We start from the raw sequence: 115,343 nt of genomic DNA, 5'->3' as shown, positions 1-115,343 counted from the left end.
GCCTCGGTGGTGATTGGCGACGCCGAGATCGAGGCGGCGATCCAGTCTGCCAAGCCGGGTGTTCCTGTGGTCACGCCGCCCATGGCAGGCGTGCGCGGGCTGAAGGCGCTGGGTGCCAAGAAGATCAGCATCCTCACCCCTTACACCGTAGAAACCTCCAGACCGATGGCGACGTATTTCGCCGAGCGCGGCTTTGAGATCGTCAGCTTCACCTGCCTCGGCTTCGAGGACGATCGCGAGATGGCGCGCATTGCGCCGGCAGCGATCGCCGACCTGGCTCGTGAGGCGACGAATGCGCAGGCCGATGCACTGTTCGTGTCCTGCACCGCATTGCGCGGAGCGCTCGCGGTTCCCGGGATGGAACAGGCGATCGACCGCCCGGTCGTCACCAGCAATCAGGCCAGCGCCTGGAATTGTTTGCGGTTGTGTGGCGACGGGACGTCGCATCCCGAATTTGGCCGTCTGATGACGCTGCCTTTGCCGCGCGATTGACGATCATGACGACAGTCACCCTTAACGATATTCGTGCCGCCCGGGAGCGAATTGCCGGCAAAATCGAACGCACGCCGACAGGGTTATCTCACAGCCTTTCCGAACGACTGGGCATCCCCGTCCACCTCAAGCTTGAACACCGCCAGACCACCGGCAGCTTCAAGCTGCGCGGCGCCTCGAATGCCATTGCTTCGCTGAGCGCCGAGGAGAAGGCGCGCGGCGTGGTCGCGGCGTCGACCGGCAATCATGGCCGTGCGCTGGCCCATGCCGCGAAGCTCGAAGGCATGCGTGCGGTGATCTGCATGTCGCGACTGGTGCCGGGCAACAAGCTCGACGAAATCCGTCGGCTTGGCGCGGATGTCCGCATCATCGGCAACAGTCAGGACGAGGCGCAGCAGGAGGTCGAACGGCTGGTGGCGCAGGAGGGACTGGTGATGCTGCCGCCCTTCGACCACCCGGCCATCATCGCAGGGCAAGGCACGCTCGGACTGGAGATGATCGAGCAGGTCCCGGATGCCGCTCTCGTCCTGGTGCAACTCTCCGGTGGTGGACTCGCCTCGGGCATCGCCGCCGCCGTCAAGGGCGTCAGCCCCGGGACAAAAATCATCGGCGTTTCGATGGCGCGTGGTGCTGCGATGAAGGCGAGCCTGGATGCCGGTCGCCCGGTCGAGGTGGAAGAACTGCCGACGCTGGCGGATTCGCTCGGCGGCGGCATCGGTCTCGGCAACCGGCTGACCTTCGCCATGTGCCGCGATCTGCTCGACGACGTCATCCTGCTCAGCGAGGACGAGATCGCCGCCGGCATCCGCCATGCCTATGAACAGGAGCGCGAGATCGTCGAAGGCGCCGGCGCGGTCGGCATCGCCGCGCTGCTTGCCGGGAAGGTCAAGGCGACCGGGCCGGTGGTCGTTCTTCTCTCGGGCCGCAATATCGACATGAACACGCATCGCAAGATCGTCTGGGGTGACGCAATCGCGGAGCGCGCGGCATGAAAACTCTCCCACGCCGAATTCCCGCCCACCCCCCTCTGTCCTGCCGGACATCTCCCCCGCAAGGGGGGAGATCGGCAGCTTCGATGCGGTCGCTGTTCTTGCTGCGCTGGAGATTGGCGAAGGCAGGAGTGCAGTCCAATCTCCCCCCTTGCGGGGGAGATGGCCGGCAGGCCAGAGGGGGGGGTGACGGAACACTATCCTTCGCAGTGCGCGCCTTCGCGGAGCGCGTCGCATGAGCCGGATGACGATCCTCACCGAGAAGGAACTGCGCACAATCGTGACGCTCGATCTCGACGCGGTCGCCTGCGTCGAAAACGCTTTCCGCGCGCTCGCCACATTGCCGGTGGCGATGCCGCCGATTCTGCGGTTGGACATTCACGAGCAGCGCGGCGAGGTGGATGTGAAGTCCGCCTATGTGCCTGGAATAGACGGTTTCGCCGTCAAGATAAGCTCCGGCTTCTTCGATAATCCGAAGCTCGGTCTGCCCAGCGGGGGCGGCATGATGGTGTTGCTCTCGGCAAGAACCGGTGTGGTCGAGGCGCTGCTGCTGGACAATGGCTATCTCACAGATGTCCGCACCGCTGCTGCCGGCGCCGTCGCGGCGAAGCATCTGTCGCGGCCGGATTCGTCCGTCGCCGCAATCTTCGGCGCCGGCGTGCAAGCCGGGCTGCAACTCGAAGCACTCATGTTGGTGCGGCCGATCGCCGAGGCACGTATCTGGGCGCGCGATGCGGTCAAGGCGCAGACGGCCGCAGGCGCGCTGCGCGAAAAGCTCGGCATTCTCGTGCGCGCCGAGCCGGATGCAGCCAAAGCAACCATCGGCGCCGACATCATCGTCACCACCACGCCGTCGACCGAGCCGCTGATCAAGGCCGGCTTTGTCGTTGCCGGGCAGCACATCACCGCCATGGGCTCGGATGCCGAACACAAGAACGAGATCGCGCCGGCGATCCTGCGCATGGCCGATCTCTATGTCGCCGACAGCGCCAAGCAGACACGGCGTCTGGGAGAACTGCATCACGCCATCGCATCGGGCGTGATGGGAGCCGATGCCGCGGTCACCGAACTCGGCCAGATCATCGCCGGCGAACGGCACGGAAGGCGCTCACCCAGCGATATCACCATTGCCGACCTCACCGGCACCGGCGTGCAGGATACGGCGATCGCCACGCTCGCTCGCGACCGGGCGCGGGCGGCCAATGCCGGAACCATTTTTGAAAGCTGATGCTGGCCGCAAGGCCCAACAAACGAGGACCAAGAACAATGCAACCGAACCTGAAATTCTCGCGCGCCGAATTTGCGGATCGCCTCGCCAAGACGCGGAAAGCCATGGAGGTGAAGGGCGTCGATCTCCTGGTTGTCAGCGACCCCTCCAACATGGCCTGGCTGACCGGCTACGATGGCTGGTCGTTCTATGTGCACCAAGCAGTGATTGTGCCCCCATCGGGCGAGCCGGTCTGGTACGGCCGCGGCCAGGATGCCAATGGCGCCAAGCGCACCGCCTATCTCGCGCATGACAACATCGTCGGCTATGCCGACCACTACGTGCAGTCGACCGAGCGCCACCCGATGGATTTTTTGGCCAGCGTGCTTAGTGATCGCGGCTGGGGCAAGCTGACCATCGGCGTCGAGATGGACAATTACTGGTTCTCGGCTGCCGCCTTCGCCGCGTTGCAGAAGCACCTGCCCAACGCCCGCTTCGTCGACGCGACAGCGCTGGTCAACTGGCAGCGCGCGGTGAAGAGCCCGACTGAAATCGACTATATGCGCAAGGCGGCCCGCATCGTCGAAGCCATGCACCAGCGCATCGTCGACAAGATCCAGGTCGGCATGCGCAAATGCGATCTGGTCGCCGAGATCTACGATGCCGGCACGCGCGGCGTCGACGGCATCGGCGGCGACTATCCGGCGATCGTGCCGCTGCTGCCGTCGGGCGCCGACGCCTCGGCGCCGCATCTCACCTGGGACGACCAGCCGATGAAGTCGGGCGAGGGCACCTTCTTCGAGATCGCCGGCTGCTACAGCCGCTACCATTGCCCGCTGTCGCGCACCGTCTTTCTCGGCAAGCCGACGCAGGAATTCCTAGATGCCGAGAAGGCGACGCTGGAAGGCATGGAGGCGGGGCTTGCGGCGGCAAAGCCCGGCAATGCCTGTGAGGACATCGCCAACGCCTTTTTCGCCGTGTTGAAGAAATACGGCATCGTCAAGGACAACCGCACAGGCTACTCGATCGGCCTGTCCTATCCGCCGGATTGGGGCGAGCGCACCATGAGCCTGCGCCCCGGCGACCGCACCGAACTCAAGCCCGGCATGACCTTCCATTTCATGACCGGCCTGTGGCTGGAGACGATGGGACTGGAAATCACCGAATCCATCCTGATCACCGAAACCGGTGTAGAGTGCCTCGCCAATGTACCGCGCAAACTGGTGGTGAAGAATTGAGCCCGATGCCTAGCCTCCGCCCATCTCCGATCGCGCCGACCGTCGATTTCGACAAGGACGGCGTGCAACATGGTTTCCTGCGCCTGCCCTACAGCCGCGACGACTCGGCCTGGGGTTCGGTGATGATCCCGATCTGCGTCATCCGCAACGGCAAGGGACAGGCCGCGCTGCTCACCGGCGGCAATCATGGCGACGAGTATGAGGGGCCGCTGGCGCTCTACGATCTCGCCCGCACGCTCGATCCCAAACAGGTCAGCGGCACGGTGATCATCGTGCCGGCGATGAACTATCCGGCCTTCCGCGCCGGCACGCGGACGTCGCCGATCGACAAGGGCAATATGAACCGCAGCTTTCCCGGCCGTCCCGACGGCACGGTGACCGAGAAGATCGCCGACTACTTTCAACGCGAACTGCTGCCGCGCGCCGACCTCGTCTTCGATTTCCACTCCGGCGGCAGGACGCTGGATTTCGTGCCCTTCTGTGCAGCCCACACGGTGCCCGACAAGGCGCTGGAGCAGAAAGCCTTCGACGCGGTCGCCGCGTTCTCGGCCCCGTTCTCGATGCGCATGATCGAGATTGACTCCGTCGGCATGTATGACACGGCGGCCGAGGAAATGGGCAAGGTCTTCGTCAGCACCGAGCTTGGCGGCGGCGGCACCTCGCGTGCCCAGACCGTGCGGATCGCGCGGCGCGGCATCAGCAATGTGCTGCGCCATGCCGGTATTGTTGATGGTGCGGTCGAGAAGGGCAGAACTCAGTGGCTCGACATGCCGTCAGGCGATTGTTTCTCCTTCGCCGAGGACGACGGCATGATCGAGACCATGGTCGATCTCGGCGAGCCTGTGAAAGAAGGCTCGGTGCTGGCGCGCATCCATTCCACCGGCCGCACCGGCATCGCTCCGCAGGAGATCAAGGCAAAAATGTCCGGCATTCTGGCGGCGCGGCATTTCCCCGGCCTGGTCAAAGCCGGTGACTGCGCCGCCGTCCTGGCCCTTGTGGTTTCATCGTGATTTCGCAGAGTACGCCGCGCGAATATCAGTCGGTCTGGATCCAGACCGACTTGGTCTCCAGATACTCGTGCAGATGCTCGATGCCGCCCTCGCGGCCATAACCCGACATCTTCGTGCCGCCGAACGGCACCGCCGGGTCGATGGCATGGTACATGTTGACCCAGACCGAGCCGGCCTTGACGCGGCGCGCAAGCTTGTGCGCGGTGCCCAGATGTGTCGTGAAGATGCCGGCGGCCAGGCCATAGGGCGTCGCATTGGCACGCGCCACCGCTTCGTCGAGCGAGTCGAAGGGCATCGCCGAAATGACCGGGCCGAAAATCTCCTCGCGCGCGATGGTCATCTGGTCCGACACGGCGCCGAAGACCGTCGGCGCAATGAAGTTGCCGCCATCGTAGAGCTCGCCGGTCAGCCGCGAGCCGCCGGCGACCAGTTCGGCGCCTTCGTCGCTGCCGGCCCTGATATAGCCCTCCACCTTGGCTGCCTGCTTGGCATTGATGAGCGGTCCGATTTCCGTCTCTGCCTCGATGCCATGGCCGATCCGCAGTCTGCCGGCGAAATCGGCGAGCCGGCGGACGAACTCGTCATGGATTTCGCGCGCCACGAACAGCCGCGAGCCGGCAATGCAGATCTGGCCCGAATGCACGAACACCGCCATCGCCGCGATCGGAACAGCCTTGTCGATGTCGGCGTCGCGGCAGACGATGATCGGCGACTTGCCGCCGAGCTCCAGTGAAACGCGTTTGAGGTTGGCCACGGCTGCCCGCGCGATGGCCTGGCCGGTCAGCGTCGATCCGGTGAAAACGATCTTGTTGACGTCTGGATGTTCGGCGAGCCGCGCACCGGCTTCGGCCCCGGTGCCGGTGACGACGTTGACGACGCCGTCGGGCACGCCGGCTTCCTGCATCAGTTGCGCGATCAGCAGCGGCGTCAGCGACGCATCCTCGGACGGTTTCAGCACGATGGTGCAGCCTGTCGCCAGCGCCGGCGCGATCTTCCAGATCGAGGCGGCGGTCGGCGCGTTCCAGGGAATGATCGCACCAACGACGCCCACCGGCTCGCGCCGGGTGAAGGTGACGATCTCGCCGGGAATCGAATTGTCGATCGCCTCGCCATGCAGCGCCGTCGCCATGCCGGCATAGAAGCGCAGCATGCCGATGACGCGGCGCCGGTTGGAGAGCGTGCGCGTGATCGGCAGTCCCATATCGAGCGTGTCGGAAACGCTGAGCTCTTCCCAATGCGTCTCGAACAGATCGGCGATCCTGAGCAGCACGCACTGCCGCTCGTAGGGCGAGAATTTGGACCATGGGCCTTCGAAGGCCGCGCGCGCGGCGGCCACCGCCGAGTCGATATCGGCAGCCCCGCCGCGCGGCACTGTCGCCAGCACCTCGCCTGTTGCCGGATTGAGTGCCTGCATGCCGTGGCCGGACTGCGCCGCGACCCACTTGCCGCCAATGAACATCGGTCGGAATTCGCCATGGTACAACGCCGTGGCCTTTGCCTTCGGGTCGAAGTTCAGCGTCATCTCTTCCTCCTCGCAATTCCGTGGCGACTATTACTCCCGCTGCCGACCTCAAACAAGGAAAGCCGAAGGGCGCTCGGACAATCAGATTGCGCGGACTTCTCGATCACGCCAGCCGCCAGAGCATGATCCCGAAAAGTGGGAACCGGTTTTCGGAAAAGATCGTGCTTCGATAAATCGCGAGTTGTCGGAGCGCGTCGCTGAAAGCTCAACGAGGCAAGCCGATCATTGCCCACGGCTACCGTGATGCCGGCATTGCAGACGAGAGCGCAACAGGCAGTCGCCAGCCGCCACCCAGCGCTCACCCGTGGCCGGATCGATCGTGGCCGTTCCAGCCGGCTTCATCGTGACAGAGGTTTCGCGCGCCGCTTCGCTGCAATCGCTGTTGGATGACTGCTCGCGGAAGCAAGATCGGTCGAGCGGCCTCGCGACTTGCAAACATTGACAGATTGAGCCGCAACCGACGGTGCCTGGCATCGATCGAGCACGCCGGTCCGTCACTCCGGAAGTCCGGCCTTTCGGAAGCCATCGACGAAATGGTCGAGCGTGGCCGTGTCGCGGAACGGCTCCGTCTCGACCCAGTGGCGGGTGGTGAAATGTGGGTTCGCGACAAGGAACAGGTCGACCTCGGCGCGCGCCTCATCGATCCGGCCGAGTTGCGCAAGGCTTGCCGCAAGGAAACGGCGCGAGCTTGTCCGATACGTCTCGTCCCGGCGCGTCGTCTCGACCGCGGCTTCATAGTCGCGCGCCGCATATTGCGCCTGGCCGAGCGTCAGGTAGTACCAGCTTGCCGGAAACGGGTTCAGCCGGAACGCCTTGCCGATATAGTCGAGGCCGTCCTCGACGCGCCCGGCCAGGACCGCGATGTCGGACAATGTCGCCCAGGCATCGGCCTCGTTCGGGTCGAGCTCGAACGCCTTGGCAAATCCCACATCCGCTTCGTCGAATCTGCGCTCATAGGCAAGCAGGTTAGCAAGCACCCAGTGGCAGCCGGCATCGTTGGGATCGATCGCCACAGCCTTGCGCGCCAGCTCCAGGGCAAGGCCGCGGGCAGGCTCAATGGGCTCTCCCCAATGCACCCATCCCATCCAGTGGTTCATGGCAAGCCAGCGATAGGCTTCGGCATAGTCCGGATCGAGCGCAAGCGCGCGCGTCAGCAACAGATGCGCTTCGCGCGCCGTCTCCGGCGAGACGTCGATCAAGTTGCGGGCTCGCACGCACAGATCGTAGGCCTCGAGATTTCGGGGCCGGTTGCGCGGCAGCGGCGCGCGCAGCCGGCCAAGCAGCGCCTCGACGATCTTGGCCGTCACCTCGTCCTGAACGGCAAAAATATCCTCCAGGCCGCGATCGAAGCGGTCTGCCCACAAATGCTCGCCGCTCAGCGCGTCGACCAGCTGGGCGTTGATGCGCACGCGCCCGGCGGCGCGTCTGGCGCTGCCCTCCAAGAGATAGCGCACGCCAAGTTCTCTGGCGACCTCGCGCACATCCACCGCCTTGCCCTTGTAGGCAAAGGTCGAGTTGCGCGCGATGACGAACAGGCCGCCGATCCTCGACAGGTCGGTGATCAGGTCTTCGCTCAACCCGTCGGCAAAGGCTTCCTGCTCGGGGTCGTTGCTGAAATTGGCAAAGGGCAGCACGGCTATCGACGGTTTGGCGGGCAGCGGCAAAGCCTGTCGCTTCTCGTCGCCGAGCTGTTCGATGGCGCCGGCGAAGCGATAGCCGACGCGCGGAACGGTCGATATCCATTCTCCGCCGTTCGTGGCCGGACCCAGCAGCTTGCGCAATTGCGCAATCTGGACGGTGAGGTTGCCTTCCTCAACGGCGGTGCCTGGCCATGCCGCATCCATCAACTCGGCCTTGGCCACGATCTCGCCGGGCCGGGCGACGAGCGCCGCCAGCAGCTGCAGTCCGCGGTGGCCGGCGGCGACGGGAACTTGGTCCCGAAGGAGCGTTCCCGCACCCGGATCGAGCACGAACGGACCAAAGGCAAAGCGCGATCCCTGCATAACGCGCATCTATAGAGCAATTCCAGGAAAGGTGTGAAGGCGGTTTTCCCACGGGAAAGCGCAGAGCGCTTCACGGACGTATGGCGTCAAAACAAAGAGTTGAGCACCTCGTCGTTTCGATGAATCGGCGAGGTGCTCTAACTGCTTTGGAACTTTTGAGAACTATTTGGCCGCGCTTAATTACGGCGCCGTCCGCATGCGGCAGAATTCAACCTCTTTCAAGCCGAGGGCTGTCGCCCCTCAAACCGAATGGAGGTTGCCATGAACGATACCCTTGCTTCTGCTCGTGCAGCCTTGCCGGAAAAGGCGGTGTCATCGGGCCGGCGTCCGACGGGCCCGCGGGGCATGATCGCGGCCTGGCGCGAGCGGATACGCTTTCGCTGGGACCTCAAGCAGATGGCGGAGGCCAATCCGCACCTGATCGACGATATCGGTCTGACCAGACGCCAGGTCGAGGCCGAAATCGTCAAACGCTTCTGGCAAGTGTGAGCTGATGTCGCGGATAAGACCCGCCCGCCTGTTTGGGCGTACCGCGGCGTTTTGCCGGCATTTGCACTTGCCGGAACGTGCCGATCCTGCTTCGAAGTCGGCATGAGCGCCGAAGACGCGACGTCACCGCCGGAGAACCACATCGCATGGGCCGCGATGGCCGGCATCATCGCGACAGTTACGGTGTTCGCCATAGCACAGGGGCTGACGTATCCGCTGCTCAGCTTCATCCTGGAACGGCAAGGGACGACACCGGGCCTTATCGGCCTCTCGGCCGCGATGACGCCTCTGGGTTTCATTATATCGTCGCTCTTCACGCCGGCGCTGGTCCGACGGGTGGGCGCGGCGCGCTTTGCGGTTGTGTGTTCGATCCTGGCAGCAACCGTCCTGATCGCGATTGCCTGGACGCAGGATGTATGGGCCTGGATGCCGTTGCGCTTCCTGCTCGGCTTCTTTGCCAATCCGCTTTACGTGATCAGTGAAACCTGGCTGGTCTCGATCACACCCGCCGCACGCCGAGGCCGCATCATGGGCCTATACTCCTCCATCGTTTCCGCCGGCTTTGGCCTCGGCCCGCTGTCGCTAGGCTTGGTCGGCACGCAAGGATGGCCACCCTTCATCATCGGCAGCGCGGCCTTCCTTGTCTGCGGCCTGATCGTGCTTGCCGTCGCGCCACGCCTGCCCGACATGCCGCGTGAGGGCGAAGCGGTGTCAGTCGGCGGCTTCTTCGCGCTGGCGCCGCTGCTCTTGTTCGCAGTCTTCACGGCTGCCGCCTTCGAGCAAGTCCTGCTTTCGCTGTTCGCGGTCTATGGTGCCGCGCTCGGCAGCACTGAGCAGCGCATCGCTTCGCTCATCACCTGTTTCATCGCCGGCAATGCCGTGCTGCAGGTCGTGCTTGGGCGCGCCGCCGAACGGTTTGGCTCGAAGCCGATGATGCTGTTCTGTGTCCTGGCTTGCCTGGCCGGTTGTTTGCTGTTGCCGTTGCTCTTCGCTACATGGCTTGTCTGGCCGCTCTTCTTCGTCTGGGGCGGGGTCTCGTTCGGGATCTACACGCTGTCGCTGATCCAGCTCGGCGAGCGTTTCACCGGTCAAGCCTTGATCGCCGGCAATGCCGCCTTCGCGTTCGTATGGGGGGTAGGCGGCATCGTCGGCTCACCCGTGGCCGGGCTGGCGATGCAACTGACCGGACATCAGGGACTGCCATTGTCGCTTGGCCTGCTGTGCTGCGTGCTGGTGGTGTTTCTGCTGGCGGAGTTACGGCGGGTTGACCGCGTTCAGGCGTAAGGCGTGCCTGCCATTGCGGCCTTCAGGCCGATGCTGCCCTTGTCGACAATAGCGAGAAAGGCCGGACCCGCCTCGTCGCCGTCCTGGGTTTCTCGAAGCGTCCGATCCGCCTCGATGAACGCCACGGCCGCCAGGCGGGTCGGGGTCTGCAGCTTACGCCCGCCGCCTTCGGATAGTGCCACCATTAGGATATCCCAGCTCGTCGCGTTCGCTCTCGCTCGCGCCGACGCCGGCCCAGTCCGGACCAGCAATGTCTTCAGCTGCCATGTCTTCAAACCTCGATGTCAGGCGAAAACGCGGCCGCCGTAGAAACTCGGCGGCCGCCAATGGCGACGCTATATTCGCCCGAGAACAACCAGAATGATCACGATGATCAGCACCAGCCCGAGGCCACCGCCGCCATAGTAACCAGTGCCGTAGAACGGGCCGCCGCCGAGGCCGCTGAAGCCGCCGAGCAACGCGATGATCAGGATGATAATAAGAATGGTACCCAGGCCCATATGCCGTCTCCTTCGCTGCCGCGCCGTTCACGGCGCGGCTCGAAGAACTAAACTCCCAGCAAGCCTTCCTGTTCCCCGGCGATTTTCATCCGACGGCTAAGGAACGAAAGCCATCATGACGGCGTTTGCTGAGGTTCAGGCGCAAGCTGCGCGTGCATCGCGCGCCACGCGGGATTGCCCTTTAGGCGGCCGGCCGCTCCTCCACCTGAACGCGCGGCAGGCGTGACGCCGGGCTTACGCTGGAAGGCGAGCTGAAACGTGTCGTCATCTGAAGCCGAATTGGTCGACGACGAGTTTTGGCCCCGCACCATTCCCAGTCGAGCTGAACCGGCAGCAGCTCACGTCGCCTTGCCGGCCGGCGCGCCTATGTCTTCCTCGGCAATATCGTCGAACGATGCGTAGTTCATGTTGTAGAGCCTGGCATAGAGGCCCTTGGCCGCCATCAGCTGCTCGTGATTTCCGCTCTCGACGATCTCGCCGTTCTGTAAGACGATGATGCGGTCGGCGCCGCGTATGGTCGCCAGCCGGTGCGCGATGACCAGCCCGGTGCGGCCTTCCAGCAGCGTGACCAGTGCCTTCTGGATCAGCATCTCGGTGTAGGAATCGATGCTCGCCGTCGCCTCGTCCAGCACCAGGATTTTCGCATCCGCCACCAGTGCGCGTGCAAAGCTGATCAGCTGGCGCTGGCCGAGGGACAGATTGCCGCCGCGCTGTTCGAGCTCGGTGTCGTAGCCGTCAGGCAAATGCTCGATAAAGTCGTGCGCGCCAACGGCTTGCGCGGCGCGCACAACCTCTTCGCTGGTAGCCGATGTCTTGTGGTAGCGGATGTTCTCCAGCACCGTGCCGGAAAACAGGAACGGCTCCTGCAGCACCATCGCCACCTGATCGCCGAGCGAATCCTGCGTCACGTCGCGCACATCGTGGCCGCCGACCCGCACCTCGCCCGACCAGACATCATAGAAGCGGTGCACCAGCGCCATGCAGCTCGACTTGCCCGAACCGGTGGGGCCGACAAGCGCAACCGTCTCGCCCGGATTGACGCGGAAGGAGATGTTTTTCAGCACCGGCTGGTTCTGCCGGTAGCCGAAGGTGACGTTCCTGAACTCGACCGAACCGTCCATGTCGCGCGTCAGCGTCACCGCGCCCTGTCTGTCGCTGACGTCGACCGGTACGTCGAGCACTTCGGAGATGCGTTGGCCCGACGCCATGGCGCGCTGCATGACCGAGTACTGCATGGTGAGCGAGCGGATCGGGTCGAAGAAGCGCTGGATATAGAACAGGAACGCCACCATGACGCCGATGTCGAGGCTGTGCGACAGCACCATCGAGCCGCCGACGACGATCACGGTTGCCATCGCAATGCCGGTCAGCGTGTCGACGATCGGCACCATCACCTGCGCATATTTGGCCGAGGTCAGGTGAGCCCTGAGATTGGCCAGCACCTTCTCGTCATAAAGGTCGAAATTGACGTGCTGGCGCTCCAGGCTCTGCACCGTGCGAACGCCATGGATGCCTTCGGCCAGCGCGCCATTGGCGATCGAGTTGGTCTCATGCGCGGCCATGAAGGCGACCTTGGCGCGCGGCAGCCAGAACAGGCGCACGATGAACAACGCCGGCATGGTCGACAGCGTCAGCAGACCGAGCCGGAAATCGAGCCACAAAAGCACGCTGACGATGCCGAACAGCAGCACGATGTCGCCCACCGACATCACCGAGGTCTCGAGGAATTCCTGCATGGAATTGACGTCGCCCTGCAGGCGCGACATCAACCGTCCCACTTCGGTCTTGTCCATGAAGCTCAGCGACACACGCTGCAGATGGCTGAACATGGCGCGGCGCAAATCCGACAGCACATTCTCGGCCACCTTGCCGACGACACTTTCCTGGACATAGCTGGCGCCATAGTTGATCAGGATGATCAGAGCGAAGGCGCCGATCGCCCAGTTCATCACCGAGCGGTCGGCCTTGCCCGCGGCCATGCCGTGGTCGATGGCGTAACGGATGACCAGCGGGATCGCCAATTGCGTCAGCGTGAACACCAGCACGGCGGCAACCGAGATGAAGATCCGGCCCTGATACGGTTTCACGAAGCTCCAGATGCGGCGCACGATACGCGGATCGTAGACCTTGCCGAAGACCTCTTCCTCGTCGCGGTGCGAACCGACAACGGCCCTGGTGGGCCGCCGGCTGGTGTCTTCCTTCTGGTCGTCGTTCTGTGTCGACATCATGCGGCTCCCACCGCCACCGGCAAATCGTCGTCCGACCGCAGCTGCAGGTCGTAAAGCGCGCGGTAGCGTCCGCCGAGCGCCAGCAATTCCTGGTGCGTGCCGCGCTCGGCGATGCGGCCATTCTCGACGAACAGGATCTGGTCGGCATGCATCAGCGAGCTCAGCCGGTGCGAGATGATCAGCGTCACGCGGTCCTTGGCGAAACGCTTCATCGCGGTGCGGATTCGCTGCTCGGTGCCGGCGTCGACAGCCGCGGTGGAATCGTCGAAGACCAGCACCGAAGGCCGCAGCATCAGGGTGCGGGCGATGGTCAGGCGCTGCCGCTGGCCGCCGGAAAGCGATGACCCGCGCTCGCCCACGACCGTGGTGTAGCCGGCCGGAAGCCCGATGATGTAATTGTGCAGCTGGGCGTATTCAGCCGCCTGCCCGATGCGGGTCTCGCGCGCCCACGGATTGCCATAGGCGATGTTGTTTTCGATCGAGGTGGTGAACAGGAAGGCGTCCTGCTGCACGACGCCGACCGCCTTGCGCAGCGATTGCAGCGTGACCTCGCGTATATCCTGCCCGTCGATGGTGATCGCGCCTGACCTCACATCGTAGAAGCGCGGGATCAGATGCGCGATGGTCGACTTGCCGCTGCCCGGCGGGCCGACAATGCCGACGGTCTCGCCGGACCTGGCCTCGAAGGAAATGCCCGACAGTGCCGGCCGGCCGCCGGCGCCCGCGTAGCGGAAGCCGACATTGTCGAAGCGCAGCACGCCTTCGCTGACCACGAGATCCTTGGCATCGGGCGCATCCTCGATGTCAAGTTCGGCGTCGAGCAGCTCGAACAGCCTTGTGCCGCAGGTCGAGGCGCGGGCGAACGAGTTGACCATCAGCCCGAGCTGGCGCACCGGCATCTGCAGGATGGTCATGAAGGTGAGGAACTGCGCCAGCGTGCCGACGCTGATCTGGCCCGCGATCACCTTCTGGCCACCGAACCACAGCACCAGGCCCATGGCCGCCAGGAAGGAAAAATTCATGGCGCTGGTGTTGGAGACGCGGATGTCGACGCGCTGGTCGGCAAGCTCCAGCGCCGACTTCTTGGCGCGGTCGAATTTTTCCAGCTCATGCCGCTGCGCCGCAAAGGCGCGCACGACGCGGATGCCGCCGAGGTTCTCGTCCATCACCCGGCTCAGCACCGACAGCCGCTCCTGCAGCGTCAGCCAGGTGCTGCGCAGCCTGAGCTGTGTGACCGAGGAGCGCCAGGCGACGAACGGCACGAAACTCAGACTGAGCAGCCCGAGCTCGAGATCGGTGCTGATCAGGAGATAGGAGCCGACGCCGATCAGCACGCCGAGCAGCACCACGCGCAATATGCCGGTGGAAAAGAACATGCGCACGCCGTCGAGGTCGAGCAGGCCAAGCGTGATCAGGTCGCCGGTATGCACCCGGTCATGGAAGGAAAAGCTCAGCCGCTGGATCTTTTCGTAGAAAGCCAGGCGCAGCTCATAGCCGGTGCGGTGGCCGACGGCCTCGCCGTAATAATTCTGCGCCATCGTGAAGAGGCCGCGCAGGATGCTGACGACGAGCAAGGTGATCGCCGTCGTCCACAGCGCCTGCTCAGCCGCCGCGCCGCCGCCTCCAGCCATCACGCCTTGCGCCTGGTCGATGGCGTGGCCCAGCAGGCGCGGGATGAACAGCTGCAGCGTCGCGGCGATGAAAGTCGAGGCGATGGTGATCGCAACTTGCCAAGGATGGCGCAGCGTCATGCGCACGATGCGCAGCAGCGTGCTGAGGCCCTTGCCCCAGGACGCCTCCGCCACATGGGCAAACGATTTGCCGCGCTTCGCCGCGCCGCTGGTTGCGTCCCTTGCCAAGGAAATATCCAATCCGGTCCGGACATTAGCCCAGACGAATGAAAACAGACTCAGTTTCAGATACCGCGATGGTACGCCTCGATTTTGACCGTTCAAGGGCCAATGGCGGTATCGCACTGTGCCTGAAAGGGGCTGATCGTCCGCGACCGCTTAAGCCCGTGTCGGCGTTAGAGGCGGCAGGCTCGTCACTTTAGGCCGATTGAAAAGATGCGAGCATGTGGGTTGCGCCAACCGCCATCATGCGTGACCTCGGCCAATGTGATCGGCTGCGGGACCGAGCGCAGTGAGCAGCGCCTTGCCGCTTTCCAGCGTCGCATTCTCATGCGGCGCGCGCAGGTTGAGCCAGCGTTTGTCGCCGGAGCGCACCGCCAGCACGGCCTTCATTGCCGGGATCAGGCCTGCATCCTGGATCACCTTGCGGAACGCCCTGATCGCGGCGTCCGCTTCCGTGACGTCTTGGCCAGCGATCGTCGCGTCGTAGAGGGCGCGGATGGCCGCAGCGTTGAGATTGACGGTCGCGGAGATACAGCCCGCAGCACCACTGGCGAGCCCCTTGGTCAGTTGCGCCTCCGAGCTGGGGAACACCGCGACGTCGGGTGCGGCGGCAATCACCGCCGCCGTGTTGTTCCAGTCGCCGGCGCTATCCTTGTAGGCGACGACCGTCTCTGGAAACGCCGCGCTCAACCGGGCGGTCAGGGCAGGGCTTACCGGCACGCCGGAGTTCTGCGGGATGTGGTAGAGAATCATCTTCAGCGCCGGGTTGGCCACCCGTTCGATCAGCTCGCTGTAGTAGCGCGCCTGGCCTTCATCCCCGGCGGCCGTGTAGAAGAATGATGGCAGCACCATCACGCCGGCGCAGCCGAGGCCGACCGCGTGCTTCGAAAGTTCGACGGTTTCGGGGAGTGCGGTGACGCCGGTGCCGGGCATCATGCGCGCCGGCGAAATGCCGGCCTCGATCAGCCATTCCAGCGCCTGCATGCGCTCATTGAGCGAGAGCGACAGTGCCTCGCCCGTGGTGCCGAACGGCGACAGGAAATGCGCGCCCTGGCCCAGCACCCATTTGGCGTGTGAGATCCACAAGTCACGAGCAATCCGGCCGTCATTTTCGAACGGTGTCAGGATCGGGGCGATGGTTCCTTGCGGGCGGGTCATGTCGGTCCTTCCATCGGTGCTGGAAATCAGCTTGGCATAGAGCATACGTACGATGCGATCTGCCAGAGGCGATCTCTTGGGCCACCGCGCCGGCCGTGGGAAAACTTGCGGGTCATTGCCGCGAAATTCTGGCCCTTCGGTCTGCCGCAACCTGATGACGCCGGCGTCAATGGGTTGCAAATGGACCGGGGTTGCAAATGGACCAGGGTTGCAAGTGGACCAGCCAAGCCCGAAATGTCGAACAGAGACAGATCCGGAAACGGCATGCACCCACGATTGCTCAAGACCTTCCTCGCCGTGGCGCGGCACCGTAATATCACCCGTGCAGCGCGGGAGGTTCATCTGGCGCAGTCGAGCGTCAGCGACCAGATCCAGTCGCTGGAAAGCGAACTTGGCGTCGTCCTCTTCATCCGCTCGCGCCACGGCCTCGACCTGACGACGGCCGGCGACGCGCTGAAACCATATGCGGAAGAGATTCTGCAACTGGCGGAGGAGGCGCGTATTGCGGTCCGAGGCAACGACGGGAATGACCGCCGGAACGGTTACGGTCGGCGCGCTGGAGACGATTGCCACTGTCAAACTTCCGCAATGGCTGGCGGCCTTTCAAGGCGACCACCCGGAGATCGGTCTGCGGCTCAAAATCGCCGGCAGCGATGCCCTGCTGCGGCAGCTCGAAGAAGGCGAGATCGACGTCGCCTTCTGTTTCGACAAGGGCGGTCTGGATGAACGCCTGGCCAGGCGCACGATATCGGCCGAGCCGCTGGTCCTTGTCGCATCAGCTGAGCATGCGGCCGCATCGCGACAGAACGACCTAGCCGCGCTCGCCGCGATGCGTTTCGTGGTGACGGAAACCGGATGCGTCTACCGGCATCTGTTCGACACTGCCTTTGCCGAGATTGCAGCGCCAGAACTTGCCGCCGAAGTCGGCAGCATCGGCGCCATTGCGGGCCTGGTGGCGACTGGTGTCGGCATGGGCCTGGTGCCGCGGCTGGCCGTTGCCGACGCGCTCGATCGCGGCGAGATCGTCGAATTGCCGTGGCCGGGGTCGGCCCGCACGGCGTCGCTGGTCATGGTCTGGCGCCGCCGGCGGGTTCAGCCGCCGGCGCTGAAACTGCTGCTGGCGGCCGCGGCCAGGAATTTCGCTGCGCTCAGATCAGCCGATGACCGCCCTCGACATGCAGAACCGTCCCTGTCGTAAAACCGTTGCCCATCAGAAAGGCGATGGCATCGGCAATGTCGTCCGGCTGTCCGACGCGGCCGACCGGCAGGCGCCTGGCCATTGCATCGAGCGTCTCGTCCTTCTTGTCGCCGGCCACAAAACTCCAGATCGGCGTGTCGACCCAGCCCGGCGAGACGGCGTTGACACGGACCGGCGCCAGCTCGACCGCCAGCGCCCGCACCAACCCTTCCAGCGCAGCGTTGACAGCGGCAACGACCGAGCCGCGCGCCGCCGGCCGGTAGGCGGCGATGCCTGAGGTGAAGGTGATGGAGCCGTTGGCCGAAAGCTGCGGCGCGCCATGCTTGGCGAGCAGCAGCGGCCCGTAGAATTTGCTTTCGACGACCCGCTGCGCCGCCTTCAGGTCGACTGAAGGCAATAGCTCATAGGCGCCTTCGATATCGGCGGCGGTGCTGACGATATGGTCGAGCCGGCCAATTCGCTTGAACAGGTCAGCGACCTGATCCTCCCTGGCGATATCGGCCGCGACGGCGCTCAAAGCGGAAGGGTTCTGCAGCGCCTCGCCGGCACGCTTGAGCCTGGCTTCACTGCGGCTGACTATGATGACTTCGGCGCCTGAGTCCAGGCACCGCCTTGCCAACGCCAGCCCCATTCCGGAGCTGCCGCCAATGATAGCGATTTTCGATTTTGCGATGTCTGCCATGTTTCCGTTCCTGTCCTGAACCGCTCCGGCGAGAGTCGCAGACCGGCGGCAGGAGTGGAAACGGAAGAAAGCGATAGTGCCATCGGAGACTCCGATGGCACTATCGTCGATAGGAACCGACGCGGGCCACTCCGTCGAGTGGCCCACCTGTCAATAGAAGTGCGCTCAATAGCCGACCGTAAAGCGCTGCTTGATATGCGCCGGCTTTTCGATCTCGTCGGCCATGACGATGGCGTAGTCCTCGAAGGAAATGCTGCTGCCCTTGTCGGACGTCAGCAGCGTGTCCTTGCCGATGCGGTATTTGCCGGTCCGCTCGCCGGCGACGAACAGCGCCGAAGGCGACAGCAAGGTCCAGTCGAGATCGTCGACCGTCCGTAGCGTGTCGAGGAAGTCGGCGCCCTTCTGCGCCTCGGCCTTGTAGATATCAGGGAAGGTCGGCGTGTCGACCAGGCGCTTGCCGGGCGCAACCTCAAGGCTGCCGGCGCCGCCGACGACGAGGTAGCGTTTGACGCCGGAAGCACGCACGGCTGCGATAAGCGTATCGGGATCGCTGTCGAGGAAATGAACCGAGGAGATCACCGCGTCATGCCCCTTGATCAGGGCGGCAAGGCCATCCTTGTCGAAGACGTCGCCCTTCTTGGCAGTCACGCCCGGAAGTGCCGCGATCTTGTCTGGATGCCGGGCAATGGCGGTGACGCTGTGACCGCGATCGGAGAGTTCCTTAAGCAGGCGCGAGCCGACCTGGCCGGACGCGCCGATAAGTGCGATTTTCATGGGGATTTTCCTTTCGTCTGGGGAGAATTTCGTCTGGGGAGAATTTCTGGGCCTACGCCGCCTCGATGTGAGCGACGAGATTGTCGTAGCTGCCGAACAGCGCGTTGGCGCCGATCAGGCGCGGCGCCGTTTGGCCGATCACCGCGAGCGCGGGAACGCCATTGACATGCAGCCGCTGGAACAACATCCGCCCGCGGCTGACCAGGTCGTCATGCTTCGCCAGAAACGGCTGCGTCGGCGCTTTCAAAAGCTTTGCCGCGTCGCTCATGCCGGCGTCGGTCAGTACCGCGGCGACGCCGTCAACCGTCACAATATCGCGGCCGTCGACATAGCGGGCATGCTGGATCGCCTTCAGTGCCGCAAGTTCCTGGCGCCAGTCGTCCAGCCCGGCGGCGTTGATGCCCATGGTGGCAGCGGAAGAATCGAGCAAGGTGCCGCTGACATTGAGCACATTGTCGAGATAGGCCTGGCTGAAGCGCTGTCCGCTCAGCCGCGCGATGCGCTGGTCATTGTCCCAGGCGTGGGCGGCAAAACCAGCATCCAGCGGCCGCGCGCCGGCACCGGAGAAAAGCCCCACCGGCAGCAGTTGGAGCGCGGTCCCGCCGGCGGCCAGTCGATCCAGCATCGGCGTGGCGCCATAGCACCAACCGCAGAGCGGGTCGAAAAGATAGGTTAGGGTTGCATTGGTCATGGCGGCCTCATTCTGTTGCCCGATAGATGACAGCTGGACCGGTTGCGAAAAATAGCGATCAATCATACAATCTGTCTGATCAAATCATACAATGAGCTGCCTGTGACCGAACTCCTCAATCTCAACCGGCTCGTCTACTTCGCCACCGTGGTGGAGACCGGCTCGTTCACGGCCGCTGCCGACCGTCTCGATGTTGCCAAGGCTGTGGTCAGCCATCAGGTCGGCAAGCTCGAAGAAGAGCTCGGTGCAACGCTGCTGCGGCGCACGACGCGGCGCGTGACGGCGACCGAAGAGGGTCGTCTGTTCTATGACCGGACCGCGATCATCCTGCGCGAGGCGGAGGCAGCCTATGGCGACATTTCGCAGCGCGCGGCGCAACCGACGGGGACGCTGCGGCTGACGGCGCCGCTCGACTATGGCGAGAAGGTCGTGGCGCCGACCATCGCCGCCTATCTCAGAAAATACCCGAAAATGCGGGTCGAGACGATCTTCGACGATGCGGTCAGCAACCTGGTCGACGAGCAGATCGATCTTGGCATCCGCGTCGGCTGGCTTGCCGATTCCAGCAATCTGGCGCGGCGGCTGGGCAGCCTGCAGCAATTCGTCGTCGCCAGCCCGGAACTGGCCGCCAGGCTGCCTGGGGAAGCCAGCCCCAGGCGGGCGAAGTCGCTGCCCTGGGTCGGCAACGCCCAGTTGCGCGGGGTGGGCCAATGGCTGTTCTCGAGGGGCACGGAAACGGTGCTGGCCGAACTCAACCCTGTCGTCAGTTGCGACAAGACACCGGGCGTTCTGTCCTGCGTGCTGGCCGGCATCGGCCTCGGCATCTTTCCGGACTACAGTGTCGCCGACGACATTGCGCGGGGACGGCTGGTGCGGGTGTTCGCGGATTGGACCTTGCCGTCCGGGGGCATCCACGCCGTCTTCCCGCCGGCGCGCTTCAGGCCGGCCAAGGTGCGCGCCTTCGTCGACTTGCTGGTTGCGGCGGAAAGGCGGCGGGCGCGCAGTGCCGTTACAGGCTGATTTCGGCGCTGGCTATGGTAATCAGGGAACCTTTGTTCGGCCCACGCTTTTGGATATGCTGCGATTCCGAACCGTCAGAAGGGTATTGCCGATGACCATCAAGATCCTCGCGACCTCCGCCCTTGTTCTCGCGCTTGGCTGCAGCCTGTCTACCGCAGCGCTCGCCAAGGAGAAGAAGCACCGCCATCGCCAGCCGGAACCGGAGCAACGCTACGTTCCCGCCCATCGCGACCTCTTCAATGCCCTGTTCGGCGGCCCGCGCTACTATGATAAGATGCTGGTCACCACGGCTGCCGGCCCCTGCTCCTACGACAGGGTCGGGCCGGACGCGAATGCGCTGAACAAGGTCAACGATCACCATTGCGGGAAGTAGAACGGCCCCAAAAGCGGGGCTGTCCTGCGCCTGTCGCGGGTTCTACCGGATGCCGGCCACCGCGAACTCGATAGAGATAGCCGATGACCGTCGAAAAATGGTCTCCGTCCGAAAGGAAGGCCGCTCGCAGAGCCTATGACGCAGCGCTGAAGGTGGCGCTCGACAAGACGCTGGCTGAACTCAAGAGCAGGGCCCACGTTGCGGCAACGCCTTCCGAAATGTGGGACGTCGAAGACTTTCTGCGGCAGCAGCGACGGAAGATCGACCAGATGTTCGACTATCGCTATTCACAGCTAATACAGGTCTTCGCCAATCTCATCCGGCAAGGCTATCTCGAGGAGAATCTCTTTGTTGGCTTGTCGGAAGACAAGCGGCAAACGATCCGAAAATACGCCAGCTGGAATCGCGAAGGGTAGGGGTCCTCTTCGGGGACCCTGGCGCTGCGCGCCGCGCAGTTTGAGCTCAGCCGTGGCTTGCCTCTCTGGCATCGGCGGTCGCGCCTCTGTCCTTGTCGTCCTGCGCCATCGCCAGCGGCGCACCCGGTTCGCCTTCCCACAGGATCAGGCTGGCGGCGCCGATCAGCCCGGCGCGGTCGCCGAGTTCAGCCTGCACGATCGGCACGTCGCGATAGGCCGGCATCGCCCGCTGCTGGATGACCGCTCTGATCGACGGTGCCAGAAGGTCGAACCCGTTGGAAAGGCCGCCACCCATGACAATCAGATCGGGCGAATAGAGATGCAAGACATTGGTGAAGCCGATGCCCAGCCATTGTGCTTCCGCCTCGATCAGGTCGAGAGCGTTGGCGTCGCCGGCCTTGGCAGCCTCTACGACATGCCTGGCCGAGACGTCGCCGTCATTTGACAGCCGTCGTAAGAGCGAGCCGTCGCCCGGCGCGGTCAGTCGCGTGGCGCGGCGGCCGAGCGCGGTTCCGGAGGCAACGGCCTCGAAGCAGCCGATGGCGCCGCAAAAGCAGCGGTCGCCTTCACCGGTGATGGTCATGTGGCCGATCTCGGCCGCCAGTCCGCGCCTGCCGTGATAGATGTGGCCATCGGCGACGACGCCGCCGCCAATGCCGGTGGACACAGTCACGAACACCAGCGATCCGCTGCCACGTCCGGCGCCAAAACGCCATTCGCCGAGCGCCGCCGCATTGGCGTCGTTTTCCAGCCGCACCGGCAGCCCGAAATGCCGCCCCAGAATGTCGATCAGCGGCACGTCGTGCCAGCCGGCCAGCGTTGGCGGCGCAATGACGATCCCCGCCTTGGGGTCGAGTGGCCCCGGCGCACCGACGCCGATGCCGGCGACGTTTGCCTGCGGGTGTTCCCTAAGCAGCGTGCCTGCCAGAGCGACGATCTGGCCGATCACCGCCTCCGATCCCGCACCGGCAAGCGTCGGCGCCGAAGCATGAGCGACGATACGGCCATCGCTCTCGACCAGCGCACCGCGCAGCGCCGTGCCACCGAGATCGAAGGCGAGCGCAAGCTTGGTCATCAGGCGGCGACCTCCAGCCCGTGCAGCCAGGCCATGCGCCGGGCAAGGTCGGGATCGCCGAAGGCCAGCGAGCCCAGCACCACGGTCTCCGCACCTGCGGCGCGCAGCAGCGGCACGGTCTCGTGGCGGATGCCGCCATCGGCGGCAAGCACGATGTCGGCCTCGCGGCCGGCTTTGCGCATCAGCGCGCGCGCCTCGATCAGGCGCGGACACGCCTGCTCCGACAGGCTCTGGCCCTTGACGCCGATGGAGGTGCCGAGCAGCGTCACGAACGCCACTTCCGCCAGGAAGGGCGTGACGGCCGCGACCGGTGTTTCCAGCCGCAGTACCACGCCGGCCTCGGCCCCGAGTTCATGCGCCAGTTTCACGGCGCGCAGGCCGGTCTCGCCGTTTTCGGCGTGCACGCTGATCAGGTCGGCGCCGGCCTCGATGAACTGGCGCGTCTGTTCTTCGACGATCTCGGCTTCGACCATCAAATGGACATGGATCGGCTTCGCGGTGAGCTTGGCGATGCGCGCCACCAGGTCCGGGAAGAACAGGAAGCCAGGGGTGAAGCGGGCGTCGGCGACGTCGATATGATGGACATCGGCATGGGTCTCGATGCGCTTCAAATCGTGCTCCATATTGGCGAGGTCGGCCGACCACAGCGAGAACTCGCCGATCAGCCGGTTGCGCGGCAGGGCAGCGATCGCGGCGGGGCCGGACAGGGGCTTGTTCGTCGTCATCGTCTTAGGCTCCGTAGCCGCGCATTGTCTGGCGGTTGGTTTTGACGGCGCCGGCAGGGTCGGCGGCGGCCGTTTCGGACTCTTCCTCCAGCACCAGCCAGCCGTTGAAATTGGGTGCAGCACCAGCGATCTCGATCACCTTCGCCGTGTCACAGACGCCCTTGCCGAGCATCGCCCAGGTTCCATTCGCGTCGACATCCTTCAGATGCACATAGCGGATGCGGTCGCGATAAGTGGTGAGCGTATCCGCCATGTCCTGGCCACCGCGCAAGATGTGGCCGGTGTCGGGCACCCAGCCCACCAGCGAGGCGTCGAGCAGCCCGAAGATGCGGTCGTAGTTGGCGCGGTCGAACAGCAGCGTGTTGTGATGCGAGCTTGGATGCACCGCGACCTGGACGCCGGCCTCGCGCCCGAGCTCGCCGGCTTTGTTGTAGACCTCGGCGGCGATGGCAAACTTGTCGTCGCGCGGCCCGTCGGAAACGATCGTGGCCGAGCCCATCGACACCAGCGCGCCGGGAAAGGCGGCGGCGAAGTCGATCCAGCGTTTGGCGGTCTCCAGGTCGGCGCCGATCTCATCCCTGAGCGTGAAACCGCTCTTGGAGCCGAAGGCGAAGGAGACGAGCGTCAGCCCGGATGACTTCAGCGCGGCGGCGAACTCCGCTGGCTTGGCGGCATAGCGGCCGATCATCGTGTCGGTGATCTCGATCCCGGCATAGCCGCCATCGGCGATCGCCTTGAGCAGATCGTCCGGGCCGCCGGCGAAACGGTCGCCGAGCATTTCCCAGGTAAAGGTCTGGCAACCGACTTCCAGGTCTTTCACGGTCATCCTTTCATTCCTTGATTCCACCTCCGTTGGAGGGACATCCTACTTGACCGACCCTGCGGTCATGCCGGCGAGGAAGAACCTCTGGGCAACCAGGTAGATGACCAGGAGCGGCAGCGAGCCGAGCACGCTCATCGCCATCATCTGGTTCCATTCGAAGGCGTGTTGCCCCATCAACAACTGGATGCCGATCGGGACGGTGCGCATGGACGTCGACTTCGTCAGTGTCAGCGCAAAGAGAAATTCGTTCCAGCACAACAGGAAGGTGTAGACCGACGTCGCCACGATACCAGGCAGTGAAATCGGCACGATCACCCGCCACAGTGCGGTCCAACTGGTGCCGCCGTCGACAGCCACCGCTTCATCGAGGTCGTGGGGCAAGGTGTTCAGATATCCCGTCATCAGCAGGATCGCATAGGGCAGCGTAAACACCAGATAGGTCAGGATCAGCGCGACATAGGTGTCGAAGATGCCATACGAGACGACAAGCCCGAAGAAGGGGATCAAAAGCGTGATCGGCGGGATCGTCTGCGTGCTGATGATGAGAGTGTTGAGGCTGCCCTTGCCGCGGAAATTGAAACGGCTGAACCCATAGGCCGCCAGCAAGGCGATCAGCACCGTCAGCACGGTCACCGCTCCGGCCACGAAGTAGCTGTTGAAGAAGAAGCGCAGCTTTACCGGGTCGCCCAGGATGGCCGCATACGCTTCCAGCGTGAAGGCCTTCGGCAGGACGGTTGGTGGCAGGGCGAAGATTTCGGTGTTCGACTTGAACGAGCTGCTCAGCATCCAGTAGATCGGGAAGGCCGCGAAAAAGAGCCCTGCGGCAAGCGCGACATGGAGCGCGGCGGTGATCAGCCTGTCTTTCGGCGTGTGCATTTTCCTCATGTGACTACCGAGCCTTTTGATAGCGGATGTAGAACAGCGTCAGGCCGAGAGAGATCAGCAGGATGACCACGGCGCTCGCCGAGGCCTGCGACAGGTTGTAGCTCGAAAACGCCAGCTTGTACGTGTAGGTGCTGAGGACCTCGGTCGAGTAGATCGGACCGCCACCCGTCGTTATCCAGATCAATGGAAAGACCTGCATGGTCCAGATGAAGTCGAGCAGCGAGATGCTGATGATGATCGGCATCAGCTGCGGTATGGTGATGAAGATCAGCTTCTGGTAGGCCTTCGCGCCGTCGATATCGGCGGCCTCGTAGAAATCCTTGGGAATGCCCTGCAAGCCTGCGAGCAGGCTGACCATGAAAAGCGGGTAGCCCGCCCAGAATTGGCGAAGGTGACGGCGTGCAGCGCGGTCGCGGGCGAGGAAAACCACTCGACCTTGGAACCGATGATGCCCATCTGCATGAGAACACTGTTCACGACACCATTCGGCTCAAGCAGAAGGCGCCAGATCACCGCGATAATTACCGCGGTGAACAGCCAGGGCAGTATGTACAGCACGCGCAGAATGTTGCGCAGCGTCGGATTGATGCGGTCGCTGTTCAGCATGAGTGCGAAGAGCATGCCGATGGTCATATGGAAGACGACACTCATGCAGGTGAAGTAGAGCGTGTGCCACAGCGAGGCCCAGAACACCGGATCGGCAAAGATCGCCTGGTAGTGTTTCAGTCCGGCAAAGGACGGGTCGCGACGCAGCACCGCGCTGTTCTGGAACGAATAGCCAATCACCGTCACCATCGGCAGCAGCATCAGAAGGCCGATTATGAGGAGCGATGGTGACAGATAGAGATAGGGTGCGACCGCTCGTTTCAGTCGATGGTGGGAGCGCTTCTGCCCGGTCATGTGCGACCCCTGGGATGTGCCTTCAAGAGGAAGGTGCGCTTCAAAAACAGGTCCATCTCAAATTGCCGATCCGTTGTTGACGGGTGGCCTGGCCGAGGCCGGGCCACCCGGTGGAAGATAGCAAACGGGCAATGGCCGCTCAGAATTTCGCCGTCCAGCCCTTTTGAGCGTTGGTTGCGGCTTGTTCCGGAGACTGCTCGCCGGCAAGCATCTTCTGAGCCTCCACGTCGAACTGGGTCATCAGGTCTTCAGCCACCGGCAGGCCCGTGAACTCGTTGGCGAGATAGCCGGTCTTGAAGATTTCGAAAGCCTTGGCGAAAGCCTTGTCCGAGGTCACGAAATCGGGCTTGGCGTTGACGTTGCCCGGGAAGGCATTTGCAAGCGACACGAGCTTGGCATTCACCTTCTCGCTCATCAGATATTGGACGAGCTTCCAGGCTTCATCCTGATGTTTCGAGGCGGCGGAGATGCCGATGCCCCAGGAGGCGTAGGGAAGGCCGCGCTTGCCGCTGTAGTCCGCCACGACCGGGACCGGGATCAGGTCGAAGTTCAGCTTGGGATTGCGTTTGCGGATGAGGTTCACATGCGCAAGCGAGTCGATCATCATTCCGACCCGATCGTTGACGAATTCCTCGACCTTCTCCTGCTCGGTCTTGGTGGCAATGCCGGGCGATATGACGCCGGCGTCGTTCAGCGATTTGACGAAGGTGAGCATATCGACGACCGGCTTGCCCTCGAGAGCCGGCTTGCCTTCAACCATCATCGATTGGCCCGAGGCCCAGACCCACGACATCAGGTCGTTCTGGACACCGGACGGCGTTTGCAGCGACAAGGGCAGCACCCAGCCATACTGGTTCTTGTCGGCGTGGGTCATCTTCTTGGCGGCTTCGAGAAACTCCCCGCGGGTCGACGGCAGCTTGGTCACGCCTGCCTGGGCGGCGAGGTCCAGATTGACGAAGACCGGATAGACGAACGAAGCCACGGGAAACATCACCGCCTTGCCGTCCACCTTGATGATATCCGCGACCTGGGTCTTGTCGAACCCGCTCGCATCCATCATCGGGTTCATGTCGGCCAGCGCACCCTGCGCGTTCAGATTGTTCACCCAGGCGCCGTCGAGACCGACGACGTCGCTAAGCGTTCCGGTTGCGGCGCCGACCGAGATCTGGTCTCGCGTGGTCGCATAGGGACCGCTGACCAGCGTCACCTTGATGCCGGGGTTTGCAGCCTCGAAGTCGTTCATGATTGCCCTGAGCGAGCCGGCCGGCAATTCGGGCTCCCACCATTGGGTGAATTCCAGCGTCGTGTCCGCCATGGCGCCGGTTGCACCAAGCAACCATGCGGCCGCCGCTATTTTCAGCATCGCGGGTCGTATCCGAAACATCATTTTCTCCTCCTTCTTCAAGATCGGCCGCACAATGCGGACGATCGTCTGTTCATTCAGAAGCCTTCTTGTATCTTCCGCAGGCACCTCGCTCCCGCCCGCGGTCTTCCGCAGATCTTCAGATCGCCAGATGCGTTTCGGGATCGAAGAAATGGAACTTGGCATCATCCACGGCCAACCGGATTTCCGAGCCGGAGCGGACGGCGCTGATCGGCTCGAACCTCGCCACCGCGTTCGACGCCAGGCCGAAATCATCCACCGCATCCGGATCGCCGGAGTCCACCCGGACCGCGTCGATGTTCATGTGGACGATCTGTTCGGAGCCGAGTTCCTCGATCGAGGTCACCCTGGCCGGTATCGTCTGATACTTGCGACCGGATTCAAGGCTGCTGTCATAAAGATCCTCCGGTCTGATCCCGAACACGACCTTGCGCCCCGCATACGACCTCAAGGCCGGCCTGCGCACGAAGGCTGCATCCTGCAGCCGGACGGCGAAGTCGCGAAAAGCGAGCTCGCCGCCCTTCAGGGTCGCCTCGAAAAGGTTCATCGAAGGAGAGCCGATGAAGCCGGCAACGAAGGCGTTAACCGGCGATTCATAGAGCCTCTTGGGTGTGTCGACCTGCTGCAGCACACCGCCTTTCAACACCGCGACTCTGTCGCCCATCGTCATCGCTTCGATCTGATCGTGGGTCACGTAAATGGTCGTGACGCCGAGCTGCTTTTGCAGGCTGGTGATTTCGGCGCGCATTTGCACACGCAGTTTCGCATCCAGATTGGAAAGCGGCTCGTCCATGAGAAAGGCGGCCGGCTCGCGCACCATGGCGCGGCCCATGGCAACCCGTTGACGCTGCCCGCCTGACAGGTTCGCGGGTTTGCTGTCCAGCAAAGACGTCAGCTGAAGAGTTTTGGCGATCTCGTCCACGCGCTTCTTGCGCTCGGCCTTCGGCTTGCCTGCCAGCCGCATCGAAAAGGCGATGTTTTCGGATACCGTCATATGCGGGTAGAGCGCGTAGCTCTGGAACACCATCGCGATGTCGCGGTCCTTGGGCGGCATGTCGACGACGTCGACCCCGCCGATCCGAAGGCTGCCGCTGGTGATGTCTTCCAACCCCGCGATCATTCGCAACGCCGTGGATTTGCCGCAGCCGGAAGGCCCGACGAGGATCAAGAACTCGCCGTCCTTGACCGACAGGTTCAACTGGTCGATTGCGCGAAAACTGTTCCCGTAGGTTTTGCAGATCTTCTCAAGAATGACTTCTGCCATATTCCTCCCTCCACAAGTATAAGCCCTGATTTTTATGATTCTCCTGGGCTTGTGTTCGCCTGCGAAATGTTTCGTCGGATCGTTTCAGGTCATGCTCCAGCATCCACATGCGCATTTTTCAGGTCGACTGCTGACGGCGCGTTCGCCGATGCCAGGAGTTGCGTGACCTGGTCCTCGGTCGGAAGCGCCTCGCGCCCGCCACGCCCCGTTATCGAAACGGCCGCCGCCGCGGCCGCGAATGCGATCCGGCCCGCGGTGTCGGCTCCGCGCGTCAACGCATGGGCATAGGCGCCATGAAAGCAGTCACCCGCGCCTGTGGAGTCGACGACCGCAACCCGGTGCGGGGGCAGGTGCCAGAGACCTGTCTCTTCACGGCCGCGATAGTACACACCCCTGCCTCCATCGGTCAGAACCACGGCGGATCGCGATGGCAACCACAAGACATCGAGCATCTCGGCAGGCGATCGGCGCCCCGTGGCAGTCCGTGCAAAGCTAAGTGGAAGAATGAGATGGTCGCAGAGCGCGATCAGCCGCTCCGTGGCGGGGCCGCTGCTCCATTCGATATCGCCGAGGATCGCAAGGCCGAGATCGCGAGCCCGAGCCACGACATCCAGCGACCCGGTCGCATAGCTATCTACGATCAGGACGGTTGCGCGGCTGAGGATATCGTCCGGAAAGTCCGGAGCGGTGCCCAGCATCGCATCGTCGTCATACGCGATGAACCTTTCCCCGTCCGAGCCGACGGTGATCCGCGAGTGCACCGGGCGCGCGTCGGGATGGCGCGGCGCGAATGCGGTTTCGATACCGCTCGCCACGAGATCGAGCAGAACGGCGTCGTCCGCGGCACTGGCCAGCCATCCGACGAACCCGGCGGTTCCGCCGAGCCGCGCGACGGCGGCCAGCGCCGTCGCGACATTTCCCCCGAAGGCGCGGGTACTTTGCAGAACCTTACCCTTGCCCGCCGACAATGGCTGATCGACGTAGACGATGTCGTCGATCGCAATAGCGCCGAAGCCGAGGATCGAGGGGATGGTGGGCATCGTTCAGGCACCCGCCTTCGCCAGGGCGTCTTGCGCCGAAAGGCCGTCATGGATGACGCCGCGAAAGGCAAGCGCTGCCTTCTCCGGATCGCCGTGCCCCCAGAGATTGCGGCCGACCACGGCGCCGTGCGCGCCGGCACGGATGGCGTCCGCCGTCTGCTGAAGCGCGCCGAGCAGCGTATCGGTCTTTGGACCGCCCGCGATGACAACCGGCACCGGGCAGGTCCGGACGGTCTCTTTGAATGACTCGAAATCCCCGGTGTAGCCGATCTTGATCACGTCGACGCCGGACTCGTAGCCGATGCGCGCCGCATAGGCGATCTCGTCGGGGGTGAAGACGATCTTTGCCCCGTCGGTGAAATCGCGAGGGTAGATATGCGCCACCACAGGCATGCCGTAGCGGGCCGCTGCATTCACCGAATCGGTCAGCCAGCGTATGTATTTGCCCTCCGTCGCGCCGCGCACCGGAATGGCCACGGCCAACGCATCGGCCCCCGCGCGCACCGCGTCCTCGGGTGTTGCGATCAACTCGCTGATGCGATCGTCCGCAGTGAAGCAGCCCGCCTGAATCACCAGGGAAGCTTTGCCCGCATATTGCGGCCACAGATGGCGCGCGCTGCCAGGCTGAATGCTGACATAGTCGGGTTTGCCCGCCATGACGCGTGCGAGCGCACCCGGCAGGTCGGCAAGGCCGCCTTTGCGCACGTCGCCATAGCCGACGAAGTGGTCGACCGCGCCGCCAAAGAGGTTCCCCGATGGATGCGAGAAGAGGCGCGCGAGACGCACCTTGGTTCCTAGGCTCATGTGTGCAAAATTCCCTGATCGGTTGATTTAAAAATGCTCGATCCAGTGTTTCCGAAAGAAAAAAGAAAAACAATCTTTTGAAAGCTTTCGAATCTGCATATTTCCGGTAAGGTGAGCCGAGGCCGGCGCGATTGCTCGGCGCAGGCAGGCAAGGGCCGGGCAATGTTGTCGGAGCAGAGACGCCAATCGATCCTGGGCGAGGTGCAACGCAGCGGACAGGTTCGCATCAAGGACCTGTCGGACGGGTTTGGCGTGTCGGAGGTCACCGTGCGCTCCGACCTCGAAATACTGGACCGCAAGGGACTGCTGACCAAGACCCGTGGAGGGGCGGTGACCCGGACCACCGATTCGACGACGGCCGCGTTCGCCCGCCGGATGCAAACGAACCTCGACGCAAAGAAGCGCATCGCCCGGGCGGCGCTGGACCTGTTCGAGGACAACCAATCGGTCATCTTCGACGGTGGCTCGACCTTGATGCAGCTTGCCATGCAGTTACCGCCGCTCAGCAATGTCGTGGTCGCGGCCACGGCCATGAACATCGTGCAGCATCTTATGCATCGTCCCGGGCTCGACGTTCATATGATCGGCGGCCGGGTCTATCCCGACACGGTGAGCACGCTGATCACCGATGCCGATACGGCTCTCGGCGGCCTGGTAGCGCATCAGGTCTTTGTTGGAGCGCATGCGATAGACTCGTCACTGGATGTGGTCGACGTGAACGAAGACATGGCGCGAACGAAGCGAAACCTCGTTCGCATGGCCCGGCGCGTTGTCCTGCTCGCCGATTCGAGCAAATGGGGCGTCAGCGGGACGTCCAAGGCATTTTCGCTGTCGGCCGTCGATGTGGTGATCACCGACGATGGCCTGCCCGGTCCAATACGCAGCGAGCTTGATAGGATCGGGGCCAAGGTGATCTATGCCTGAACCCATCCCGGTCTCTGATGCGCGACGGAAAGCGCGCATGACCCACGGGCTTCGCAGCGGCCGTCGGCCGTTTTTCATGCCGGTCATGTTCTCCTCCTCACGCTGGCGGCCTCCCAATCCTGCGCCAGAACTCTCACATGCTCTATAAAAATTTTACGCGCGTCAACATTTAAAGTCCTGTATAGCGGATTGCGGGGGGTCGTGGGAACTGCAACGGTTGCGCAGCATGCCCTTGGCTTGGGAGGAAAGCTGGAAATGCACGGAAAATCAGAGACAAAGCTCGGCATCGGTGTCATCGGCTGCGGCAACATCTCGATGACCTATCTGCGCAATGCAGCGCTCTTCGGTGGTGTCGAGCTACGCGCCTGCGCCGACATTTCCGCTGACATGGCTGAGCTGCGCGCCAGGGAATACGGCATCCGCGCCCTGGGCGTTGACGCGCTGCTGGCCGACCCCGATATCGACCTCGTGCTGAACCTGACAATCCCCGCGGCGCATTTCGATATTTCGTTGTCAGCGCTCTCGGCGGGCAAGCATGTCTTCACCGAAAAGCCGCTGGCAACCTCTGCCGCCGACGGCCGCCGCCTTGTCGCCGAGGCCGCGAAGCGCGGCCTGCTGATCGGCTCGGCGCCGGACACATTCCTGGGTGCAGCCGGCCGCCGCGCGCGCCGGCTGATGGATGACGGCGCGATCGGCAAGCCGGTGACCGGCACCGCTTTCATGATGGGACGGGGCATGGAGCACTGGCATCCCAATCCGCAATTCTATTATCAGCCCGGCGGCGGTCCGGTGTTCGACATGGGTCCCTATTACCTGACCGTGCTGGTCAACCTGCTCGGGCCGGTCGAGCGCGTCATGGCGATGGCGACGCGCGGCCAGGAGGAGAGGCTGATCACGGCCGACGGGCCGTTCAAGAACACGACATTCAAGGTCGGCACGCCGACCAACATAATATCGCTGCTCGAATTCCGCTCGGGCGCCACCGTCACCTTCGGCGCCTCATGGGATGTTTTCAAACACTCCAACCATCCCATTGAACTGCACGGCACCGAAGGCTCGCTCAGGCTGCCCGACCCCGACACGTTCGGCGGCACCGTTTCGCTGTCGGAGCGTGGCGCCGACTGGGTCGATTTCGCCAGCGACAGCGAACTCTACGGCGCCCGCAACTGGCCCTATTCCGCGCCCGACCGTGCCAATTACCGCATGCTCGGCGTCGCCGATCTGGCGGGCGCGCTGGCCACGGGCAGAAAGCCGCGCGCCTCCGGTGAGCTGGCGCTGCATGTGCTTGAGATCATGGAGGCGATCCTGGCTTCGGGCGAAAGCCGTGGCTCGGTTGCCGTCAGCGGCACGGTCGACCAGCCGCCGCTGCTTGGCGAAGAGGAAGCGGCAACCCTGCTTGCCTGACGGGAGGTTCGTCCGTGACATCGCCGCCGTCCCTGCCGACACTCGATCCGGAGGCCCGGCATGTGCTCGAGCTCGGCAGCCAGGCCGGCGCGCCGCCGTTCGAAACGGGAACGCCAGAACAGGCGCGCCTTGCCTACAATGAGGGCTTCCCAAACCTGCAAGGCGAGCGTGAGCCGGTCGCAGCACTCAGCGAGCGCATCATTGCAGGACCCGGCGGTCCGCTGAGGCTCAGGATCTATCGCGGGCAGGGCGCGCCTTCGGCAGGCGCTCCGGCGCTGCTTTATCTCCATGGCGGCGGCTGGGTAATCGGCAATCTCGACTCGCATGACGAGATCTGCCGCTGGTTCGCCAACGAGGCGGGCGCAGTCGTCGTTTCCGTCGACTACCGGCTGGCGCCGGAGCACAAATTCCCGGCGGCAATAGAGGATTGCCGCGCAACGCTCAACTTTATGCAAAGCGCGGCGGACGAACTCGGCATCGACGCTGCCCGCATCGCGGTTGCCGGCGACAGCGCGGGCGGCAATCTCGCCACGGTGCTCGGCCTGCTCACGCGGGGGGACAAAAATCCGCCGGCAGCGCAGCTGCTGTTTTATCCCAACACCGATGCCGGGCAGACGACGGACAGCTATCGCCGCTTCGCCATAGGCTTTGGCCTGACCGCCTCGACCATGGCCTGGTTCCGCGACCATTATGTCCGCAATGCCGCCGACATCGGCGACTGGCGTACCTCACCGCTGAAGGCGGAAAGCCTCGCCGGTGCGCCGCCCACCTTCATCGCCATCGCCGGTCACGACATCCTCGCCGACGAAGGCGAGGCCTATGCCAGGCGTCTGCAGCAGGCTGGCGTGCCGGTCGTGCTGGAACACTGGCCCGGTCAGATCCACGGCTTCGTCTCGATGGGCCGTCACGGCCCGGCAGCGAGACAGGCGGTTGCCGCCGCCATTGCCGCGTGGCGAAGCTTCGATCCTGCCTTTGGAAAGGTTCAAGCGGACTGACGCATCACCAGGGCGGCGTCGAGGCTGACCTTCGGCGCGACGTTTGCCGTATCCTCGTTGAGCAAAGCGAGCAGTGTCTCGACGCTGCGCCCCGCCATGGCGGCAAAATCCTGCGCGATGGTGGTCAGTGCGGGGCAGGTGTAGCGGCTCAGCGGATGGTCGTCATGGGCGGCGATACGCAGGTCGCAATCGGCCTTGCGGCCGATCTTCAGCCCTTTCGCGAAGGCTGCCGCCATCACGCCGAAAGCCAGGCGGTCATTCGCACACAGTATGGTCTTGCCGGGCAGACCTCCGGTCTTGCCGGGCAGACCCCCGGTCTTGCCCGGCAGGCCGCTGGCCCCGAGCATCTGTTCCATCTGCTTGTAGCCGATGCGCTCGAAATCCCATGTGTAGTCTCGGGTGTTGCCGATAACCACCGGCTCCTGGCCAAGTTGACGCATCGCGGCGACGTAACTGTTCAGGCGCTCCGGCGAATTGTGATTGACATGCGGGATGTCGAAATAGACCGGGGCGTCGCCGGAGCGGCAGAGATAGTCGACGATGGTCGAGACGCTCTGGGCATTGTTGTTGCCGACAAAGGGCGTGCCGCCTTCAAGATAGGTGTCGAAATAGACGACCGGCATTGTCTGGGTCAGCTTCTCCAGCGTGCGCCGGTCCGAGCGCAAGCCGAGCGGCGCGATCAGCGCGCCCGAAACTTTCAGCGACAGGATGGTACGTGTCGCCTCCATTTCGAGCTCGGTTGAGCCATGCGAGGAGATGACGATCGGCCAGTAGCCCTCGTCGCGCAGCCTGAGCTCGATGCGGCTGACCATTTCGGAATAGAAGGGATCGGTGACCGTCGGTACGACAATGCCGATGGCGCGGGTGCGCTTGCGGTTGAGGTTGCGGGCAAACAGATTGGGCTGGTAGTCGGACGACCGCAACGCCTCTTCGATGCGCTTGCGCGTTGCCGGCTTGACGCTGGTCGGATCGTCGAAATATTTCGACAGCGTCGGCCTGGAGACGCCGCAGGAGCGGGCGAAATCCTCCATCGTCTTGTGCGTCATTGGCATTCAATCCTCGTCTGGCACGCGCCAGAACCTCGGTCATCCCTTGACGCTGCCCACGGTCCTGCAGCCGGCGCGTCCGCCACGCAACGGCAGACGAAATTTACAGGAAACGTCAGTGGGTTCAACGCGCAATGACAGATTATACCGTGCGTAAATTTGTTCAATTGACGCGAAAATTGTCGCGCATCAAAGTCTCGGTCACAAAGAGCGCTGAAAAGTCCAGGCACCATGACACAACAGATCGATCGGCTTCTTTCCCAGCTATATCGTCGGCTCGATGCCGCCGCGATTGTGATCTGCGATGCTATCGATCCGCGCTATGGCGACGACCTCTCCGGCAAGGGCGGCGGCCAGCCCGAACTGGTCTTGCGTCCGCGCAACGCCGCCGACGTCGCCGAAATCCTGCGCCTATGCAGTGGTATCGGCCAGAAGCTGGTCGTCCATGGCGGCCGCACCGGGCTGGCCGGCGGCGCGCGCGTGCAGCCGGGCGAAGCGGTGCTGTCGCTGGAGCGCATGACCGCGGTCGAAGCGCCCGACGGCGCCGCGGCAACCATCATCGCGGAAGCCGGCGCGCCGCTGCAAATGGTGCAGGAAGCGGCCGATGCGTCCGGCCTGATGTTCGGCGTCGATATCGGCGCGCGCGGCACGGCGACGGTCGGCGGCAACATCGCCACCAATGCTGGCGGCATTCGCGTGCTGCGCTACGGCATGTACCGCGCCCAGGTGCTGGGGCTGGAGGCCGTGCTTGCCGACGGCTCGATCCTGACTTCGTTGCGTGGCCTGGCCAAGGACAATTCGGGATACGATCTCAACCAGCTTTTCATTGGCAGCGAAGGCACGCTGGGCGTGGTTACTCGCGCCTGCCTGCGGCTGCATCCCAAGCCCGCCACCGAGGTTGCCGCCTTTTGCGCACTTGGCTCGCTGGAGGCGGCGATTGCGTTGCTGGGGTTGCTCAAGCAGCGGCTCGGGCCCTTGCTTTCGGCCTATGAGGTAAACTTCTCGCCGCTCTACGGCGCCATGATTGCCGGCATGGCCGCGCCGGCGCCGCTGCCTGCCGGCGCGCCGGTTTATGTTTTGGCCGAGATCCAGGGCAACCAGGCCGAGCTGGACGGCGAGCGTTTCGCTTCGGTGCTGATGCAGGCGGTCGAGGACGGCATCGTCGCCGACGTGGTCGTCTCGCAGTCGCCGCGCGAATTCCGTGCGCTATGGGATGTGCGCGAAGAGGCTAACCGATTCCTGTTTGCGATCGAGGGAATGCTCGGCGTCGACATTAGCATCCCGTTGGCGGCCATGGCGGATTTCCTGCGCAACGCCGAAGCCGCGATCCACGCCGTCGACAGCAGCGCCGAGATCTACGTCTTCGGCCATCTCGGCGACGGCAATCTGCACTATCAGGTCGACACCACGGAACCGGCGGCCGCCTATGAGATTATCTATCGCGGCGTGGCGGCATGCGGTGGCGCCGTCTCGGCCGAGCACGGCATCGGCCTCGACAAGAAGAAATGGCTGAACCTCGTGCGCAGCGACGCCGAGATATCGGCCATGCGCCGGCTGAAGGCGGCGTTCGATCCGCACAACATCCTCAATCCCGGGCGGATTTTCGATATCGTTCGATCGCCAGGAGGGATCTAACTTGCAGCTGGCGAGAGCAGCGCGTGGAAGTCGACCGTTCTCATCTGCTCGATGCCGTCCAGAGTCATATTTCCCGCGACATAGACGATGATCGCCAGACCGAGCCAGCCGATCCAGCGATACCTGGCAAGCAGCGCCGCCACCAGCGTCGAGGCGACCGCCATCAGAACCACCGACAGGATGAGACCGAACACCAGCGCATTCATGTCGTGGGCGGCGGCGCCCGCCACGGCCAGCACATTGTCCAGCGACATCGAGACATCGGCGACGACGATCTGCAGGATCGCGGTGCGCAGCGCCTTGGCCGGCCGCGCCGTCGCAAGTGCTGCGGCTTCAGTGTCGACGTCCTCGCCGTCGCCGGCCGAGCGCAACTCCTGGAACATGTTCCAGCACACCCAGAACAAAAGCATGCCGCCGACCAGCATGATGCCCGGAATTTCAAGCAGCTGCACCGCGATCACCGCAAAGACGATGCGGATCACCGCCGCCGCGGCAATGCCGGCGACGATCGCCTTCTGCCGCAACGCCTTGGCAAGGCCTGCGGCCGCCATGCCGATCACCACGACATTGTCGCCAGACAGCACAAGGTTGATGGTGATGACTTCCAGATAAGCGGCGACAGTCGTCTGGTCGAAACTCATAGAGCGGTCTCCCCGGAAGGCTCCGGCTGGTTGCGGCGGATCGGACCGATGTCTGCGCAAACGCGAAGACAGCTGATTTGAGTGCAGCCCGGCATTGAAACAAGACGCCAGCGCGGCCAATCGGTCCTCATCCACGGAATTCATCGCCGGGTCGTGATTTCCGACCAGAAATGCCCGCCCCAGAATGCCCATCATGGAAGGGAAGACAAAAGCGTTCCGCTTGCCTATCAATATTGCCGACCAAAGGAGAGACGAGCATGAGCAAGACGGCACTGATTTTCTGGGGCGGATGGGAGGGTCACACGCCGGCCCGCAGCGCCGCTGTCGTCAGCGAGATATTGACCGGGCATGGCTTCGAGGTGCGGATAGAAGAGGGCACATCCGCGCTCGCCGATCCGCAGCTCCCGGTCATCGATCTGATCGTGCCGGTGATCACCATGTCGACGATCGAGAAACCGGAGCTGCAAAACCTCACCGCCGCCGTCAGCGGCGGAACCGGCCTTGCCGGCTTCCACGGCACAATGGGCGACAGTTTTCGCAACGAGCCGAACTATCAGTTCATGACCGGCGGCCAATGGGTCGCGCACCCCGGCGACATCATCGACTACCGTGTCGACATCATCAGCGACGATCCGATCGTCAGGGGTATCGAGGGTTTCGCCTACCATTCCGAGCAGTATTACATGCATGTCGACCCGAGCAACGAGGTGCTGGCGACGACGACGTTCAGCGGTGAGCATCTCGACTTCATCGACGGCGTCGTCATGCCCGTGGTCTGGAAGCGCCGCTACGGCAAGGGCCGCGTCTTCTTCAGCGCGCTCGGCCACACCGCGGATGAGTTTTCCGTCCCGCAAATGCGCACCATCTTCGAGCGTGGGGTGCTGTGGGCCAGCCGGTAACCGGGGCCTGTCCGAGCAAGCAACGGCGATATCACGCCTCCGCTACTCGCTAAGCCGCGGCTAACGCTCTATGCTGGCTGAGGTCACGGCGTTCGACCGCCGTCATCGCAACTGAAATGTGTTGTCACGGGGGACATGCATGTTCGGGGTCGTCGGATTAGTAAGGCATGGAAAGCCGTCGCAGCGCTGGCGTCCGCCCGCTCTGGTGGTAGTGGTGTTCGGTCTGTTGCTGCTTGCGCCGCACGCGGCCAACGCGCAGCTGAACTGGACGCTCGATCCGGCGAATTCGACACTTACCTATCAATCGGTGAAGAAGAACACCATTGTCGAAACCAACAAGATCAGGAACCTCTCGGGCACGCTGACATCGGATGGCGCCGCCAAGGTCACGTTCGACCTCAACTCGGTCGACACCGGTATCGACCTTCGCAATGTCCGCATGCGCTTCCTGTTCTTCGAAACCTTCAAATTCCCGACGGCGGAAGTGACGGCGAAAGTCGATCCCGCCGCTTTTGCCGATCTCGCCACCAAACGGCGCATGAGCGCGCATATCCCGTTTCGCCTGAGCCTGCACGGCGTCGACAAGGACCTTGAGGCCAATGTCGTGGTCACCATGATCACCGACAGCATGGTGTCGATCGCCTCGGAGGCGCCGGTCGCCGTGCATGTCGAGGATTTCGGCCTGTTGCCCAACATCGAAAAACTCCAGCAGGCGGCCAATGTCAGCAGCATCGTCCCGACGGCTTCGGTGTCGTTCGACTTCGTCTTCACCGCTGATGGGGCCAAGCCGGCGGCGGCGCCTGCCGTCGCCGCCGCAGCCCCAGCCGATGCCGGGCCGGTCGCCACAGATGCAGGCAAGACGTCCTTCAGCGACGATGAATGCCTGAACAGGTTCGAGGTGCTGTCGCGCACCGGCGCCGTCTATTTTCGCCCAGCCAGCGCTCGGCTCGATGAAAAGAGCCGCCCACTGCTGGCCGAGGTGGTCGGCGTCGTCGGCAAATGTCCGAAACTGAAGGTCGAGGTTTCGGGCCATACCGATTCCGACGGCTCGCCGACGGCCAACAAGAACCTGTCGGAACGGCGCGCCAAGGCGGTCGCCGACGCGATCATCGCTGCGGGCATTCCATCGGCGCAGATCACGGCTTCCGGCTATGGCGAGGAAAAGCCGGTGGCGCCGAACGATACGCCGAAGAACAAGGCGCTGAACCGGCGGATCGAGTTCTCCGCCACGCCGCTCTCCAACTGAGCCGGTCCTTAACTGAGAAGGCCCGTCAACCGAAAAGGAATCCGGTGCGTTTGGACATGATTGCAAGTTGCGGCAACTTCATGCGCGGCATCGGCCTCGCCGTGCTGGCGCTTGCGTTGACCATGACCATTACCATGACCGCGGCCAGTGCCGAACGCCGCATCGCCCTGGTGCTCGGCAATTCCCATTACCGGAACGCGCCGGTGCTGCCCAATCCGGTGAACGATGCGCAGGCAATGTCCGATCGCCTGAAGGGGCTGGGCTTCGAAATCGTCTCCGGCCTCGATCTCACCAAGGCGCAGACGCAGGAAAAGATCGCGCAATTCGCGCGGCAGGTGCGTGGCGCCGATATCGCGCTGTTCTTCTATGCCGGTCATGGCCTGCAGGTCTCGGGCAGGAATTACCTGCTGCCTGTCGATGCGGCGCTGGAGGACGAGACCTCGCTCGACTTCGAAGCCGTGCAGGTGGACTTCATCCTGCGGCAGATGTCGCGCGAGACCAGCATCAGGCTGGTGTTCCTCGACGCCTGCCGCGACAACCCGCTCGCCGATGTGCTTGCCAAGGAGACTGGCGGCGACAGCACGGCAAGCAGCGGCCTTGCCGAAGTACCGATCGAGAATGGCGGCGCCGGCACGCTGGTCGCCTTCGCTGCCAGTCCCAACCAGCTCGCCTATGACGGACCGGGCGAGCACTCGCCATTTTCGGCGGCGCTGCTTGCCCATATCGGCGAGGTCAACGTCTCGATCACCGAAGCGATGAACCGGGTTACGTCGGATGTGTTCAAGGCCACAGCCGGACGCCAGCAGCCCTGGGTCAACGTTTCGCTGACCACCGATGTCGTGCTTCACAAGGTCGATCTCAAGGCGCCGCTGATCGTCGGCGATTCCGGCGCGGCTGCGCCCGAAGGCGATACGCAGGCGCGCACCGGCGCGGCCGCCAATCCGCCGGGTACGGACGCCGGCGAGCAGGCGCTGGAACAGCTGCGTGAGGAAATTCCGAAGCTGGGCTCGGACGCGCCAGTCCTTTTCGACGTTCCGGTCAATTTTGGCGACCCGGCGATCGACGGCAAGAGCATCGCCCAGCTCATTCAGGGAAAGCCGCACTTCAGTCCCGTCGAGGGCCTGGAAAAATCCGTCTGGGACAACCAGTGCAGCAACTGTCATCAATGGACCGAGGAGCGGCTGTGCGACCAGGCCAAGACCTACGTCACCAATGACGTCTCGGTGTTGCGCCTGCAACACCCGCTGGGCACGCGCTTCAAGGTGGCGCTCGGCAAATGGGCGCAAAACGGCTGCAAATGAAACCGCCGCAAGTTAATTTAGAGCATGACCCAAAAAACGGGTACCGATTTTAGATCAAAGATCAGATTTCAACTAAATCTCGTCATGATCTAGGAGCAATCAGGCTCGGCGCAGCGCCTCGGTTTCGGCCAGATGGATGCCCATCTCGACAAAGGCGGTGAGCACGGAGAAACGGTCCGCCACCGCAACCCGCGCCAGTCCGGCCAGTATGCCGGCATTGACGGCATGCGCAGCCGGCAGCGGCCGCAGCCTCGACCCGTTGGTCTGCGGCGTCAGGCCATTGATGTGCCGTTGCGCCGCTAGCGCGATCCAGCCGGCAGGCGTGTGCTGCTGCGTCATCGCCGCCCCGGCGACAGCCTCCCGGCGGGTTGCATTGTTGGGGTCGCCGACCCACTCCTGGATCAGTGCCAGCGTTGCGAGGTCCTGCTCTTCGAGCAGCTCGGTCAGATGCCCCAGGCACTCATGGCCCCACCAGATTGCGGCCCGGTCAGGCAGGAGATAGGCGCAAAAGGTAATCGCTTCCTCCGGGATGCGCCCGGCCATCAGCCGGCGGCAGAACTCGAGCGAGGGTTGGTCGGTCGGAACAGCCGTCATGTCCCGGGCGACAGCCGTGTTCGCGGCGAAGAGATCGCGTGCGGTCTGGAATCGAAGCCCGTTGACCATCGCTGCTGTTATCCTCCCCCAGCCCTCACTCAACCCGCCTGCGAGGCGCGGGTCAAGTCTGTCGACCACCACATGTCCATGACGTTGTTCACAGACAAACGCCTCACGGTTTGGTATATTCCACAGCCGACCGTGATCTCGACAGATCATTGTCGAACAGGAAGAGTTGGCCCGGATCCATGGATCGGGCCTGAGTGAAAATCGGATGCTCGAAACGGGAGTAACCGTTATGCAGCGGCACATTTCAGTCTTGGCATTGGCGACCGTGCTTTTCTCGACGCACGTCTATGCCGACCCACTTCAGAAATCGGAAGACATTGTGAAGTTCTTTGCCGGCGCTATCGATCACGGCGCGGCACGCGGGATTTGTGTCGGCACCGAGGACGAGTGCAAGAGCAAGACCAACCAGAAAGAAAAGCCTCCGGAGAAGACCGGCCTCGATATGCTGATCAATTTCAGCCTGGATTCGTCCGAGCTCGACGCCAAGGCGCGCAGCGAACTCGACGAATTCGCCAAGGCGCTGAAGGACGATCGGCTGAGCAAGCTGTCCTTCGTCGTCGAAGGCTATACCGACGCATCCGGCTCGGCGACCTACAATGAAGGCCTGTCGCAGCGCAGGGCGCAATCGGTCACCGCCTTCCTCGAATCCAACGGCATCGAATCCACCCGCATCAAGGCGGTCGGTCTCGGCGAGGCCAATCCACGCAATCCCGATCCCTACGATCCCGTCAACCGGCGGGTCGAGATGCGGATCAAGGCGCAGTAGCTTCGCCGGCTGCGTCTTCCGGCCGTCGTCAAACACAACGCCGCGCGTCCAACGGACACGCGGCGCTTTTATTGTTTGACATGATCGATCAGTTCTTGAGCACGCCGCCGACCGCTACGCCGGTGCCGAAGATCAGCGCCTTGGTCAGGAAATCATTGTTGTCCCGCGGCGGCGGTTCATCCTCGCGCACGACCTCGCGGTTGCGCCTTTTCTGCACGAACTGCTGTTGCCGGCGCGGCTTCTGGGCGTACTGCTTCTTGCGTGGCTTTTCCGCCACCGGCTTCAGCGTGCGGGCCTTCTGCACCACCTGTTTCTTCTGCTTGTCCACTCCGGCCTGGTCGGCCTCGTGCTTGGCACGAACGGCCTCCATCATCGGGTCCGTCTGGATAACCAGGAACGCCAGTTGCTCGCGCGTCAGGAAGGTGGTCGGAGGCAGCCCGTTCCCCTCTTGCCAGTCGCCGATCGCTTGCCGGGTCTTGGCGCCAATATTGCCGTCAACGCGGCCAAGCTCGTTGCCCAGCGCCTCGACGCGCAATTGCAGGTCGATGCGGCCCTGGCGATCGAGACCGATCGCGTTCTCCGTCGCCTCGGTGCCCAGCACCTTCTTCATGTCGTCCGAAATGCCGACCGAGGTGCGCACGGCAGAACCCGAGTTCGCTTCGTCGGCATCGAGCGCTGCCACCTGCCGTTCCTGGGCTTTCGGATCGTTCAGCGCATCGATGTTGAGCCGCGCCACCGTGGCGAAGCGGCCATTCGGGAACTGTTCGAGATAGGCTTCGTAGAATGGCGCGGTGTTGCGCTTCGAGGCCTCGTCCCAAAGCCGCTGCTCGACTTCCCACGGAGGCGGTTCGCTGGTGACGAGAGCAGGGGCGGGCGCTGCCGCGGCGTTCGCGTCATCGGCGGCCGGTTTTACCATCGGCGCGGCTTGGGCGGCCGGTTTGCCAAGGAAGACCTCGCGGCCCAGCGATGCGTTGTGCCATGGCCGCTGGCGGCCTTGCGTGGTCTCGGCCACTTCGCCGCGCACCCGCGTCAGCGCACTCTGGATCTCGACGCCGGGTTCGGTCAGGTGCCTGGCGAGCGCGGTCGAGTAGGGGCTGTCGACGCCGTTGCCGTCAAAGGCGATGGCGCCCGGGTCGGTGGCATAGGCAATCAGGATGCCGCCGGTGCCGACGCCCTCTGATTTAGGGTCGATCGGCGCCAGGCCGGTGCCCAGCGCGGTGGAGCGGGTCTTCGGCATCGCGGCCGCCAGCGTCCGTGCCAGCGGATTGTCGCGGCAGGCATCGAGGATGATGACGCCGACCGCCGGGTCGGGCGGCAGTGCGGCCATGAAGTCGTCGATCTGGACGGTGCGGGTCTTGAGATAGGCAGGTGACGTCAGTTCGGCGTCGACCGGGATCAAAAAGTTCTTGCCGTCGACTTGCATGCCGTGGCCGGCATAGAAGATGACGGCGAGGTCGGCATCGTAGGACTGCTCGGTGAATTTGCTGATCAGGCTGTGCATGCCGGCATTGTCCTGGTCGACGCCCTCGATCACCTCGAAGCCCGCATTGCGCAGCGTCGATGCGATGAGATGCGCGTCATTGGCCGGATTGGGCAATTCGACGGCATGGACGTATTTGCTGTTGCCGATGACCAGCGCGACGCGTTTGACGCCACCGGCATCCGGCGCCGCCGCCTGGACGGTGCCAAGCGCGGTCAGCATTAACAGAAAAAATCCGCTCAAAAGGACGGCAAACGCTTTCATGGGATCGGCCCTCCGCCCCAATGGGGCGCGTTATTGATCGCTGCGCATGCTAGATTTCACCAGCGACTGTATCGCTTCTGCCAAAATGGCTCTTGGGCGTATGTGATCCCAGCCACAGTTTTGGTTCACAAGGACCCAAAAACCTTCCCAAATATCCGCAAACATACCATTCGCCGGCCTCAGAACCAATCGGCTTGGCGAAAGCCGGGGCGAACTGCCAGCTCTAGCCCGGCTCAAGAGTATTTTGGATCGAGCCGACCAGTGCCGTTATCGCCTGCTTGTATTTTTCGAACTCCGGCGATGTCTGGCGGACTTCCGTCGTCGTCGGCTGGCCCGCATCGGTGGTGGCGGGCGTCGGCAATTTGCGGCCCATCTTCCGTTCCGCCCAGTCGACGACGTAGCTGGCGGTCTTGCCGGTAAGAAATGGGTTGGCCTGGATAACGGACGATCCGAGCACGGCGCTCAACTGCGCCGATCCCGGCGACGCCAGCACCTGATGTGCGCCTTCCATGCCGAGGAAATGGCAGAGATAGAGCCGGCCGGCGGTAATCTGATGGCCGCGCGCCTTGAGATAGGCTTCGCCCTCGCGCGCCAGATTGCGCACCATCTCACGCGAGATGGTGGCGTCGTAGCGCAAAGCGAGCAGGTCTGCGGTCGACAGCGATCGCGCGAGTTCGGGACGATAGGTGTTCATCATCCGGATCCAGGTCTTGGATATGAACTGGCCGGCGCCTGTCGCCGAAGACAGCGGGTTCTTGGCCCGCGCGCTACCGCCCGATTCGACGTGGACGATACGGTCGGTCAGCGTTTCGACGGCGGGATCGCTGGAAGTGACGGCGATTGCAGCGGTCACTGTTCCGAGCGGATCGATCGCCTGACCGCTTTGATAGAGTTCGAAATGCAAATGTGGCCCGGTCGACAGGCCGGTGGTGCCGATATAGCCGATGATGTCGCCGGCCTTCACCTTGGTGCCGACACCGCTGGCAATGGCGAATTTCGACATATGCGCGTAGCGCGTCTCGCGGCCGCCGCCATGGGCGATCTTGACCACATTGCCGTAGCCGCCGCCGTCGCCCTGGAAGATGATCTCGCCGTCGAAGGCTGCGGCGATCGGGGTCCCCACGGGTGCTGCCCAGTCGACGCCTTTGTGGATGCGAACAACGCCCAGGATCGGATGCTTGCGCGGCCCGAAGGTCGACGTCATGACACCGTTGACCGGCGTCACCATGCCGTTGGCCACCGTCAGCGAGCGCACCTGGTCATCGCCCGAGACGCAGGAAAACTGGCCGTCGCTCTGCTGGAAAACGAAACAATCGAGGCTCTTTTGCGTGCCTTGGATGCCGACATAGAGCACCCGTCCGTCGGTCTCGTTCTTGCCGCGCGGCGTCTGCGAATAGATCAGCACAAGGCGCTGGTCCTCGCTGGCGAAAGCATCCAGATCCTGTCCGCGCGACAGATACATAATGGCTTCGCCGATGATGCCGCTCGGCACATTGTTGCGGGCCGCCGTCGAGTAGATCGCGTCGAGCAGGCGGTATTGCCGTTTCTGCGTGCCTTCGGTCTCGGCGCCCGAATAATTGAACAGGTCCTCGCGCACCCACGGGTCGACGCCCGACCCGAAGGCGCCGGCCGCGTTGCGTGTCAGCGTGCCTACAAAGACGTTCCTGGCGTAGATCGAGACCTGCATCAGCGACATCGTCGTGGTCTCGCGCGTCGGCCTGAAGCCGCGCATCGCCACGACATAGCCAGGCTGCAGGCCGTCCTTGTCGAACAGCGCCTTCAGCGCCTCGCCGGCAAGCTTTGCGTCGTCGGCGGAAAAATGCGCATCGAGCGCCACGCTGTCCAGGCTGCGGTCGTTGAGGATTTTCACGAAAATGTCCTGGGTCGCCTCGAAGCGCTGGTATTCCGAGCTGACGGTGGCAACGCTGGTGTTGTTTTCGACCGCTGTCTTCTGAAAGGCGGGGAGTGCTGCTTCGCCCTCATCGATGGTCTCGCCCCAGCCGGCCTCGGGGTCATCGGCCGCCGTCGATGCACCCGGAGAGGTCTGCGGGTCAGGAGCTGGGCCGGAGGCCGCCGGAGCCCCGTCCGCGCCGGGCGATGGTTGAAGATCGTTCTGCAGGTCATTCTGCGGATCGTTGGGTTCGGCGGGTGGCGCGACCGCGGTCTTCCGCTGCGCCTGAAAGAAAGCGAAATCCTCTTGCGTCGAGGGGATCGTCGTCATGAATTTTTCGCTGGCGCTCAGCATCACGTCGGAGAGAACCATGATCTGAGGGGAGATGCCGGCCTGGTCGAGCTCCGTCGGGCGCGGCATCCCGCGGCTCTTGGCGGCGCCGGCTTCTGGCGCCAGTGTGATCCACATCGGGTCGCCGGCAAGGTCGATGATGGCCGGCACGTAGACCGATGCGTCGGCCGGTACGTCGTCCGAGCCTTCGACGGCGTGCAGTTCCTCGTCCTCGTCGCCAAACGACCAGTAGTCGGCGGTGAGATAAAAGCCGGTGGCAATCGCGGCGAGGACGATTGTCGCCAGGCCAGCCGCCAGTCCGAGCCAGATCCTGCGCCTGCGCAGCGCGGCGCGCGCCTGCTTCTTTGCTTTGAAGCTGGTGTCGATGCTGTGCGTCACGGCGCGCTTCCGGTCAGGAAGAAGGTCCAGCGCACCTGTTCCTGCGTGTCGACTTCGAGAAACTTCGCCGCGATATGGCCGCGCTGCCAGCATTCATCGATGCCGCGGATCGAGAACCGCCGCCGCTCGATGCACATGTCGGTGGAGCCTGCCAGAATGGCGTGGCCGAAGACATCCGTCGCGTAGATGTAGATGTAGCGGTTGGTCAGCTCCTCGCGGATGACGTTGACGCATTGATTGGCGCCGATGGTCCACCAGCCATCGGTCTGGTCGGCATCGTCGACCTTCTGACCGACGGCAAGATTGACGACGTCGAGCGTCTGGTTGCAGACGGTGAATTCGGCGCGCGCCTGCCCGGTGGAAAGAAGCGCCAGCAACAGCGTCGCGACCGCGCTCGCGGCGAGCTTCACGCGCACGTTCCGGGCAAGCAGGACGGGATCTCGGCGACGGCGTTGCATCGGCGTCGGTGCTAGCCGCCGAGGCGGAAATATTTGGCGGTCGCCGAAAATGCCGAACTCCTGGCGCCGATCTCGTCGAGTATCCTGGGCAACAGCACCGAGGCCGGCGTCGGCGTTGTGAAGTCCGCCGCCTTAATGTCCTGCGGCCCGGTGATCACCATGATGATCTGCGGCAACGCCTTGCCTGCCGCCTTGTCGGCGGCGCCGAGCCCGATCGGGATCGAGAAGGTCGCCTTGTCGGCTTGTACGACAACATGGTCGTCGAGGTTGAAGGCGATGCCCCTGTGGTCGATCAGGAACACGCTCGACACCAGCCCGCCATGCGTCACCAGCGTGCCGTCGATCGGCGAGCCGTCCGGCACCGATGTCTGGTCGAGGACAAGCTGCGGCCTGTCGGCCGTGCTCGCGCCCATGAAACGCAGGAAGCCGGTGATCCCGCATTGCGGGGGCTGGATAAGGCGGACGCTGATATCCGGCTCGACATGGAACTTCGCCTGGAATTCCCCAAGCAACTGTTCGAAGGGTGGCACCGACGTGCCGAAGCCCTCGATCGCGACACCCTTGTCGGCGGCCGACGTCACCGTCGCAAAAAAACAATCACCACCATTGAAGGCGCGTACCCAGGTGACCCGATCGGCGGCCGCATCGGCCGGTGGCGGCACCTCCGGCTTGGGCACGTTCATGGCAATGTCGGGCTCTGCCGGCTTGTCGGCCTGCTCACCGCTGGCAATATCGGGCTGGCTCGGCTTAGGCTCCGCGGTCGGTTCAGGCGCCTGCGTGTCCGGCTTGGGCGCCTGCGCGGTCGGTTCAGGCGCCTGCGCCTTGGGCTCGGGCGCTTGAGCGGTGGGTTCCGGCGTCGGTGCTGTGGGTTTGGGGGCCTCGGCCGTCGGTTCAGGTGTTTGCGTGGCCGGCGCTGTCGCCTTGGGCTCTACCGGCGTGCTGACAGGCTCCGGGTTCTTCGCGGCATCGGGCTTCGACGGGCCGGATGGCGGTTGCAGCGCGACGGTCTTGTCGGTTGGTGCGGCCGGCAGCGGGCCCGTAGCGCTCGACGCGACTGGCGGCGTCGGCTGCGGCTCGACCGGCGCTTTGGCCTGATCTTCAGCCGCAGTCTCCGCTGGTTGCGGCTTTGGCACCGTCTTCTCGACCGGCGCAGTGTCCGGAACGGGCTTGTCAGCGACGATCGGCTTTGTCAGTTCGGGTTGGAGCGGCTTGCCGGTGTCGGTGACGCGAGGCCCGTCTCCGAATCCCACGATACCCGATGCATAGAGCCCTCCAAGCGATACCACGGCCACCGCCGACAGCACCGCGATCGTCAGATTTCTGCCTGTAGTAGCACGCTTCGGCGGTGTGCTTGCTCGCTTGGGAGTTTCAGCAGCCGGTTTCGGCTGCGACAGGTGCGCCGGGCGCACGTGCGGCACGAAAGACGGCTCCGCCGTGCCGCTTGGCGGGGCCGAACCGAAGCCTTGGGCCGGCGAGTCCCCGATCTTCGAGACAGGCCCTGCGGTCTGCCCGGTTCGCGGCAGACCGGGCCGGGGCGCGAGCGATGCCGGCGGCAAGGTTGCGTCGCTGTCGTCGCGCGTCAACCGGGCGATTTCGGCCATGCTGGCCGGTCGATCATCCGGGTCAGGCTGCAGCATCGCTTCGACAATGTCCCTGAAATCGGCATCGATGCCGGAGAGATCAGGGACGGTCCGCCGTTTTTCGACGATCTCGTATTGCGAGCCGCCCATATCGATCGGCTTGCCGCGCAGCGCCGCCGCCAGCACCAGCCCCAGGCTGTAGATGTCGGACTGTTCGCTGACCTCGCCGCCATAGAGCCCGAGCTGCTCGGGGGAGACGTAATTGTATTTTCCGGCAAACTTGCCGCCGATCAGCGTCTCGCCACCGACCGCGGCCGATCGCGCAATGCCGAAATCGATGATCTTTGCCCGCTCGACCCGGCCGCCCGGCAGGATGATGTTGTCGGGCGACAGATCGCGGTGGATGGCGCCGGCCTGGTGCACGGCGCTCAGGCCCGAGGCCAGCCGGTGGCACAGTTTGCGCACATCCGGAGTCGCCATCGCCCCGCCGCGCATGACGTCGTACAGCGACTGGCCGTCGACGAATTCCATCGCCAGATAGGGCCGCCCGATGCCGGGATCGATGGTGAAGACGTGGTAGCGCACGACCGCGTCATGCGACAGATGGTTGAGGATCGAGGCTTCCTTGCGAAACAGCGACAGGATCGTCTGGTCGCGGGCGAATTCCGGCAGCACGATCTTGATCGCGACATGATCGCCGGTCTGGATGTTGTGGCCGCGATAGACCTCGCCCATGCCGCCCGACGCGATGCGTTCGTCGAGCTCGTAGATGCCGCTGAGCTGCGTGCCGACGCTGGTATCCGCCATGTTGGGCAATAGCCGGGTCTTGTCGTCGGAGCTCATCGGTCTTGGCCTCCTGCACGGGACAGGCCATTGCCTTTGTCTCTGATCTTGACCAGCACGATGGTGACGTTGTCGGTGCCGCCGCGCTCGAGCACCATGGTAAGCAGCTTTTCGCAGGCAGCCTGCGGCGCTGCCGAGAGCACTGCTGCCGCAATTTCCGCGTCGCTGACATGCGCCGTCAGCCCGTCCGTGCTGAGGATGAAAATGTCGCCGGCAAGGGTCTCTCCCTGCTGGAAGTCGATGGCGATTTCGTCGTTGACGCCGATGGCGCGGGTGATGACGTTGCGGCGCGGCCAGTTCTCCGCTTCGGCCGCGCTGATTGCGCCGCTGTCGAGCAGTTCCTGGACCTCGGTGTGGTCGCGCGAAATCTGCGAGATCGCGGCGTTGCGCACGAGATAGACGCGGCTATCGCCCGACCACAGGCAGGCGAACCTGCCGTCCATGGCCAGCAGTGCGGCAACGGTGGAGCCGATGGTCACGCCGCGTGAGCGCGAAATCCGGCGGATCTCGGCATGCGCCCGGTTCAGCCGATCCTCAAAGCGGGCGCGCAGATCCGGCGCCGAACTGGCGATGCCGATCGTCGCCAGATGCTCGACAATGCTTGCCGAAGCGACTTCTCCCGCCTCGTGCCCGCCCATGCCGTCGGCCACCACCCAGAGGCCGATCTGCGGCTCGACCAGGAAGCTGTCCTCATTGTGGTTGCGCACGCAGCCCTTGTGGCTCACGCCGTAGCTCTCAAAGGCGGCATCGTTCACTTGCCTACGCTCCGCAACGCCTTGGCTGACGTGCCTGGCCAGTCTGCCACAGCCCCATTCATTAGAGTATCGAAATCTAAGCCGCTGATGACGGACCGTGTGGTGCCGCCGCTGTCTCTGCGTCCTGCAATCGCTGGTCCTGCCATGCAATTCCCCATCAGAAAGCCTTCGGACAGCTGAACGCGGAAAGCGCCGGCAGCGTGAATGGGTTGCCGTCCTCCCCGGTCTTGATCGTGTAGGCGACATCCCGTCCGCCGATGACGAAATGCGCTTCGAGACTGTCGCCATTGGCGGTGACCTGTCCCTTGTCCAGCAATCGTTTCAACGCCCAGGGACCGTCGAACTTGATTGCGGACTCACGGCCGGGCAGCTCCGGCGTCAGGCTGAGACTGGCCGAACCGGTCTTGCCCGGCCACGGAATCAGTCCGGGCGTGTTGCCGGCCTGGGTGGCCTGCAGCACCTGGCCGTCGATATTGAGCAGCGCCATGTCGGCATCGCCATGCAGCGACAGCGGCGTGAAGGTGATGTTGATCGACGGCACCGGCCCGCCGAGCGGAAAGAAAGCCGCGCGGATTTGTGCCGCGAGCTGAAAGTTCTTCAGCGTCGATTTCGCCAGATTGCGGCCGAACCTGGTGTCCTGCTTCCAGTCCCAGTCCTGGCCGCTCATGTCGACCAGCGACGCCAGGTTCTGCGCGAAGAACCGGTCGAGAACCCCGCCTGGAGAAAACAATCTGGCAAAATCCGCCATGGCGACATCGTCGGTACCGGCGGGGGCGAATGGAAAGCGCCCGGCAATCATCTCTTCGCACGGACGGCCGACGGTCTCCTCCAGCATCTCGTTGAGATGCGTGGTCGATGTTTCGGCGACGGTGCCCTCGAAATCGTCCGCCGCCGCGCTCACCATCCTGGCCAGCGCCTTCGGCAGCCGCGAAGCATTGGCGCGCAACGTCGAGATCTTGAGCTGCAGATTGGCGTTGGCCTGGTCCGTCTGGGCGGGGACATCGGCGGCCAGCCGCACGCTCTGATAGATTTCGCGGAAATTCTGGGTGAGGGCGTCGAGCGGCCGCTGCCCCGGCGCCCCGGCCACCAAAGCCTGGAAAGACCGGAACTGGGCTTCGATGTTGGCGCCGGGATCCTGGTTCTGCGTACTGACAAAGGCGGTCCCGGCCCTGCTCTGCGATTTGCGCGCCGCAAGCTCGATGCCGATGCGGGCGAGGCCCTTGGCGCGTGCCGCGATTTCCTGGCCGCTGTCTTGAGACGGCGCAGCCGGATTGCGCTCTTGCGTCAAAGCTGTTTCGCGCGCGATCGCCTCGAACAGCTGCATCAGCGGCGAACTCGGTGATCCCGCTGCGGACAGCGCCAGATATTGCGGTTTGTCGGCGGCCATTGCCTTGAACTTCAACCTGTCGAGCACCTCGTTCCACGCCGCCGCAAAGCCCTTGCCATAGCGATCGAGCAGCTCCGGGCCGAGCTTGAGCAATTCCTGGTCGAAACCGCCTTGCTCGCCGCTCGAGCCGATCACCCATTGATCGTCGACCAGCGCCTGCGCGCTCCTGGCAAGTTGCGCCAGATAGAAGTCGAAGCCGGCATGGGTGTAGAGACCGGGGACGCGAAGGCCGGCGAGATCGTTTCCGTCATTGCGCTCGAACAGCATCGGCGCCTCCGCGCCGGCTTGCGATGACACCGAAAAATCGTCCAGCGCCGCCGCATAGGTGGCCGACTGGATGAGCGCGGTGGCGCGATCGGCAAGGCTCATGCGGCCGAGCGAGCGCTGGGCGGATTCGACCAGCGCGCGGTTGAGTTCGAACGAGGGATCCTGGTCATCGTCGAGCGCCAGCATGGCGCGCAAATGCTTCTCCAGTTGCGCCCGGCCGTCGCGATTGTGGGCGCCGGGATAGCGGTTCTGTTCCCAGTCCCGCTTCAGCCAGGTGACGACCAGCTCGTCATCCACTTTCGGCGCCTTGCCGCCCAGCATCAGGTAAATCTTCAACGGCTCGTACAGCGCCATCGGATCGGCCATCCTGGCCTCGATCGTGCGTTCGAGCTGGAACAGCAGGCGCGAGCGGAACATCCGCTCCAGCCCCTGCCGGTAGGCGGTCTCGGAGGCCGAAAGGATACGCTCACGCTGGCTGAGGCCGAACGTCGCCGTGGCCGGCGTCGGCTGATCCTTGCTGTCATAGCCGGCTGGTAGGCCGCGCAGCGCATCTAGCGCACCGATGACGGTTTCGAGGTCGGCATCCGGCACCGTCGTGCTGGCCAGCAGCGGCGCGGCTGTCGCGCGGTATTGGCCTGCCGCCTGGCCGGTCGCGGCGACCAGCGATTTGTTGGTCGTAAAGCTCAGGCCGAGAACGCCAAGCGCGGCGATCGCTATGGCCGCGATCGCTGTCAGGCCGGCGTAGCGGGCGATCGCAACGCGCCTGTCGGCCGCCCTGTCATAGGACACCCAGCCGGACTCGGCGAAAATGACGCGGCTCAACAGATCGTGCAGGAAGAAGCTTTTGCCGGTGCCGGAAAGATGCGCCTGGGCACTCCTGCCGAAACTGCGGCCTATGCTGCCCAGCAACTGGTCGATCGGCGTGCCTTCCTGCGTGCCGGAAGAAAAATACAGGCCGCGCAGGGGGGCGTTCAGCTGCTTGCGCGTCGGCTCGAAAACGCCCTCGAGGAAATGCACGATCCGGCCTTTCAGCGCGCCGAGCTGCGCGGCGAAGCCGAAAATGGCGATGCGCGCGACCGGATCGGTCTCCGCCTGCAGCCGCTCGCTCATCTCTTCGGTCAGGCGCTTCACCAGCGCGTCGAATTCGGCTGGCGCTTCCGCGACCATGTTCAGGCCGCGCTCGGCGGTCTGGAAGGTCGCGCCCCACACCTTGCGCCGGCGTGCTTCGTCGAAACCGCCGAAATATTCCATGAATCCGGAGACCAGGTCGGCCTTGGTGAACAGCACATAGACGGGAAAGCGGACCTTCAGGACCTCGTGGATTTCCTGCAGGCGGCTGCGGATCTCGGCGACACGGGCCGCCTGCTCGCCGTCCGCCATCAGATCGGCAAGGCTGATCGCCAGGATGACGCCATTGATCGGCTGACGCGTCCGGTGCCGCTTGAGCAGCGACAGGAACGCCAGCCAGCTTTTGCTGTCGGTCCGTGCATGGGAATCCTGCGTCGTGTAGCGCCCGGCCGTGTCGATCAGCACCGCCTCGTCGGTGAACCACCAGTCGCAATTGCGCGTACCGCCAACACCCGCCACCGGCTGCGCCTGGCCCGACCCGGCAAGCGGAAAGTTCAGGCCGGAATTGACCAGCGCGGTGGTCTTGCCGGCGCCCGGCGGGCCGATGACGATGTACCAGGGCACGTCGTAGAGGAAGTTGCGCTTGCCGCTCGATTGCCTGAGCGTCGCGACCGCTTCATTCATGCGAGCTTCCAGCACCTTTGCATCGCTGCCGTCATCCTCGGCGCTGGCCATGGCAGCCTCCAGCGCCTTCTGCGCCTTGCGCCTGCGCCAGAACCGGATTGCATAGATGATCGCCACCGTTCCGACGACGATGCCGATGATCGCTGCCCGCAGCCAGATGGGATCCAACGGCCGGGCGCCGGCAAAGCGGATTAACGGGCCGGCGTACCAGACCGCGGCGGCAAAGCCGGCGAGCGCGAGCGCGCTGAAGATGCGCAGCAGCCAGCCGGTCACAGCATCTCCTCCCGCGGGATCATTACATCGACACGGCGGTTTTTGGCGCGGCCCTCCGGCGTTGCATTGTCGGCGATGGGCTCGTCCTCGCCCTTGCCCTCGACCTTTGTCCGCGACGGATCGCTGAAATGCGCTGCGATCATCTTTTCCACCGACTGGGCACGTGCGACGGAGAGGTCGAAATTCGATTTGAAGGCGCTGGTCTTCTTCGGTTTGACGTTGTCGGTGTGGCCGACGATCCGGATCGGCCCGCGCTCCGCGTCGAGAGCCGCCGCGATGCTGGCGGCCACCGGCTCGAACTCCGGCTTGACCTCGGCTCGTCCCGACTGGAACAGCAGGGCGTTGCTGATTTCCACGATGATGAAATCACCCTTAGTGCCGACGCTGACGCCGCCGCCTTCGATCTCCTTGGCCAAGGCAGTGCGGATGCGATCGACCTGCGCAATCGTCGTTGGCGCTGCGACGACTTTCACCTCCTCGGTCAGCGGCACGAAACCGGTGCGCTCGATGGTGACCGGCGTCGCCGGATTGAGCGCCAGCAACTCGCCGGCAACAGCCTCGCCATCATGGGTGATGAGCACGCGCAGCGTGAAAAAGGCTGCGGTCAAAACTGCCGCGGTTGCAGCGGCTATGGCCCAGAGCGGAACCCGCCTGGAGCCTTGCGCCGATGTGACCGACAAGCCTTGCCAGCGCGGCGAGATGTCGTCGTCACCGAGGACGCGGAAATAGGCTGATGTCTCGTAGACGTCGCGGCGGACCCGTTCGAGGCTCTCGCGCGGCTGGCCGCGATACTGGCCTTCGAAGCCAAGCGACAGGCAGACATGCATCAGCTCGATGAGATTGCGATGAGGTTCCGGCGTCGCCAGCACCGTGTTCAGCGCCTGGAAAAAACCGGCACCGGTGGGTCTGACCTGGAAGAAGCGCTGCAGCATGGCGTGCTGCGCCCACGCATCCCGGCTGGAACCGGGCAGATTGGCGACGATATCGTCGGCGGTTTCGCAAAGCACATAGCTGGCGATGCGCGCATCCTCTTCCGAGGTATCGGTCCTGGCGATCTTGCGGTCGAAATCCTCGATCAGGCCGGCGACATGCTGCGCCAGCGGCTCGGCCGGTCTTTCGACAGCCATCAGCCGCAGATGCCCAAGCAGTATCAGCAAGGGCGCCGCGGCAGCGACGATCGGGTTGGCCGCGCCATAATCGACGGCATCGCTGGCGCCGTGCAGCGCATCCCATGGCGTTTTCCCCGCCGTCCCGGCTGAGCCGTGAACGGGCGGATCGGCCGGCGCGTTGGCGAAGGGCGTTCCCTGATAGATCACCGTCCCCGTGACGTCGGACGGCGGCTGGCGGCCGGCGTTGGGATCGAAAACCGTGGGTTCCGGGACGCTGGCAGGGGCGATCACCGTACTGCCGGGGGCCGGCGCATCGCGGGCGAGAACCGTCTTTTGCTTGCGGCCGGGATTGGGGCGGCTGGGGCGGATGACGGTTTTGCCGGTCGGATCGAAAGGATCATCCTTCGAGCTCATCGCCGATCCCTGCCTCTACGCCCGCGCGCCGCGACGCACAGCGCCATGTCCGCGCAAACGCGGACCGCAGGACGCTATCTCGCCGTGACATGACATGTGCCGCAGACCCCCGAGGTCGACCAACCGTACCCGCGTGCTCAATCGTCGTATGTGATCGTAGTCTCAGAAGGTTGCGATGGAAACCCGGCGCAATTTTGGTGGCCGGCCCGTGCTCGGGTCGCCTTCACGGTGTCTTCAGCGGTGCGCGGGCTTAGCCCTTGCCGGTCTTCTGTTTGGCGGCCTTGGCATAGGCTTCACTGAAATAGGTGAGGAATATGTCCAGCATGCCGTTCTCGTGCGCTTCCTCCTTGGCCCGCCAGGTCGCGACCAGCGCGTCCCAGGCGCGCGTCTTCTTCGAGGCAAAGGAGGATGGCGGCAGTTTTTTCGCAATCGCCTCGGGCGACAGATCGTCAAGCAACCGCGACAGCGCTGCCTGCATGGCGGCGAAGGTGGCGAATTCATGTGTTTTGAGGTCGTGGAAAGCGTCTTCGATGCTGTGCCTGGCATCGAGATAGCCGGCCCTGCGCCGCGCGAACATGATGTCGAGGATTTCGTCTGTCCCGGGCACGAACTTCAGCGGATTGTTGTCGGCGGAATTGATCATGGTCCGGTCGCTGGTCTTGGCCAGGACTTTTGCAGCGGCGCGCGCCTTCAACAGCAACACCAGCTCGTCGACGACGATGCGCAGCACCGCGCCGATCTCGCCGGCTACCTCCTGCGGTTGGCGCAGCAAAAGCACCTCTGGCGGAATGCCGGCGCCGGCGGCAATCGCGCGCAGGATCTCGTCGGCTTGCTGCGGCCGGCTGGAGACCGAAGCGGGTGGCGCGGTCGGTGACCGTGGCGATGCGACATGGTCTGGAAAGGATCCGGCAACTGGCATCTGCCGTTGCGTCGAACCATGGCCACCGAAGGCTGGGTTCCCGTCATCGATCGACACCGAGACGATATAGCGGCCGATCCGGAGCCGGTCACCTTGCGCCAACCGATGCGGGCCGGTCAGGCGCTGGCTCGACCCGTTGACGAATGTGCCGTTGCGCGAGACGTCGTGGAGAAAAAAGGCGCCGCCTTCGTAGCGGATTTCGCAATGTCGGCCGGAGATGAACTTGTCCGGATCGGGCAAGGTCCAGGCGCAGTTCTCCCGCCCGATCTCGAAGCCGCGGTCGCGCGATGCGTAGCCGGGCGGCAGCCCGGCAGGCAGGACATCGACATTGCTGATCTGCAGACTGATGAACATGCGCTATGGACCGTCGACCGCTGCCGTTTCCATTGATCCGATGTGCCACAGTCTAGCAGCTTGCGGGCACAGCGGGAGAGCGGCGTTTCACACTGGCGAAAGCGGCGCAAACAGCAACGGCCTGCCGCTTGTCCTCTTTGGTCTGCCATAGAACATGTGGTAGGCTCAACATGGCTTGGGTGGCAAGTTGCGAAATATCCCTGAACGTGAGGTCGTTAACACAAGAAGGGCTTCGAACCTGCCACACTAGCGCTCAGGAGGGGCACGACCCATGCCGAGTGAACAACGCGCCGCGCTTGTGCAGACGCCGGTCGGCGCCGAACTGTTGACTTTCACGCATCTCGTCGGCCGCGACGAGATCAGCCGCTGCCTTGCCTACACCGTTGGATTTGTTTCGACCAATGCCGATATCGACCCGCTGAAGATGCTGGGCGGCGCCGTTTCGATCGAAGGCGAGGCCGACCCCAAGCGCTGGTTCAGCGGCCTCATCGCCGAGTTTCGCCTTACCCGCATCGAAGATCGGCTGGCTCACTATGAGGCGGTCGTCAGGCCGTGGCTGTGGTTCCTCGGCAATACCACCGACTGCCGCATTTTCCAGGACAAGACCGCCGTCGAGATCGTGGAGGAGATTTTCTCCAAATATGGCGGCATCGCCAAGTTCGAGAAGCGCTTGCAAGGCTCCTATCCGCCGCGCGAATATTGCGTGCAGTACGACGAGAGCGACCTCGATTTCGTGCAGCGGCTGCTCGAGCATGAAGGCATAATGTACTTCTTCGAGCATGCCGAGGGTGAGCACACACTGATCCTGGCCGACGCCATGAGCAAGCTCAAGCCAGCGCCGGGCTATGAGACGGTGCTATATCAGTTCGAAGGGCAGGGCTCGCGCCGCGACGTCGAATACATCACCGACTGGATTCCAGGCAGCGCGGTGCGCCCCGGCGCCTATGCCCACACCGATTATGACTTCGAAAAACCCGCCGCCGATTTGATGGCGAAGTCGGCGCAGCCCTTCGGCCACAAGCAGGCTGCCGGCGAGAACTATCGCCACCCCGGCGCGCATCTGGAAGTCGGCCGCGGCGACAGCCTGGCGGCGATCAGGCGCGAAGAAATCCAGGCGCCGCATATGCGCATTGCCGCCGTCGGCACCGTGCGCGGCCTGTTCTCCGGCTGCACCTTCAAGCTCGACGGCTTTCCGCGCAAAGACCAGAACAAGGAGTATCTGGTCGTCAGCGCCGAATACCGGCTGTTCGATCCGGGCTACCGCGCCGGCGTCGACACCGATGGCGAGAATTTCAAGGTCGTGCTCGGCGTGGCGCCGACTTCAGTCGCCTATCGGCCACCGCGCATCACGACGCGGCCGATCATGCGCGGGCCACAGACGGCGACGGTCGTCGGTCCGTCCGGCGAGGAAATCTTCACCGACAAATATGCCAGGGTGAAGGTGCAGTTCCACTGGGACCGCCTGGGCAAGAAGGACCAGAAGAGCTCGTGCTTCGTGCGCGTGTCGCAGACCTGGGCCGGCAGCGGCTGGGGCTTCATCCAGATTCCCCGCATCGGCCAGGAAGTGATCGTCGATTTCATCGAAGGCAATCCGGATCTGCCGATCATCACCGGCCGGGTCTACAACGCCTCGCAGATGCCGCCCTACGGGCTGCCCGGCAACGCCACGCAGTCGGGCTGGAAATCCAACTCGTCGAAGGGCGGTGGCGGCTACAACGAGCTGATGTTCGAGGACAAGGCCGGCTCCGAACTGGTCAATTTCCAGGCGCAGAAGGACCATCACCTTCTGATCAAGAATGATCGCCAGAAGCTGGTCCAGCACGACCAGTCCGACCGCATAGACCACGACGCCAAGCACTCCGTCGGTCACAACCTCGACGAGGACGTCGGCAACAACAAGACGGTCAAGGTCGGCGTCGACCAGACGACCAATATCGGGTCGAACGACACTGAGACGGTGGGCAAGAACCGCTCACTGACGGTGGGGGTCGATGAGACGATCAACATCGGCTCGAACTCCACGGAGACCATAGGTGCCAACCACACCCAGACGGTTGCAATCGTCCAGACGGTGACCGTTGGCGCGGCCCGGGTCGATTCGGTCGGAGCATCCGAGACCCGAACTGTGGGCGGTCCGCAGACGAACACGATCGGTGCGACGCGGTCGGTCACCGTAGGTGCTGCGCAGAGCCACGATATCGGCGCGGCTGATAGCTGGAACATCGCGGCGGCGCAAAGCGTCAATGTTGGCGCCGATCAGAGTTTCACCATCGGCGGGGCACAGTCGTCGCAGATCGGCAAGGGCAGGTCGGCAAAAATCGCTGCGGACGACGCAACCGATGTCGGCGGCGGGCACGCGCTCAAGGTCGGCAAAGGCAGCGGAATCCAGATAGCCGAAGACAGTGTGATCAAGGTCGGCAAGAATCTGATGATCGAGGCGGCCGACTCGATCACGCTCAAATGCGGTTCGGCCTCGATCACGATGAAAAAGGATGGCACCATTGTCGCTGATGGGAAGGATATTACCCTCAAGGGCAGCGGCAAGATCACCGTCAAGGCCGACGGCGAGGTGATCGTCAAGGGCAGCACGATCAACAACAATTGAGGGCATCATCATGGAAGTGCTGGAGCGTATCGACGGCGTCGTGATCGGCCTGCTGATCGGCTTCCAAGGCGGGGCGCCGCTGGTTGTCTTCGTCGGCAATCCGCGCGAGACCGCGATAGCGGCGCGCAGCCTGACGGAGCTGGACGTTTCGGCCGTCGGATCCGAACTGGCTTTGCTCTTCGAGGGCGGCGACCCGGCGCGGCCGCTGGTGGTCGGGCGCATCGTCGATCCTGCGCCCCGCGGCAGGAGCCTCGAAGTCGTCCGCGACGGCGAACGTGTCGTCATCAACGGCGATGAGCGCATTGAACTGCGCTGCGGCCTGGCATCGATCATTCTGGAGAAGAATGGACGCGTGACCATTCGTGGCACCCAGTTGACCAGCCAGGCCAGTGGCACCAACCGCATCCGCGGCGGGGCCGTGCATCTTAACTGAGGCATTGCCGATGCACAGCATCGCGACCATTGCGGCGATCGTGGACCAACACGCCGAGGACGCGGCGTTCCTGTGGCTTCGACGTCGTCTGGAGATCGACGGTCCAATCCTCGACGAGACCGATATCGGCCGCATCGACCAGCGTCTCGAAGCCAATCTCGAAGGGCTCATGGCAGCCGGCAAGGCCGGTTGGGAAGCTGCTCAAGCGCGCTTCGCCGACTACGCCGAACCGGGCGAGATTTTCGTGCTTGGCACTCTGGCAATGCGTTGGAGCGATGCCAAATTGGTGACCTCTGCAATCGACGCGGGCGCAAGCCTAGGTGACGCCGGCATATCGAGCCTGTCTGCCGCGATCGCGCGCACGCCGGGCGAAAACCTGCGCCCGTTCGTGGCGCAGTGGCTGGACACGCGCGACGCGCGGCTGCGCTGTCTTGGGCTATCTGCGCTCTGGCATCATCGCGTCGATCCGGGACAGCGCCTGCATGATCTGGCCAGCCATTCCAATGCGAACGTGCGTTGGCGCGCCGTCCGGCTCGCCGGCGTGCTCAGGCGGCGCGACCTGCTTCCGGAAGTCCTGGCTGGGCTTGACGGCGAGACAACGAAAGAACGTCTTGCGGCCGCCTTCGCTGCTTGCCTGCTTGGCGAGGCTCGGTCCGCGCACTCGGTGATCGACAAGATCGTGCTGACGGAGACGGACCATGCGCAGGCGGCGATCGAGTTGCGCCTGCTGACGACGCCGCCGAAGGCCGGCAAGGCCTGGCTGCAATCACGTCTCGGACAGCCTGTCTTGCGCATCGCGGCCACGGCATCGATCGGGCTGCTCGGCGACCAAGCGGTGGTGCCGTGGCTGATCGAGAAGATGCGCGAGCCGGAACTGGCATCCGCAGCGGGTGCAGCACTTCGCGATCTGTTCGAGGTGGACTTCGGCGACACCGACCTTTTCGTTGCCGATCCAGCTGTTCTTGGCGAGGGCTTTGCCCAACTCGACGACAGCTCGCTGCCGGCCGCCGATCGCGTCGAAGCATGGTGGGACGAAGGGCGCGGCGGGCGCAACCATCGTCTGTTCCGTTCGATGCGCAGGCTCAGGGTGGATGCGTTGCGCGCGGCAATCGCCACGCCCGAGGCGCCGCTGGCAGACTGGCGCAGGACACGCAAGTTCCCGGCGTGGATGTGATCGCTTTCGCCGAGGGAAGGCTTGTCCCTCCGTTCAGCGTTGGCGGAGGTCGGTAAGCGCGATCGCCGACCGGTTGCCACCCTCGGATGCAAGCTCGCAGGCTGCGACGCGGCCCGGCGCGTAACCGCTTATAAAACTGTCGGCCGCCAGCATCAGAACAAGTGCCGCACTAGCGGCTCCAATGTCGCCGACCGTCATCGCAGGGTAGGCTGTCGGGAATATCTCGCGGTGCGTGCGGTAGAAGCGCGAGCGACCGACCAGTTGTTCGAGCCCGCTGTACCGTTCCCCGTTTCCATTGCTGACAAGGAACTCGATATCGGGTTCCTTGGGTCCGGACCCGCTGAAGGCAGCAAGCAGCGAAGCCACCATCGCACGGCCTTGACTCTGGCGTTCGGAAAGAACGCTGTCGATCTCTTGAGCCAGGCCCGCCCCGCAAATCATTGCAGCCGGCCCGCTCCCCGGCGCTCGCGTCAGGCGCACGAAGACAGCGCCCTCGCCAGGGACTGCCCCTTGAGCATTGTTTTCGGATTTCAGACGATTGGCTCGCATCAAGCGCGCAATGTCGGTCCCGTTGACGAGGCTGTCCACACCACCCAGCAGCACCTGCGCGACGGTCCCGGATTCTAGCATGTCGCCGGCATAGTCGAGCAGTCCGGCGCTGGCTGCGGCACCGCCGTCAAATACGCGCGAGCCGGCATTGAAGCGCAGGCCGCATCGCTCGAAAATGGCATTCAAAAGGCGCCCCCGCTCGACCTCTTCATACGCCGGATGGTCGCGGAAACTCTCCGGCAGCGCGAGCAGAACAGCGGTGTGGTCCGGCGTTGCCTTGTTGTCGAGCATCGCCTCCTTGAGAGCGCGGGCGCCCATGCTGGCGAGCCATACCCCGTCATTGCGTCGCAGGCCCGCCTTGGCTGGAATGCGTGCCACGATCTGTGTGGTGGGAAACGGCTCTGAAAGAGGCACCTCCTGAAATGCTGACAGGTTGGCGCGAATGGCTGAGATGGTCTGGCGCGCGTTCAATCCAGCAGGCGTGACGGCGCCACCAACCGAGATGTAGAGCGGCCGCTTCACGGCTGCCACGCCGAGCGATCGCGCAGGGCCCCGTCGCCGCCGAGAAGATTGAGATAGAGTTTTCGCTTGCGGCGCGCATTGATCCAAACAGGAGAAATGTGGCCGAAGGCGATTTCCCGCAGCGCCGGCACGTTGCGCCGGATTACCACTGCCAAACGAGCCTTAAGGGTCACGCGCTTCAAGTCAGGCTCGATGAGCACGGTGTCAGGCTTGAACGCGTTTTCTTCTACACGATCGTCATAAATGAGCCGAAGCGGGGCCGTGATGCGCGGCAGGCGGAAATCCCATCTGCCCGAAGCCGTCATGCCGATCACCGTGATATCCTCGCCGTTGCCGATGCCGGCCATCTGCTGATCGGCTGGGGCGCACATATAATGCCGCGTGTCGAAGTCTTTGGGAGCGAGCGGCCATTGGGATTCGAGCCAAGCCTTGTCGTAGGTTCCGGCGAAAGCCAGGCGCGGTTGCCAGCCCCGGCCAATCGTCCCGAATCCCGCCGGCCTCAGGGATTCCCCAGGTCGGGCTTGCGCTTCGCCCGGATACATGACGTTGGGCGCCTCGGTTCTGACCGCAGGATCTGCAGACCGGGCGTTATGGTACCCCACGCCGACTGGATTGCGCTGGTCCGTGCGCAAGTCTTCCAAAGTGCCGCCATAGGTGCGTTCATAGACGATCGGCATGGTCCGGAAAGGCGCCGGTGCGCTGTAGCCGCCGGAGTCGTAGATCCGGTCCCCGACGACCTGCAATACCTTGCGGATCGAGTTACCGACACGCAGGCCAACCTGCATCTCGCGTACCGGCCTTCCATCCGGCGCGTGCGCGACGCCATTCACGATCACCTCGGCGCCAGGCTTGACGGGCGCGATGTCCGCTTCGTAGCGGGTCGATGAAAGGGCCGGATCGCCAAAAGGCTCATCGCCAAAGATCACCGGCACCTGTTCGGCCGCTGGCTGGAATTCCTTTCCTTCATCCGTCGCCGTGAAACTTGCCGACAGCATGACAATCAGAGTTTCTTGGCCGTCAGCATTCAATTGGACGTGCGTCGCGGCGGCGAAGGGTGTCCTGTTTTCCAGCCAGACATCGAAGGCCATCGTTCAGCACCACCGGCCGTTTTCATCAAGCCCGATCGGCCAATAGGGCATGGCCGTCAGCAGTTCTACATATTCCTTGTTGCCTTCATCGACGACCCATTGCAGCAGGAACACCTCAGGCGCGAGGCGGTCGGCCGCGGGCAGCGTTTCCCCCACCGCAACGCATCGCAGCCAGTATTCCCGCACGAGCCACACCACCGCCGGATGATTCGCCGGGCCGGCCGCTGCATCATCCAGCTGGGCCGTGATCGCTTGATTGACGGTCAGGCCGCCATCGACCAGTTCGTCGAGGCCAGCTTCCCAGATCTCGGAAGCCACCTCGAACGTCTCCTGCAAGTCAGCGAGGTAGGCCTTGAACAGGGACCTATAGGCAGCAGAGGCCTCGCGGCGCGAAAGGCGGATTCCATGATCGGGACCGACAACGTCCTGGGGTGCGTTGAGAAGCCGGTTCAGGCCGAGTTCGACACTATGATCAATCCGCATTGCCATCTTCTTCTAGCCTCAGCACATTTCGAGAGATGGATCCTCGCCGATCGGGACATAGACGAAGTACTTGAAGTACTTGAATAGTTCCGTGTCGTATTCGGACATCATTTCGACCAGCAGCAGATTGGGCGGCACGGGACCGCTGGCGTCCGCTTCGTCGCCATCCTCACCCCAGTTCGATTCATCGTCCTCGTCGTCATCATCGGTCTGTCGGGCGTACCGTTCAAGGTTCAGGCCGTGAACCTTGAAGTAGTGCTTGCGGTAGATCGCCAGAATCCGTGGATGGGCCACCAGCCCGGCGGGCCAATGCAGATTGGCTATGTTCTCACCGGAGGCGTTCAGGCGCTGCTGCAGTGCGCCCCACCATTCCTCGATCGCCGGCATGACGGCGTGGAGCTCTGCGGTCCACGCATCGATTATCGCCGTATAGTCAGCGTCGAGATCGGCAAAACCCGTTGCACTCATCGCCTAGATCCCCCGAGCGTTCATGAACTTCCTAATCGCCTTGTTGTCCACCTTCGACTGCCGGCCCGGCTGGCTGTTGCTGTGGCTGGAGCAATGCGGCCTGACGTAAAGCGCTTTCATCGCATCCTTGAAGCCTTGTGGGACGATCTCTATATTGCATCCACCCGCGTACCACGCTGCCTTCTGCGTCGGCTGGTGATCGGCGATCAGCGGGGCTTCCTTCCCCGAAATTTGCCGGTTGACCTTCGCCTCCAGTCGCTTGATCGCGGTCTTGTTCTTGCCGGTCGTGCGTTTCTTCAACCTGTCAAGGTTACGTTTGCATTCCCAGCATGGCCGGTTCTGAACCTTGGCTTTCTGCGGGCCTGTTGGCTGGGTGTAATGATCGTCGTAGCAATAATCGGTCGTGCATTTCTTCTTCTCTTTCACCAGAAGAGCATTGCGGAAGTTGACCAAGGCGGCGGTATCGATGGTGTTCGGGAGTGGACTCGCCGTGTTCTGCTCCATGGTGTCGCCATGGCGGCAGACACCCTTACCCTCCACCTTGACGACGAACGACCAGAGCTTGAACACTCCCTTGCCCTTGATCTTGTGCGTTATGACCCCCGCGCCGAGGCCTTGGGTGGCCGGCTCGTTGCCGGTGCTGGTCGCAACCTCCGACGAGCTTTCGAGCGCGGTCGGATTGCCTTCGATCTTGACGCTCTTACTGCCTTTGGTGAGATCGCTGGAAGACAGCATGTTGACGTATGGAACCGGAACCGGGCCTGCCGGCGGGGAAGGCGGGCTCAAGCACACATCTCCCGGCGCCACGCCCTTGCCGCCGCTTCCTTTGTGGAAGAAGCCCATGCCTTCAGCAAAGACTGTGCTGCCCATCAGAGCTATTCCGTCTCAGGGCGCGGGGCGCGCATTTTCGGCAGGGCGTTGGCCGCCAGGTCGTGAATATCCGAGAACGCGAACTCATGCACCGACCAGTCGTCGAGCCAGAAGCCAATCCGGTTCGGATCGCCATGGCTGTTGCTGGGCGCGGCAAGGTTGGCCAAGCCTTCGGCTATCCAGGACTGCGTCCTCTGCAATTCGACCGCTTCATCAACGATTGACGCAACGCCGTCGAACCATGCATCGTCAGGTGCCGGTGTAGCCCCAATCCCGATGATCGCGAACGGATAGCGGCGTCCCACGCGGTCCTCGCTCATGCGCCATGCGCCGGCACAGGGCCGGTCGCCGAAAATGCCGCTCTTGACGATGAAGCGCCAAACACGCGAATCCAATTCCCCCTCGTCGGGCCTCTCACGCAACTCCATCGACATCCAGCGGTCCCAGCGGTCGATGAAGGTCCGCGGCAGGTTTACGGCGACGAAATCTCCGGTCGCCGGAATCTTGCCGAAGAAGCCGGTGTTCATATCTGCGGCGGACATGAGAATTTCTTGAACATCTGGAGGTTGTAGGGATTTTCCACGCTCGCCGCCTTGAGCTTGAAATCGGCGTACATGCCTTTCGTTCCGAGCCGCAGGCTGTAGACATCGGACAGCGACGTCCCGGTGAAGCGGCCGCCGCGCAGCATCCTCAGCCACGCCCAGCTTCCCGTCTCGTTGAGCATGATTTCGGGCGAGCCGTCGATCGGCTGGAAGGCGAGCGAGATGACGCCGGTGCCGTCCTTGCCGGGCCAGGTCATCGGTTGCGGTCGCGTCGCATTGTTGAAATAGACCAGGTTCTGGCCATCGAGGTTGAGCGTGACGCGGGTCACGTTGGGCGACAGGTCGGTCGGCTCGAGCGTGAAGGCCATCACCGGGCCCTGACCGCCGGGAAAGAGATCGTCGCGGATGCGCCGCGCCTGCTCGAAGGCGGCAAGTGCGGACGGGTCGAGGCCGAAATCGGCACGCCATTTCCAAGGCTGCGCCGAGGTGTCGACATAGCCGATCAGATGGTCGTTGATGAAGCCGTCGATCATCCCTGCCGGTCCGAACAGGCGGGCGAAGTCGCGCACGTTGACGTCGACGGCACTGTCCGGGCTGAACGGATAGCGGTCGTTGAGCGCGGCCTGGCAGAAGGGCAGGATGTCGGCGCGCCAGATGGCGTTGAGCTCGGAGGCCACGGCCTTCTGCGTCAACCCGCTGGTGTCGCCGGCAATGCCGCTCAGCCAGGTGTTGACCGGGTCGGGCAGGATTTGCGCCTGGCGGGCGACGGCGCCGGTCAGTTCGGCAAGCCCGCCCTGTTTCTTGATCGCGTCCTGCGGGTCGGGATTGGCGGTCACCGTCTGCAGCACGTTGGACAGCGCCGTCAGCGCGACGACCGCGGCATCGAGCGCCGGCGGCTGGCCGTCGACCTCGGCAATCGTGCTCTTGAGCGGCTTGAAGTGTTCGGCCACCAGCGTGCCGGTCAGGTCGACTTCGCTGGCCGATCCTGCGCGCGGCAACAGCTTGGCGCCGGTCTTGACGATCTTGCCCAGCTTGCCGAGTTTGCCCAGCAGTTTCGAGCCGCCCTTCGCCGCCGCCTTGTCGTCAGTCGCCGGCGCGTCGTCCGAGCGGGTGAGGTCGACCTCCTGGACCACCGCCGTCAACAGCCGCTTCAGCGCGGAATCGGCGCTGGAAAGGTCCTTCAGATTCTCGCTGGCAATGTTGAGGTCGCTCAGCGGCGCCAGCCGCATGTCGCGCAGGAAACTATCCCACTGCGCGATGTAATCGTCATAGTAGAGCTTCAGGATATCTTCCGACAGCGCCGACACCGAGGTCTCGGAATTTTCCGAGCAGCCGCCGGCAAACACGGCGCGGTCGAGTGCCGCCTGGGCGGCGACATCCTCGACCCGGTCGAGGATCGCATCGTGGAAGCCGTCATAGGTGAAGGCGCCTGATATGCCGACGCGCAGCGTCTTGTCGGAGCGTCGCGAAAACACCTTGGCGCCGTTCGGCCCGGCGAAATTGGCGGGGATCCATTCCTTCAATCCGGCCACCGCCGGATCGGCCAGCAATTGCTTGTAGGCCCGCGCCGGCAGCGAGATCGTGCAGACCGTTTTCAGCGCTTCGGCGACCAGCGCCTGGTCGGGCGCGATGTAGCTGTCGTCGACCGCCATGCGGCGGATCGCTGCCAGCTGGTGTTCTTCCGCATCGGCTGTCGGGAAGGGCGCGGCCGGCGCGAATTCGGGCAGGTCGTTCACCCACCAATTCTCGACGAAGTCGGAGTCCATCTGAGACAGGCCGGTCATCATGCGGTAGGTCTTGAGCGCCCCCAGCATGAAGTCCGGATCGCGGATCTGCCGCCACATGGTCGCTTCGAGCAACGCCACCATCCGCGGCTCCAGCACGTTGCGCAGAGCGTGGTCATAGGTGTCGGTCTGCGCCCGCATCATCTCGGCCGAAGCCGATGGTCCGAGCAGGTCCTGTGCCTTGTTCGGAGGCGCAGTCCTGGCATTGGCGACTTCGTCCATGGCGGTCAGGGCAACGTCCATAGCCGGCTGCAGCACCGAGGCGGGCGTCGCGGCGGTCGACGTCAGCGGCGCCTGCAGCGCTTCGAACTGGCCGGCTTGCGCGGCGATGGCGTTGCGATTGTCGTAGTAGGACCAGGTGAACAGGCCGCCGGCGAGTATGGCCGCAGCCGCGCTGGCAGCGGCGGCACCGCGCCAGACCCAGCTGCGGCGGCGCTGCGCCAGCGGATCGAAGGTGCCGAGCCCGGCCTCCTTGAAGATCACCTCGGTCAAAAGGTTCTTGAGGAAGAAGCTGCGCTTCTCGAAGCGCTGCGCCGGCATCGTGCGTCGTGCCGGCAGGCCGAAGGAGGAGGCGAGCGCCGCGGTCAGCCGGTCGATCGGCGCGCCTTCCTGGGTCGCCGAGGTCAGATAGAGGCCGCGCAGCCAGGCTGCCTCCTCGTAGCGGCTCTCGCCGAACATCGCCTCGACCAGCACCTGGATGGGCTCGGACAGGCTTTGCAGCTGTGCGGGAAAGCGGAAGATCTCGGCCCGTTCGGCCAGCTTATCCTCGTCTTCCAGCCGCGGCACCAGTCGCTTTTCCAGCTCCCTCGACAGCGTCGTGACTTCACCCGCGATCGTCTTGGCGTCGACGCGTGCATCGAGCGGGAAGGTCGTCCCCCATACCTGTTCGCGCGCCGCCGTCGACAGGCCGCCGAAGAAAGCCTCGAAGCCTCTGATCAGATCGGCCTTGGTCAGCATGAGATAGACCGGCAGGCGGATCTCCAGCCGCTCCTCGAGCTCGGCCAGGCGCCTGCGGATCTTGCGGCCATGCGCCTTGACGGCTTCGTCGCCCTCGGACAGCGCGTCGATCCCAAGCGCAACGATGACGCCGTTGAGCGCACGACGGCCACGATGCTTCTTCAACAGATCGAGGAAACCCAGCCATTCCACGGCGTCGACATCGGGCTGGCTTTCCTGCTGGACATAGCGCCCGGCGGTGTCGATCATCACTGCGTTTTCGGAGAAGAACCAGTCGCAGTTGCGGGTACCGCCGATGCCCTGCAGATCGTCGGTGAGGTCGATCGGAAAGTTGAGGCCGGATTGGCGCAAGGCCGTCGTCTTGCCGGTCGCCGGGGGGCCGACGATCACATACCACGGCATCTCGCGCAGGAACTTGCGGCCGCCGAGCTTGCGGCGCTTCAACTCGACCATGACGTCCTGGAACTTGGCGCCGACCGCGGCGACGTTTTCCTCGCCCGGGCTGAGCCGCTTTTCCTCGACCGGGGCGGAAATCTCGGCGACGAACATGCGGTTGGCGCGGATTGCCCGGCGCTGCGCGACGATCAGCCAGATCAGCCAGAAGATCACCAGAAGAGCGATGATGACGATGCGCACCGTCTCCGACGCCATCGGCACATAGTCGCCGACCCGTACGATCGGGCCGAACACCCAGATGATCAGCGACAGCAGCGCCAGGCCGATCAGCGTCCACAGGAAACGCGAAGTCAGGACCGCCCAGAGGAAGCGCAGGATGAACATGTCACAGCCTCTTTTCGACCAGCACTTCGACGCGGCGGTTCAAGGCCCGGCCTTCGCGTGTGCCGTCGTCGGCCACCGGATCGGTGGCGGCCCGGCCTTCGGAGCGCACGCGCTCCTTCGGCACGCCGTTCTGAATCAGGATATCGGCAATTTCCGCGGCGCGGGCTTCCGACAGCCGCTGGTTGGTGGACAGTGGGTTGGTCTTTTGCAAGGGAACGCCGTCGGTGTGGCCGACCACGGTGATATCGCCGATCAGCTCCTGGTTCTCGAGGATCACCTTGGCGACCGAGGCGATGAGCGGATCGAAGCCGTCTGTCAGCTGCGCGCGCGACGACTGGAAGAGTTCGGGATTGGAGGCCTGGATGACCAGCCGCGCCAGCGACACGCTCTCCGTGCCGCTCAGCGCTCTCTTGAGCTCGTCGGGTGCTGCCGCCTGGAATTCCGGCAGCAGCGCGAAATCCACCGCCACCGGCGGCGGCGCGTCGACCTTCGGCGAAGCGCGGGTGACATCCGTACGCGTCGGCGGCGGCAAGGCGCGAACCAGCGCCGAAAGCTCGACCGCCTGGCTGCTCAGGCTCATCGACAGGCCGATATGGATGGCGGTGGCGATCACCGCCGCCGCCGCAACCATCACCCAGATCGGCACGATGAAGCGCTGCGGTTCGTCGGAGGCGATCACGCCCTTCCAGTTGGGCGAAAGCGGTGCGCCTTCGGCGTCGCTGTCGCGCAGGAAACGGGCTGCAGCCACCCGCACCGCGTTGAGCGAACGGTCGCCGGAGCGGCCCGGCACTCGATATTTGCCGCGGAAGCCGAGCGCCATGCAATGATATTGCAACTCCAGCATTTCGCGGTCGCGATTGGGATGGCGTTCAAGCTCTTCGAGCCGGGCGAAGAACTGCGCGCCGGCATCGACGTCGCCGCGCAGCATCACCACCAGCGGCTGGCGTGGCCACGCGCTGGCTCCGCCCCACGGCGTATTCAGCGCCAGATCATCGAGCAACGCAGCCACCAGCCACGCGGCCTGGTCGGCGCGCTCGAGCGAGGAGCCCTGCGCCATGGTGGTGTCGCGGCAGCGCACAAGTTCGTCGAGCAGCCTGGTGCGCAGGGCTTCCGGGTTCTCCGGCGGCTGCGCGTTTTCGAGTTCGGGTGCAAATTCCAGCAGCGGCGAGAACGCGTTGACGAGCACGTTCGGATGCGCGCGCGCGGAGCGTTTCGCGGTCACGCCTGACGCCGGCAGCGGCATGGCGCGCGGCGTTGGCGCTCCGCTCAGCCGAATGCGCGTCCGCTCCCGATCCTCGGACAGTCCGAATGGATCGTCCCTGCTCATCATCTCACCTGTTGACCGAGTAGCAGTCGACCTGCGGTTCGCTGGGCAGCACGCCCGAAACGCCGATCACAAAACCGGGCGCTTCGAGCAGCGAGGCCCAGTGCTCGCTTTTCTGGTCGAGTTCGAGGCACAGCCGGTCGCCGTCATAGGGAATTTCGCGCGGTTGCGAATGCAGGGGCTTCAGCGGAATGCCGGGCAGGCGTGATTTCCACAGCCCTTCGAATTCGCTGGCCGAGCCGACGGTCGCCTGGTTGACGAAAATCTTGCGCAAGGCATCCTCCGACAGTTCGGAGCCGATCCGCACCACGATGCGGCTCGCCACCAGAAGTTTCGGGTTGTCGATGCGGATCTTCCACACATTGGTGGCATGGCGCATGACCGGCAGGGCGCGCGATTTCGGCTCGATGTAGCGCAGGCTGAGGATCAGCGAACGCAGCGCATCGGCCAGCGCCGAATAGGCGGGTCCGGGCGCCATGTGGTCGTAGACAGGCAGTTCGCCGAGCCGCCTTGCGCTCGAACCGTAGGTCGCCATCGAGCCGGCAAGGCCGGCAAGTTCCATGTAGACCTCAGCCGGATGGAAAACGTCCTGCGCCAGCATGTGCGCCAGCCGCGGCCGCGCGGCGTTGACCAGGTTCAGGATCAGAAGGTCTTCGACGCTGCGCCCGGGGCCGCCCAGCACCATCTTGCCGTGCGCCTCGGCGATCTGGTCGAGGCCGGTGACCACTTCCTGCAGCAGCCGGCTGTACCAGGACGCCGCGCCGATGACCAAGGTCGGCGGCAGGAAGGTGTCGTCCAGGGCCACGCCGCCATCGGCGCGCACGCCCTTGAGTTCGGCCACCGGCAGCGCGGTGTAGCCGCCGACGGCCGTGCCCGGCGCCAGCAACAGCGCCTGCGGCCGTGCGATCTCGATTTCCTCGGGATCGGAGCCGCCATGCACGGCGTCGCGCACCGACACGATCCGGCCGCGATAGCGCGCGCCGGACGGCTCGGCGTGAGCGGGGTCGAAGCCGACGCCGCCTGGCGGCTCGAGCGGCAGCGCTATCAGCACCGGTCCAGCGCCCATCTCCGGCGTCACCGCCAGCGGCCGCGGCGCATCCATCGTCTCGGGGATCGCGAACGGCGTCCCGTCTGGAAAGATGCCGCGTGCCGAGAGCACCGAGATCTGGCCGGCATCGAGCTGTGCCTGATCGAGCGTCAGCGTTCGAAAGCCGAACGTATGCAGATGCCCGGCCTGCAAGGCGCCGCGCACCGTCGCTTCGAAGAAGCGGTCCTGTTGCTGGAAATGCTGGGTGCGGAGGAACAGTCCCTCCGACCACAGCACCCTGTTTGCATCGCTCATGCCGGCACTCTCTGCTTCCTGCTCATCATGTTGCGCGGCTTGCGGACTTTTGCCGCCAATGCATGTCGCTCAAATGTGGTCACGGTTTTGAGAGAACGATGCATAAAAACAAAGACCTAAAGCGCGTCGCCTGGATCCGTTCAAACGCGACGCGCTCTAGGCGGAAATCCCGCTGCTGCCGAGCTTCACATTGACGGTGAACTTCGATCCCGACGAAACCGATTTGGTGGTACGCCAGTTGCGTCCGGTGGGTTCCCTGATCAGCGCGACGAAGCCGAGCGCGGCCACTTCCGGTTCGACCGTGATGGTCTTCGATGCGGTCTTGCCGGGTCCGACCGAAATCGTGTCGGAGCCGATGAGATCGCCGCCAAGTGCCGCGCCGGCGCCGCCCTGCAGGGCGAAGTAGTCGGCCGAATTGAAAGCGCCGGTGCTCTTCAGGCGCAGGATCATTACAGTCACCGGTCTGTCGCCGCCGCCCGGTCCGGGGTTCATGCCGGCGCCGCCGGCGAGGTTTACGGTGATGACGGATGGTTTCGGCGGGCCGCTCTGGCAAGCCGTCAGCAGTCCCGTCGCTCCGATGGCAAAAATAAATTCGCGTCTGTCGATCATGTCTCAGTCCTCCTCATATGCATCACGAAAATCAGCGCCGATCTCGCCCAGAAAACGCGTCTCGGCGCTGTGAGCGATTTCACGGTGGCGTTTCTGGTACAATTCCCAGAGCTTGGCGCCGCGCCCGCCGGTCAGCAGATTGCCGATCGCCGAACTTGACTTCAGTTCCTGCTCGATCGCCGCCGGATCGAAGCGGTCGATCATGCGCTTGAGCGCGCCTTGCACGCCGCGCCAGGCACGAACGTGGTGCTGCGCCAGATCGCGCACCGCGTCCTTGATCGCCGCTTCGGCGCCGAGGAAACCGGGGCTGCGCTCGGCCAGAATGGTTACCAGCGCATCGTGGACCGAGGGCAGGAATTTGAGCGGGTTGACCTCGGACGCGCCAACCACGGTCTGCGCGACGCGAGCGTTCCCCTTCTCTTCGGCGCGCTTGCGCAAAAGCTGCATCAGCCCTTCCATCATCAGCCGGTACTCGCGGCCGAATTTCTCCATGTCGGCAACCGGATCGCGGCCGGGAAAGCCGGCCTCGTCCACACCCATGCCGCGCAGGAAAGCAGCGCGAAGGTCCGCGTCCGGCTGTCCGGTCGATGGCCGTGCTGCAGCTTGCCGGACAGGAGGGCGAGGCGGTGGTTGCGGGGTTGGCTTGGGCGATGGCTCGGCCGCGCGAGCCGGCAGCTCCCACGGCGCCGCGGAGGGAGCAGGCGAGGCCGCATCGGTTGCACCGCCATCCGTCACGCCGGCGTCGAGGCTGGTGGACCCGGCAGGGCCGAAACCAAACCCGTCATCGTAGGCCGGCAGCTTCTCGGAACTGGATCTGCTCGGCTCTCGCGACAGCGGTGCGGAATCGAGGCCGAAGGGATCGTCGAACAGCGGCTTGCCAACACCCTTGTCGGGGGCGGTCTCGGGCGCAGGCGTCGCCACCGGGTCGAGGCTGAATGGATCATCGAACGCCTGCGAGCTGCGTTCATCCGCACGCGCGAACGCCCCGGGCACCGGCTTTTCGAACGGATCGGGCAGGTCGGCAGGGCGTGGCCGTCCCGGCTCTTCTTGGGTCGTGGACAAAAAGAAATCGTCGCCACCGAGACTGACCGGCGCCCGCGACGCCACCGGCTTGCTGGCGGGCATCGAAGGCCTCAAGGCCGGCGCCTCGGTCTTCGCCGTCTGCAAATCGACGCACACCACATAGTCGCCCAGCCGCAGCCGCATGCCGCTTTGCAGCCGCTCGGTATTTCCCGCGCCGAGTGGGCTGCTGGCATCGTCGATGAACAGCCCGCTGCTGGAAGTATCGGTGACGAAATAGCCGCCCTGCTTGCTGGTGATCTTGCAGTGGGCGCGCGAGACGAACATGTCGGGATCGATGATCTGCCAGTCGGCGTCGGCGCTGCGGCCGATCACCAGCTCACCCTCGTCCAGCCGCGCCTGCCGCGTGACTTGCGCGCGGGGTCCCTGTTCGAGCGTCAGCAGCAGGCTCATCAGGCAACCTCTTCCCGCCAGCCGACGATGGTGCGCAGCCGCAAGTCTTCGGCATCGCCTCGCGCAGGGTTGCGCGCCAGCCAGGTGGTGCGGGCAAGCTGGACGGTGCCGAGCTTTGCCGGCGGCACTGCCTTTGCCGCAAGCACGATCCTGAGATCGACATCGATGGTCTCGCCGATTAGGTCGCGCACCGCCTGCTTCAACAGCTTCAGCCGCTCGCCGCCGGGCAGGAACGCCTTGTAGTCGATATAGCTGAGCGCACCGATGCGCAGTTCGATTCGGCTTTGCCGGCTGAACGAGCGCGGGCCGATGGTGGCGCTGCGGCCGAGTGTGGCATAGCTGCCGGCCAGCCGGCTCTGCAGCGCCTTGGGAATGGTCATCCAGCCGCCGACGAATTCCTTCAGCACCACCGGAACCTTGAAGGCTTCGGCCAGGAACAGCGTCAGTCGCTCGGGGCCGTCGACTTGGGCAGCGAGCGAGGCGGCCTGGCGAAGTTTTACTGTATCGAGTTCGGCATCCTGCGTGCCCGGCAGCCCGATGCCGGCCATCGCTTCCAGCATGGAACGGACGCGGCCGCCGACACCGCGTTCGACCTGCACAGCCGGATGCGCATCCGCCCAGGCCCGATAATAGAGCGCGATCATCCTGTGCTGCAGGATATTGACAAAATCGACGAAGGTCGTGTCGCTCGTCTGCCGCGCCTCGGCGCCGGCATACCAGCGTTGCGACAGGCGATCGAGCACCCAGCGCGTCAGATGCAGTGGCATCGGCCCTTCGGGTCCGAGCAGGCCGAGATTGTTGACCGTGACGCGTGCCGGCGACTTGTCCGTCGGCTCGCGGAAATCCACCACGTCCTGCACCGCGAAGGACAGCCGCACATTCTGGCCGAGCCTTGCCGGCTCGCGGTCCGGCCGGCCGGAATGGCCGAACAGGCCGCCTTGCCGTTCGAGCCGGCGCAGCAGTTCGAAGAAGTCGAAACTCTCGGACAGGGTTGCGGCTCGCTCTAGATCAGGTAGCGATTGCCGGGCGTCATCGGCCATGGCACATCCTCCTGTTTCTGGAGCAATCGCGTGCGCGTGCGCACGAACCCGTTTATTCCGGCATGACGGGCAAACAGCCGCGACAGCAGCCCCGACATCAGCAAGGTGCTCTGCCCAGCCAGCACCGACTGGTCGACATGCAGCGTCACCTCCGTGCCGCGGCCGAAGCACATCGGCCCTTCGATCGCCAGCCTTTCGATCACCGCGCGCGAGTCGATGCGCACGATCGAGCGCACATTGCGGGCGAGCCCGGGGTCGCCGCGCTCGGCATAGAGATCGAGCAGCGCGTGCAGCGGATCGACGCCGCGGCCTTCCTTGGCCAGGCTGAGGAAGTTGAGCGTCAGCTGTGACACCAGCCGCCAGGCCAGGTCGTCGGCGCGCGACTCGCCGTCGGCGCCGGTCGGCAGCGCTGCCGGGATCGCCGGCTGCGGCGAACGCAATGCGCCGAGCAGCCGGACCGTCTCCACAGGGTCGCCGGCTTCCAGCGTCAGGGTCGGCGTGTCGTCGAGGATGGCCAGGTCGCGATTGGTGCAAAGCGCCATGATATCGACGCGCTTGAGCGGCCGGTTGGCCTGACTGTTGACTGGGCGCGAAACCGCCAGGAAGACGTCGTCGCCGGCATAGGAGGTCCGCGTCACGCCCTGGCGCCGCTCGTCCTCGGTCGGCCGGCGCGGCCGCCGCTCCGTCGAATAGACCCAGCCGCTGCCGCGATTTTGCCCAAGGCTGAAGAGTTCCGGTATCTCCGCGTCGGGTCCCTCGGCATCGGCGTCTTCGACGCGGATGACGCGGTAGATTTCAAAGTCGCGCGCCCGCGTGCGGTCGGCATGCAGCACCTGGCGCGTCTTGCGCTGGTCGAGCTCGACGATGTTGCACTCGCGCTCGAAGAGATTGATGATCGGGGTGGCGAAGAGATCGAAATCCGCCGGCGTCAGATCGGCGAGTTCGGGCACCGGACGCCGGAACAGGAAGATGATTTCGAGCCCGGCCTGGCATTTGCGCACGACCGGCAGCAAGCCGGTGACGCGCCCATAATGGAAGCGCTCGGGCATCATGAAATATTCGCGCAGCAGGCGGTAGCCTTCGAAGGTCGGCCGCGTGCGCGGCATCAGCGCCTCGGCATCGGCAATGCCGACCATCTCCGGCGGCGGTAGCGGCGACAATGGATTGGTCTTGCCTTCCGGTCGAGCGCCGACACCAGAGCAGACTCCGAAGATGGCGTCGAAGATCAGCGGCGCCTTGGTGCGGTTGGCGAAATAGAAGTCGAGCCGGTCGAGCGCCAGTTCGTCGAGCTTGCCTTTGCCGGTCCGCGCCAGCGTGATGCGAAGTGCCGCTTCGCCGGCCTTGCCGGCGATCGGGCCGATGCCGGCGGCGGCAAGCGCGCTGCGGTCCTGGAAATAGCCGACCGAACTGATCGCGATCGGAAACAGCGTCATGTCCTGCGCGGTGGTGAAGGTGCAGCGTGTCGACAGGCCGGCCTGCAGGCTGGAGACCAGCCGCGTGCCGCGCTTGACGACGTGGCCGGCAAGCATTGTCTGCACCTGCTGGCCGGGCTTCAGCACCACCATGGCGGTTGCCGGCGCCGGCGTGACGAGATCGGGATAAAGCACGTCGAGGATGCTGCGCGAAAACCGCGAGCGCTCGGCATCCACCTTCAGGCGCGTGCGCGCGGCGAGGAAGGCGACGCCGTCGAGCAGCCGCTCGACATAGGGGTCGGGACACGGCACCGTATCCAGCGACAAATTGCGGGCAACCGCCGGATGCATGTCGGCGAACTCCGCCGCCAGCCCGCGTATGTGGGACAGTTCCTCCTCGTAATATTCTACGAAGACCCGGTCCATCTCTCAGGCTTCCCTGAACTCGGTGCGCGCCAGTCCGTTGTCGAGATTGATCGTCGTGCGCAGGCGCATGCGCTCGGGCGTCGGCGTCATGATCAGCACGGCGTCGATCTCGATCTTCAGGCCGGTCTTGTCGCCGAGGTTGACCGTGACTTTCGTCGCGCTCTCCTTCAGCCGCGGCTCGAATGCGGCGAGCACGGCGCGGATCTCGCGTGCCAGAACATCGCGATCGAAGTCGCGCGACGACCGGCCGGAGAAGGACGGCACGCCATAATTGACAACGCTGCGGCGCACCTCCGGAAAGTCGGCCAGCGATGTCGGACTGTCGGTCATCTGCTCGGCCTCGAGATCGGATAGCAGCGGCGCGGATTCGAAACGCTCGGTGTTGAACAGCGCCTCGATGTCGCGCCGCACGGCCTCGCGCAGCACATCGGGCGACACCACGATGCCTCGGCTTTCAAGCTCGCCACGGTGCCGGTTCTGAAACGCCAGCCGGTGCAGCCGGCGCTTCTGATCGGGGTTCAATGCGTCATCGGCGTCGATGCGCCTCGGTCCGTCTGCCAGCAGCTCGTCCAGGCGCTCTGCGCCAAGCTCCTCCTGCAGAGCCTGCCTGAGCCCGTCTATCTCCGAGCTCAGGCCCGGCAGGTCGTTGACGAGGCGGTCCCACAGCGAAGGCTGTACCGCCTCGCGCTTGGCCCGTGAACCGCCCGCCTGTACCTTGTCGGCGGCAGGGCGCTTTGCTCGCCCGTCACTTGCCGACATAGACATCCATTTCGGCTTCGTCATTGTCGTCATAGACGAACTTGATCTTCTTGTAGGCGAAGGAGACTTCCTCCTGGATCAGGTCGGCTTCATCATCGGCCTGCGACATGTCGTATTCCATGATCGAGGCGTCGGTCAGGGTAACGACCAGATAGTCCTTGCTCTCGCCGTCGATGGTCCGCCGCGCGGAGAATTTGACCTCGTCCAGCGCCTTGTTTTCGAACAGGGCCTTGGCCAGATAGGGTGAGGCCTTGTCATAGTGCTTGGTGAACTTGATCATGCCCATCGACACGCGGCCTCGGCGCGAGAGGGAATTGGGGTCGTAGGGCGCGACCATCTTGTAATCGACGCCATGGATTTCGATCTCGTCGTCATGGCCGTCGCGTGTGCTGGGCCCCTTGATATCCGGAACTTTCAGAAAACCGTCGATCTTCATTGTGGGCATTTTCGTTCTCCACCGCTTTCAAACAAAGGTTTGGTTGCTGCAATCAGGTCTTCACGGACGGCAATTCCGACACCAGCCTAAGCGAGGCGTTGATGCCCTCCAGCTGGTAGTGCGGGCGCAGATAGAAGCGGGCGTTGTAGTAGCCCGGCCGGCCCTCCACGCTGTCGACCTGCACCTCGGCGGCGGCAAGCGGACGCTTGGCGCGCGCCTTGTCGTCGGCGAAGGCCGGGTTGGCCAGCACGTACCGGTTGATCCATTCGGTCAACCAGATCTGCATGTCGGTGCGTTCCTTGAACGAGCCGACCTTGTCGCGCGCAATCGCCTTGAGGTAGTGGGCGAAGCGCGAGACCGGGAACAGATAGGGCAGGTTGGCGGAGAGCCGCTCGTTGGACTGGGCGTCGGGGTCGACCAGGCGGCCCGCCCGCGTCTCGTCATCCTGCAGCGAATGGGCGCCGATAAAGGCCGCGAGATCGGTGTTCTTGCGGTGCAGGATCGGCATCAGCCCGAGCTTGGCCAGTTCCGCCTCGCGCCGGTCGTCGATGGCGACTTCCGTCGGGCATTTCATCGCGATCGAGCCGTCATCGGTCGGGAAGGAGTGCACCGGCAGGTTAAGCACAGTGCCGCCATTTTCGACGCCGCGGATCTGGGTGCCCCAGCCATAGAGCTTGTGGCTGCGGTTGATGTTGACGCCCATCGGGAAGGCAGCGTTCATCCAGACATATTTGTTGTGATCGCCCTGCACTTCCTCCTCGAAGGAGAAGCCCTTGACCGGGACTGTCTCCGAGCCGTAGGGCAGCCGCGCCAGCACGCGCGGCATGGTCAGCCCGATATAGCGCGCATCCTCGCTCTCGCGCAGCGATTGCCACGAGGCGTAGGCCGGGTTGGAGACGATCTGCTGCAGGTCCTGCGGGTTGGGCAGTTCCTGCCAGCTGTCCATGCGGAACAGCCGTGGCGAGGCGGCGGCGATGAACGGCGTGTGCGCCGAGGCGCAGATGCCGGAGATGTTGCGCAACAGGCCGACGTCGCGCGGGTGGTTGGAGAACTCGTAGGCGCCGATGACGCAGCCGATCGGTTCGCCGCCGAGCATCGAATACTCGTCGGTGTAGACTTTCTTGAAGATCGGGCTCTGGTCCCACATCTGGCCTTCATAGTCTTCGAGCGTATCGGCCAGCTGCTCCTTGGAAATGTTCATCACCCGGATCTTCAGCTTCTGATCCGTCTCGGTGTTGTTGATGAGGTACCAGAGGCCGCGCCAGGTGCCTTCCATCTGCCGCACTTCCGGCGCGTGCAGGATTTCGTTGACCTGGGTCGTCAGCATCTTGTCGATGCCGGCGATCAACGACTTGATCGACTTGATCGAGTTGGACGAAATCGTCGTCGTCTCGGAGCGCGACTGCGCCGCCAGAGCCAGGTTGCGAACCAGCTGCTGCAGCTTCTCGCTGTCGTCCTTCTTGACCTTGAAGTCCTTCTCCAAGAGCTGGCTGAATTCGCCGAGATCGACGGCCTCGGCCTCGGCGACGGATGCTGCGGTCTTTTGCTGTTCGGCCATGATCTATTCCTCACCCTTGTCGTCGGACAGCGCCTGGGCGGCGATCTGGCCAAGCAGCGGCTGGTTGTTCAGCAATTGGGCGATGCGCTTTTCGGCATCGACGCGGCCGTCCATGAAGCCGAGCAGCTCCTCGAGCTGGCGCCGCATCTTCAGGATTTCGGCCAGTTGCGGGACCTGTTCGGCGATCTTGTCGGGGGCGAAATCGCCCATCTTGGTGAAGGTCAGGTCGAGCGCCAGTTCTTCGTCGCGCTCCTGTCCCTCGGCCTGCGGCAGCGTGTTCTTCACCCGCGCCTTGACCCTGGGCCCCAGCGCTTCCATGAATTTGGGGAAGCGGTTGGCATCGGTCTCGACAAAGGAACGGTCGAGCACCGTCTTGGACGCTTCCCTGGTCTGCGATGCGCCCGACAGGTCGGCCATCACGCCCATGACGAACGGCAGTTCGATCGTCGTCGGGCTGCCGTAGGTTTCGACATCGTAGGCGATCTGCACGCGCGGGGCGCGATTTCGCTCGATGACCTTCGCTTTGCTTTCGGCTGGCATGTGTTGCTACCTTTCATCCTTCTGGGCAGTCTTCTTGGCGTCGGGAACGCCGGCGAGCAGCCGGAATTCCTTGAGCCCCGACGGGGCGAGGTCTTCCATCAGTTCAACGAAATCCATGTGCACCATCCTGCGCACCCGGCGGGCGAGATGCGGGATCGGACTCGACGGCTCAGTGCGGTCGTAGAACGCGACCACAAGGTCGAGGCACTTCACCACATCGTCGCGCGAGGAAATCCTGTCCGGGAGCCCCGCACCGGTCTCCGCGTAGCTTGCCATCGTCTCGGCTCCATGACCGTTTCTGACCGGCGCGGCCGGGCTTGCCGGGGGAGCAGCCGGGCTGGCCGCCCCCTTCGTCGCTGCCTCTTCCGTGGTCTCGACCGCCGTATTGCGTTCCAGCGTCGTCAGCACGCGCTGCAAAAACCGCTTCAGGTCCGGGACGGCAGCCCCGTTGCTGTCGAGGCGGGCATTCAGCGCCGCATCGACTGCGTCGAGCGCCTCGATCGCTGCGTGCGCCCCGGCGATGAGCGCCGTCATCTGTTCACCGGCATGGTCCTGATAGGCGGCACAACCGCTGCCCACCCGGTTCAGGAGCTGTCCGTGCGCGCTGACCAGCGCTGCCTTCTCCGTGGCATTCAATCCCGACGCCGCTTCCTGAAGCATGACGCGATCGTCGAGCGCACCCTGTTCGAGATCGCGTCCACTGATCGGCCCGATGGGACGCGGCGCGAAGAAGACCATCTGCCTGAGGTTCGCCAGCAGGCCTTCCTGGCCGTTCTGCAGGTCGGCCAGCGCGTTGAGGCGGCGCAGGGCGGCCTCGCGTGGTTGGGGGCTGGCCCGCAGCGCCGGGTGCATCGTCTCCCAATGCGTCTCGAAGGTCCTTGCAATCAGGGTCAGGCCCTGTGCCAGTCCGGCCAATCCCTCTTCATTGGCCAGCGCCCGGGCGACAATGACAAGCAGGCGCAGGTCGCGGCCATGCGAACGCAACTCCTCGGCCTTGCCGAGCACGGCAGGCCAGTCGACCGGAATGGTCGATTGCGCGGCTGGCTTGTTGCGCCCGTCATGGACGACCTTGACCTGCGGCTCCGTGAGCCGCTCCAGCTCATGAAAAGCCGGATCGTTGCGCAAGTCTTCGCCTGACGGATTTTCACCGTCCAGCGGAGCAAGCCAGAGTGCGAGATCGATCACAGATACCCCCGGCGACCGGCTCTAAAACCGTACGTGACCCAACGTTAGCACACGGTTGCATATTCCCACAATTCGCCATCCGCTCAAAAGTTAACGAGCGCTAATGAATGTCGGTGCAACTGCGTCTCGGATGGCGCAATTCATGGCGTGCTTGGCCAACCTCGTATGTGAAGCGCATCGCATAGGATTAGAAAAAATCGTGGTTGTCTGCATTTGGCGGCGCGGGACTCTCCACAAAGGGAAAAGGCCGGCTGCATCAAGCGCTTTGTCAAGCGGCTGCTTATGTGGCAGGCTGTCGACGGGCAGATTGCAGGAGCACGTTCGATGGAACAGCGCCGGTCGTCGCAGGGTTTCAAACGCAAGGAACTGGTTGGCAAGCTCAATCCGGTCTGCCTGCGCGCCTTCAAGGCCGCCGCCGACAGCGCCAAGCTGCGCGGCAATCCTTACGTCGAACTCGTCCATTTCATCGAGCAGCTGGTGCTGTCCGAGCGCTCGGATGTGCAGATGATCCTTGCCGATGCCGGGCTGGATGCCAGCCGGCTTACCAGCGACATGACCCGCGCCGTCGACAAGCTGCCCTACGGCGCCACCTCGATCGAGGAGTTTTCCGACCACATCTTCCACGCCATCCAGGAAGCCTGGAACCTGGCGACGCTGGAATTCCGCATGGAGGAGGTCCGCAGCGCCTATATCGTGCTCGCCTGCCTGAAGACGCCGGTGCTGGAAGGCCTGGTGTCGAAGATCAGCGGCGAATTCGACAAGATCGACGCCGACGCGGTCATCGCCCGCTTTGCCGAGGTGGTGGAGGGCTCGCTCGAAGCCGGCGCCACTGCCGCCGCGGCTCCCACTGCCGAGGCGCCGCGGCGGGTTCCGGGCGGGGATTCGGCCCTCGCCAAATACGCCACCGACCTGACCCAGCGCGCCCATGACGGCAAGATCGATCCGGTCGTCGGCCGCGATCCGGAAATCCGGCAGATCATCGATATCCTGATGCGGCGCCGGCAGAACAACCCGATCCTGACCGGCGAGGCCGGCGTCGGCAAGACTGCGGTGGTCGAGGGCTTTGCCCTGCGCATCGCCCAGGGCGACGTGCCGCCGCCACTCCAGGGTATCAGCGTACGCATGCTCGACATCGGCCTGATGCAGGCCGGCGCCAGCGTCAAAGGCGAGTTCGAAAAGCGCCTGAAGGCGGTCATCGACGAAGTTCAGTCATCCGAAACGCCGGTCATCCTGTTCATCGACGAGGCACACACGCTGATCGGCGCCGGCGGTGCGGCGGGAACCGGCGATGCCGCCAATCTCTTGAAGCCGGCGCTGGCGCGCGGCGAACTGCGCACCATCGCGGCAACGACCTGGGCCGAGTACAAGCAGCACATCGAAAAGGACCCGGCGCTGACCCGCCGTTTCCAGGTGGTCAAGATCGACGAGCCGTCGGAAGCGGTCGCCGTGCTCATGCTGCGCGGTGTCGCCGGCGTGCTCGAACAGCATCACGAGGTGCAGATTCTGGACGAGGCGATCGAGGCGGCGGTCGGCCTGTCGCATCGCTACATCCCGGCGCGGCAATTGCCCGACAAGGCGGTCAGCCTGCTCGACACCGCTTGCGCCAGGGTCGCGATCTCGCAGCATGCGACGCCGGCCGAGGTCGAGGACATTTTGCGGCGCCGCCAGGCGTTGGAAGTCGAAAGCGGCATCATCGGCCGCGAGGCCGCGATCGGCATCGAAGTAACTGACCGGCAGGCGCGGGTCGAGGCCGGGCTCACTGAGGCCGGGACCATGCTCGCCGCCGCCGAGGAGCGCTGGGAGCGCGAAAAGGCGCTGGTTGCCGAGATCCTCGAACTGCGCGCGCGGCTGCGCGGCGACGGCGTGCCGCTCGATGCGGTGGCGACAGCCGAGACCGATGCCGAACCAGCAGCGCCGGACGAAGAAAAGACCAAGGTGCCCAAGGCTGAACCGCCCAAGGCCGAAACGTCCGAGCCTGAAACGCCGAAGGCCAAAGCGTTCGAGACCGAAGCGCCGGCTGCCGAAGCTGCGCCGTCAGATCCTGTCGCCGATCTGGCGCGGCTGCGTGAACTCATGGCCGAGCTTGCCACCGCGCAAGGCGAGACGCCGCTGATCCTGCCATCGGTCGACCGCAATGCGGTCGCTGCCGTGGTCCAGGACTGGACCGGCATCCCGACGGGACGGATGCTGTCCAGCCAGACCGAAAAGGCGCTCAAGCTGGCCACCACGCTGTCCGAACGTGTCGTCGGCCAGGATCACGCCATGGAGATGATTGCCAAGCGCGTGCAGACCAGCCGCGCCGGGCTCGGAGCGCCGGAAAAGCCGGTCGGCGTGTTCCTGCTCTGCGGCCCCTCGGGAGTCGGCAAGACCGAGACGGCCCTGGCGCTGGCCGAGACGCTCTATGGCGGCGAGCAGAACCTGATCTCGATCAACATGTCCGAATTCCAGGAGGCGCACACCGTCTCGACGCTCAAGGGCGCACCGCCCGGCTATGTCGGCTACGGCAAGGGTGGCATTCTCACCGAGGCCGTGCGCAGAAAACCCTATTCGGTGATCCTGCTCGACGAGGTCGAGAAGGCGCATCCCGATGTCCACGAGATCTTTTTCCAGGTCTTCGACAAGGGCATGATGGATGACAGCGAGGGAAGGCGCATCGACTTCAAGAACACGCTGATCCTGCTGACGTCCAATGTCGGCTCCGAAGTCATCATGGAGCGGACGCAAAACGGCACGGTGAGGGCAGGGCTCGACGGCCTCGATGCTGCCCTGCGCGCCCCACTGCTGAAGGTGTTTCCAGCGGCCTTCCTCGGCCGCGTCGTGACCATCCCTTACTATCCGCTCTCGGATTCGATGATCGAGGCCATCACCCGCCATCAGTTCGGCAAGATCGCGCGGCGGCTGCGCGCCAGCCACGACGCCGAACTGGTGATCGGCGACGGCGTCATGGCGCTGGTCAAGGCGCGCTGCACCGAAATCGAGTCCGGTGGCCGCATGATCGACGCCATCCTCACCAACACGCTGTTGCCGGAACTCAGCCGCGGCGTGCTGAACCGGTCGCTCGACGGCGAGAAGATGACCAAGGTGACCGTCAGCGCTTCCACTGACGGGTTTGCCTATTCGTTCGAATAGTCAGGCCTGACTGCTCGGCTCCGTCTCGGCGCGGATCAGCTTGATGTCGGCGCCGGCTGCCCAGGCGCCGATATCCTCGCGCCGCAACGCCGCCGCCATCATGTCGGGAAACAGGTCCGGCGTGCAGGCGAAGACCGGTATGCCAAGTGCCGCGACCGAAGCCGACATCGCCGGATCATAGCCCGGCCGGCCCTGATCGGTCAGCGCCAGCAGCACGATGACATTGACGCCGGACCGGACCAGCGCCGCAAGCCGCCGCAGCAAGTCCTGGCCGTTGCCGCCCTCATAGAGGTCGGTGATCAGCACGAAGTGGGATTTGGTCGGCCGCTCGATGCGGTCGGCGCAATAGGCGACCGCCTGGTTGATGTCGGTGCCGCCGCCGAGCTGCACGCCAAACAGCACCTCGACCGGGTCGCTGAGCTCTTCGGTCAGGTCGACGATGGCCGTGTCGAAACAGACCAGCTTGGTGCGCACGACCGGCAGCGACGCCATCACCGCGGCGAAAATCGAGGCGTAGATCACCGAACTCGCCATCGAGCCGGACTGGTCGACGCACAGCACCACTTCGTCGAGATCGACTAGCCGGCGTTGCTTGCGCATGAAGCCGACCAGTTTTTCCGGCACGACGGTTTTGTGCTCAGGCTGGTAGTGGCGAAGATTGGCCGAGATGGTGCGCGGCCAGTCGATGTCGCGTTGGCGCGGCCGGTTGGTGCGTCGCGACTTGTCGAGCGCGCCACGGATCGCCTCGGCGGTCTTCTGCTCCAGCCGCTGCATCAGCTTGGCGACGATGTCGGCGATGATGGTGCGGGCAATGTCCTTGGTCTTGGCCGGCATCACCGAACGCAGCGAGATCAGGTCGGCGACGAGGTTGACGTCGGCCTCGATCGCCTTGAGGAATTCCGGCTCCATCAGCATCTGCTTCAGGTTCAGCCGCTCGAAGGCATCCTTCTGGACGATCTGGACCACCTGGGCGGGAAAGAAGGAGCGGATATCGCCCATCCATTGCGCCACGCGTGGCGCCGAGCGGCCGAGCCCGCCGCGCCGCTTGCGCGGGTCGGCATCGGCATTGGCGCCGTCGCCGTAAAGCGCATCGAGCGCCGAAGACAGTTTTTTGTCATCACTGGAAAGGGCGGAGGAAGCCTCGTCATCGGCGCCGATCGCCAGCCGCCAGCGGCGCTCGCGCCCGCTATCGGAGGATGCTGGGCCGGGTTCGGGCACTTCGGCTTCGTCATCCATTGTCACACTCCGCCCGCCAGCAATGGCCCAAGCCGCTCCAGGTGACGGCGCCAGCCTTCGCCGCCATCCGGCGCCGGCGTCAGGCCGGCCGGCAACCTTGCGGTGCGGCCGAGCACGGCCTCGATCAACCGCTGCCGCTCCATCGAGTCCAGATTGGAGAAGACGCGGCGCAGCAATGGCAGATGCGCGATGAAAGCGTCCTCGTCGAGCGATTTCAGCCACCCATCGACGGCGCCGCGCAGGCCCTCGTCGTAGATCAGCCGCTGGCCGGCAGTGCTGAAGAAACCTTCGAAGAACCCCGCTGCCTGGGCGACCGGCGTCCCCGGCGACAGCCTGCGTCCGAGCAGCCCGGCGGCGTCCTCTGCCGACAGTTGGCCGGCTTCATAGAGCAGATGCGCGGCGCAGCCGGCGAGCAGCGCCGTCGAGCCCGGACCTTCCAGCACGCCGGTCAGGCCGTTGCGCCATGCATCGAGCACGCCTTCGCCGGGCTCGACCAGCCGGATGGCCGTGTCGGCCTTGCGCACAGCACCGACCAGCGTGGTGGCGGCCTGCTCGTCCAGGTCGCGCACCGCATAGGGCAGCGCGATCGCGCCTTCGACGATCAACCGTTCCAACAAACCGGACAGCCGGTTGGTTTCGGTCTTGCGCGCCTCGCCGTAACGGATGATGTCGGCAAGCGGCGGCACCGAGGCCAGCATCTCCAGGCATTCGCTGCTGTGCGCTGCGCGCGCCTCCAACGCTACAAGGCCGGCGCTCGCGGCCTCCGACAGATCCGCCGTAATGGCGCTCTGGACAAGGGCGGCAAGCGTGTCGAGGCTCGCGGCCGCACCGAGCATCTGGATCAGGCGGCCATTGGCGGCCTTTTCGATAGTCGGGCCGTAGATCAGGTTCTCGACCAGGCGCACGGCATATTCCGGCTCCCAGGCCAGCGTCCATTTTTCGCGAAAGGTGCCGCGGCTGCGGCCGGCGTCGGCCAGCCTGCCCCATTGCACGCCAAGCACGTCCAGCCGGTGCAGCAATGTCGAACGAAACAGTCCGCTTTCGCTGCGCAGATCGACCGACAGCTCGCGTTCCAGCGCCTCCGGCTTCAGCCGCGCCGCCTTCTGGTTGCGCTGCAGGTCCTCGATCAGCGGCGCCAGCGGCGTGTCGGGCGGAATCTCGCCGACATCCGCGCCCAAAAGCAGCTCGGCCTCGACCAGCGCCCACAGCACCGCTTCGCCGTTGAACAGCGCCGCGATCGCGGCATCGCGCAATTCCTCGAAGCCGGGCTTCGGCCGCTCGCGAATGGCAGCCAGTGTGCGCGCAAGCCGCTCGGCCTCGATCAGCGACGCGGTCGACACCAGATGGCCCTTCGCCCGCAGCACCGCCGCGATCGTCGCCAGCCACAGCGTCGCGGCGTCGCGCCGCCCTCGTGTGCGCCACAGATGCTTGCACCAGCCGGGCGCGACGACGCCAGCGCCATAACCATAGCCCAGCGCAAGACGCGGCCCGGTCCATGGCGCCCATGTCATGATGCTTTTGCGCCGGGCAATTCCCTTGATCAGCGCCTGGTCGTTCTTCTGCGTGTGCGCGGCCTGCAGGGCCGGCACATGCCATGCGCCGCAGACGACGGCGATCGGTCCGGCGAATTCCTTGCGCGCGGCGGCGATTTCCAATCGCATATGCGCTTCACGCTTGGCCTCGAACGGCGCGATCGCACCTTCGCCGTCGCGCAGCGTCGTCATCGCATCGGTGATGGCAGCGAAGATTGGACCCGGCTGCGGATTCTGCTCGATAATGTCGGCCCACCAGCTTTCGCCATCTTCATAGCCGGCGGCCGCAGCCAGCGTGCCGATCGGGTCGCGATGCGATGCGGGCTCGCCATCCTCACCGGTTTCGTCCTTGGGTTCGGGCTTGTCGGCGTCAGCCGTTTTGTCGGGGTCGTCGGTTGCCGGTGCCGCGAACCGTGCCGATGACGGCAGGTCGATGAACCGCAATGCCGCCTTGTTCGCCACCGCCCACACCGCCGCCTGGTATTCCGGCGAGAACTCGGCGAACGGCCAGAAACTTGTCGCGGCCGGATCGTCCTCGGGGTAGCAGAGCAGCGCCACCGGCGGCTGCATCTGCGGGCGCGCCAGCAATGGCAGCAGGGCGGACGCGTCGCTCGGCCCTTCGATCAGCACCGCGACCGGCTGCAAGTCCCGCAGCGCCTGCACCAGGCTGTCGGCGGAGCCCGGCCCGTGATGGCGGATGCCGAAATAGGCGACGTCGCTCATGACCTCAGATCGCTGCGTTCAGCGCCGCGTAATAGCCGGCATAGTCCGGCCGCTTCTTGAGCACCGTTTCGAGATATTCCTCCAGCACCACCTTGTCCTGCACCGGGTCCTTGACGATGGCGCCGACAAGGCTGGCGGCGAGGCCTTCGGCGCCGAGCTTGCCGCTGTCGAACCACGCCGCCTGGCTGAGGCCGCCGACCATGGTGGCGATCGCCTCGGCGGTCGAGAGCGAACCCGAAGGCGTCTTCAGCGTCACCTTGCCGTCGGCGGTTGCGCCCGAGCGCAGCTCGCGGAAAATGGTCAACACTCGAGCGATCTCCTCGCCGACATTTTTCGGCACCGGCAGGTCGAGCCCGCCGGCCATCTCGTCGACCCGCTTGGAGACGATCGCCACCTCTTCCGCCATGTCCTCGGGCAGCGGCAGCACCACCACATTGAAGCGGCGTTTCAGCGCCGAGGACAGCTCGTTGACGCCCTTGTCGCGGTTGTTTGCGGTGGCGATGATGTTGAAGCCGCGCTGGGCATAGAGCGACGTGTTGAGTTCCGGGATCGGCATCATCTTTTCCGACAGCACGGTGATCAGCGTATCCTGTACATCGGAGCCCATGCGCGTCAACTCTTCCAGGCGGCATAGCTTGCCGCTCTCCATGGCGCGGTAGAGCGGCGTCGGCACCAGCGCCTCCTGGCTCGGCCCTTTGGCCAAAAGCTGCGCATAGTTCCAGCCGTAGCGGACCTGGTTCTCGTCGGTACCGGCCGTGCACTGCACGATCAGCGTGGAATTGCCCATGATGGCGGCGGCGAGATGTTCCGACACCCAGGATTTTGCGGTGCCGGGAACACCGAGCAGCAGCAGCGCGCGGTCCGTGGCGAGTGTCGCCACCGCCGTTTCCATCAGCCGGCGGCGGCCGACATATTTTGGCGATATCACGGTGCCGTCGCTTGCCTTGCCGCCGAGCAGGTAGGTCAGAACGGCCTTTGGCGACAGGCTCCATCCCGCAGGTTTTTGCTTGTCGTCATTGCGCGCCAGCGCCTGCAGTTCAGCGGCATAGGCCTGCTCGACGGGGAGGCGGATGGCTGCGTTCATGGTGCTGTTCTCCGGATTGTCATGGGTTGGTTCCCGTCAGGGCCGCGTTGAGGCGCAGGAAAGCGAGCGAGGCTGCCGCCGGCGGCATGCCGGCCGCAACGACATGCTCGATCAATTTTTCCGCTGTCGCCGCAGTGGCCAGAAAGCCCAAAGTTTCCAACAGGTCGTCGACGGTTCGCTTCATCGCGTCATCATTGCCGGCGACAGCCGAACGCAACACCGCCAAGCTCTGGCCGTTCGTCAGGTCGGGCCAATCCAGCCAGTTGGCTTCGAAGCCCTCGGCAAGGGTGAGCGTGCTAACATACTGCGGCGTATCTTTCAGGATCAGTCTGACCAGGACACGCTTCCTGCGGCTATCCAGGCGCGGTGTCAGGTGCAGCACGAACAGTGCCGGCTTGCCACCCTCGGCGATCAGCGTGTCGGCCATCTGCGTTACTGCAGCGTCGCTGCCCGACGCTGCGACCATTCGTGAGATCTGGATGTCCGCATTGTTGTCGGCACCGAACTGCCAGGCTGCAATGAAATCGGGTTCGCTGACCCCAAATCGGGAAGCAAGGTCGACCAGATTGCAGGTCTCGAACAGTTCGGCGCGGCGCTTTTCCTGCGCCGGCGATTTGAGCTTTGCCGGCGTGTAGGTGGTGCGGCGGCGGATAAAGCCGGATTTGCCTTCTGCGATGAAGGCGGCAAGTTCGGCAACGGGATCGTCGGCACCGCCACCAACACGACCGTGCTCGCCCAACCTCGCCAGCAGCCGGCTCGCCAGTTCCTGCACCTTGCCGGAGCGGTCAGTGGCCAGGCTTTTCAGGAACGGCGCGTCCTCAGGCGTCAGGCCGAAATGCATGAGTTCGATCAGTGCCAGCCGGACTTCCGCCGGCTCGCCGGGCGCCTTCGCTTCCATCAGGCTGCGGGCCGTGGCCGGATCGCGACGGCGCATCTCGGTCAACGCGATACGGCGCGCGGCGGGGTAAAAGTCATCCCAGTTCTGCACCGTCAGTTGCTCCTGCGGCGCAATCTTCAGCCCCTCGACGCTGGCCTGCCAGTCGATCCACGGCGCATAGATGTCAGGGCTGTTCTGGTCTGATGCCGACGGCATCCATTCCATCGGATGCAGCACGTAGCCACGGCCGGCGACGAGCGTCGCCACGCGCGCCTTGCGCCGCGCATCGACGGTGTTCTTCAAGGCAGCCCGCAACAGCGGCCGCAACCGCTCCGGCAGCAGCGGCAGGCCAAGCCTCGGCAGCGGCGGGCGCCGCTTCAGCGACTTCGGCGCGGCTGGCCTTAAGCCCACATCGAGCGCCTGCGCGGCGATGGCCAGCAACAGCCGCTCCCGTTCGTCCGGGCTTGCGCCGCCGGCGATTTCCTTCCACGCGGCTGGCGCCAGATCGAACGCAGTTCCGCCGGTGATCCAGCAGTCGCGCATCGTCGCCAGGCCGGTTTGCTCGAGCTCGTTCATGACAGATCGAGCCTCCCGAAGCCGCTTTGCGCGGCGAGCAGATCGAGCCGCGCGCCGTTCCACAGGGCTGCCGTTGCCGAAAGGTCGAGACCGAGCACGGTTTGATCGACGGTTCCGGCGACAGGCAGGGCGATCCCTTGCGGGTCGTGCGCCGCTTGCCACCAGGCGGTGCCGCGCTCATCGAGCAGGATCGCGCCGGCAGGCAGCATCAGCGGGCTATCGGTCGACCAGGGTGCTGCGTCCTGGTGCGCCGCATGCGCCGCCAGCGGATCCTTGACAATGCCGAGGCCGAAATCCGGCCAGGCGCCCGACACGACATCGCCCTTGCGCTCCGCTGCCAGCGCCCGCAGCCGTTGGCGTGACGGATAGAACACCAGCCTTGCATCGAACCGGTCGCCAGGTGTGAACGCGGCAGAGCGGCGGCCGGCCGAGGCCGGAAAGAAATCGAGTAGCAGCGCAAATTGCGGCGTCGGGCTTTTCAGGTCGAGCAGCCAGGTAGAATGGCTGACAAGGCCGTCGCGGCGGGTCTCGATCTTCTCGCCGATGACTTCCCACTGGCTGTCGACCTGTCTTGCATCGGGATTGGCCAGCACCTGGTCGCGGGTTTCGGATGCCGACACCAGCCGCTTCAATTCGGGATCGTCTGGCGCCGAGCGCCAGGCCTTGGCCAGCAAAACCAGCTTGCCGAGTTCGCGGATCGCCGCGTCCGGCCGTTCCTCGCTGCGCAGCGCCATTAGCCGGGCCGGGATTTCGTCGATGCGTCCCGCAAGCGCCGTTGCTTTCATGTCGACCAGCCTGGCGGCAATGCGGCGGCAGCGCTCGCTGCTGGCGTCGGCAAAGGCGGAAAGGCCGAGCCGCAGCTGGTCGGCAATCCACTGGTCGAGTTCGTCCAGCGCGCCTGCCACCGCGGTGCGCGTATCTTCCGCCCGCTTGCGCTGCGCCGTCTCGCGGCGCTCCGTCGCGGCGGCGTCATCGACGGTGCTTTCCTCTGCCTGCGAGGCCTCGCCAATGCTCTTGCCAGACGCGCCCCTGCCAGCCTTTGCGTCGACCGGCGGGGGCGCACTCTTCCAGCGCCGGCCAAGCCAGTCATTGACCCATTCCGGCGTTGTTTCGGCTGATGTGAAGCTGGCCGGCGCCGTGGCGGCGATCCACATCAGCGCCAGCGTGTGCTTGCAGGGAAATTTTCGCGACGGGCAGGTGCATTTGTAGCCGTGGTCGCCGGTGTCGACGACGGTGCGATAGGGGTTGGATCCCGAGCCCTGGCATTCGCCCCAGATCAGCGCCTGCTGCTCGTTCTTCTCCAGCCGCGGCCAGTTCGAGCGCTTGGTGAGCTTCGAGGCGGCGCTTAGCGACGCCTGATCGGGGGCCAGCGCCTCGATGGTTTTCAGTTCGAATTCCAAGCCGCGCCTCTCGTCACCCCAAATCAATGCCTGGCATCAATATAGGGTGCCTTTTGTGAAGGATTGTTGTGGCCCCGGCAAGACGAAGATAGCGCAGATCAGTACAGCGGCGTGGCCATATGCCGGGGCGTCGGCCATTGCGCCGTGATCTCGGGCTGCACCGGGCGCTCGAGATAGGTCGACAGCACGACATAGCTTCGCGTCGAGGTGACGCCGGGCGTTTCGTAGAGACGCGCCAGCAGGCCTTCGAGCGCCCTGGTGTCCTCGGTGCGGACCTTGAGAAGCATGCAGGTGTCGCCGGCCACCGAATGGATTTCCTCGACCTCAGGATATTGGGAGACGGCCATCAGCTCCGGTGTCTTGCCCCAGCCCTTGGTATCGATATGCACGAAGGTGAGCAGCGGCTTCTTCACCGCCTTCGGGTCGATGATCACAGCCGTGCCGCGGATGGCGCCGCTGCGCCGCAGGCGCTTGACCCGCTCATGCGCCGCCGGCGGCGACAGGCAGACGCGTTCGCCAAGTTCGGCGTAGCTGATCGTCGCATCCTCGACCAGCACGCCTAATATTTTTCGGTCGATTGCGTCGAGCTCTCGGGGAGCTACCTTGTTCTGCAGAACCCCATCTGTTTCTTCGTCCATATCGAAATTCCTTGTTGTCGCGGAATTCAGTTCGGCCATTATGACCCGATGACGAACGCGCATCAAGCTGCAACGCTCCATCAGCCGATCCCGGCGCTGGCCTATCTCCTGACCGGCTGCATCGCCGTCATCGGCTCGAACTCGCTGGTCCTGGGTCCAATTGCTCCGGCAGTCGCCGCATCCTTCGGCACCAGCGTGCCGGCGGTGATGGCCGCGTCGGCCGCCTTCGGCCTCGGCACTTCGGCCAGCGCGTTGTTCCTCGCCCGCTATATCGACGGCGTCGGCGCCCGCCGCATGCTGCAGGGCGCGCTGCTTCTTCTGGCCGTCGGGCTTCTCGCCAGCGCGCTGGCGCCGACGGTGATCATGCTGGTCGCGGCCCAGGCCGTCGCCGGCATCGCCGCCGGCGTCGCCATGCCGGCCATCTATGCCAGTGCAGCGGCAATTGCGCCGCCCGGCCGCGAAAGCGGCACGATCGGCGTCGTGCTGACCGGCTGGACGGTCTCCATGGTGGCCGGCGTGTCGCTGTCGGCCGTGCTTGCCGATCTCGTGCACTGGCGCGCCGTCTTCGCCGCCGTCGCGGTGCTTTCCGCCATTGCGCTTGCTGCCTTGTCGATGACCTCGCTCAGCGACGTCAGGAAGAGCGGCCCGGCACCGTCGCCGTTCGTTGCGCTGGCCATTCCGGGGATCGTGCCGCTGCTCATCGCCTGCACCGCCTTCATGACCGCTTTTTACGGCGTCTACGGCTATCTCGGCGATCATCTGCACCAGGATCTGGGCGAGCCCGTCAGCGCCAATGCGCTGGCCGCGCTCGCCTATGGCGCCGGCTTCGGCGCCGCGGCCTTCCTCGACGGCGTCATCGACCGCATCGGCGCGCGGCGCGTCATGCCCTTCGCCTATCTGCTGGTCGCCGTCGTCTATGTCGCCATCGCGCTCGCAAGCAGCAATTTTGTGCTGATCCTGGCTATGATCGCCATATGGGGCCTTGCCAATCATTTCGGCCTGAACGTGCTGGTGATGCGCCTTACCGCGCTCGATCCGTCGCGCCGTGGCACCATCATGGGCCTGAACAGTTCGGTCACCTACCTCGCCGTCTTCATCGGCACCACCAGCTTCGGGCCGCTTTATTCATCGTTCGGCTTTGCCATCTGCGCGATCGTCGCCGCCGTGCTGATGCTGGTTGCGGCAGCAGCGGGGTCATGGCGGTCGCCTCCGCCCATCAAGCCGTAAAGCTTGCGTCCTCATCCCGTCCTTCGCTAGAGCTTGGCTTGCCATGCGAGCCCCGCCCGGATGAAGACGACGCTTGAAACCACTGCCGACCCCTCGTCAGACGACCTCGCCTTCCTGGCCGAGCGGCTGACGGCGTTCAATGACGGCGATGTCGGCCCCTCCGGCCGCAAGCCGATCGCGGTCTTCGTTCGTGACGAGCACGGCGCTGTCGTCGCCGGCATTTCGGGATACACCGCCTGGGGCTGGCTCTATGTGCAATGGCTGTGGGTCGACGAACGCCTGCGCGGCCAGCATATGGCCGGCGACATGCTGGACGCTGCCGAGCGCGAAGCAGTCGCCCGGGGCTGCCAGAACGCCTGGATCGACACGTTCAATCCGACAGCGGCCAAAGTCTATGAGCGGCAAGGCTACCGGCGCTTCGGCGAACTGCCTGACTTTCCCACCGGCCGCAGCCGCATCTTCCTGCAGAAGAAGCTCTAACCTGCCAGCCGCCCGCCTTGCATCGGCTGCGGCACGCCGGTGGTGCTGGGAAAGCTGATCGGCAGGCCGCGCAGCACGCGCACGGCAAGGAAGGCAAAGCATTCGGCCTCCACCGCATCGCCTTTCCAGCCCAGTGTCTCGGCCTGCACCACCTCGACGTTGGCGCGCCTCGCCAGCATCGCCATCATCGTCGGGTTGCGGCGGCCGCCGCCACTGACCGCCAGGCGCTTCGGCCGGCGCGGCAACAAATCGAGCGCCTTGCCGACGGCCGAGACGGTGAAGGCCGTCAGCGTCGCCGCCCCATCCTCTGCGCTGAGGCCGTCGGCCATGGCGGCGCCGAAGTCGAAACGGTCGAGCGATTTCGGATAGGGCTTGGTCAGATACGGATGCTGGAGCAATTTGGCCAGCCGCACTTCATCGACGGTGCCGGCCGCGCCCAGTGCGCCGTCGCGGTCCATCTCGCCGAGGCCGTTTGCCTTGATGAAATCGTTGAGCGGTGCGTTGGCCGGGCCAGTGTCGAAGGCGACGATGTTGTCCTTGCCGTCCCACCAGGTGACGTTGCCGACACCGCCGAGATTGAGCACAGCGGTGTCCCCGCTGGCGTCGGCTTCCCTCAAAAGCGCCGCGTGGTAGGCAGCCGCCAGTGGTGCGCCCTGGCCGCCAGCGCGCACATCGTCCGAGCGGAAATCATAGGCGACCTTGGCGCCCAGGATCGAATGCATCAGCTCGCCGTCGCCCAACTGGCGCGTATCGCCGCGCCGCCCGGGTTGCGGGGCACGATGCAGCACGGTTTGGCCGTGAAAGCCGACCACGCCGATATCGCCCATGGTCAGGCCGTAGCTTTCGACAAGGTCCTTCACCGCCGCCGACTGCGCCCGCGTCAGCGCCTCCTCGGCTTCGGCAAAGATCGCCGGCTCCGGCCCGTCGAAATTCCACACCCGGGCCTGACGCAGCGTCTCCTCCAGCAAGGCACGGATCGCTGCGGGGTAGGGGGCCAGCGTATAGGTGCCGAAATCGGCGATCCGCTCGCCATCGGTCTTGATCAGCGCCACGTCGATATTGCCGTCAAGCACGGTGCCGGTCATCAGGCCGACGGCCCAGATTGGTTCCACGGTCGACTCCCTTGCGACACCGTTTGCGATTCCAACGCAATCACCTGTCGGACGGATTGTCTCGCCAGGCAAGACCCTGGCCGCGGTCGATTGCTCCGAACCTGCCGGCAGGTTTTTTTACCGAACAGCGAAAATCGAGCAACGCCGTTCTTGCGTCTCGCCGCTCAAGACGCCAGCTATGAGACGAACACGTCATCGCCAAGGAGAAACGACATGGCATCCGAAGTCGCAGTGATCGCCGGCGCGGGTGCGGGCCTGAGCGCCTCTTTGGCACGCCTTCTCACCACGGAAGGCTATCGTGTGGTGCTGGCCGCCCGCAACACGGCCAAACTCGCGGCGCTGGTCGGGGAAACCGGCGCGCTGGCCGTCGAAACCGACGTCGCCGATCCGGCCTCCGTCGCCGGCCTGTTTGACGCCGCCGACAAGCAAGGCCCGCTGGCCCTTGCCGTCTTCAATGCCAGCGGCCGCACGCGCGGCCCGATCGCCGAGGTCGATCCCGATGCGGTCAAACAAGCCTTGCTTGTCGGCGCCTATGGCGGCTTCCTGGTCGGCCAGCAAGCGGCGCGGCGGCTGCTTGCGCGCGGCTCCGGTTCGATTCTTTTCACCGGCGCCTCCGCCAGCATCAAGGGCTTTCCCAACTCCGCCGGCTTTGCCATGCCGAAATTCGGCCTGCGCGGTCTGGCTCAGTCGATGGCGCGCGAACTCTTCCCGAAGAACATCCATGTCGCCCATTTCATTATCGACGGCCAGATCGAGCCGGTCGGGACGAAACCCGAGCGACCGGACAGCCAGCTGTCGCCCGATGCGATCGCGCAGACCTATCTCGCGACCCATCGCCAGCATCGCAGCGCCTGGAGCTTCGAGGTCGAGCTGCGGCCCTTTGTCGAGACATTCTGACCGGTCCGGCGTGACCGTTCTCGCAATTGCGAAATCTTTGAGAGAATATTCCCGGCTTCGTGTTTGAGAAGAAATGCGGTTCTTTGATCCGGCAAGCAGCATTGCCGATGATGTCGTCAAGGCTTGGTATTCCACCTCGCCGCAATGACTTCAGGATTACGAGGGATCGACAATGTCCGAACGCGGAAACGCTTCCAGCTCTCTTCTTTTTTCAGCCATCAGCCGGCGAGCTGCCCTTGCGGCACTTTTTGCCTCGGCCGTCACGCTTGCCGGTCTGGCTCAGCCGACGCCGTCCTTCGCCGAGGACAAGAAGTCTATCAAGGTCGGCATCATCAGCGGCGAGGATGAGGATGTCTGGCGCGTCGTCGTCGCCCAGGCCGCCGAAAAAGGCCTGACCGTCGAGACCGTGGTGTTCAACGACTACACCCAGCCCAACGAGGCGCTCGAGCGCGGCGAGATCGACGCCAACGCCTTCCAGCACCAGCCCTATCTCGACAACCAGATCAAGACCCAAGGGTACCACATCGTGCGCGTCGGCTACACCGGCGTCTGGCCGATCGGCCTCTACTCCAAGAAATACACCAAGGTTGCCGACCTGCCCGAAGGCGCCGTCATCGGCTTGCCCAACGACCCCTCGAATGAGGGCCGCGCGTTGCGCGTTCTGCAGAACGAAGGCGTGATCAAGCTGAAGGACGGCACCGGCATCCTGGCGACCACCGCCGACATTGCCGAGAACCCTAAGAAGGTCGTCATCAAGGAACTGGACGCCGGCATTGTCGGCCGCTCGGTCGAGGATCTCGACGCGGCTGTCGTCAACACCGACTGGGCGCTGAAGAGCGGTCTCGGCCCGGACAACCGCATCGCCCAGGAGCCAGTGGCCGACAACCCCTACCGCAACTTCATCGCCGTGAAATCCGGCAACGAGAACGAGGCGTGGGTGAAGACGCTGGTCGCGTCCTACCAGAACGAGGCGGTCAAGGCCGAGTTCGACAAGGTCTACAAGGGCACCGGGATCAGCGCCTATTGATTGGCGCCTGGTTGTCAGGAGCAGGCGGCCCGCTGTTGAGCGGGCCGCTGTCGCATTTGTCGAGCGTTGAAACGGACAGTGAGATGAACCAGCACGTCACGGCCGAGGCATCCGGTCCGGTCAATATATCGGCCGGGCAAGAAGATGTCGTACGCCTCGTCGACCTCAAGCGCCGCTTTGGCGCGACGCCTGCGCTCGACGGCGTCTCGCTGACGGTGAAGAAGGGCGAGATCCTCGGCATCATCGGCCGCAGCGGAGCCGGCAAGTCGACGCTGATCCGCTGCCTCAACGGGCTGGAGCGGCCGGACTCCGGCGACGTCTTCATCGAGGGCCGCGAGATCGGCCGGCTCGGCGAGCGTGAATTGCAGCCGCTGCGGCGTCGCATCGGCATGATCTTCCAGCACTTCAATCTGCTGTCGGCCAAGACCGTGGAGGACAATGTCGCGCTGCCGCTAAAGATCGAGGGCCGCCCAAAGGCCGAACGGCTGGCGCGCGCCGCCGAATTGCTCCACCTCGTCGGCCTGTCGGAGAAGGCGAAGGCCTATCCGTCCTCGCTGTCGGGCGGCCAGAAGCAGCGCGTCGGCATCGCCAGGGCGCTGGCCGCGCGGCCAGCGCTGCTGCTGTCCGACGAGGCGACCTCAGCGCTCGATCCGGAGACGACGCGCTCCATCCTGGCCTTGCTGAAAGACATCAACCGGCAGCTCGGCCTGACCATCCTGCTCATCACCCACGAGATGGAGGTGATCCGCTCGATCGCCGACCGCGTCGCGGTGATCGATGCCGGGCGCATCGTCGAGCAAGGCCCGGTGTGGTCGGTCTTTGCCGAGCCGCGTTCCGAAATCACCAGGAGCCTGCTCGGCGGCATCCGCCCGCAACTGCCGGCCGAGATTGCCGGCCGGCTTGCTCCCGGAGGCGGCGCCGAGCTCATCCTCAGGGTCGACGTCGCAGGTGAGGCCGCGCGCGGTCCGCTGCTGTCCGATCTTGCGGTGGCGGTGCCGGGGCCTTTCCGCCTCGTCCATGGTGGCATCGACCATGTCCAACAGCAGCCGGTCGGCACGCTGTTCCTTGCGGTCGCGGGCAACGATCCGAAACATCTGTCGAAAGTAATCGCATTCCTGAAGGCCCGCGACGCGCGGGTGGAGGTGCTTGGCCATGTCGCCGGTTCTGTTTGAACTTCTGCTGCGTTCGATCTGGGAGACGGTCCTGATGACAGCCGCGTCCGGTCTCATCTCGCTCGTCTTCGGACTGCCGCTCGGCCTGGCATTGATTGCCACCGAGCGCGGCGGCATTGCCGAAAGCCTGTGGGTGAACCGCGCGCTCGGCGCCGTCATCAACGGCTTCCGCTCGGTGCCTTTCATCATCCTTCTGGTGGCGCTGATCCCGGTGACGCGGCTGGTCGTCGGCACCTCGATCGGCACCTGGGCGGCGATCGTGCCGTTGTCGATTGCGGCGACGCCCTACTATGCCCGCATCGCCGAAGTGTCGCTGCGCGAGGTCGATCGCGGCCTGATCGAGGCGGCGCGCGCCATGGGCGGCAACCGCTGGACGATCATTCGCGAGGTGCTGGTGCCCGAAGCATTGCCCGGCATCGTCGCCGGTTTCACGGTGACGCTGGTAACGCTGATCGGCGCCTCGGCCATGGCCGGCGCCATCGGTGCCGGCGGGCTTGGCGACCTCGCCATCCGCTACGGCTACCAGCGTTTTGAGACCAGCGTCATGGTCGCCGTGGTCATTGTGCTGATCATCCTCGTTTGCGGCATCCAGTGGGTCGGCGACCGGCTGGTCGCCAGGCTGGACCGGCGCGGATGAGCGCCACGAACGTTATTTGCCGGCAGGCTGCCAAACGCAGCGCCGGCTTTCTCTATCGGCGCCGAGATTGGATTGCGCGTTGCTTTGATCGGACCGGCCTGCGTGCCACCGTGACAGCGGAACAAGGAGCTTGACCATGCCCAGGATCGTACCCGTGCTTGATCTCGGCCGTCTCGAACAGGGCGCTTCCGAGCGGCGAACGTTTCTCTTCGACCTGCGCACGGCCGCGCGCGATGTCGGCTTCTTCTATTTGACCGGCCACGGCATATCGGCTGCGGATACCGCAGAAGTGCTCGACGCCTCGCGCCGGTTCTTTGCCTTGCCGGAAGCCGACAAACTGGCGATCGAAATGGTGAAGTCCTCGCAGTTCCGCGGCTACACGCGCGCCGGCGGCGAGCTGACCAAAGGCAAGGCCGACTGGCGCGAACAGCTCGACATCGGCGTCGAACGCCCGGCCATCGAACAAGGCCCCGGCGTGCCCGCCTGGACGCGGCTGCAAGGGCCGAACCAGTGGCCGGGGGCACTGCCCGAGCTGAAGCCGGCTCTGCTGGCATGGCAGACCAAGGCGACAGCGGTAGCGATCCGGCTGCTCAGGGCCTTCGCTTTGTCGCTCGACCAGACCGAGGATGCCTTCGATCCGATCTACCGGGCCGAGCCCAACCACCGCATGAAGATCGTGCGCTACCCCGGTCGCGACGCCACCGGCAATGACCAGGGCGTCGGCGCGCACAAGGATGGCGGTTTCCTGACGCTTCTGCTGCAGGACGAGAGCAAGGGCCTGCAGGTCGAATATGACGGTGCCTGGGTCGACGTCGATCCGCTGCCCGACACGCTGGTGGTCAACATCGGCGAACTGCTCGAGCTGGCCTCCAACGGGTATCTGAGAGCAACGGTCCACCGCGTGGTAACGCCACCGGCCGGTGTCGAGCGGATTTCGGTGCCCTTCTTCTTCAGCGCCCGGCTCGACGCCACGATCCCGCTGCTCAACCTGCCCGAGGAACTGGCGGCCGAGGCGCGGGGTCCGGCCAGCGATCCCGACAATCCGCTGTTTCGCAATGTCGGTACCAATGTGCTGAAGAGCCGCCTGCGCTCGCATCCCGACGTGGCGCGCCGGCACTATGCCGATCTTCTGGAAACCGACGCCTCACCGGCTGAAATCTTTCAAAACGAGAACGAAATTTCCGAATCTCGCGTTGTTTTAGAAAGCCGTTCGTCGCCATCTGCCGCGAATACGCGCATATAGGAATTATCGTTCGGCGGTTTCCTCCCATTCCACCGAGCGGTGTTCCCCTCTGAAGGTTCTTGACCTTCTTTTGGCCGGGCCGCTTTCGCGCCCGGCCTTTTTTATGTCAATAGCTCTTCTTTCTTCCCCACAAGGGGAGAAGGAAGAGGCGCCAGGGGACTTCACCCAAACTTCGGATCAAGGCTCCCCGACTTGTAGCGCTTGGCCATCTCGGCCACCGGCAGCGGCTTGATCTTCTGGGCATTGCCGGCGGTGCCGAACTGCTCGAAGCGCTCCTTGCACAGCTTGCGCATCGCGGCCATGGCCGGCGTCAGGTATTTGCGCGGATCGAACTCGCTCGGGTTTTCGGTCAGCACCTTGCGGATGGCGCCGGTCAGCGCCATGCGGTTGTCGGTGTCGATGTTGATCTTGCGCACGCCGTGCTTGATGCCGCGCTGGATCTCTTCCACCGGCACGCCCCAGGTCGGCTTCATCTGGCCGCCATATCTATTGATGATTTCCTGCAGGTCCTCGGGCACCGAGGACGAGCCGTGCATGACCAGATGCATGTTGGGCAGGCGGCGGTGGATTTCCTCGATGACGTTCATCGCCAGCACCGCGCCGTCCGGCTTGCGTGAGAATTTGTAGGCGCCGTGGCTGGTGCCCATGGCGACAGCCAGCGCATCGACATGGGTGTCCTTGACGAACTCGACCGCCTGTTCCGGATCGGTCAAGAGCTGGTCGTGGCTGATGGCGCCTTCGACGCCGTGGCCGTCCTCCTGCTCGCCGCCGCCGCTCTCAAGCGAACCGAGCACACCGATCTCGCCTTCCACCGACACGCCGCCCCAATGCGCCATGTCGACGACGCGCCGGGTGATTCCGGAATTGTAGGCATAGTCGGCCGGCGTCTTGCCGTCCTCTTTCAGCGAGCCGTCCATCATCACCGAGGTGAAGCCGTACTGGATGGCGGTGACGCAGGTGGCTTCGTTGTTGCCATGGTCGAGATGCATGCAGACCGGGATGTCGGGGTGGATTTCGACCAGCGCGTCGATCAGCTTGGCCAGCACCACATCATTGGCGTAGGCGCGGGCGCCGCGGCTTGCCTGCAGGATGACCGGCGACTTGGTCTCCTCGGCCGCCTCCATGATGGCGAGGCCCTGTTCCATATTGTTCATGTTGAAAGCGGGTACGCCGTAGCCGTACTCGGCGGCGTGATCGAGCAATTGTCTCAGTGTTATGCGAGCCACCCAATAGTCTCCCGTATCTGGTTTCAAGCGCAACGTCGCGGGCCGGCCGATTGCCGGCCTAGATGCTTCTGGCCGGATTTCGCCAGAACCGCAACCGTCAGCGGCCATCGAGGCCGCAATTCTTGTTGCAGGGCTGAAATCCGGTAGCCAGCCGGTGAGGCGCCAATCTCCCCCATTGAGGGGGAGATGGCCGGCAGGCCAGAGGGGGTCGGTTCGACTGGAGCGCTAGCGTCCATCTGTCGGTGCTGGGAGGTCGCGTCATGACGCGCCGACCCCCTCTGTCGCCTTTGGCGACATCTCCCCCTCAAGGGACCCTCAAGGGACCCTCAAGGGGGGGAGATTATCCGCGTTCGGGGAACATCGCCTTCAACCCTTCGCGCGAAGCCTTGGCCACACCGCGCTCGGTGATCAGCCCTGTCACGAGCCGTGCCGGCGTCACATCGAACGCCGGATTGGCCGCCGGCGTCGCTTCGGGCGAAACCCGCACCTGCGCGATCTTGCCGTCCGCCGTCTTGCCCCAGACCAGCGACACCTCGTCACCGGAGCGTTCCTCGATCGGGATTTCGGTCAGCCCATCACCCACCGTCCAGTCGATGGTCGGCGAGGGCAGAGCGACGTAGAAGGGCACCTCATTATCGGAGGCGGCGAGCGCCTTGAGATAGGTGCCGATCTTGTTGCAGACGTCGCCATTGGCCGTGGTGCGGTCGGTGCCCACGATCACCATGTCGACCGCGCCACGCTGCATCAGATGGCCGCCGGCATTGTCGACGATCAGCGTGTGCGGCACGCCGTGGCCGGCCATTTCCCAGGCGGTCAGCTGGGCGCCCTGGTTGCGCGGGCGCGTCTCGTCGACATAGACATGGACCGGAATGCCGGCCTCGACGGCGAGATAGATCGGCGACGTGGCGGTGCCGTAATCGACCGTCGCCAGCCAACCGGCGTTGCAGTGGGTGAGGATGTTGACCGGCTCGCCCGGCTTCTTGCGTGCCGCGATCTCCTTGATGATGGCAAGCCCGTTCTCGCCGATGGCGCGATTGAGATCGACATCCTCGTCTGCGATTTCGGCAGCGCGCTTATAGGCTGCCTCCGCGCGCTGTCCCAATACGATCGGCCTGAGGAACCGCCGCATCTCGTCCAGTGCCCAGCGTAGATTGATCGCAGTCGGCCGCGTCTTGTGCAGCGTCTCCCAGACCGCGTCGAGCGCTTCGTCAGACGGATCGTCCGCCATCTGGATGGCGACGCCGTAGGCCGCGGTGACGCCGATCAGCGGCGCGCCACGAACCCACATGTCACGGATCGCGGTGGCGATGCCGGCAACGCTCCCGATCGTCTCGACCCGGAACTCGTGCGGCAGCCAGCGCTGGTCGATGATCTCGACCGAACGCTGGTCGTCGCTCAGCCAGATGGTGCGGTAGTGGCGCTCGCCGACGTTCAAATCCTGCTCTCCCGTTCGATCAAAGCGGCCAGATTATTGACCTCGTCCATGCCGTGAATCTGGCGCCGGTTGACGGCGATGTGACGGCCGAATTTCAGCGCCTTGGCCTCGCAGGAGGCTCGCAGATCCTCGTCCTCGATGGTCTCGAAATCGGCATTGTGGGCGAGGCCGAGGATGCGCCGGTGCACCTCGATGCCGGCAAAGCCCAAGAGGTCGGTCCAGATCTGGTGCAGCACATGGTCGAGCGCCTGCTCCGAGGCGAGAATGTCGCCCTGATCCTCGAACAGGCTCTTCTGATAAAGCATGCCGGTGCGCTCGGTGCGCCATAGATGCGAGAACTCGGCGCGGAACACCGTCCAGGTGTCGTTGGTCACCCCGAGCAGATAGGCACGCATGGCGTCACGCTTGCCCTTCTGTTCATGGCCGCGCTGCGAGAAGTAGGACATCCAGAAATTGGCGAGCAGCATGCCTACATCGAAGGCCATCGGACCGTAGAAGGCGAACTCCGGATCGATCATCCGCGTCTCGGTGTCGGTGACCATGATCGAGCCCGAATGCAGGTCGCCATGCAGCAGCGTCTCGGCGTTGGCGGCGAAGATATGCTTCAGCCGCTGCGCTTCGACCTTGAGGTCGCGGTCGGCGCGCAGTTCGGCAACCAGGCCGTCGAGCTGCGGCGAGGTGTGCCGGTTCAGCTTGGCATCGAAATATGGGTCGGAAAACACCAGGTCTTCGGTGATGCCGCAGAGCTCGACATTGTCGGCAAACAGCGCCAGGTCGGCCTTGCGGTCCTTGGTGGGCATGGAGAGATCAGAGCCGCGGAACAAAGTGCGGGCCATGAACAGGCCGATGTCGCGGGCAATATTTGGCAACTCGCGGCCGCCGATCAGGGCACGGCGCAGGATGATGTGCGGCGGCGCCAGATATTCCATGATGATCAGCGCCTGGGCTTCGTCGAAATGGAGGATCGCCGGCACCGAACCCGGCGCGCGCGCCTCTTGCCGCGTCAGCGCGTGATACTCGAAGAAGGAGCGTTTGAGCGGCAACGGCCAGCTGTCGCCGACGAGGCGAACATAGGGCAGGGCCTGCTTGACCACGGCCGCACCCGACACGCCCTCGACGATGAAGACGAGGTTCAGATTGCCGTCGCCGACCTCGCGCACCTTCCAAGGGCCCTTGCCGATTTTGGCGCACAGCGCTTCGTTCGTACCGAGGCGCGTTGCAAGCGTCTCCACCGACAGTGCTTCAAACGGCAATTTCGCAGTCATTCCTCACCCTCCCGCTTGCTCGCTCCAATCATAGTGGAGCGATGGCGGTGAGGCCAAGCTAGGAAGCTGACTGGCAATTGTCAATCGAGTTGACAATTGATGACGTAGCCCATAGCGTCATCGTCAGGGAGGAACGAATGGGCAATGATGCCGTGTTCCGCGTGGACGGGCTGAGGAAATCCTTCGGCCATATCGAGGTGCTTGGCGGCGTCTCGCTCGAATTGCATGCCGGTGAGATCACTGTGCTGATGGGCGCCAACGGCGCCGGCAAGTCCACCCTCGTCAAAATCATCAGCGGCGTCTACGACCATGACGGCGGCATCATGCACCTCGCTGGCGGCAACTTTGCGCCGAACACGCCGGCAGAGGCGATCCGCGCCGGTGTCGTTACCGTGCACCAAAACATCAATGACGGCGTCGTCGCCGATCTCGATGTCGCCACCAATCTGACGCTCGACCGGCTGAGCGGCAAGGGCGCGCCGCTGCTGTTCAACCCCGGCCGGGTGCGCCGCGAAGCCAAAGCGGTGGCCGACCGCATGGGGCTCGCCATCGACCTCAAGGCCCGCATCAGCGACCTGTCGCTGGCCGATCGCCAGATGGTGGCCATCGCGCGCGCCATGGCGCACCAGCCGAAAGTGCTGATCCTCGACGAGCCGACCTCGTCGCTGTCCAGCGCCGAGGCCGACCGGCTGTTTGCGCTGCTCGACCGCTTGCGTGAGCAGGGCGTCGCCATCCTCTACATCTCGCATCGCATGTCGGATATCAGGCGGCTGGCCGACCGCATCGTCTCGATGCGCGATGGCGTCATCTCAGGCGTCTTCGACAGCAAGCCTCTCGACTATGAGGGTGCCGTTAACGCCATGCTCGGCCGCAAGATCCATCTTGACCGCATCGAAGCCAGGAGTTCTGCCAAGCCGATCCTGACCGTCGATGCCTTGCGCATCGCCCCTGGTGCCCGGCCATTCTCGCTGACGCTCGGTGACGGCGAGGTCGTTGCCGTCACCGGCCTCGTCGGCGTCGGCAAGACCGCACTTGCCGAGACGCTGTTCGGCCTGCGCAAGCCGCTGTCCGGCACGATGACTTTGCATGGCAAGCCCTATGCGCCCGCGTCGACCAGCGAAGCCATCGCCGCCGGCGTGTTCCTGGTCGCCAAGGACCGTGGCGAAAACGGCATCGTCGGCGGCTTCAACATCCAGGAAAACATCAGCCTTCCCTTCCACAAACGCATGTCGCGCTTTGCCGTTCTCAAGCGTGGTCTCGAGCGCACCACAGCCCGCCGGCAGATCGAAGAATTGGGCATAGTCTGCCGCTCGGAGAAGGACGAAATGACCACGCTCTCAGGCGGCAATCAGCAGAAGGTGATGGTCGCCCGCTGGATGGCGCAGGACGCTCGACTGTTCATTCTCGATGAACCGTTCCAGGGCGTCGATATCTCGGCCAGGCGCGACATCGCCGCCAAGCTGAGGGCAAGCTCCAATGGCCGCGCCACGCTTTTGTTCGTCACCGAACTCGACGAAGCGTTGGAGACGGCCGACCGTATCCTGGTGATGTCGGAGCAGAGCATCGTCGGCGAACACCGTAACGCTGATGTCGATCTCGACCGCCTGCTGGCCGAAGTCGCCGGTGGGCCGCTGCACAGTGCGGCCTGAGCCACGATGATTGAAGAACTGAGGATTGGAATGGAGTGCATGGGTTCGAGTTGGGTAAAAATGGCGGGCGCTGAATGACGTTGCGCGACTACGCTATCCGCTATGGGTTCATCGTGCTTTTGCTCGGGCTGATCGCGTATTTCGCCATCGCCGCCGACGGGTTCGTGTCGCCGCAAAGCGCTGTCTTCATCTTCCAGTCGGTCGCCATTACCGGCGTACTGGCGCTTGGCGTCACTGCCACGCTGGTCGTCGGCGGTTTTGATCTCTCCATTGGCTCGGTCGCGACATCGGCCATGATGGCCGCCGCCTATGTCCTGGTGGTGCTGGAGCAGAATGTCGTCGTCGCTGTCGTCGTCTGCCTGCTCATCGGCGCCATTGTCGGCCTGATCAATGGTTGGCTGATCGTCTATATGCGCGTGCCCGATCTTCTGGCGACGCTCGGCATGATGTTCCTGCTCGTCGGCCTGCAGCGCATCCCGACCGAAGGCCGCTCCATCGCCACCGGCATGACCATGCCGGACGGCTCGGTCGCCAACGGCAAATTCTCCGATGCCTTCCTGGCGCTCGGCCGCCACCGCTTCGACTTCTTCATCCCGAACCTCATTCCGGTCTCCGTGGTCGTGCTCATCGTGCTCGCCGTGCTGATCTGGTTCTTCCTCGAATACACACGCTTCGGCCGCATGATGTATGCCGTCGGCAGCAATGAACGCGCCGCCGAACTCGCCGGTGCGCCTGTCAAGGCATACAAAATCTGGGCCTACGTCATTTCAGGAGTTTTTGCCTCCATCGGCGGTATTTTGCTGGCGGCACGACTTGGACGCGGTGACATCGCCTCGGGTAATAATCTGCTGCTCGATGCGGTTGCCGCGGCGCTGATCGGCTACGCGGTGCTTGGCGCCGCCAAGCCGAACGCCTTCGGCACCGCCATCGGCGCGCTGTTCGTCGGCATCCTGCTGCAAGGCCTGACGATGATGAACGCGCCTTACTACACGCAGGATTTCGTCAAGGGCGTGGTTCTGGTCGTCGCCCTTGTCTTCACCTTCGCCTTGTCGGGCAGGGGGCGGAGATAGTTCTGGCCGGAACAGGATTTTTGCAAGTTCAACAAACGGAGGAAAAAACGTGAACATCACAAGACGACTTTTGGGGAAGGTCGCGCTCGGATTGGCCGGCGCAACAATGCTGATGCAGGTCCCGGCCTTTGCCGCGGACAAGCCGGCGCCGTTCGACAAGCCCGGCGTCAAGATCGCGCTGGTGCGCTATCTCTCGACCGGCGATTTCTTCCAGGCCTATCTCTCGGGCGTCGAGTCACAGTCCAAGGCGCTCGGCATCGACCTGCGCGTGCTCGACAGCCGCCAGGATGCCGCCCTCCAGTCCGACATGGTCGACCAGGCCATCGCACTCGGCGTGCAGGGCATCATTATCCAGCACGGCCTGACCGAATCGATGAAGGACGCCGCCCAGCGCGCGGTCGATGCCGGCATCAAGGTCGTCGCCTTCGACGTCAATGTCGAAAACCCGAAAATCCCGCAGATCGAACAGTCCGACAAGGACCTTGCGCGCCTGGCGCTTGAGCAAGCGGTCAAGGACAATGGCGAGAGCTGGAACGCCGGCTATGTCTATGTCGCCGGCATCGCCCCGCTCGACCGCCGCAACGAGACATGGGTCGACGTGAAAAAGAAATATGCCGGCATCAAGGAAGTCGCCATGTTCGGCACACTCGACAATCCGATCGCCAATTCCGTCGCCAACCAGGCGCGCTCGGTGCTGCAGGCGCATCCCGATATCAATGTGATGTTCGCCCCTTATGACGAATTCGCCAAGGGCGTGAAGATCGCGGTCGACGAAGCGGGCCTGAACAAGAAGATCAAGATCTACTCCGCCGACATCTCTACCTCGGACATCGCGGCGATGCGCGAGACCGACAGCGCCTGGGCTGCCACGGCCGCCACCAACCCGGCCGTCGTCGGCCAGGTCTCGGTGCGCGCGCTGGCGCAGTTGCTGGCCGGTGAAGATCCCGGCCACAACGTTATCGTGCCCCCGACGCTGATCACCCAGAAAGACCTGATCGACAAGGACATCAAGAACATGGAAGACCTGTCGGCCAAGCTGCCGCAGTTCGCCCATGCCGATGTCGCCATGCCGGCCTGGATGCCGAACCCGAACGCGAAGTAATTCCCCGCCGAAGAGCGGCTAACCTCTAAACTAAATACGAGACCGCCTGCAGCAGCTTGTTGCAGGCGGTTTTTTTGTCGAAGATGTCTCCGTGTATGGAAGGTCGTTTGCGGGGAGAGCTAGTATCGCTGTTCCTTCTTCCGCACAGAGCGGGAGGGGAAATGCCGTCATATCATTCCAACATCAATCATCTACAGAATGAACTTGCCCGTTTTCAGAAGGAAGATGCAGCCCTTCTGTCGAAGGAAGCGGCCGCATTAAAGAAAGTTCACAGCGCGAGGGAAGCTATCGGTCGCACGAAGACAGTCTCAACTATCACATCCAAACTGAAGGAGATTGAGCGAGGGTCAAACGATCTCGCATCCATAGGCAAGAAGCGAGCTGAACTATCCGGAAAGATCGCATCGAAGACGAAGGATTTGAACAGCTACATCACAAAGCAAGCCACTGAGGATGAGCGATCCCGAAAGAAAGTAGCTGATGAGCAGAAACGGCTACTGCTCCAACAGGAAAACAAGGTAAGGCAAATCAGTGAGCAGATGCGCCGAATTGCGAACACACCTACAGCCTCGCTTAGCGCAGACCGAAAATTTGATTTCTTTATTTCTCACGCCAGCGAAGATAAGGACGCTTTTGTCCGCGCGTTAGCATCGGATCTGTCCGCGCTTGGGGCTGAAGTCTTCTACGATGAAGCTACGCTAAAAATTTGCGATAGTTTGAGACGAAACATAGATGCAGGGCTCCGAAATTCCCGTTTCGGGATTGTTGTTCTCTCAAGTGCGTTCTTTAGCAAAGAATGGCCAGCCCGGGAGCTTGATGGTCTCACAGCGCTCGAGGTGGGAGGCCAGACCCGGATTCTGCCGATCTGGCATAAAGTCTCCAAGGATGAAGTTGCTACGTACAGTCCGATACTTGCAGACAAAGTCGCCCTCAACACGTCGCTAAAAACGGTGAAGGAGATCGCCGAAGAACTCTACAACTTATTATAGCCAATTTATTCCAGGGAGGATTTGGATCGGACAGCCGCGCGGTGTGATCCGATAGCTAGCCACGGGCGCGGCGTTCTGCCTTCAGGCTGCGAATGAATTCAGTGGGGTCGACGTCCACCGGCTTGCCGCTGGCCATGCCATCGGCATAGGTCCGCTTCAAGTGCTCGAGTTCGAGCGTACGCAATTCCTCGCGCTGCTCCCACAAGCGCAGGGCGTCGCGGACAATCTCGCTGTTGGACGCATAACCGCCACCTTCGACGGCGCTTTGCAGGCGAGCGATCTGCTGCGCGGTGAGGGATATGGTCAGGGTGCGCATAGGTTCGTTTTTCATCCCCACACTATAATGCATCCAACAAGATCTAACAATATTTGTTAGGAACATGACCTCTGCATTACGACCGCCCGGCGCGCGCCAGCCCATGCGCCACCAGCCGGTCGATGATCTCGGCATAGCTGACGCCGCTTGCCGCCATCGCCTTGGCGTACATGCTGATGTCGGTGAAACCGGGGATGGTGTTGAGCTCGTTGACCACGGACGTCATGTCCGGCATCAGGAAAAAGTCGACGCGCGCCATCGCGTCGCAACCGACCGCCCTGAACGCCTTCGCCGCCATGGCGCGCATGCCGGCCTCGACCTCCAGCGGCAGCTGCGCCGGCACCATCAATGCCGCGCCATTCTCGTCTATATACTTGGCATTGTAGTTGTAGAAGCCGTGGCTTTCCGCCGGCACGATCTCGCCCGGCCGCGACACGAAGAGTTCGCCTGCGGGGTCTTCCAGCACGCTGAATTCAATCTCTCGGCCGCGAATGAATTCCTCCGCCAAAAGCTTGCGATCGTGCTGGAAGGCCTCTGCAAGCGCCCGCTCGAATTCCTGGCTGCCATTGACTTTGGCAACGCCGACGGACGAACCCTGTCGCGCCGGCTTGATGAACAGCGGCAGGCCAAGCTGGTCTTCCAGAACGGTTAGCGAAGGCACTGCACCGTCCTCGATCGTTACGGATCGCGCGACAGGCACCCCTGCCGTCTTCAGCAACCGCTTGGCGACATCCTTGTCGAGCGCGGCGGCGGAACCGAGGATACCGCAACCGGCGAGCGGCACGCGCGCCACCTCGGCCAGCCCTTGCACCGCGCCGTCCTCGCCATGCAGGCCGTGCAACACTGGGAACAGTATATCGATATCAGGCAGGTCGTGCGGCGCGTCCTTGATGGGGATCGCCAGCATCCGTCCATGTCCTCCGGGCACCAGGCAGAGCTGCGTGCCATCAGACGGTGTCGCCAGCGCGCCGTCCTTGAAATCGCTCAGCAGCCATTGGCCTTCGCGGGTGACGAAGGTGGGAACGGAGTCGTATTTCGCCGATCCAGAGTACGCATGACATGGTTGCCGAAAGCAGCGAAACCTCATGCTCGGCGGAGCGCCCGCCGAACAGCAAGCCGACACGAAGTCTCTTCGCAGCCATCGACAACTCCACCAAGGATCAGGGTCGGAGCTCGCATGCGAAACACAAGGTGCGCCCTAAAGTGGTCGAGCAATAGGCCAAGGATTGGAGTGGATTTTGACCAGTTCGAGCAGTTTTTCAGCACGACCTGCAAAAGCAGTTCTCCGCCTGGAGTCCTTCAGGTGGGAGAGCGGTTCGTCGTTTTGGTGAACGATGAACCGCTCCAGGTCTATGTCTAGCGCAGCGCTGCGGCGATGTTGCCACCGTCGACCGTCGTCACATCGGCGGTGGTGCGTTCGGCCAATGCTTGGTGCAGGAAGGCCTGCGCCACGTCTTCTGCCGTCACCTCCTGTCCGAGCAGATTGCCCGACATGTATTCCTTCTCCGACACGCCGCGCGCGCCGGAACGGCTGGCGATCATGGCGTCGGTCAACAGGCCGGAGCGGATGCGGTCGGCGTTGACCGCATTGGAGCGGATGCCGTGCGCGCCGTAGTCGAGCGCATATTGCCGGGACAGGAATAGCGTCGCCGCCTTCGGCACACCATAGGCGCCGAATTTCGGACCCGGGTTGACCGCCTGCTTGGAGGTGTTGAACAACAACACACCGCCGGTGCCCTGTTCCAGCATGATGCGCACCGCGTTCTGCGCCGCCGACTGGTGGGCGAAGAAGTTGAGCTCGAAACTCTTGCGCAGCAGGGCATCGTCGAGCTCGCCGATGCGGCCTTCCCAGGCGCCACCGGCGTTGGAGACCAGAATGTCGACGCCGCCATAGACAGCGACAGCTTTGTCGAAGGCGGCGCGCAGCTCGGCCGGGTTGGTGATGTCGGCGCCGACGCCGATCGAATTGTTGCCGGCTGCCTTTGCCGCCTCGGCCGCCCTGGCCGCATCGAGATCGACGACGACGGCATGCGCGCCATTGGCGGCGAACAGTTTTGCCGTCGCAGCACCGATCGCGCCGGCGCCGCCAGTGATCAGCACCACCTGGCCGGTCAGCGGCTTCGGCTTGTTGGAGGCGAGCTTGGCCTGCTCAAGCGACCAGTACTCCAGCGGGAAGAGGTCGGCCTTCGATAGAGGATGGAAGCTGCCGACGGCCTCGGCGCCGCGCACCGCCTCGATCCACATCTCGCCGACATCAGATGCGATCTTCGCATCCTTCAGCGTGCGGCCATGGCCGAACATGCCGAGGCCCGGCACCAGCGTCAGCCGCGGCATCGGGTCGAGCATGGTGCGCTCGACGTCGTCCAGCGCGTCGTTGGTTTCGAAATACGCGCGATAGTCGCTGGCGAAGGCCTCGACATGGCTCTTGATGACGGCCTTGTAGTCGCCGGCCTTGTCGGCGTCTGGCGCCGGAACTGCCATCGGCCCGGTCTTGATGCGGATCGACAGGTCCGGCGTCGACACACCGCGTGCGGCATAGTCGGCGATGCCGGCCGAATTGATGAAATCGACAATGGCATCCGAGGTGCGGAAGTCGCTGATCATGCGATCGAAGCGGCCTTCGCCACGCGATACCGCCACCGCGCCGCGCAGCATGGGCGCGATTGCCGCGGGCGTCGCCAGCTTTGCCGGCAGCGTGACCTTGGCCGGCTGCGGCTTGCCGTGCTTGGCGACATAGTCCTCGGCCACGTTCACATAGTGGATCATCCGGTCGTAAGCCTGCCTGGCATCGTCGCCGAAGGTGAAGATGCCATGCTTGTCGAGGATCAGGCCTTCGACGCTGGGGTCGGCGTCGTAGACATCGGCGGCCACCTTGGCGAGGTCGAAGCCGGGCTTGATATAGGGCACGTATCCCATCTTGTCGCCGAACATGGTCTTGATCAGCGGCTTGCTGTCCGCCTGGTCGACGATGGCGAGGATCGCGGTCGAATGCGTGTGGTCGACGAATTTATGCGGCAGGAAGGCGTGCAGCAGCGTCTCGACCGACGGATTGGGGGAGGCGGGGTCGATGAGGTTCGCCCGCTGCAGCGCCACCATGTCCTCGTCGGCGAGGCTGGCCAGCGCACGCGCCTTCAGCAGCGCGCCGAGCTTGACCGCCGGCAGGCCTTGCGGCTCGATCACACCCATGTCCCAGCCGCTGCCCTTGACGCACAGCACATCCCATTCGTCGCCGACGAGATCGGTGGCCTTGGTCTTGCAGGAGGTGTTGCCGCCGCCATGCAGCACCAGCCGCGGCTCGCCGCCGAGCAGCCGGGTCGTGTAGACGCGCAGCGCGAGGTCGCGGGCAACGCCCTTTTTCGCATAGTCGGCAACCAGTCTTTCCGCGTCGCCGTCATTCCAAAGGTTCTTCATGTCGCTATGTCCGCTTTGCTGTCTTTGATGTTGCTGTGAACAGGAGTGCCGCGACGCCTTGATGACAATGCGCCTGCTGCTGGGATTTCGTTGGTCAGGAAGCCTTTTTTGCCCCCGCACTGGCTCCGGCATGGTCGAGCAGCCGCCGCGCCATGCTGGCGCCGACGACGAGATGCGTGCAGAGTCCGCCGGCGAGCGCGGCGAGCAGCGGTTCGAACTTGCTGTCTTCCTGCACCACCATCAGCCGCTTTTCGATCTGGCGCAGTGACGACAGCGAGGCCGAGATGACGCGGCGGTTGTAGCTGCAGTCGAGCGCCTTGCCGGTGGCATCGATGATCTGGCCGGCAACGACGCCGGCGGCGCCCGCTTCGCGCAACAGCCCCATCTCGCCGGGGCTGAGCGCGCCGCATTTGACGACATGGCTGTCGCCATCGACGGTGCCGACCGAATAGAGCGCCAGATCGCAGTTGGCAATATCGGCCAGTTGTTCGCGGATCACCGGTTCGGCGCGCAGCCCATGCGCCAGCAATTCCGTCGTCAGCACCAGCGGCGCGTAGAAATTGAGGCCCTTGGCGTTGAGCCGCCGGGCGATCTCCATCGTGCACTGGTCGGGACGGTAGGAGTAGGGCGCGCCGAGATTGCCGCAGAGCTGCACAACGGTGACGTCCTGCAGGTCGGCATAGGACATGACGTCGGCGATGGTGTAGACGGTGCGGCCCCAGGCGACGCCGATCCGGTCGCCCTTCTTGACCAGTTCGAGAAAGACGCCCGCCGCCAGCACCGCAACGTCCGTCGAAGGGTCGACGACATAGGCATTCTCCGGCGCGATCCACACCGCATCAAGCTTGAGCGCGTCCTCGAGCTGGCGCGCAAGCACGTCGTCGGTGAACAGCTGCGTCGAGGTCGAGATGTTGACGATGCCGGTCTCGCGCGCCTTGCGCAAATACATGGCGACCGAGGCGCGGGAGATGTTAAGCTGGCTGGCGACCTGGTCCTGGCGCAGGCCATGGGCATAATAGAGCCATGCGGCCTTGTGGATAAGCTGTTCTGCCGGTCGGATCGCCATGCCGTCTCCTCGGCTGACATTATTCACGGCTCTCGACAAAAGTCAAACTGGCGTGGGTACACGATACCTCTTTGCCCAGCGAATCTGGACGATCATTGCGCCAAATGTGCCCGGTCGGGAATCGCCGATGGTGACGTGGCGGGAAGCTGTGGATAGAAGTTCTCAACAATGAAAATTCGGGGAGCACGGGATGGGCAGTCCCTACGAGCAGGATCTCGGCAAGAACGCCGCCAACCATCAGCCGCTGACGCCGCTCACCTATCTGGAGCGGGCGGCAAGCACCTATCCCGATCATGTCGCCATCATCCATGGCAGCCAGCGCATCACCTATCGCACCTTCTGGCAGCGCTCGCTGAAGCTCGCCTCGGCGCTGTCGAAGCGCGGCATCGGCAAGGGCGATACCGTCACGGTGATGCTGTCGAACACGCCGCCGATGCTGGAGGCGCATTTCGGCGTGCCGATGGCCAAAGCGGTGCTGCATTCGCTCAACACAAGGCTCGATGCCGCCGTCATCGCGTTCCAGCTCGACCATGCCGAGACCAAGGTGCTCATCGTCGACCGCGAATTCGCTGCTGTCGTCAAACAGGCACTGGCACTGGCCAAGGTGAAGCCGCTGGTCATCGACTATGACGATCCCGACTATGCCAGCGATGCACCCTATCCGAAGGGCGAGCGCATCGGCGCGATCGACTATGAGGGGTTCGTCGCCGGCGGTGACGAGGGCTACGCCTGGTCGATGCCCGACGACGAATGGGACGCCATCTCGCTCAACTACACCTCGGGCACCACCGGTAACCCGAAGGGCGTCGTCTACCACCATCGCGGCGCTGCCCTGATGGCCTACACCAATACCATCCATGCCGGCATGGCCAAGCACGCCGTCTATCTGTGGACGCTGCCGATGTTCCACTGCAATGGCTGGTGCTTCCCGTGGACGCTGGCCGTCCAGGCCGGCACCCATGTCTGCCTGCGCTGGGTGCGGCCGAAGCCGATCTACGATGCCATCGCCGACCACGGCGTCACACATCTTTGCGGTGCGCCGGTCGTCATGTCGGTGCTCATCAACGCCAGCGATGAGGACAAGCGCCACTTCCCGCAGACCGTTACCTTCAACACCGCTGCCGCGCCGCCGCCGGAAGCCGTGCTGTCAGGCATGGCCGATGCCGGCTTTGCCGTCACCCATCTCTACGGCCTGACCGAGACCTATGGCCCGGCGGTCGTCAACGAATGGCACACCGCCTGGGACGGTCTCGACAAGGGCGAACGCAGCGCCAGAAAGGCCAGGCAGGGCGTGCGCTATGCCGCACTCGAAGGCCTGACGGTGATGGACGCGGAGACGATGCAGAAGACGCCGGCCGACGGCGAGACCATCGGCGAGGTCATGTTCCGCGGCAACATCGTCATGAAGGGCTATCTGAAGAACAGGAAGGCGACCGACGAGGCTTTCGCCGGCGGCTGGTTCCACTCCGGCGACCTCGGCGTCATGCATCCCGACGGCTACATCCAGCTCAAGGACCGCTCCAAGGACATCATCATCTCCGGCGGCGAGAACATTTCATCGATCGAGGTCGAGGAAGCCCTCTACAAACACCCGTCCGTGGCGTCCTGCGGCGTCGTCGCCAAGGCAGACGACAAATGGGGCGAGGTGCCGGTCGCCTATGTCGAGCTGAAGCCCGGCAAGGTGGCAAGCGAGGCCGAGATCATCGAACACTGCCGCGCGCTGCTCGCCCGCTTCAAGGTGCCGAAGGCGGTGATTTTTGCCGAGATTCCGAAGACATCGACGGGGAAGATCCAGAAGTTTCAGCTGCGGGAAATGGCGAAGGGATCTTAGTTCCAGAGCGCAACGGCACGCGCAAGGTCGAGTTCGCGCACACCCTCTGTCACCCTCTGTCACCAAATTATACGCGTACGTCGAATTCGCATTGACACTTCCCTCTTTTCGATTTACGACTGACGAAAGTTGAAATTCGTCACTCATAAATCGACAGAGAGCCATGTCCGAAGCCGCCAGCATAATGGCCGACTCCACCCGCCAGGAGAATGTCACCCGCATTCTCGACTGTGCCGAACGCCTGTTCCGGCACTATGGTTACGGCAAGACCAATGTCGCCGACATCGCCCGCGAACTCGGCATGTCGCCGGCCAACATCTACCGTTTCTTCGCCTCCAAGGTCGAAATCCACCAGGCCGTCTGCGGCCGCATGCTCCTCGCCAGCTACAACATGGCCTACGAGATTTCCCGGTTGCCGATCAGCGCCGAGGAGCGGCTGCGCCGCTACGTGCATGCGCAGTACAAGATGACACTGGAAGTCATGCTCGACGACCAGAAGGTCCACGAAATGGTCATCGTCGCGCTCGAGCGCGACTGGGGCGTCATCGACAAGCATATCGACAGCATTCACGACCTGTTTGCCGAGGTGATCCGCGAGGGCATCGAGGCCGG

General features: G+C 64.1%; 95 protein-coding genes and 3 pseudogenes (2 of these 98 running past the window's edge). 36 read left to right on the top strand and 62 right to left on the bottom strand.

The features are described from left to right. From eutA to doeB, 5 genes are all read left to right on the top strand, one after another. On the top strand, positions 1 to 492 hold the 3' portion of the coding sequence (gene eutA, locus NKI05_RS06495) for an ectoine utilization protein EutA (RefSeq protein ID WP_352792278.1). It extends 288 nt beyond the left edge of the window; 492 of the gene's 780 nt are visible here — the last part of the coding sequence; its start codon lies beyond the left edge, outside the window; it ends in the stop codon at positions 490 to 492. Between the two features lie 5 nt (positions 493 to 497). Further along, a complete protein-coding gene (gene eutB, locus NKI05_RS06490) occupies positions 498 to 1,484 on the top strand; it encodes a hydroxyectoine utilization dehydratase EutB (protein WP_023749754.1) in 987 nt (328 codons plus the stop codon). Positions 1,485 to 1,716: 232 nt separating this feature from the next. Beyond that, positions 1,717 to 2,709 (top strand): cyclodeaminase, encoded by a 993-nt coding sequence (locus tag NKI05_RS06485; RefSeq protein WP_023704765.1) that lies wholly within the window; start codon positions 1,717 to 1,719, stop codon positions 2,707 to 2,709. Between the two features lie 38 nt (positions 2,710 to 2,747). Continuing rightward, positions 2,748 to 3,926, top strand: coding sequence for an ectoine hydrolase DoeA (gene doeA, locus NKI05_RS06480; protein ID WP_023704766.1), 1,179 nt, complete (start codon positions 2,748 to 2,750; stop codon positions 3,924 to 3,926). A 5-nt stretch (positions 3,927 to 3,931) separates the two neighbouring features. Beyond that, complete coding sequence (doeB, locus tag NKI05_RS06475; RefSeq protein WP_023704767.1) at positions 3,932 to 4,936, top strand: N(2)-acetyl-L-2,4-diaminobutanoate deacetylase DoeB; 1,005 nt, start codon at positions 3,932 to 3,934, stop codon at positions 4,934 to 4,936. Between the two features lie 25 nt (positions 4,937 to 4,961). Here the strand turns inward: doeB and NKI05_RS06470 are convergent, their stop codons facing one another. Both NKI05_RS06470 and NKI05_RS06465 read right to left on the bottom strand, forming a co-directional pair. Then, the gene (locus NKI05_RS06470; RefSeq protein ID WP_023815167.1) at positions 4,962 to 6,458 is read right to left on the bottom strand and encodes an aldehyde dehydrogenase family protein; all 1,497 of its coding nucleotides are present in this window, start codon (positions 6,456 to 6,458) and stop codon (positions 4,962 to 4,964) included. 494 nt (positions 6,459 to 6,952) lie between these two features. Next, on the bottom strand, positions 6,953 to 8,470 hold the full coding sequence (locus NKI05_RS06465) for a winged helix-turn-helix domain-containing tetratricopeptide repeat protein (RefSeq protein WP_027050146.1): 1,518 nt from the start codon (positions 8,468 to 8,470) through the stop codon (positions 6,953 to 6,955). 252 nt (positions 8,471 to 8,722) lie between these two features. Here NKI05_RS06465 and NKI05_RS06460 point away from each other — a divergent pair, with 252 nt between their 5' ends. Both NKI05_RS06460 and NKI05_RS06455 read left to right on the top strand, forming a co-directional pair. Beyond that, on the top strand, positions 8,723 to 8,950 hold the full coding sequence (locus NKI05_RS06460) for a DUF1127 domain-containing protein (protein ID WP_023692229.1): 228 nt from the start codon (positions 8,723 to 8,725) through the stop codon (positions 8,948 to 8,950). A gap of 102 nt (positions 8,951 to 9,052) precedes the next feature. Next, positions 9,053 to 10,234 (top strand): MFS transporter, encoded by a 1,182-nt coding sequence (locus NKI05_RS06455; RefSeq protein WP_023704772.1) that lies wholly within the window; start codon positions 9,053 to 9,055, stop codon positions 10,232 to 10,234. Here the strand turns inward: NKI05_RS06455 and NKI05_RS06450 are convergent. The 5 genes from NKI05_RS06450 to NKI05_RS06430 form a co-directional block, all read right to left on the bottom strand. Then, positions 10,225 to 10,419 (bottom strand): hypothetical protein, encoded by a 195-nt coding sequence (locus NKI05_RS06450; RefSeq protein WP_023815168.1) that lies wholly within the window; start codon positions 10,417 to 10,419, stop codon positions 10,225 to 10,227. The genes NKI05_RS06455 and NKI05_RS06450 overlap by 10 nt on opposite strands. A gap of 150 nt (positions 10,420 to 10,569) precedes the next feature. Next, positions 10,570 to 10,734 carry a DUF3309 family protein gene (locus NKI05_RS06445; RefSeq protein WP_023667887.1) on the bottom strand — a complete coding sequence of 55 codons (165 nt, stop codon included), beginning with the start codon at positions 10,732 to 10,734 and terminating at the stop codon, positions 10,570 to 10,572. Positions 10,735 to 11,072: 338 nt separating this feature from the next. Then, positions 11,073 to 12,959, bottom strand: a complete 1,887-nt coding sequence (locus tag NKI05_RS06440) for an ABC transporter ATP-binding protein (protein ID WP_023815169.1) — start codon at positions 12,957 to 12,959, stop codon at positions 11,073 to 11,075. After that, complete coding sequence (locus NKI05_RS06435) at positions 12,959 to 14,821, bottom strand: ABC transporter ATP-binding protein (RefSeq protein WP_023804411.1); 1,863 nt, start codon at positions 14,819 to 14,821, stop codon at positions 12,959 to 12,961. The genes NKI05_RS06440 and NKI05_RS06435 overlap by 1 nt, the downstream gene beginning before the upstream one ends. Positions 14,822 to 15,058: 237 nt before the next feature. Next, a complete protein-coding gene (locus NKI05_RS06430; RefSeq protein WP_023804410.1) occupies positions 15,059 to 15,973 on the bottom strand; it encodes a dihydrodipicolinate synthase family protein in 915 nt (304 codons plus the stop codon). 264 nt (positions 15,974 to 16,237) lie between these two features. On the opposite strand from NKI05_RS06430, the pseudogene NKI05_RS06425 reads away from it, so the two are divergent. Further along, positions 16,238 to 17,171, top strand: a pseudogene (locus tag NKI05_RS06425) (LysR family transcriptional regulator). On the opposite strand, the gene NKI05_RS06420 reads toward NKI05_RS06425, so the two are convergent. The 3 genes from NKI05_RS06420 to NKI05_RS06410 all read right to left on the bottom strand — a co-directional run bounded on the left by NKI05_RS06420 (position 17,122) and on the right by NKI05_RS06410 (position 19,318). Beyond that, entirely contained in the window at positions 17,122 to 17,853 is a 732-nt protein-coding gene (locus tag NKI05_RS06420; RefSeq protein WP_023753996.1) for an SDR family oxidoreductase, read from the bottom strand. The pseudogene NKI05_RS06425 and the gene NKI05_RS06420 sit on opposite strands and share 50 nt — an antisense overlap. 165 nt (positions 17,854 to 18,018) lie before the next feature. Further along, complete coding sequence (locus NKI05_RS06415) at positions 18,019 to 18,627, bottom strand: NAD(P)-dependent oxidoreductase (RefSeq protein ID WP_023692222.1); 609 nt, start codon at positions 18,625 to 18,627, stop codon at positions 18,019 to 18,021. Positions 18,628 to 18,679: 52 nt separating this feature from the next. Beyond that, on the bottom strand, positions 18,680 to 19,318 hold the full coding sequence (locus tag NKI05_RS06410; protein WP_023686986.1) for a DsbA family protein: 639 nt from the start codon (positions 19,316 to 19,318) through the stop codon (positions 18,680 to 18,682). A 102-nt stretch (positions 19,319 to 19,420) separates the two neighbouring features. Here NKI05_RS06410 and NKI05_RS06405 point away from each other — a divergent pair, with 102 nt between their 5' ends. The 3 genes from NKI05_RS06405 (at position 19,421) to frp (ending at position 21,127) form a co-directional block, all read left to right on the top strand. Next, positions 19,421 to 20,338 carry a LysR family transcriptional regulator gene (locus tag NKI05_RS06405; protein ID WP_023686987.1) on the top strand — a complete coding sequence of 306 codons (918 nt, stop codon included), beginning with the start codon at positions 19,421 to 19,423 and terminating at the stop codon, positions 20,336 to 20,338. A 91-nt stretch (positions 20,339 to 20,429) separates the two neighbouring features. After that, positions 20,430 to 20,711 carry a hypothetical protein gene (locus NKI05_RS06400; protein WP_352792277.1) on the top strand — a complete coding sequence of 94 codons (282 nt, stop codon included), beginning with the start codon at positions 20,430 to 20,432 and terminating at the stop codon, positions 20,709 to 20,711. Positions 20,712 to 20,794: 83 nt separating this feature from the next. Beyond that, positions 20,795 to 21,127, top strand: a complete 333-nt coding sequence (gene frp / locus NKI05_RS06395) for a fluorescence recovery protein (RefSeq protein ID WP_023695254.1) — start codon at positions 20,795 to 20,797, stop codon at positions 21,125 to 21,127. A 46-nt stretch (positions 21,128 to 21,173) separates the two neighbouring features. On the opposite strand, the gene NKI05_RS06390 is transcribed toward frp, so the two are convergent. From NKI05_RS06390 to NKI05_RS06350, 9 genes and pseudogenes are all read right to left on the bottom strand, one after another. Next, complete coding sequence (locus tag NKI05_RS06390; RefSeq protein WP_023695255.1) at positions 21,174 to 22,202, bottom strand: ROK family protein; 1,029 nt, start codon at positions 22,200 to 22,202, stop codon at positions 21,174 to 21,176. Beyond that, positions 22,202 to 22,927 (bottom strand): ribulose-phosphate 3-epimerase, encoded by a 726-nt coding sequence (locus NKI05_RS06385; protein ID WP_031202456.1) that lies wholly within the window; start codon positions 22,925 to 22,927, stop codon positions 22,202 to 22,204. The genes NKI05_RS06390 and NKI05_RS06385 overlap by 1 nt, the downstream gene beginning before the upstream one ends. A gap of 4 nt (positions 22,928 to 22,931) precedes the next feature. Continuing rightward, positions 22,932 to 23,753 carry a sugar phosphate isomerase/epimerase family protein gene (locus NKI05_RS06380; RefSeq protein WP_023740599.1) on the bottom strand — a complete coding sequence of 274 codons (822 nt, stop codon included), beginning with the start codon at positions 23,751 to 23,753 and terminating at the stop codon, positions 22,932 to 22,934. 39 nt (positions 23,754 to 23,792) lie between these two features. Then, complete coding sequence (locus NKI05_RS06375) at positions 23,793 to 24,635, bottom strand: carbohydrate ABC transporter permease (protein ID WP_023740600.1); 843 nt, start codon at positions 24,633 to 24,635, stop codon at positions 23,793 to 23,795. A 4-nt stretch (positions 24,636 to 24,639) separates the two neighbouring features. Next, positions 24,640 to 25,535, bottom strand: a pseudogene (locus tag NKI05_RS06370) (carbohydrate ABC transporter permease). A gap of 139 nt (positions 25,536 to 25,674) precedes the next feature. Next, entirely contained in the window at positions 25,675 to 26,922 is a 1,248-nt protein-coding gene (locus tag NKI05_RS06365; RefSeq protein WP_023815171.1) for an ABC transporter substrate-binding protein, read from the bottom strand. Positions 26,923 to 27,037: 115 nt separating this feature from the next. Next, a complete protein-coding gene (locus NKI05_RS06360) occupies positions 27,038 to 28,183 on the bottom strand; it encodes an ABC transporter ATP-binding protein (RefSeq protein ID WP_023686996.1) in 1,146 nt (381 codons plus the stop codon). 89 nt (positions 28,184 to 28,272) lie between these two features. Continuing rightward, positions 28,273 to 29,223 carry a PfkB family carbohydrate kinase gene (locus NKI05_RS06355; RefSeq protein WP_023815172.1) on the bottom strand — a complete coding sequence of 317 codons (951 nt, stop codon included), beginning with the start codon at positions 29,221 to 29,223 and terminating at the stop codon, positions 28,273 to 28,275. Between the two features lie 3 nt (positions 29,224 to 29,226). Further along, a complete protein-coding gene (locus NKI05_RS06350; RefSeq protein WP_023815173.1) occupies positions 29,227 to 30,027 on the bottom strand; it encodes a beta/alpha barrel domain-containing protein in 801 nt (266 codons plus the stop codon). Positions 30,028 to 30,189: 162 nt separating this feature from the next. Between NKI05_RS06350 and NKI05_RS06345 the strand changes: the two genes are divergently transcribed. The 3 genes from NKI05_RS06345 (at position 30,190) to NKI05_RS06335 (ending at position 33,350) form a co-directional block, all read left to right on the top strand. Next, positions 30,190 to 30,951: a DeoR/GlpR family DNA-binding transcription regulator gene (locus tag NKI05_RS06345; protein WP_023692210.1), complete on the top strand. Its 762-nt coding sequence runs from the start codon at positions 30,190 to 30,192 to the stop codon at positions 30,949 to 30,951. A 255-nt stretch (positions 30,952 to 31,206) separates the two neighbouring features. Next, a complete protein-coding gene (locus tag NKI05_RS06340) occupies positions 31,207 to 32,355 on the top strand; it encodes a Gfo/Idh/MocA family protein (protein WP_023709982.1) in 1,149 nt (382 codons plus the stop codon). 14 nt (positions 32,356 to 32,369) lie between these two features. Beyond that, positions 32,370 to 33,350 (top strand): alpha/beta hydrolase, encoded by a 981-nt coding sequence (locus tag NKI05_RS06335; protein ID WP_352792276.1) that lies wholly within the window; start codon positions 32,370 to 32,372, stop codon positions 33,348 to 33,350. Here NKI05_RS06335 and NKI05_RS06330 read toward each other — a convergent pair. Further along, positions 33,338 to 34,402: a LacI family DNA-binding transcriptional regulator gene (locus tag NKI05_RS06330; protein WP_031197970.1), complete on the bottom strand. Its 1,065-nt coding sequence runs from the start codon at positions 34,400 to 34,402 to the stop codon at positions 33,338 to 33,340. The two genes, NKI05_RS06335 and NKI05_RS06330, sit on opposite strands and share 13 nt — an antisense overlap. A gap of 225 nt (positions 34,403 to 34,627) precedes the next feature. Between NKI05_RS06330 and NKI05_RS06325 the strand changes: the two genes are divergently transcribed. Further along, complete coding sequence (locus NKI05_RS06325; protein WP_023815175.1) at positions 34,628 to 36,031, top strand: FAD-binding oxidoreductase; 1,404 nt, start codon at positions 34,628 to 34,630, stop codon at positions 36,029 to 36,031. On the opposite strand, the gene NKI05_RS06320 is transcribed toward NKI05_RS06325, so the two are convergent. Then, positions 36,028 to 36,672, bottom strand: coding sequence for a YjbE family putative metal transport protein (locus tag NKI05_RS06320; protein WP_023699775.1), 645 nt, complete (start codon positions 36,670 to 36,672; stop codon positions 36,028 to 36,030). The genes NKI05_RS06325 and NKI05_RS06320 overlap by 4 nt on opposite strands. Before the next feature lie 257 nt (positions 36,673 to 36,929). On the opposite strand from NKI05_RS06320, the gene NKI05_RS06315 reads away from it, so the two are divergent. The 3 genes from NKI05_RS06315 to NKI05_RS06305 all read left to right on the top strand — a co-directional run bounded on the left by NKI05_RS06315 (position 36,930) and on the right by NKI05_RS06305 (position 40,118). After that, positions 36,930 to 37,571 (top strand): ThuA domain-containing protein, encoded by a 642-nt coding sequence (locus NKI05_RS06315; RefSeq protein ID WP_023699774.1) that lies wholly within the window; start codon positions 36,930 to 36,932, stop codon positions 37,569 to 37,571. 139 nt (positions 37,572 to 37,710) lie between these two features. Further along, positions 37,711 to 38,817, top strand: a complete 1,107-nt coding sequence (locus tag NKI05_RS06310) for an OmpA family protein (RefSeq protein ID WP_023804396.1) — start codon at positions 37,711 to 37,713, stop codon at positions 38,815 to 38,817. A 56-nt stretch (positions 38,818 to 38,873) separates the two neighbouring features. Next, on the top strand, positions 38,874 to 40,118 hold the full coding sequence (locus tag NKI05_RS06305) for a caspase family protein (RefSeq protein WP_031194609.1): 1,245 nt from the start codon (positions 38,874 to 38,876) through the stop codon (positions 40,116 to 40,118). A gap of 99 nt (positions 40,119 to 40,217) precedes the next feature. Here NKI05_RS06305 and NKI05_RS06300 read toward each other — a convergent pair whose 3' ends face one another. Further along, positions 40,218 to 40,781, bottom strand: coding sequence for a DUF6931 family protein (locus tag NKI05_RS06300; protein WP_023735648.1), 564 nt, complete (start codon positions 40,779 to 40,781; stop codon positions 40,218 to 40,220). 229 nt (positions 40,782 to 41,010) lie between these two features. On the opposite strand from NKI05_RS06300, the gene NKI05_RS06295 reads away from it, so the two are divergent. Beyond that, positions 41,011 to 41,547 (top strand): OmpA family protein, encoded by a 537-nt coding sequence (locus NKI05_RS06295; protein ID WP_023815176.1) that lies wholly within the window; start codon positions 41,011 to 41,013, stop codon positions 41,545 to 41,547. Positions 41,548 to 41,635: 88 nt separating this feature from the next. Here NKI05_RS06295 and NKI05_RS06290 read toward each other — a convergent pair whose 3' ends face one another. The 8 genes from NKI05_RS06290 to tagH (NKI05_RS06255) form a co-directional block, all read right to left on the bottom strand. Next, entirely contained in the window at positions 41,636 to 43,249 is a 1,614-nt protein-coding gene (locus tag NKI05_RS06290; protein WP_245261815.1) for a caspase family protein, read from the bottom strand. A gap of 265 nt (positions 43,250 to 43,514) precedes the next feature. Continuing rightward, a complete protein-coding gene (locus NKI05_RS06285; RefSeq protein ID WP_023815178.1) occupies positions 43,515 to 45,911 on the bottom strand; it encodes a M23 family metallopeptidase in 2,397 nt (798 codons plus the stop codon). Next, positions 45,908 to 46,369: a DUF1036 domain-containing protein gene (locus NKI05_RS06280; protein ID WP_023667922.1), complete on the bottom strand. Its 462-nt coding sequence runs from the start codon at positions 46,367 to 46,369 to the stop codon at positions 45,908 to 45,910. Before NKI05_RS06280 ends, NKI05_RS06285 begins: the two co-directional genes overlap by 4 nt. An 11-nt stretch (positions 46,370 to 46,380) precedes the next feature. Then, on the bottom strand, positions 46,381 to 48,792 hold the full coding sequence (locus NKI05_RS06275; protein ID WP_023815179.1) for a serine/threonine-protein kinase: 2,412 nt from the start codon (positions 48,790 to 48,792) through the stop codon (positions 46,381 to 46,383). Further along, positions 48,789 to 49,547, bottom strand: coding sequence for a PP2C family protein-serine/threonine phosphatase (locus tag NKI05_RS06270; protein WP_023695276.1), 759 nt, complete (start codon positions 49,545 to 49,547; stop codon positions 48,789 to 48,791). The genes NKI05_RS06275 and NKI05_RS06270 overlap by 4 nt, the downstream gene beginning before the upstream one ends. Positions 49,548 to 49,704: 157 nt before the next feature. Beyond that, complete coding sequence (gene tssM / locus NKI05_RS06265) at positions 49,705 to 53,226, bottom strand: type VI secretion system membrane subunit TssM (protein WP_352792275.1); 3,522 nt, start codon at positions 53,224 to 53,226, stop codon at positions 49,705 to 49,707. Then, positions 53,223 to 54,749, bottom strand: coding sequence for a type VI secretion system protein TssL, long form (tssL, locus tag NKI05_RS06260; RefSeq protein ID WP_352792274.1), 1,527 nt, complete (start codon positions 54,747 to 54,749; stop codon positions 53,223 to 53,225). Before tssL ends, tssM (NKI05_RS06265) begins: the two co-directional genes overlap by 4 nt. A 250-nt stretch (positions 54,750 to 54,999) precedes the next feature. Next, complete coding sequence (gene tagH / locus NKI05_RS06255; protein WP_023692193.1) at positions 55,000 to 56,022, bottom strand: type VI secretion system-associated FHA domain protein TagH; 1,023 nt, start codon at positions 56,020 to 56,022, stop codon at positions 55,000 to 55,002. 271 nt (positions 56,023 to 56,293) lie between these two features. Here tagH (NKI05_RS06255) and NKI05_RS06250 point away from each other — a divergent pair, with 271 nt between their 5' ends. The 3 genes from NKI05_RS06250 to NKI05_RS06240 are packed head-to-tail and all read left to right on the top strand — an operon-like array spanning position 56,294 to position 60,234. Continuing rightward, a complete protein-coding gene (locus NKI05_RS06250) occupies positions 56,294 to 58,627 on the top strand; it encodes a type VI secretion system Vgr family protein (RefSeq protein ID WP_023815182.1) in 2,334 nt (777 codons plus the stop codon). Positions 58,628 to 58,634: 7 nt separating this feature from the next. Then, positions 58,635 to 59,060, top strand: coding sequence for a DUF6484 domain-containing protein (locus NKI05_RS06245; protein WP_023682625.1), 426 nt, complete (start codon positions 58,635 to 58,637; stop codon positions 59,058 to 59,060). A gap of 10 nt (positions 59,061 to 59,070) precedes the next feature. Continuing rightward, entirely contained in the window at positions 59,071 to 60,234 is a 1,164-nt protein-coding gene (locus NKI05_RS06240) for a hypothetical protein (protein WP_023704807.1), read from the top strand. Positions 60,235 to 60,267: 33 nt separating this feature from the next. On the opposite strand, the gene NKI05_RS06235 is transcribed toward NKI05_RS06240, so the two are convergent. The 18 genes from NKI05_RS06235 to tssA all read right to left on the bottom strand — a co-directional run bounded on the left by NKI05_RS06235 (position 60,268) and on the right by tssA (position 80,381). Beyond that, entirely contained in the window at positions 60,268 to 61,314 is a 1,047-nt protein-coding gene (locus NKI05_RS06235) for a hypothetical protein (protein WP_023815183.1), read from the bottom strand. Then, entirely contained in the window at positions 61,302 to 62,393 is a 1,092-nt protein-coding gene (locus NKI05_RS06230; protein ID WP_023682622.1) for a DUF2169 family type VI secretion system accessory protein, read from the bottom strand. Before NKI05_RS06230 ends, NKI05_RS06235 begins: the two co-directional genes overlap by 13 nt. Before the next feature lie 3 nt (positions 62,394 to 62,396). Further along, the gene (locus tag NKI05_RS06225) at positions 62,397 to 62,876 is read right to left on the bottom strand and encodes a hypothetical protein (protein WP_023682621.1); all 480 of its coding nucleotides are present in this window, start codon (positions 62,874 to 62,876) and stop codon (positions 62,397 to 62,399) included. A gap of 18 nt (positions 62,877 to 62,894) precedes the next feature. Further along, complete coding sequence (locus tag NKI05_RS06220) at positions 62,895 to 63,344, bottom strand: hypothetical protein (protein WP_023682620.1); 450 nt, start codon at positions 63,342 to 63,344, stop codon at positions 62,895 to 62,897. A 3-nt stretch (positions 63,345 to 63,347) separates the two neighbouring features. Further along, entirely contained in the window at positions 63,348 to 64,214 is an 867-nt protein-coding gene (locus NKI05_RS06215; RefSeq protein WP_023682619.1) for a DUF4150 domain-containing protein, read from the bottom strand. A gap of 5 nt (positions 64,215 to 64,219) precedes the next feature. Then, complete coding sequence (tagF, locus tag NKI05_RS06210; RefSeq protein WP_023815184.1) at positions 64,220 to 64,756, bottom strand: type VI secretion system-associated protein TagF; 537 nt, start codon at positions 64,754 to 64,756, stop codon at positions 64,220 to 64,222. Then, positions 64,738 to 68,277 carry a type VI secretion system membrane subunit TssM gene (tssM, locus tag NKI05_RS06205; RefSeq protein WP_023804378.1) on the bottom strand — a complete coding sequence of 1,180 codons (3,540 nt, stop codon included), beginning with the start codon at positions 68,275 to 68,277 and terminating at the stop codon, positions 64,738 to 64,740. The genes tagF and tssM (NKI05_RS06205) overlap by 19 nt, the downstream gene beginning before the upstream one ends. Before the next feature lies 1 nt (position 68,278). Then, entirely contained in the window at positions 68,279 to 69,604 is a 1,326-nt protein-coding gene (gene icmH, locus NKI05_RS06200; RefSeq protein WP_023815185.1) for a type IVB secretion system protein IcmH/DotU, read from the bottom strand. 4 nt (positions 69,605 to 69,608) lie between these two features. Then, positions 69,609 to 70,943 carry a type VI secretion system baseplate subunit TssK gene (tssK, locus tag NKI05_RS06195; protein WP_023709959.1) on the bottom strand — a complete coding sequence of 445 codons (1,335 nt, stop codon included), beginning with the start codon at positions 70,941 to 70,943 and terminating at the stop codon, positions 69,609 to 69,611. A gap of 156 nt (positions 70,944 to 71,099) precedes the next feature. Beyond that, positions 71,100 to 71,552: a type VI secretion system lipoprotein TssJ gene (gene tssJ, locus NKI05_RS06190; protein WP_023815186.1), complete on the bottom strand. Its 453-nt coding sequence runs from the start codon at positions 71,550 to 71,552 to the stop codon at positions 71,100 to 71,102. A gap of 3 nt (positions 71,553 to 71,555) precedes the next feature. Continuing rightward, on the bottom strand, positions 71,556 to 73,025 hold the full coding sequence (tagH, locus tag NKI05_RS06185) for a type VI secretion system-associated FHA domain protein TagH (protein ID WP_023815187.1): 1,470 nt from the start codon (positions 73,023 to 73,025) through the stop codon (positions 71,556 to 71,558). Further along, a complete protein-coding gene (tssG, locus tag NKI05_RS06180; RefSeq protein ID WP_023815188.1) occupies positions 73,025 to 74,065 on the bottom strand; it encodes a type VI secretion system baseplate subunit TssG in 1,041 nt (346 codons plus the stop codon). Before tssG ends, tagH (NKI05_RS06185) begins: the two co-directional genes overlap by 1 nt. Then, positions 74,029 to 75,903, bottom strand: a complete 1,875-nt coding sequence (tssF, locus tag NKI05_RS06175) for a type VI secretion system baseplate subunit TssF (protein WP_023815189.1) — start codon at positions 75,901 to 75,903, stop codon at positions 74,029 to 74,031. The genes tssG and tssF overlap by 37 nt, the downstream gene beginning before the upstream one ends. A 3-nt stretch (positions 75,904 to 75,906) precedes the next feature. Continuing rightward, entirely contained in the window at positions 75,907 to 76,662 is a 756-nt protein-coding gene (gene tssE / locus NKI05_RS06170) for a type VI secretion system baseplate subunit TssE (RefSeq protein WP_023687033.1), read from the bottom strand. Then, on the bottom strand, positions 76,649 to 77,098 hold the full coding sequence (locus NKI05_RS06165; RefSeq protein WP_023673716.1) for an Hcp family type VI secretion system effector: 450 nt from the start codon (positions 77,096 to 77,098) through the stop codon (positions 76,649 to 76,651). Before NKI05_RS06165 ends, tssE begins: the two co-directional genes overlap by 14 nt. A 52-nt stretch (positions 77,099 to 77,150) precedes the next feature. After that, positions 77,151 to 78,656 (bottom strand): type VI secretion system contractile sheath large subunit, encoded by a 1,506-nt coding sequence (gene tssC / locus NKI05_RS06160; protein WP_023682611.1) that lies wholly within the window; start codon positions 78,654 to 78,656, stop codon positions 77,151 to 77,153. Between the two features lie 3 nt (positions 78,657 to 78,659). Further along, positions 78,660 to 79,196 carry a type VI secretion system contractile sheath small subunit gene (gene tssB / locus NKI05_RS06155; protein WP_023673718.1) on the bottom strand — a complete coding sequence of 179 codons (537 nt, stop codon included), beginning with the start codon at positions 79,194 to 79,196 and terminating at the stop codon, positions 78,660 to 78,662. Between the two features lie 6 nt (positions 79,197 to 79,202). Continuing rightward, the gene (gene tssA, locus NKI05_RS06150; protein ID WP_023701537.1) at positions 79,203 to 80,381 is read right to left on the bottom strand and encodes a type VI secretion system protein TssA; all 1,179 of its coding nucleotides are present in this window, start codon (positions 80,379 to 80,381) and stop codon (positions 79,203 to 79,205) included. A gap of 324 nt (positions 80,382 to 80,705) precedes the next feature. Between tssA and tssH the strand changes: the two genes are divergently transcribed. Further along, a complete protein-coding gene (gene tssH, locus NKI05_RS06145) occupies positions 80,706 to 83,510 on the top strand; it encodes a type VI secretion system ATPase TssH (RefSeq protein ID WP_023823513.1) in 2,805 nt (934 codons plus the stop codon). Here the strand turns inward: tssH and NKI05_RS06140 are convergent, their stop codons facing one another. The 6 genes from NKI05_RS06140 to NKI05_RS06115 all read right to left on the bottom strand — a co-directional run bounded on the left by NKI05_RS06140 (position 83,511) and on the right by NKI05_RS06115 (position 91,576). After that, positions 83,511 to 84,746, bottom strand: coding sequence for a VWA domain-containing protein (locus NKI05_RS06140; RefSeq protein WP_023687036.1), 1,236 nt, complete (start codon positions 84,744 to 84,746; stop codon positions 83,511 to 83,513). A gap of 2 nt (positions 84,747 to 84,748) precedes the next feature. Continuing rightward, complete coding sequence (locus tag NKI05_RS06135; RefSeq protein ID WP_023815192.1) at positions 84,749 to 87,001, bottom strand: DUF5682 family protein; 2,253 nt, start codon at positions 86,999 to 87,001, stop codon at positions 84,749 to 84,751. 4 nt (positions 87,002 to 87,005) lie between these two features. Further along, positions 87,006 to 88,085 (bottom strand): ATP-binding protein, encoded by a 1,080-nt coding sequence (locus tag NKI05_RS06130; protein WP_023673899.1) that lies wholly within the window; start codon positions 88,083 to 88,085, stop codon positions 87,006 to 87,008. Between the two features lie 19 nt (positions 88,086 to 88,104). Next, positions 88,105 to 89,538 (bottom strand): DUF5691 domain-containing protein, encoded by a 1,434-nt coding sequence (locus NKI05_RS06125; RefSeq protein ID WP_352792273.1) that lies wholly within the window; start codon positions 89,536 to 89,538, stop codon positions 88,105 to 88,107. Next, complete coding sequence (locus NKI05_RS06120; protein WP_352792272.1) at positions 89,535 to 90,938, bottom strand: SWIM zinc finger family protein; 1,404 nt, start codon at positions 90,936 to 90,938, stop codon at positions 89,535 to 89,537. Before NKI05_RS06120 ends, NKI05_RS06125 begins: the two co-directional genes overlap by 4 nt. 98 nt (positions 90,939 to 91,036) lie before the next feature. Then, complete coding sequence (locus NKI05_RS06115) at positions 91,037 to 91,576, bottom strand: Lrp/AsnC family transcriptional regulator (protein WP_023687041.1); 540 nt, start codon at positions 91,574 to 91,576, stop codon at positions 91,037 to 91,039. A 48-nt stretch (positions 91,577 to 91,624) separates the two neighbouring features. Here NKI05_RS06115 and NKI05_RS06110 point away from each other — a divergent pair, with 48 nt between their 5' ends. Together NKI05_RS06110 and NKI05_RS06105 are read left to right on the top strand one after the other, a co-directional pair. Continuing rightward, on the top strand, positions 91,625 to 92,803 hold the full coding sequence (locus NKI05_RS06110; protein ID WP_023726345.1) for an MFS transporter: 1,179 nt from the start codon (positions 91,625 to 91,627) through the stop codon (positions 92,801 to 92,803). A 60-nt stretch (positions 92,804 to 92,863) separates the two neighbouring features. Further along, complete coding sequence (locus NKI05_RS06105) at positions 92,864 to 93,283, top strand: GNAT family N-acetyltransferase (RefSeq protein ID WP_023726346.1); 420 nt, start codon at positions 92,864 to 92,866, stop codon at positions 93,281 to 93,283. On the opposite strand, the gene NKI05_RS06100 is transcribed toward NKI05_RS06105, so the two are convergent. Then, the gene (locus NKI05_RS06100) at positions 93,280 to 94,395 is read right to left on the bottom strand and encodes an anhydro-N-acetylmuramic acid kinase (protein ID WP_023749143.1); all 1,116 of its coding nucleotides are present in this window, start codon (positions 94,393 to 94,395) and stop codon (positions 93,280 to 93,282) included. The genes NKI05_RS06105 and NKI05_RS06100 overlap by 4 nt on opposite strands. A gap of 213 nt (positions 94,396 to 94,608) precedes the next feature. Between NKI05_RS06100 and NKI05_RS06095 the strand changes: the two genes are divergently transcribed. From NKI05_RS06095 to NKI05_RS06075, 5 genes are all read left to right on the top strand, one after another. Further along, positions 94,609 to 95,292 (top strand): SDR family NAD(P)-dependent oxidoreductase, encoded by a 684-nt coding sequence (locus NKI05_RS06095; protein ID WP_023668581.1) that lies wholly within the window; start codon positions 94,609 to 94,611, stop codon positions 95,290 to 95,292. A gap of 172 nt (positions 95,293 to 95,464) precedes the next feature. Beyond that, positions 95,465 to 96,319 carry a MetQ/NlpA family lipoprotein gene (locus tag NKI05_RS06090; protein ID WP_023668580.1) on the top strand — a complete coding sequence of 285 codons (855 nt, stop codon included), beginning with the start codon at positions 95,465 to 95,467 and terminating at the stop codon, positions 96,317 to 96,319. A gap of 83 nt (positions 96,320 to 96,402) precedes the next feature. Continuing rightward, entirely contained in the window at positions 96,403 to 97,491 is a 1,089-nt protein-coding gene (locus NKI05_RS06085) for a methionine ABC transporter ATP-binding protein (protein ID WP_023704825.1), read from the top strand. Next, entirely contained in the window at positions 97,472 to 98,128 is a 657-nt protein-coding gene (locus NKI05_RS06080) for a methionine ABC transporter permease (protein WP_023815196.1), read from the top strand. Before NKI05_RS06085 ends, NKI05_RS06080 begins: the two co-directional genes overlap by 20 nt. Positions 98,129 to 98,264: 136 nt before the next feature. Then, positions 98,265 to 99,371 carry an isopenicillin N synthase family dioxygenase gene (locus NKI05_RS06075; RefSeq protein WP_023815197.1) on the top strand — a complete coding sequence of 369 codons (1,107 nt, stop codon included), beginning with the start codon at positions 98,265 to 98,267 and terminating at the stop codon, positions 99,369 to 99,371. 161 nt (positions 99,372 to 99,532) lie between these two features. On the opposite strand, the gene fba is transcribed toward NKI05_RS06075, so the two are convergent. The 3 genes from fba to mtnK form a co-directional block, all read right to left on the bottom strand. Then, a complete protein-coding gene (gene fba / locus NKI05_RS06070) occupies positions 99,533 to 100,597 on the bottom strand; it encodes a class II fructose-bisphosphate aldolase (protein WP_023687044.1) in 1,065 nt (354 codons plus the stop codon). 340 nt (positions 100,598 to 100,937) lie between these two features. Beyond that, the gene (gene mtnA, locus NKI05_RS06065; RefSeq protein ID WP_023668575.1) at positions 100,938 to 102,032 is read right to left on the bottom strand and encodes an S-methyl-5-thioribose-1-phosphate isomerase; all 1,095 of its coding nucleotides are present in this window, start codon (positions 102,030 to 102,032) and stop codon (positions 100,938 to 100,940) included. Next, a complete protein-coding gene (mtnK, locus tag NKI05_RS06060) occupies positions 102,029 to 103,297 on the bottom strand; it encodes an S-methyl-5-thioribose kinase (RefSeq protein WP_023687046.1) in 1,269 nt (422 codons plus the stop codon). Before mtnK ends, mtnA begins: the two co-directional genes overlap by 4 nt. A 137-nt stretch (positions 103,298 to 103,434) precedes the next feature. Between mtnK and NKI05_RS06055 the strand changes: the two genes are divergently transcribed. From NKI05_RS06055 to NKI05_RS06040, 4 genes are all read left to right on the top strand, one after another. After that, positions 103,435 to 104,946, top strand: coding sequence for a sugar ABC transporter ATP-binding protein (locus tag NKI05_RS06055; protein ID WP_352792271.1), 1,512 nt, complete (start codon positions 103,435 to 103,437; stop codon positions 104,944 to 104,946). A gap of 74 nt (positions 104,947 to 105,020) precedes the next feature. After that, the gene (locus NKI05_RS06050; protein ID WP_023696645.1) at positions 105,021 to 106,016 is read left to right on the top strand and encodes an ABC transporter permease; all 996 of its coding nucleotides are present in this window, start codon (positions 105,021 to 105,023) and stop codon (positions 106,014 to 106,016) included. A gap of 49 nt (positions 106,017 to 106,065) precedes the next feature. Further along, positions 106,066 to 107,118 carry a substrate-binding domain-containing protein gene (locus tag NKI05_RS06045; RefSeq protein ID WP_023815198.1) on the top strand — a complete coding sequence of 351 codons (1,053 nt, stop codon included), beginning with the start codon at positions 106,066 to 106,068 and terminating at the stop codon, positions 107,116 to 107,118. 161 nt (positions 107,119 to 107,279) lie between these two features. After that, entirely contained in the window at positions 107,280 to 108,107 is an 828-nt protein-coding gene (locus NKI05_RS06040) for a toll/interleukin-1 receptor domain-containing protein (RefSeq protein WP_352792270.1), read from the top strand. A gap of 55 nt (positions 108,108 to 108,162) precedes the next feature. On the opposite strand, the gene NKI05_RS06035 is transcribed toward NKI05_RS06040, so the two are convergent. The 4 genes and pseudogenes from NKI05_RS06035 to NKI05_RS06020 form a co-directional block, all read right to left on the bottom strand. Continuing rightward, a complete protein-coding gene (locus NKI05_RS06035; protein WP_023815199.1) occupies positions 108,163 to 108,423 on the bottom strand; it encodes a ribbon-helix-helix domain-containing protein in 261 nt (86 codons plus the stop codon). 76 nt (positions 108,424 to 108,499) lie between these two features. Next, positions 108,500 to 109,565: pseudogene (locus NKI05_RS06030) on the bottom strand (D-alanine--D-alanine ligase family protein). A 214-nt stretch (positions 109,566 to 109,779) separates the two neighbouring features. Continuing rightward, entirely contained in the window at positions 109,780 to 111,834 is a 2,055-nt protein-coding gene (locus tag NKI05_RS06025) for a bifunctional aldolase/short-chain dehydrogenase (RefSeq protein WP_352792269.1), read from the bottom strand. 94 nt (positions 111,835 to 111,928) lie between these two features. After that, entirely contained in the window at positions 111,929 to 112,900 is a 972-nt protein-coding gene (locus NKI05_RS06020) for a sugar-binding transcriptional regulator (RefSeq protein WP_023684445.1), read from the bottom strand. A 190-nt stretch (positions 112,901 to 113,090) separates the two neighbouring features. On the opposite strand from NKI05_RS06020, the gene NKI05_RS06015 reads away from it, so the two are divergent. Both NKI05_RS06015 and NKI05_RS06010 read left to right on the top strand, forming a co-directional pair. Continuing rightward, positions 113,091 to 114,731 carry an acyl-CoA synthetase gene (locus NKI05_RS06015; RefSeq protein WP_352667628.1) on the top strand — a complete coding sequence of 547 codons (1,641 nt, stop codon included), beginning with the start codon at positions 113,091 to 113,093 and terminating at the stop codon, positions 114,729 to 114,731. A 163-nt stretch (positions 114,732 to 114,894) separates the two neighbouring features. Beyond that, a protein-coding gene (locus tag NKI05_RS06010; RefSeq protein ID WP_023668564.1) for a TetR/AcrR family transcriptional regulator crosses the window boundary here: on the top strand, positions 114,895 to 115,343 show its 5' portion. It continues 157 nt past the right edge of the window; only the first 449 of its 606 coding nucleotides appear in the window; its start codon is at positions 114,895 to 114,897; its stop codon lies off the right edge, out of view.

Source organism: Mesorhizobium sp. M0771, from assembly GCF_040320155.1.
Taxonomy (GTDB): domain Bacteria; phylum Pseudomonadota; class Alphaproteobacteria; order Rhizobiales; family Rhizobiaceae; genus Mesorhizobium.
Note: the sequence above shows the minus strand (reverse complement) of the source record. Positions and strands in the feature narration are given on the sequence as shown.

Coding starts and splice junctions, on each gene's coding strand:
- NKI05_RS06450 (WP_023815168.1), bottom strand. CDS start 10,419: ATGGTGGCACTATCCGAAGGCGGCGGGCGTAAGCTGCAGACCCCGACC.
- NKI05_RS06410 (WP_023686986.1), bottom strand. CDS start 19,318: ATGACCAATGCAACCCTAACCTATCTTTTCGACCCGCTCTGCGGTTGG.
- icmH (WP_023815185.1), bottom strand. CDS start 69,604: ATGAGCAGGGACGATCCATTCGGACTGTCCGAGGATCGGGAGCGGACG.
- NKI05_RS06230 (WP_023682622.1), bottom strand. CDS start 62,393: ATGGCCTTCGATGTCTGGCTGGAAAACAGGACACCCTTCGCCGCCGCG.
- NKI05_RS06015 (WP_352667628.1), top strand. CDS start 113,091: ATGGGCAGTCCCTACGAGCAGGATCTCGGCAAGAACGCCGCCAACCAT.
- NKI05_RS06325 (WP_023815175.1), top strand. CDS start 34,628: ATGACACAACAGATCGATCGGCTTCTTTCCCAGCTATATCGTCGGCTC.
- mtnK (WP_023687046.1), bottom strand. CDS start 103,297: ATGACTGCGAAATTGCCGTTTGAAGCACTGTCGGTGGAGACGCTTGCA.
- NKI05_RS06300 (WP_023735648.1), bottom strand. CDS start 40,781: ATGGTCAACGGGCTTCGATTCCAGACCGCACGCGATCTCTTCGCCGCG.
- NKI05_RS06290 (WP_245261815.1), bottom strand. CDS start 43,249: ATGCTGACCGCGCTTGGCACCGTCCAGGCGGCGGCGCCGGATGCCGGT.
- NKI05_RS06415 (WP_023692222.1), bottom strand. CDS start 18,627: ATGAAAATCGCACTTATCGGCGCGTCCGGCCAGGTCGGCTCGCGCCTG.
- tssG (WP_023815188.1), bottom strand. CDS start 74,065: ATGGCCGATGACGCCCGGCAATCGCTACCTGATCTAGAGCGAGCCGCA.
- tssJ (WP_023815186.1), bottom strand. CDS start 71,552: ATGATCGACAGACGCGAATTTATTTTTGCCATCGGAGCGACGGGACTG.
- tssM (WP_023804378.1), bottom strand. CDS start 68,277: ATGTTCATCCTGCGCTTCCTCTGGGCGGTCCTGACTTCGCGTTTCCTG.
- NKI05_RS06130 (WP_023673899.1), bottom strand. CDS start 88,085: ATGAACGCAGCCATCCGCCTCCCCGTCGAGCAGGCCTATGCCGCTGAA.
- NKI05_RS06420 (WP_023753996.1), bottom strand. CDS start 17,853: ATGGCAGACATCGCAAAATCGAAAATCGCTATCATTGGCGGCAGCTCC.
- NKI05_RS06040 (WP_352792270.1), top strand. CDS start 107,280: ATGCCGTCATATCATTCCAACATCAATCATCTACAGAATGAACTTGCC.
- NKI05_RS06090 (WP_023668580.1), top strand. CDS start 95,465: ATGTCCGAACGCGGAAACGCTTCCAGCTCTCTTCTTTTTTCAGCCATC.
- NKI05_RS06050 (WP_023696645.1), top strand. CDS start 105,021: ATGACGTTGCGCGACTACGCTATCCGCTATGGGTTCATCGTGCTTTTG.
- NKI05_RS06140 (WP_023687036.1), bottom strand. CDS start 84,746: ATGGATGACGAAGCCGAAGTGCCCGAACCCGGCCCAGCATCCTCCGAT.
- NKI05_RS06465 (WP_027050146.1), bottom strand. CDS start 8,470: ATGCGCGTTATGCAGGGATCGCGCTTTGCCTTTGGTCCGTTCGTGCTC.
- NKI05_RS06105 (WP_023726346.1), top strand. CDS start 92,864: ATGAAGACGACGCTTGAAACCACTGCCGACCCCTCGTCAGACGACCTC.
- tssE (WP_023687033.1), bottom strand. CDS start 76,662: ATGTCGGCAAGTGACGGGCGAGCAAAGCGCCCTGCCGCCGACAAGGTA.
- NKI05_RS06345 (WP_023692210.1), top strand. CDS start 30,190: ATGTTGTCGGAGCAGAGACGCCAATCGATCCTGGGCGAGGTGCAACGC.
- NKI05_RS06025 (WP_352792269.1), bottom strand. CDS start 111,834: ATGAAGAACCTTTGGAATGACGGCGACGCGGAAAGACTGGTTGCCGAC.
- NKI05_RS06095 (WP_023668581.1), top strand. CDS start 94,609: ATGGCATCCGAAGTCGCAGTGATCGCCGGCGCGGGTGCGGGCCTGAGC.
- NKI05_RS06055 (WP_352792271.1), top strand. CDS start 103,435: ATGGGCAATGATGCCGTGTTCCGCGTGGACGGGCTGAGGAAATCCTTC.
- NKI05_RS06295 (WP_023815176.1), top strand. CDS start 41,011: ATGCAGCGGCACATTTCAGTCTTGGCATTGGCGACCGTGCTTTTCTCG.
- NKI05_RS06020 (WP_023684445.1), bottom strand. CDS start 112,900: ATGGCGATCCGACCGGCAGAACAGCTTATCCACAAGGCCGCATGGCTC.
- NKI05_RS06215 (WP_023682619.1), bottom strand. CDS start 64,214: ATGGGCAGCACAGTCTTTGCTGAAGGCATGGGCTTCTTCCACAAAGGA.
- tssF (WP_023815189.1), bottom strand. CDS start 75,903: ATGGACCGGGTCTTCGTAGAATATTACGAGGAGGAACTGTCCCACATA.
- NKI05_RS06320 (WP_023699775.1), bottom strand. CDS start 36,672: ATGAGTTTCGACCAGACGACTGTCGCCGCTTATCTGGAAGTCATCACC.
- NKI05_RS06085 (WP_023704825.1), top strand. CDS start 96,403: ATGAACCAGCACGTCACGGCCGAGGCATCCGGTCCGGTCAATATATCG.
- NKI05_RS06385 (WP_031202456.1), bottom strand. CDS start 22,927: ATGACGACGAACAAGCCCCTGTCCGGCCCCGCCGCGATCGCTGCCCTG.
- NKI05_RS06365 (WP_023815171.1), bottom strand. CDS start 26,922: ATGATGTTTCGGATACGACCCGCGATGCTGAAAATAGCGGCGGCCGCA.
- NKI05_RS06220 (WP_023682620.1), bottom strand. CDS start 63,344: ATGAGTGCAACGGGTTTTGCCGATCTCGACGCTGACTATACGGCGATA.
- NKI05_RS06275 (WP_023815179.1), bottom strand. CDS start 48,792: ATGAGCTCCGACGACAAGACCCGGCTATTGCCCAACATGGCGGATACC.
- NKI05_RS06375 (WP_023740600.1), bottom strand. CDS start 24,635: ATGAGGAAAATGCACACGCCGAAAGACAGGCTGATCACCGCCGCGCTC.
- NKI05_RS06250 (WP_023815182.1), top strand. CDS start 56,294: ATGCCGAGTGAACAACGCGCCGCGCTTGTGCAGACGCCGGTCGGCGCC.
- NKI05_RS06305 (WP_031194609.1), top strand. CDS start 38,874: ATGATTGCAAGTTGCGGCAACTTCATGCGCGGCATCGGCCTCGCCGTG.
- NKI05_RS06035 (WP_023815199.1), bottom strand. CDS start 108,423: ATGCGCACCCTGACCATATCCCTCACCGCGCAGCAGATCGCTCGCCTG.
- NKI05_RS06135 (WP_023815192.1), bottom strand. CDS start 87,001: ATGAGCGACGTCGCCTATTTCGGCATCCGCCATCACGGGCCGGGCTCC.
- tagF (WP_023815184.1), bottom strand. CDS start 64,756: ATGTCCGCCGCAGATATGAACACCGGCTTCTTCGGCAAGATTCCGGCG.
- NKI05_RS06455 (WP_023704772.1), top strand. CDS start 9,053: ATGAGCGCCGAAGACGCGACGTCACCGCCGGAGAACCACATCGCATGG.
- NKI05_RS06390 (WP_023695255.1), bottom strand. CDS start 22,202: ATGACCAAGCTTGCGCTCGCCTTCGATCTCGGTGGCACGGCGCTGCGC.
- NKI05_RS06225 (WP_023682621.1), bottom strand. CDS start 62,876: ATGCGGATTGATCATAGTGTCGAACTCGGCCTGAACCGGCTTCTCAAC.
- tssB (WP_023673718.1), bottom strand. CDS start 79,196: ATGCCAGCCGAAAGCAAAGCGAAGGTCATCGAGCGAAATCGCGCCCCG.
- NKI05_RS06445 (WP_023667887.1), bottom strand. CDS start 10,734: ATGGGCCTGGGTACCATTCTTATTATCATCCTGATCATCGCGTTGCTC.
- NKI05_RS06280 (WP_023667922.1), bottom strand. CDS start 46,369: ATGCAACGCCGTCGCCGAGATCCCGTCCTGCTTGCCCGGAACGTGCGC.
- NKI05_RS06360 (WP_023686996.1), bottom strand. CDS start 28,183: ATGGCAGAAGTCATTCTTGAGAAGATCTGCAAAACCTACGGGAACAGT.
- eutB (WP_023749754.1), top strand. CDS start 498: ATGACGACAGTCACCCTTAACGATATTCGTGCCGCCCGGGAGCGAATT.
- tssH (WP_023823513.1), top strand. CDS start 80,706: ATGGAACAGCGCCGGTCGTCGCAGGGTTTCAAACGCAAGGAACTGGTT.
- NKI05_RS06080 (WP_023815196.1), top strand. CDS start 97,472: ATGTCGCCGGTTCTGTTTGAACTTCTGCTGCGTTCGATCTGGGAGACG.
- tagH (WP_023692193.1), bottom strand. CDS start 56,022: ATGTTCATCAGTCTGCAGATCAGCAATGTCGATGTCCTGCCTGCCGGG.
- tssC (WP_023682611.1), bottom strand. CDS start 78,656: ATGGCCGAACAGCAAAAGACCGCAGCATCCGTCGCCGAGGCCGAGGCC.
- NKI05_RS06350 (WP_023815173.1), bottom strand. CDS start 30,027: ATGAGCCTAGGAACCAAGGTGCGTCTCGCGCGCCTCTTCTCGCATCCA.
- NKI05_RS06430 (WP_023804410.1), bottom strand. CDS start 15,973: ATGACCCGCCCGCAAGGAACCATCGCCCCGATCCTGACACCGTTCGAA.
- NKI05_RS06485 (WP_023704765.1), top strand. CDS start 1,717: ATGAGCCGGATGACGATCCTCACCGAGAAGGAACTGCGCACAATCGTG.
- NKI05_RS06125 (WP_352792273.1), bottom strand. CDS start 89,538: ATGAACGAGCTCGAGCAAACCGGCCTGGCGACGATGCGCGACTGCTGG.
- tssK (WP_023709959.1), bottom strand. CDS start 70,943: ATGAGCGATGCAAACAGGGTGCTGTGGTCGGAGGGACTGTTCCTCCGC.
- doeB (WP_023704767.1), top strand. CDS start 3,932: ATGCCTAGCCTCCGCCCATCTCCGATCGCGCCGACCGTCGATTTCGAC.
- frp (WP_023695254.1), top strand. CDS start 20,795: ATGACCGTCGAAAAATGGTCTCCGTCCGAAAGGAAGGCCGCTCGCAGA.
- NKI05_RS06470 (WP_023815167.1), bottom strand. CDS start 6,458: ATGACGCTGAACTTCGACCCGAAGGCAAAGGCCACGGCGTTGTACCAT.
- NKI05_RS06380 (WP_023740599.1), bottom strand. CDS start 23,753: ATGACCGTGAAAGACCTGGAAGTCGGTTGCCAGACCTTTACCTGGGAA.
- NKI05_RS06400 (WP_352792277.1), top strand. CDS start 20,430: ATGACCATCAAGATCCTCGCGACCTCCGCCCTTGTTCTCGCGCTTGGC.
- tagH (WP_023815187.1), bottom strand. CDS start 73,025: ATGAGCCTGCTGCTGACGCTCGAACAGGGACCCCGCGCGCAAGTCACG.
- NKI05_RS06310 (WP_023804396.1), top strand. CDS start 37,711: ATGTTCGGGGTCGTCGGATTAGTAAGGCATGGAAAGCCGTCGCAGCGC.
- NKI05_RS06460 (WP_023692229.1), top strand. CDS start 8,723: ATGAACGATACCCTTGCTTCTGCTCGTGCAGCCTTGCCGGAAAAGGCG.
- NKI05_RS06110 (WP_023726345.1), top strand. CDS start 91,625: ATGACGAACGCGCATCAAGCTGCAACGCTCCATCAGCCGATCCCGGCG.
- NKI05_RS06115 (WP_023687041.1), bottom strand. CDS start 91,576: ATGGACGAAGAAACAGATGGGGTTCTGCAGAACAAGGTAGCTCCCCGA.
- NKI05_RS06315 (WP_023699774.1), top strand. CDS start 36,930: ATGAGCAAGACGGCACTGATTTTCTGGGGCGGATGGGAGGGTCACACG.
- NKI05_RS06240 (WP_023704807.1), top strand. CDS start 59,071: ATGCACAGCATCGCGACCATTGCGGCGATCGTGGACCAACACGCCGAG.
- NKI05_RS06075 (WP_023815197.1), top strand. CDS start 98,265: ATGCCCAGGATCGTACCCGTGCTTGATCTCGGCCGTCTCGAACAGGGC.
- NKI05_RS06340 (WP_023709982.1), top strand. CDS start 31,207: ATGCACGGAAAATCAGAGACAAAGCTCGGCATCGGTGTCATCGGCTGC.
- NKI05_RS06355 (WP_023815172.1), bottom strand. CDS start 29,223: ATGCCCACCATCCCCTCGATCCTCGGCTTCGGCGCTATTGCGATCGAC.
- tssL (WP_352792274.1), bottom strand. CDS start 54,749: ATGAGCTCGAAGGATGATCCTTTCGATCCGACCGGCAAAACCGTCATC.
- NKI05_RS06165 (WP_023673716.1), bottom strand. CDS start 77,098: ATGAAGATCGACGGTTTTCTGAAAGTTCCGGATATCAAGGGGCCCAGC.
- NKI05_RS06440 (WP_023815169.1), bottom strand. CDS start 12,959: ATGTCGACACAGAACGACGACCAGAAGGAAGACACCAGCCGGCGGCCC.
- NKI05_RS06330 (WP_031197970.1), bottom strand. CDS start 34,402: ATGCCAATGACGCACAAGACGATGGAGGATTTCGCCCGCTCCTGCGGC.
- doeA (WP_023704766.1), top strand. CDS start 2,748: ATGCAACCGAACCTGAAATTCTCGCGCGCCGAATTTGCGGATCGCCTC.